Raw genomic sequence first — 115,343 nt, 5'->3', positions numbered from 1 at the left:
CCAGGTAATGGTCGATCCGATAGACCTGGGTTTCCGGAAAGTAAGCCGCCACTGCATCGTTGACCGCACGGGATGACGCCAGGTCATGGCCAATGGGTTTTTCCAGCACCACCCGGGTGTTCTCGGCCAGGCCCACCGCAGCGAGGTTGGCGCAGATGCCGCCATATACGGAAGCGGGCGTGGCGAAATAGGCGATCAGCTGGCGCCCCTTACCGACCGCTTCGGCCAGCTGCGGATACGCATCAGGCGGCAGAAACTCCATGCTCAGGTAACGCAGGCGCCCCTGAAAGCGCTGCATCACCGCTTCGTCCAGCTCGGGAGCGGGCAGGTAACGGCGCAGATGGCTATCGATGGTGCTCAGGTGCGTTGCAGGATCACCCCCCTCGCGTGCCAGGGCGAGCAGCTGGGTATCCTCGTGCAGCAGCCCGGCACGATCGAGCTGATAGAGGGCGGGGAACAGTTTGCGCAATGCCAGGTCACCGAGGGCGCCGAACAGAGCGAGGGTACAAGGCTCAACGGGAATCATCGACATGATCTTTGTTCTTCTAAAGTTGCCCTATTGATAGCGGGTAATTGGCCATTTCGCAACCATGAATGTAGTAATAAACACAACATATCCATAGAGTACGTCGGGCGAGTAGCCAGTAAGCCAGCCCCGGCTTAGGATAACCCGGCATTTCATCGAACAAGGACAACAATGGATCGCGTGCGCAACCTCCTCGAACAGATCCAGGGCCGCCTCGACAGCCTGAACAAGGCCGAACGCAAGGTCGCCGAAGTGATCCTGCTCAACCCGCAGCAGGCCACTCGCCTGAGCATCGCCGCCCTCGCCCAGGCCGCCCAGGTCAGTGAGCCGACGGTCAACCGTTTCTGCCGCTCGTTCGGCGTCAACGGCTACCCGGAACTGAAAATGCAACTGGCGCAGAGCCTGGCCAGCGGCGCAGCCTATGTAAGCCGCGCGGTGGAAGCTGACGACGGTCCCGAGGCCTATACCCGCAAGATCTTCGGCAGCGCCATCGCCTCGCTGGACAGCGCCTGCCAGAGCCTCGATCCGAACCTGATCAGTCGCGCCGTCGACCTGCTAATCCAGGCCCGGCAGATCCACTTCTTCGGCCTCGGCGCCTCGGCTCCCGTGGCCCTGGATGCGCAACACAAGTTCTTCCGCTTCAACCTCGCGGTATCCGCCCACGCGGACGTGCTGATGCAACGCATGCTCTCCTCGGTGGCGCATACGGGTGATCTGTTCGTGATCATTTCCTATACCGGCCGTACCCGCGAGCTGGTCGAGGTGGCGCGCCTGGCTCGGGAAAATGGCGCTTCGGTGCTCGGCCTGACCGCCGCCGGCTCGCCATTGGCCCAGGCGTGCAGCCTGAGCGTGCACATCCCGCTGCCCGAAGACACCGACATCTATATGCCGATGACTTCACGGATCATCCAGCTCACCGTGCTCGATGTGCTGGCAACCGGCATGACCCTGCGCCGTGGCGCGGATTTCCAGCCGCACCTGCGCAAGATCAAGGAAAGCCTCAACGCCAGCCGTTATCCGGCCAACGAAGAGCCGGGTTGAGGCCTGCCTCGACGCCGATATCGATGGTGGGTTGCGGCGCACAAAGACCGAGCCAAGGCCAACGATAACGTTCAGCGCCTCCACCCACCCTACGGGATGGGGGACCGTAGGGTGGATGGAGCGGCGCCAGAACGCTTACAATGACTCAACACGATCCCGGCACGCTGCGTAACCCACCACCGGGATCACGCAGACGCAAAGGCCTTAGCGCCCTACTTCCACCAGTACTCGACCTGCACACCGAAGTTCGAGCCGTTGCGCGCGCTACCGAAAGCGCCGGTATCGGACAGGGCCGAGCCTTCAGCCAGCAGGTTCGCCGCTTCCTGCGCGGCCTTGTTCCAGGTGGCGTAGGTGTAATACAGGCGAATTTCCGGGCGCTCGAAGAAGCCAGGGCCATTCGGCGACCAGGTTGGCGCGACGGTGAACTTGCTCAGCTTGCGGGTGCCGCCGGATGCGTCCACCTGGTCATGGCCAATTTCGCCAACCAGCTTGAACTGCTGGGTAAAGGCATAACTGGTACGCCCGCCCACCGACCACCAGTCCTGGTCGCCGCCGTCTTCACGCTTGTCCTTCTGGTACACGGCCTGCACCTGGCCACCCAGTCGCGGGGTCATCTGGAAGTCGAAAAACTCCACCACGCGCCAGCTCTTGGCGCCGCGATCCAGGGTCGGATCGCCGGTGTAGCCCAGGCCGGTGCCCGGGCCTTCGCCGTATTGCAGGGCCAGCTTGTTGTCGCCGCCCAGGCCGAGGAAGTTCTTCTGCACGTGTTGGCCGGTCACCGCCCAGCCGCTGTTCGAATCCTCAACCGACGATGGCTTGTCGATGTAGCTGACACCCACCTCGATCTCGCCGCCCGGGTTGGTCACGAAGCCGCCGACGTTGAAGTCATGGCGGTTGATGTATTCCTTCTGGTCGTAGCTGTCCTTACGCGAGAACACGTAGCTGTACTTGTAATCGCCGATCTTCATCTCGTCGATACCGAAACCGGTGGCGCTCTGGTTCCAGTAGTAGAAGTCGGAGATATGGATGTCGTTACGTTTGTAGAAGCGTCGCCCGGCCCACAGCGAACCGCCGTTGAGTGCCGGCATGTTGCTCCACTCGGCGTACATCTGGTTCATCCGTGCAGTGCCGTGGTCGCCGGTGAATTTCGGCGTGTGGCCGTACTCGTTGAACAGCTGCGCCATGCCCTCGATGCTCAGTACCGAGCCATCATCGAGGGTGAACAGATCCTGGCGCAGATCCAGCTCGGCGTAGTGCTCGCACTCGTTACCCAAGCGGTACTTGGAACGCGCACCCGGCAGCTGGAAGCATGACTGCCTGCCGTTGCCATCGGCCGTGCCGGCACCACTGCGCACGTAGCCGGAAAATTCCGTCGCCATGCCTGTAACCGGCAGTGTCAGGGAGCCCAGCGCCATGGCCAGGCCGATACCTGCTGATCGTTTCATATCCTCTCCTGCAGTTTTTTATTGTTGTTACCGCTTTTGCAATGCCGGCATCAGGACCGCGACGCCGGCTCCTTCTCAACGATTCGTTAGCGAGGTGACATTGTTTGCTTGCGCGATGCTGGCCCGCGGCCGTACACGCTCACCGCTCTTGGCATCGAACAGCAGTGCCCGCGAGGCATCGATCTGCAGCTCCAGGCGCTGGCCTACCGGCGGCGCCTGATCGGGCGCCAGGCGGCAGCACAGTTTGCTGTCATTGACGGTGACGAAAACCAGGGTGTCCGGCCCGGTGGGCTCGGTAACCTCAACCCGTGCGCTCAACGTATTGGCCTGGGCAGAGGTAGCTGCCAGTTGCACCTGCTCCGGGCGGATGCCCAGCAGCAGCTCGCGCTGTTCGGCACCCTCAGGCAATTCACCCAGCGGTAACTCGCAGCGCCCCTCGGATGACGCAAGGATGGCCCACACCTGGCCGGCCCGACGCTGCAGCTGCACCGGCACGAAGTTCATCGGCGGCGAACCGATAAAACTGGCCACAAACAGGTTGGCCGGGTCGTTATAGATCTGCTGTGGCGTGCCGAACTGCTGGATCACGCCCTCCTTCATCACTGCGACCTTGTCGCCCAGAGTCATGGCCTCGATCTGGTCGTGGGTGACGTACACCGTGGTGGTTTTCAGGCGCTGATGCATCAGCTTGATTTCGGTACGCATCTCCACGCGCAGCTTGGCATCGAGGTTGGACAGCGGCTCGTCGAACAGGTAGATCTTCGGTCGCCGCGCCAGGGCCCGGCCCATGGCCACGCGCTGCTGCTGGCCGCCGGAGAGTTGGCCGGGCTTGCGCGCCAGCAGGTGTTCGATCTGCAACAGTTTGGCGACGCGCGCCACTTCCTCGTCGATGGCCGCCGGCGACATCTTGCGCATCTTCAAACCGAAGGCGATGTTGTCGCGCACGCTCATGGTCGGGTACAGCGCGTAGGACTGGAACACCATGGCGATGTCGCGATCCTTGGGGCTCATGCCGCTGATGTCGGCGTCGTCGACGAGGATGGCGCCGTTGCTGATGTTTTCCAGCCCGGCGATGCAGTTCATCAGGGTGGATTTACCGCAGCCCGAGGGGCCGACCAGAATCAGGAATTCGCCATCGTCGATCTTCAGATCGATGCTTTTCAGCGTGTCCGTCAGGCCGCTGCCGTAGGACTTGTTGACGTTGCGCAATTCGAGCGTTGCCATTTACTTCTCCACCTCTGAAAGCAGGGCTTTCAGCCCTTAACCGCGCCGGCGGTGAGGCCGCGCAGAAAATATTTACCCGCCACGATGTACACCAGCAGGGTCGGCAGCCCGGCGATCATCGCCGCGGCCATGTCCACGTTGTATTCCTTGGCCCCGGTGCTGGTGTTCACCAGGTTGTTGAGGGCCACGGTGATCGGCTGGGCGTCGCCACTGGCGAACACCACGCCGAACAGGAAATCGTTCCAGATCTGGGTGAACTGCCAGATCAGGCAAACCATGATGATCGGCAGCGACATCGGCAACAGGATGCGCCCGAAGATGGTGAAGAACCCGGCGCCATCCAGGCGCGCCGCCTTCACCAGGGCATCCGGCACGCTGACGTAGAAGTTGCGGAAGAACAGCGTGGTAAAGGCAATGCCGTACACAACGTGCACCAGCACCAGGCCGGTGGTGGTGTTGGCCAGGCCGAACTTGCCGAGGGTGAACGAGGCCGGCAGCAGGATGGTCTGGAACGGCAGGAAGCAGCCGAACAGCAGCAATCCGAAGAACAGCTGCGAACCACGGAAGCGCCACATCGACAGCACGTAGCCGTTCAGCGCACCGATCGCCGTGGAGATCAGCACCGCCGGAATGGCCATTTTCGCCGAGTTCCAGAAGTGCCCGCCGACCACGTCCCAGGCCTTGACCCAGCCGATCAGGGTGAACACATCGGGCAGCGACAGCAGGTTGCCGGCGCGCACGTCCTCGGGGGTCTTGAAGCTGGTCAGAAGCATCACCACCAACGGCACCAGGTACAGCGCCGCGGCGAACAACAGGGTGGCATGAATCGCCAGGCGGCTTGGGCTGAAGGCTCTAGTCATGGCGCTTGCCTCGCAATTCCGAGTAGAGGTACGGCACCAGAATCGCCAGGATGGCGGCGAGCATCAGCATCGCACTGGCCGAGCCGATGCCCATCTGGCCGCGGCTGAAGGTGAAGTTGTACATGAACATCGCCGGCAGGTCGGAGGCATAGCCAGGGCCGCCGGCGGTCATCGCCGCCACCAGGTCGAAGCTCTTGATAGCGATATGGGCGAGGATCATCACCGCACTGAAGAACACCGGCCGCAGGCTCGGCAGCACGATGCGCAGGTAGATGGTCGGCAGACTGGCCCCATCCACCTGGGCGGCGCGAATGATCGACTGGTCGACGCTGCGCAGCCCGGCCAGGAACAGTGCCATGACGAAGCCCGAGGCCTGCCACACGGCGGCGATCACCAGGCAGTAGATGACCCGATCCGGGTCCACCAGCCAGTCCAGGCGAAAGCCTTCCCAGCCCCAGTCGCGCAACAGCTTGTCCAGGCCCAGGCCCGGATTGAGCAGCCATTTCCAGGCGGTACCGGTGACGATCATCGACAGCGCCATGGGGTACAGGTAGATGGTGCGGATGAAGCCCTCGCGGCGGATGCGCTGATCGAGTAGCACGGCCAGCAACACGCCAATGACCAGGCTGATGCCGATGAACATGCCACCGAACACCATCAGGTTCTTGCTGGCCACCCACCAGCGGTCGTTGTCCAGCAGGCGCATGTACTGCTGCAGGCCCACCCACTTGTAGCTGGGCATGAAGCTCGAATTGGTGAACGACAGCACCGCCGTCCACAGGATGTAGCCATAGAACCCCACCAACACCACCAGCATGGTGGGCGCCAGTACCAGCTTGGGCAGCCAGCGCTGCAGCGCATCGAAGGGTGAAGCCTTGCCGATTACCGTCGTGACACTCATCGGGCCTACCGTGTGTAGAGAAAGTCGGGACGAACTCCGCCGGCGACAGGCGCAGTGCCTGGCGCACCAACGGATGGTGAAATCAGGCGGGCCGCTGGGCAGCGGCCCGCTTCACGCTACTGCGCGGACTTGATCGCCGCGGCGATCTGCGCGCCGGCCTTGCTCGGGTCGGCGTTCTTGTCGCTCATGAAGTTGGTGACCACGTCGAAGATCGCCCCCTGCACCGCCAGGTTGGTGGCCATACTGTGGGCCATGCTCGGCTCCAGCTTGTCGGCCTTGTCGGCCTCCTTGAAGTCCTTCATGGACGCCTGGGCGCAGCTGTCGAACTTGCTCATGTCGAGGTCCGAACGCACCGGGATCGAGCCCTTGTTCTCGTTGAACACATATTGGAACTCGGGCTCCAGGGCGATACGTGCCAGCGCGTGCTGAGCAGCGATGTCGCCTTCTTTCTTCAGCCTGAACATGGCCAGCGAATCGATGTTGTAGGTGTAGCTGCCAGCGGTGCCCGGCATCGGTACGCACTGGTAGTCCTTGCCTGCCACCTTGCCGGCGGCGGTCCACTCGCTTTTCGCCCAGTCGCCCATGATCTGCATGCCGGCCTTGCCGTCGATGACCTCGGCAGTGGCCAGGTTCCAGTCACGGCCGGCGCGGTTGTCGTCCATGTAGGTGGAGAGTTTTTTCAGCGCGGTGAACACTTCGGTCATCTGCGGGCTGGTCAGGGTCGCCTCGTCGTTCTCGACGAACGCCTTGTGGTAACCCTCGGCGCCCATGATGCCGAGCACCAGGCCTTCGAACACGGTACTGTCCTGCCACGGCTGGCCGCCATGGGCCAGCGGCGTGAAGCCGGCGGCCTTGAGCTTGTCGCCGGCAGCGTACAGCTCTTTCAGGGTGGTCGGCGCCTTGTCGATGCCGGCCTTCTTGAACACCGCCGGGTTGATCCACAGCCAGTTGACGCGGTGGATGTTCACAGGCACGGCGACGTAGTGGCCGTCGTACTTCATGGTGTTGGAAACGGTTTTCGAGAGCAGGCCGTCCCAGTTGTTGGCCTTGGCCACGTCATCCAGCGGTGCGAGCAGATCCAGCGCGCCCCACTCCTGCAGGTCCGGGCCTTTGATCTGTGCAGCGCCTGGCGGGTTGCCGGAGACCACGCGGGTCTTGAGTACGGTCATGGCAGCCGAACCCGCACCACCGGCCACAGCACTGTCTTTCCAGGTGTAGCCGTCTTTTTCGACCAGCTCACGGAGAACCTTCACGGCTGCCGCTTCGCCACCGGACGTCCACCAATGCACGACTTCGACCGTACCTTTGGAGTCGGCCGCCAGTGCGGTGAGGGGAAACAGCGAGGCGAGAGAAACGGCAGTAGCGAGACGGGTGATCGCGTTCATCGAAGTACCTTTCTTGTTGTTAGCGGCAAGTCATGGTGCTTGCGTTGCAGGGAGTGTAATCAGGGTTGGCGGGCGCACAGGTAACGAAGCGATGCATAAATGTCACCGCCTCGTTACATGCGCGAAAAGGCCGTGGCCAGGCTCGGCGCCAGTGCCAGCCGGGGTAGCAGAACGGCCTGGTAGGCGTGATACAGATCGGGTTTGCCGGGCCAGATACTGGCGGCGGGCCGATTGCTCGGGTCGAGCTCGTGGTGCCAGCTGCCATGGTGCAGATCGATGAAATGCCGGCCGGTGAACTCCCAGAAGCATCGGTACCACTGCTCGTACTCGGTCTCCCCGGTGCGTCGCAACAGCGCCGCGGCGGCTGCACTGGCTTCGGCCTGCACCCAGTGCAACCGTGCGCGCACTACCGGTTGCGCCTGCCAGTCGAGGGTGTAAACCAGCCCCGGCGCGCCATCGGCATGCCAGGCATCGCGGCAGGCGCTGGCAAACAGGCCGCGAGCATCGTCGACCAGCCAGCCTGGAGCAGCGAGCCCGGCATTTTGCAGGGCTGCCTCCAGATGCAACAGCAGCCGTGCCCACTCGAAACTATGCCCTGGCGTGCTGCCGTAGGGCCGGAATGGATCGGCACGATTGTCGGCGTTGTACTCCGGCAGCGCCTGCCAATGGCGGTCGAAATGCTCGACCACTGCATGTCCGCGGGCGGCGGCATGCTGATGGATCAGCCGCTCGCCGATACGCAGCGCGCGCTGCAACCAGAGGCTGTCGCCGGTGACATCAGCCAGGGCGAGAAAGGCTTCCACGCCATGCATGTTGCTGTTGGCGCCGCGGTACGGCTCTTCCTGCGACCAATCGCGGCTGAAGCTTTCGCGCAGCGCGCCCTCTTCCTCGCTCCAGAAATGCGTTTCCAGAATCCTGATCGCCTCGGCCAGCAGTGCCTCGGCACCTGGCCTGCCGGCAGCCTGGGCGGAGCTGGCAGCCAGCGCCACGAAGGCATGCAGGTAGGCGGTCTTATCGCCGCTGCGGCTGGCATCGACGAACCAGCCACCGGCCACTTCATCGCGCAACTTGCCCTGCAAGGCGGCAATGCCGTGATCGACCAGCGCATCATAGCCGGCGATACCCTGCAGATGGGCCAGGGCGAAACAGTGGGTCATGCGGGTGGTATGGATCAGCTCGGCGATGGCATCTGCCGTCAGCTGGCCTTTTCCATCGAGGGCGGCGAAGCCATCCTCGACCCTGGAGGCCCGGGCAAACGGCAGCAGGCGCAGGCCTTCGGCGTTAAGCCAGGCCAGGTGAGCAGGCTCGACCAGCCAGCTGTCAGCGGGTAATGGGGATGTGGTCATTATTGTTATTCCATGCAAACCAGCCGGCATCCAGGGGCAATCTGCCCGGCCGGCTCGTGGGCTGTCGTTCGAGCCGAGTCTACTGGCCCAGCGAGGCGGCCCAGGTAACGAAGGCTTGCGGCTTTGTCACCAGGCGGTGACATTCAATCCGCTATCCGTGGCAGGCACAGCGTCACCCGCAGGCCACCTTCACGCAGGTTCTGCAGGGTCACCTCGCCGCCATGGCTGTGGGCAATGTTGCGCGCGATACCCAGGCCCAGGCCGTAGCCCTGCTGCTGCCCAGCCAGGCGAAAGTGCGGCTCGAATACCTGCTCGAGGCGCTGCTCGGGCACGCCAGGTCCCTCGTCGTCGACACGCAGCACGTAGGCCTCATCGTTATCGTCGACATGCAGATGGGCGCGGTGCCCGTACTTGAGCGCATTGTCGATCAGGTTACCGATGCAGCGTCGCAGCGCCAGTGGCTTGCCGAGATAAGCCGCGCGGGCCTCGCCTTGCAGGGTCACGCGGCCGTTGCCCGCCGATGCCAGGTACGGCTCGACCAGGCAATGCAACAAGTGGTTGAGGTCCACCGATTCGATGTTCTCGTGGATGTCGGTGTCCTTCACGCACTGCAGAGCACCTTTGACCAGCAACTCCAGCTCGTCGAGATCGCGGCCGAATTTGGTTTGCAGCTTCTCGTCGTCGAGAAGCTCGACGCGCAGGCGCAGCCGCGTGATTGGCGTGCGCAGGTCGTGGGAAATGGCGCTGAACAGCTGGGCGCGCTCGGTCAGGTAGCGGCTGATACGCTCGCGCATGGCGTTGAAGGCGCGCGCCACCTCGACCACTTCGCGCCCACCGCCCTCCACCACCGGCTCGATATCGGCGCCCAGCGACATATGCCGCGCAGCCCGCGCCAGGCGCTTGAGCGGCCGGCTCTGCCAACGCACCAGAATGCCGATGAACAGGAGCAGAAAACCGCTGCTGAGCAGGATGAACCACAGCTGCTGGGTCGGCAGCACCGGCTCCTCAAGGCTGGTATAGGGTTCGGGCAGCAAGGAGGCGATATACAGCCACTCGCCGGGCGCCAGCTGGATCTGGGTGACCAGCACCGGCGGATTGACCGGCTCCAGGGTCAGGGCGTAATGCGCCCAGGAGCGCGGCAGCTCATCGAGCTTCAGGCCGCCATTGAAGATACGCAGGTCGTCCGGGCTGACGAAGGTCACGGAAATATCCGCACTCTTGCCGAGGGACGCGCGCAGCACGTCGCTTACCGCCTCGGTCACCGCCAGCTTGCGCGGCGTGTCGGGCAACAGCTGCATCGACAGCGGTCGGTCGTTGAGGCTGACCACGAAACGGGTGCCGCCCATGCTGCGCAACTGGTCGAGCACCATGGGCCGGTAGGCCACCGGCAGCGAGCGGAAATAACGCACGCTGGCCGACATCGAATGGGCCAGGCTGCGCGCTGCGGTTACCAGTCCTTCAAGCTGGGTGGCGCGCAACTGCGACAGCCAGATGGCGCTGGACAGTGTCTGCGCGGCCAGCACGGCCAGCAACGTCAGCAATAACATGCGGCCCAGCAACGAGCGTGGAATCGGCACCAGCCGACGCCAGTCAGCGCGCATTGCCAGCCCGGGCGGTCACTGCGGCGGCCAGTTGGTAGCCGCTGCCACGCACGGTGCGGATCAGCCGTGGCGGCTTGCTGGTGTCACGCAAACGCTGACGCAGGCGACTCACCGCCATGTCAACGATGCGCTCCAGCGGCATCATTTCGCGCCCACGGGTGGCATTGCCGATAGTGTCGCGGTCGAGGATCTGCTGCGGGTGATCGAGAAACAGCTTGAGCAGCGCGAAGTCGGCACCCGACAGCAGCACTTCTTCACCGTCCAGGTGGAACAGCCGATGGCTGACCATGTCAAGGCGCCAGTCATCGAAGGCCAGCACCTCGGCGCCACGCTCCTGGGCGAAATTCACCCGGCGCAGCAACGCCTTGATACGCGCCAGCAGCTCGCGCGGGCTGAACGGCTTGCCAAGGTAATCGTCGGCGCCGAGCTCCAGGCCGATGACCCGGTCGGCCTCGTCGGAGCTGGCGGTGAGCATGATGATCGGCACCTGGGCGAAGCGCTGGTGCCCGCGCGTCCATCGGCACAGGCTGAAGCCGTCCTCGTCGGGCAACATCACGTCGAGAATCACCAGGTCCGCACCGCCCTCGCACAGCGCCTCGCGAAACCCGACGCCATCGGCCACGGCACGTACCTGCAGGCCGGCACGGCCGAGGTAGGTTTGCAGCAGTTCACGAATATCCTGATCGTCATCGACCAGCAAGATCGATTTTCCGGTTGGGCTCACATCGTTAATCCTTGTTGTTATTGGCGATGCTAGACACGGTTATTGGCGGGCTAGTTCCTCTGCAGATGCTGCTCCACGGCCACGCCCGCGCCGACCAGGCCGGGGTACGGTGCAGTCACCAGCCATACCGGCAGGCCGTCGAAGTAATCACTCATGCAGCCCTTGTCGCGCAGGCTACGCGAGAAGCCACTGGCCATGAAGAAGTCGGCGAAGCGCGGCACCATACCACCGGCGATATACACCCCGCCGCGCCCCCCCACCGTTAGCACGTTGTTGCCGGCGACCCGACCAAGCAAGCAGCAGAACAGCTCCAGCACGTTGACCGCCAACGGTTCCCCCTCAAGCGCCGCACGGGTGACCTGGGCCGCGCTCTGCAAAGAAGCCGGCTGGCCATCCACCGCGCAGGTGGCGCGGTACAGCGCCAGAAGCCCATTGCCACTGAGCGCACCGGCCTCGGCGCTGACGTGCCCGAGCTGGCGATGCAGCGCCTGCCAGATCAACGCCTCGCGGTTGCTGCCCACTGGCAGGTCGACGTGGCCGCCCTCACCCGGCAAGGCATGCCAGCTGCCATCGGGCAGGCTCAGCAAGGTACCGACGCCCAGACCGGTGCCGGCACCGATCACCACCGCCGGGCGCCCCGGCTGCGCCACGCCCGGGCAGACAGTGATGTATTCATCGTCCTGCAGACAGGTCATGCCCAGGGCCATGGCGGAAAAATCGTTGATCAGCAGCAGCTCGCGCACCTGCAACTCGGCACAGAAAGCCTTGCGATCGATGCGCCAGGCATTGTTGGTAAAGCGGAACGGGTCAATCTCCACCGGCCCGGCACAGGCCAGGCAGATGGTCGCTACGTCGCCGAGCGCCAAACCTTCGGCAGCCAGGTAAGCGGCGATGGCCTGCTCGACGGTGGCGTGATCGGCTGTCGCCGACACCCGGACCGACTGCAGGCCGCCATCACGCCACAGAGCAAACCGCGCATTGGTGCCACCGATGTCGCCAACCAGCGCCAGGCTCATCGCAGCGAATCCAGTTCGGCGGTAAAAGCACTGGCGCCCTCTTCCGCAGGGCTGAAGGCGGCGCGCATGAAGGCGAACAGCTCACGGCCACAACCGACGCCAGTGCCTTGCGGGCGCGGCGCGATCTCGCGGGCGTTCCAGGCGATGTCGTCGACCAGCACCTGCAAATGCCCGGTCACGCCATCGACGCGGATCAGGTCACCGTCGCGCACCCGCGCCAGCGGCCCGCCATCCCAGGCCTCGGGGCTGACGTGAATGGCCGCTGGCACCTTGCCCGACGCGCCGGACATGCGCCCATCGGTAACCAACGCCACCTTGAAGCCGCGATCCTGGAGGATGCCCAGGTACGGCGTGAGTTTGTGCAGCTCCGGCATGCCATTGGCCTTCGGCCCTTGGAAACGCACCACGGCGACGAAGTCGCGCTCCAGCTCGCCGGCCTTGAAGGCTTCGGCCAGATCGACCTGGGTTTCGAACACCCGTGCCGGCGCCTCGACCACCTGATGCTCCGGCGCTACCGCCGAAACCTTGGCCACGCCATTACCGAGATTGCCGGTCAGTACCCGCAGACCGCCTTCGGGCGAGAAGGCTTCCGGCACGCTGCGCAGGATGTTGCGATCCAGGCTCTGCTCCGGGCCCTGGCGCCAGACCAGCCGCTCGCCATCGAGGAACGGCTCCTGGGTGTAGCGCGACAGCCCGTGACCGGCGACGGTGTAGACGTCCTCGTGCAGCAGGCCAGCTTCGAGCAGCGTGCGCACCATGAACGGCACGCCACCGCAGGCATGGAAGTGGTTCACGTCGGCCTGGCCATTGGGGTAGACCTTGGCCAGCGTCGGGGTGACGGCAGACAGGTCGGCCATGTCCTGCCAGGTCAGCTGGATGCCGGCAGCCCGGGCGAAGGCCGGAATGTGCAGCGTGTGGTTGGTCGAGCCGCCGGTGGCGTTGAGGGCCACCACGGAATTGACGATGGCCTTCTCGTCGATGATCCGGCACAGCGGCGTGTATTCGCCGCCCTGACGCGTCAGGCGCACCACCTGGTGGGCCGCCTCAGCGGTCAGCGCGTCACGCAGCTGCGTGTACGGGTTGACGAAGGACGAGCCCGGCAGGTGCAGGCCCATGATTTCCATCACCACCTGATTGGTGTTGGCAGTGCCGTAAAAGGTGCAGGTGCCCGGGCTGTGGTAGGACTTCATCTCCGACTCGAGCAGCTGCTCGCGGGTCGCCTTGCCCTCGGCGTAGAGCTGGCGAACCTCGGCCTTTTCCTTGTTGGGAATGCCCGAGGGCATCGGCCCGCCCGGCACGAAGATCATCGGCAGGTGGCCGAAGCGCAGCGCGCCGATCATCAGCCCCGGCACGATCTTGTCGCAGATGCCCAGCAGCATCGCCGCATCGAACATGTTGTGCGACAGCGCCACGGCCGTGGACATGGCGATCACTTCGCGGCTGGCCAGGCTCAGTTCCATGCCCGGCTCGCCCTGGGTCACACCGTCACACATCGCCGGCACACCGCCGGCCACCTGGCCCACCGAACCGACCTGGCGCAATGCCTGCTTGATCAGTTCCGGGTAGTGTTCATAAGGCTGGTGCGCGGAAAGCATATCGTTGTAGGCGGTGACGATGCCGACGTTGGCTTCGTTCATCAGGCGCAGGCGCTGTTTGTCTTCGGCAGAACCACAACCGGCTACACCGTGGGCGAAGTTGGCACATTGCAGTGCGCCGCGGTGCGGGCCCTGGCTGTCGGCGGCGGCCATTTGCGCCAGGTAGCGCTCGCGGGTGGCGCGGCTGCGGGCGATCAGGCGGTCGGTTACCTCGAGGATGCGGGGATGCATGGTGTCGACTCCGGGCTAACAGGTAGCACTTCGAATTGTATTTTTATCAAAATATTGACAGCTAAAACGCTTGATTTCTACTTTCATGAGAATAATCTTGTTTTTAAAACAACATATAAGGATCGACGCTCATGACATTGCGAATTGCCATCAATGGTTTCGGCCGCATCGGCCGTAACGTGCTCCGGGCACTCTATACCCAGAACTACCGCGAAAAACTGCAAGTCGTCGCCATCAACGACCTGGGCGACAGCGCCATCAACGCTCATCTGCTCAAGTACGACAGCGTACACGGCATTTTCGACGCCGCCGTCGAGGTCGATGGCCAGAACCTGCTTATCAATGGTGACCGCATCGCGGTCAGCGCGATCCGTAATCCTGCCGACCTGCCGTGGAAGGACCTGGACGTCGACGTGGTGTTCGAGTGCACCGGCCTGTTCACCGAACGCGACAAGGCGGCTGCTCACCTGAGCGCTGGCGCGCGCAAGGTGATTATCTCGGCACCGGCCAAGGGTGCGGATGCGACCATCGTCTACGGCGTCAACGAAGGCAGCCTGCGCGCAGACCAGCAGATCATCTCCAACGCTTCCTGCACCACCAACTGCCTGGCGCCGGTCGCCCAGGTGCTGCAGCGCGAGCTGGGCATCGAAAGCGGGCTGATGACCACCATCCACGCCTACACCAACGACCAGAACCTCTCCGACGTCTACCACAGCGACCCCTTCCGGGCGCGCTCGGCCACCCAGTCGATGATCCCCACCAAGACCGGCGCCGCCGAAGCGGTCGGCCTGGTGCTGCCGGAGCTGGCCGGCCGGCTGACCGGCATGGCGGTGCGCGTGCCGGTGATCAACGTGTCGCTGGTCGACCTGACCATTCAGGTGCAGCGCGACACCAGCGTCGAGGAAGTCAACGCCCTGCTGAAAGCCGCTGCGGAGAAATCCCCGGTACTGGGCTACAACACGCTGCCGCTGGTGTCGTGCGACTTCAACCACAACCCGCTGTCGTCGATCTTCGACGCCAACCACACCAAGGTAAACGGTCGACTGGTGAAAGTGCTGGCCTGGTACGACAACGAATGGGGTTTCTCCAACCGCATGCTCGACACCTGCCTGGCCGCTCACGCCGCCAAATAAGCCAGCGCCAACCAGCGCAGCGATGCACCGAGTGGCATAAAGGCTCGGTAAATCGCTGCGAGCGGATTACAATTGCCGCCCGCTTTGACCCGATGCCGCGCCCAGCGCGCCAGCATCGGGGCCAGACAGCCGCTAATCGATATCCGCAAACCACTGGAAGCCGCATGGACTCTAGCCGCAACACCCTCGAACAGCAGTACACCGCCATCCTCGGCCAGCTCGGCGAAGACGTTTCCCGCGAAGGCCTGCTCGACACGCCCAAGCGCGCCGCCAAGGCCATGCAGTACCTGTGCAATGGCTACCAGAAGACCCTGGAAGAAGTCACCAACGGCGCGCTGTTTAGCTCCGACGCCAGTGAGATGGTGGTGGTCAAGGATATCGAGCTGTATTCGCTGTGCGAGCACCACCTGCTGCCCTTTATCGGCAAGGCCCATGTCGCCTACATTCCCAACGGCAAGGTGCTGGGACTGTCCAAGGTCGCGCGCATTGTCGACATGTATGCCCGCCGCCTGCAGATCCAGGAAAGCCTGAGCCGGCAGATCGCCGAAGCGGTTCAGCAGGTCACCGGTGCGCTGGGCGTGGCGGTGGTCATCGAGGCCAAGCACATGTGCATGATGATGCGCGGCGTGGAGAAGCAGAACTCCTCGATGGTCACCTCGGTGATGCTCGGTGAATTCCGCGAAAACGCCGCGACCCGCAGCGAGTTTCTGAGCCTGGTCAACGGCTGAGTCCAACAGCCCGCAGAGCCAACCTTGTGGGAGCGCGCCATGCGCGCGACTGATTCGCGGGCATGGACTGGGCGTCCCCGCCCGCTCCCACAAATATGGATCTGATCGTGGGTCACGCTTCACCGACCCACCACACAGCCAATGCCGATACCGGCGCCCTACCCTTAGCTTTTCTCCACGAACTGCAGCTCGGCCAACCGCGCATACAGCGGATTGCTGGCTACCAGTTCTGCATGTTTGCCGAGTGCCACCAACTGCCCCTGATCGAAGACCGCGATACGGTCGGCGCTCTTCACCGTGGCCAGGCGGTGGGCGATCACCAGGGTGGTACGCCCGCGCATCAGCTCGGGTAGCGCTTGCTGGATCAGGTGCTCACTCTCGGCATCCAGGGCGCTGGTGGCTTCGTCGAGCAGCAGGATCGGCGCATCCATCAGCAACGCCCTGGCAATCGCCAGACGCTGCCGCTGACCGCCTGAAAGCCCCAAACCAGCATCACCCAGATGAGTCTGGTAGCCCTGGGGCAGGCGCTCGATAAATTCGTGGGCGTGGGCTGCACGTGCCGCGGCCTCCACTTCGGCGCTGCTGGCATCCAGCCGGCCATAGCGGATGTTGTCTTCCACGCTGCCGAAGAACAGTGCCGGGTGCTGGGAGACCAGGGCAAAATTCTCGCGCAACGCGTGTGGATCGAGCTGCTCGATCGGCAGGCCGTCGATCAGGATGCGCCCCTGCAGCGGGTCATAGAAACGCAGCAGCAGGTCGAACAGCGTCGACTTGCCCGCCCCGGACGGGCCGACGATGGCCAGGGTTTCGCCAGGTACCACAGTCAGATCGATGCCCTGCAAGGCAAGGCTTTCCGGACGGGTCGGATAGGCGAAGGACAGCCCCTGCACCTCGATGCGCCCCTGCACGGGCTGCGCAGGGACCAGCGCACCGTCGAGCGGCGTATGGATCTCGTTGCGGGCGGCGAGCAATTCACTGATCCGCTCCGCAGCGCCGGCTGCGCGCTGCAGTTCGCCGATCACCTCGCTGAGGGTGCCGAACGAGGAGCCGACGATCAGGCTATAGAACACGAAGGCTGCCAGCTCGCCGCCGCTGATGCGCCCGGCGATCACGTCCATACCGCCGACCCAGAGCATCACGCCCACGGCGCCGAGCACCAGCACGATTACCACGGTGATCAGCCAGGCACGCTGGGCGACGCGCTTGCGCGCCGTGTCGAACGCCGCCTCGGCGGACAGGCCGAAACGCCGGCGATCCTCGGCCTGGTGGTTGTAGGCCTGCACCGTCTTGATCTGCCCGAGCACTTCGCTGACGTAGCTGCCGACATCGGCGATGCGATCCTGGCTCTGCCGCGACAGCTCGCGCACACGGCGGCCGAACAGCAGGATCGGCGCCACCACCAGCGGCAACGCGGCCAGCACGATGGCGCTGAGCTTGGGATTGGTGACCACCAGCAGGATCATGCCGCCAACCAGCATGATCAGGTTGCGCAGCGCCATCGACAACGACGAGCCGATCACCGACTGCAGCAGGGTGGTATCGGCAGTCAGCCGCGACTGGATCTCCGAGGCACGGTTGTGGGCGTAGAAGCCGGGGTGCAGGCCGACCAGGTGATTGAAAACCCGCTTGCGGATATCCGCCACCACCCGCTCACCAAGCCAGGACACCAGGTAGAAGCGCGTGTAGGTACCGACCGCCAGGGCCAGTACCAGCACGAAGAACAGCAGGATCGAATGGCGTAGCGCTTCCGGCGATTGCGTCGCCAGGCCCTGGTCGACCAGCAGCTTGATGCCCTGCCCCATGGACAGGGTAATGGCGGCGGTAAACATCAGCGCCAGCAACGCACCGAGCACGCGCCCGCGATAAGGGGCGATAAAGGCCCATGAAGTGCGCAAGGCTTCGCGCTGGCGAACGGATAGAAGCGATGGCATGGCGCACTCGAAGGCAGAAGGAGGAAGAACCTGTCAATCAGATGGGGGCGCCACGGCAAACATCAAGCACTGCAAAAAATCACCAGACAATAAAAGCCCCGCTGATGCGGGGCTTTCTGGAACAGCGAGCTCTCAGGATTTGTTCAGCGACTCGACACCGACTTCGTCCCACAGCTCTTCGGCCAGGTGGAAGGTGGCATTGGCAGCGGGAATACCGCAGTAGATCGCGCTCTGCATGATCAGCTCCTTGAGCTCCTCGCGGGTCACGCCGTTGTTCTTGGCGGCCTTGAGGTGCAGCCTCAATTCGCCCTCGCGGTTCATGCCGATCAGCATGGCGATGGTGATCAGGCTGCGGGTATGGCGCGGCAGGCCCGGGCGCGTCCAGATATCGCCCCAGGCATGGCGGGTGATCATCTCTTGGAATTCTTCGTTGAACGGCGTCAGTTTTTCCAGGCTGCGGTTGACATGGGTATCGCCCAGCACCGCGCGGCGCACCTGCATGCCGGCGTCGTAGCGTTGTTTTTCGTCCATCGGTGGCTCCATTTCTCTTCACGGCGTGGGCGTCCGACGACGCCCACGCACAGCTCGCTCAATTGGTTTGCAGAAAGCTCAGTACCCGCCCGGTGAACAACTCACCGGCCTGCACGTTGGACAGGTGTGCAGCGTCGAACTCGACCAGCTCGGCGCCAGCAATGCGCTCCTGCATGAAGCGGCCGTGCTCCGGCGTGGTAACTGCATCCCCCGTGCCGCAGACGATCAGCGCCGGCGCGGTGATGCTCGCGATCTGCTCACGGTAATCGGCATCGCGCACCGCCGCACAGTTGCCGGCATAGCCTTGCGGCGAGGTCTGCGCCAGCATGGTGACGATGGGGTCGACCTTCTCCGGCTGAGCCTTGGCGAACGGCGCGGTGAACCAGCGTTCGATGGAGGCATCACGCAGGTCGCGCATGGCCTTCTCGCCGCCCTTGAGCACGGTGTCGATGCGGGTGTTCCACACCTCGTCGGTGCCTATCTTGGCGGCGGTGTTGCACAGCACCAGACGATCCACGCGCGAGGCGGCATTGATCGCCAGCCACTGGCCGATCAGGCCGCCCATGGACAGGCCGCAGAAATGCGCCTTGTCGATGTTCAGCGCATCGAGCAGCGCCAGCACGTCGCGGCCGTTCTGCTCGATGCTGTAGAAGCCGGGCGTGACCAGCGACTGGCCATGACCGCGGGTGTCGTAACGCAGCACCCGGAAATGTTCGCTGAACGCCGGGATCTGCGCATCCCACATATGCAGGTTGGTGCCCAGGGAGTTGGAAAGCACCAGCACCGGTGCATCGGCCGGGCCTTCGAGCAGGTAGTTCAGGTCGCCATCGGCGAGGGATACGACAGGCATGACAATCTCCTAACGGGAAAACGATTCAGTGACTCGCTGAGCGGTGCTGAGCCACCGCACGGTCGACCCAGCGCTGCGCCTGGCCCAGGTAATGGGCGGGGTCGAGCAGACGATCCAGTTCTTCGGCAGACAGTTGCGCGGTGACCTCGGCATTGGCGCCCAGCACGTCGCGCAGATGAACGCCCTCCTGCACCGCCTGTTTGCAGCATTGCTCGACCAGATGGTGGGCGGCGTCGCGGCCAATGCGCCGCGCCAGGGCGATGCTCACCGCCTCGGCAAGCACCAGGCCGCGGGTCAATTCCAGGTTGGCGGCCATGCGTTCGGCATCCACTTCGAGGTCGGGCACCATGATCAGAGCCTGCTGCAGGGCGCCGGATACCAGGCAGCACAGCTCGGGCAGCGTCTCCCACTCGGCGTGCCACAGGCCGAGGCTGCGCTCGTGCTCCTGGGGCATGGCGGCGAACATGGTGGCGACCAGCCCGGGCGCGCGGGTGGCAGCACCGATCAGCACGGCAGCACCCACCGGGTTGCGCTTGTGCGGCATGGTCGAGGAGCCACCTTTGCCTGGCGCCGAGGGTTCGAACAGCTCGCCGGCTTCGGTTTGCATCAGCAGGCTGATGTCACGGCCCATTTTGCCCAGGCTGCCGGCAATCAAGCCGAGCAGGCTGGCGAACTCGACCAGGCGATCACGCTGGGTGTGCCAGGGTTGCTCGGGCAGTTGCAGATCCAGCTCAGCCGCCAGGGCACCCACCACCGACCAGGCCTTGTCGCCCAACGCCGCCAGGCTGCCGGAAGCGCCGCCAAACTGCAGGCACAGCAGGCGTGGTTTGATTTCGTCGAGGCGCTGGCGATGGCGGTCGATGGCACCGAGCCAGCCGGCGATCTTCATACCCAGGGTGACCGGCGTGGCGTGCTGCAGCCAGGTGCGCCCGGCCATCGGCGTAGCCGCATGGCGCTGGGCCTGCTCGGCCAGCTGCCGGCTCAAGGTTTCGAGGTCGCGCTCCAGCAGGTCGATGGCCGCGCGCAGTTGCAGCACCAGGCCGCTGTCCATGGCGTCCTGGCTGGTGGCGCCCATATGCACGTAGCGCTCGGCTTCGGCATTGCTCGCCGCGATGCGCTTGCCCAGCGCCTTGACCAATGGAATCGCCGAGTTGCCGGCGCTGCCGATGGCGATAGCCAGGGCGTCGAAGTCATAGAGTTCAGCCCGGCAGGCGGCCTCGATATCGGCCACCACCTCACGGGGAATCACCCCGGCCGCCGCTTCGGCCCGTGCCAGCGCCGCCTCGAAGTCGAGCATGCCCTGCACCCGGCCATGGTCGCTGAACACCTGGCGCATCGGCGCACCCGTGAAGTAGGCATCGAACAGCTGGCTAGCGGGCCTGGAACTCATACAGCGAACACTCCGTGGTCAATGATCGTGATGCAGGTAACTGGCCTGCCGCGGCAGGCGCAGGCTGACCAGAAAGGCCAGCACCATCATGCCTGATACGTACCAGTAGAAGGTCTGTTCCATACCGATGGATTTCAGGCCCAGGGCAACATATTCAGCCGAGCCGCCAAACAGCGCGTTGGCCACCGCATAGGCCAGGCCGACGCCGAGGGCGCGGACTTCCGGCGGAAACATCTCGGCCTTCACCAGGCCGCTGATCGAGGTGTACAGGCTGACGATGGCCAGCGCTGCGATGATCAACAGGAAGGCCATCACCGGGCTCTGCACGGTGTGCAGCAAGGCCAGGATCGGCCAGGTGCAGATAGCGCCCAGAGCGCCGAACCAGAGCATCGAGGTGCGCCGGCCGATACGGTCGGACAGCGCGCCGAACAGTGGCTGCATGATCATGAACAGGAACAGCGCACCGGTCATGATGCCGCTGGCCATCTTGGCGCTCATGCCGGCCGAGTTGACCAGGTACTTCTGCATGTAGGTGGTGAAGGTATAGAAGATCAGCGAGCCACCGGCGGTGTAGCCCAGCACGGTGAAGAACGCAGCCTTGTGGTGTTTGAACAGGTAGGCAATGCTGCCCGATTCCTTGTTGCCGATCTGATCCTGCTTGGCGGTTTCGTCCAGCGAGCGGCGCAGGTAGAACGCCACCACGGCAGCCATGGCGCCGATCACGAACGGGATACGCCAGCCCCAGGCGCGCAGTTCATCCTCGCTCAGCGTCTGCTGCAGGATCACCACGACCAGCACCGCGAGCAGTTGCCCGCCGATCAGGGTGACGTACTGGAAGGAGGCGAAGAAGCCGCGCTGGCCCTTGAGCGCCACTTCGCTCATGTAGGTGGCGGTGGTGCCGTACTCGCCGCCCACCGACAGGCCTTGGAACAGCCGCGCCAGCAACAGCAGCACGGGCGCCAGGGTGCCGATGCTGCTGTAGGTCGGCATGCAGGCGATGGCCAGCGAGCCGAGGCACATCATCAGCACCGAGATCATCATCGAGACCTTGCGGCCGTATTTGTCGGCAACCCGGCCAAACACCCAGCCACCGATCGGCCGCATCAGAAAGCCGGCAGCGAATACGCCTGCGGTATTGAGCAGCTGCACGGTCGGGTCATCGGAGGGAAAGAAAGCCGGCGCGAAGTAGATCGCGCAGAAGGCATACACGTAGAAGTCGAACCACTCGACCAGATTGCCCGAGGAGGCACCGACGATGGCGAAGATGCGCTTGCGGCGCTCTTCCGGGCTGTAGTTGGGGGCTTGGTACGCCGCGCTGGCTTCAGTACTCATCATGGATACTCACTGGTAGGAAACAGGACTGTTCCCTACTCCGACACCACCTGTAACAAAATGATTCGTCATTTCGAGTCGCTCATCCCCGCCAGGCCACGGGGTCGTGGACCGCGCCCTGGCGAGGACAAACGAAACCTCGGAAGTCGTCTTAGCAATAGAACTGGCGGCTTGGTCATGATCGTGGGAGCGGGCCATGCCCGCGAATCGGGCGCATGGCGCCCTCCCACAAAATACGCGGTCGACGTCAAACCCTATGTGGGTCGAGTGCCACAGGGTGGGTGGCGCTTTATCCGTCCACCGCAGCAATCGCAACGGTGGATGAAAAAAGCGCCATCCACCTACGAGGCGAACGACCGTTTTCACCACTTCGCAAACAGGCCCTAAACCCGCTCGATAGCCAGCGCCAGCCCCTGCCCTACACCCACGCACATGGTCGCCAAACCAAGCTTGCCGCCGGTCTTTTCCAGGTGGTGCACGGCGGTCAGTACCAGGCGGTTGCCGCTCATGCCCAGCGGATGGCCAAGGGCGATGGCGCCGCCGTTCGGGTTGACCTTGGGGCTGTCGTCCGGCAAGCCGAGGTCGCGGGTCACTGCCAGGCCCTGGGCGGCGAAGGCTTCGTTCAGCTCGATCACGTCGAACTGCTCGATGCTCAGGTTCAGGCGCGCCAGCAGCTTGCGCACCGCCGGCACCGGGCCGACGCCCATGATGCGTGGCGCCACGCCACCGCTGGCCATGCCCAGCACCTTGGCGCGGGGCTTGAGCCCATATTTCCTAACCGCTTCGGCAGAAGCCAGAATCATCGCCGAGGCACCATCGTTGAGGCCCGAGGCGTTGCCCGCGGTAACGGTCTTGTCCGGGCCGTTGACCGGCTTCAGCTTGGCCAGGCCTTCGGCAGTGGTGTCGGCGCGCGGGTGCTCATCGGTGTCGACAACCACTTCGCCCTTCCTGGTCTTGATCACCACCGGGACGATTTCTTCGGCGTAGTAACCGGCTTCCTGGGCAGCGGCAGCGCGCTGCTGGCTACGCAGGCCAAAGGCGTCCTGGTCGGCGCGGCTGACGCCATACTCCTCGGCGACGTTGTCACCGGTGACCGGCATCGGGTCGACGCCGTACTGCTCTTTCATCAACGGGTTGACGAAGCGCCAGCCCAGAGTGGTGTCTTCCAGCTTCTGGCCACGGCCAAAGGCGCTGTCGGCCTTGCCCATCACATAGGGCGCGCGGGTCATCGACTCGACGCCGGCGGCAATGGCCAACTCCATCTCGCCCGAGGTGATGGCGCGGAACGCAGCACCGACCGCTTCCATGCCCGAAGCACATAGACGATTCAGCGTCACGCCCGGCACGCTTTCCGGCAGGCCAGCCAGCAGCAGCGCCATACGGGCGACGTTGCGGTTGTCTTCGCCAGACTGGTTGGCGCAGCCCATGAATACTTCATCGACCGCCGACCAGTCGACCTGTGGGTTGCGCTCGACCAGCGCCCTGAGCGGGATCGCCGCCAGGTCGTCGGCGCGCACTGCGGAGAGCGCACCGTTGAGGCGCCCGATTGGCGTGCGCACGGCGTCGCAGATAAATACCTCGCGGCTCATTCGTCACCACCCTTCTGCCCATGGGCAGCGGCAGTACGCGCTTCCAGATCACGCAGGGCAGCCAGTTCCTCGGCTTTCGGCGCCTCGGTGGTGGTCACGTTGTCGGCGAAACGGATCTGCCAGCCGGTGTTCTCGATCACCTGCTCACGGGTCACCCCCGGGTGCAGCGAGGTAACGATGAATTCGTTGCTGCCGGCTTCCGGCTCCATGATGCACAGGTCGGTGATGATCGCCACCGGGCCTTCGCCCGGCAGGCCCAGGCGCTTGCGGTGGTCACCACCTTCGCCATGGCCGACCGAAGTGATGAACGCCAGTTTGTCGACGAAGGTGCGATGACCCTGCTTGAGGATGATCAGCACTTTCTTGGCGCTGCCGGCAATCTCCGGCGCGCCGCCAGCGCCCGGCAGGCGCACTTTCGGCGCGTGGTAATCGCCGATCACGGTGGTGTTAATGTTGCCGAACTTGTCGACCTGGGCGGCGCCGAGGAAGCCGACGTCGATGCGCCCGCCTTGCAGCCAGTAGCGGAAGATCTCGCCGGTCGGCACCACGGTGTCCGCGGTTTCAGCCAGCTCGCCATCACCGATGGACAGCGGCAGCACGCTTGGCTTGGCGCCAATCGGGCCGGATTCATAAATCAGCACCACTTCCGGCGCGTGGGTCAGGCGCGCCAGGTTGGCGGCCTTGGATGGCAGGCCGATGCCGACGAAGCACACGCTGCCATTGCCGAGGCGGCGCGCGGCGGCCACGGTCATCATTTCATTGGTATTGAAGTCGCTCATCACTTGGCCTCCCCATTCACTTTCGCCTGGTACTGCGCAAAATCCTCGGTGCCGCGGATGTATTCGTCGATCCACGCGGTGAAGGTTTCGCGGTCACGGGCAATCGGGTCCCAGGCCTGGTAGAAGCGGTTGTCGCGCTCGTAGTAACCGTGGGCATAGGACGGATGGGCGCCGCCAGGCACCACGCAGACCGCGGTCAGTGCCCAGGTTGGCAGCACGCAGGCGTTCATCGGTGCCTGCAGGTCGTCGACGATTTCCTCGACGGTGACGATGCAACGCTTGGCGGCCAGGGCGGCTTCCTTCTGCACGCCAAGGATGCCCTGGATCAGCACGTTGCCCTTGCGGTCGGCTTTCTGCGCGTGGATCACGGTGACGTCCGGGCGCACGCTGGGAATCGCCGCCAGCTTCTCGCCGGTGAACGGGCATTCGATGAACTTGATATCCGGGTTGACCTTGACCAGGTCCGAACCCTGATAGCCGCGCAGTACGGCGAACGGCAGGTTGGAGGCGCCGGAGACATAAGCGTTGGCCATGGCGGCGTGGCTGTGCTCGCTGATTTCCAGCTTGTGCGGCCAGTGCTTCTCGACGGCATCACGCAGGCGGTGCAGCGAACCGACACCGGGGTTACCGCCCCAGGAGAAGATCAGCCGCTTGGCGCAACCGGCCCCGATCAGCAGGTCGTAGACCAGATCGGGGGTCATGCGCACCAGGGTCAGATCCTTCTTGTTCTGACGGATCAGCTCATGGGACGCAGCGGTCGGAATCAGGTGGGTGAAGCCTTCGAGGGCAACGGTGTCGCCATCGTGAACGAAGCGTTCGACCGCTTCGCGCAGGGAGAGAATCTCAGCCATGGTCGTTCTCGTCTTGTTGCTCTGGATACCGTGGGCGGCGATTTGCCGTATGGTCACAAGGTACTCATCCAGTAGGCGGCTAACAATCCGATAATCGACTATCCGTTCGATAATCGAACAAGACTTATAAACCTATCACTCCCCTCGCCCAACCGGCTCAGCGGTTGCGCTTGTAGGTCTCCGACGGCAGCTCACCAAAGCACCGGCGGTAAGCTTCGGCGAAACGCCCCAGGTGCAGAAAGCCGTGGTCCAGGGCGATCTCGGTAACGCTGCGCACCTTGCAGGCGGGGTCGAGCAACTGGGCATGGATGCGTTCGAGCTTGCGCTGGCGGATGTAATCCTTGGGGCTGATGCCGGCATGGCGCTCGAACAGGGCATACAGCGACCGTTCGCTGACCCGGGCGACCGTTACCAACTGCTCGATGCCGATGTCCTGCGTCAGGTGCTGTTCGATGTAATCGACGACCTGCTCGAAGGAGCCGCCCTGGGATTGCGGCTGCACGCGCTGCACGTTGTTGCCCAGCAGGCCCAGCAGCTTGCTGGCGATGATACGCACGTAGTGCTCCTGCACCTGAGGCATGCTGGAGGCGGCTTCGGCTTCTTCACAGATCAGCATCAGCAGGTTGGAAAACCCTTCGAGCTCACCCATGTCGTGACGTGCGGCGCTGAAGCGGATACCGCTTTGCGGCAGCATCCAGCGGTTTTCCAGACAGGTGTTCTCGAACAGGCTGACCGGCAGCTTGACGATGAATTTCTCGCAATCGGCCGAATAGGTCAGATCCACCGGGTCGTCCGGGTTGATCAGCAGCAGCTCGCCCGGCACGTAAAAGTGTTCCTGGCCGCGGCACTGCGAGCGGCAATGGCCCTTGAGCAATACCTGCAGGTGGTAGATGGTTTCCAGCGCCGGCGAGGTGACGCGCACGCTGCCACCGTAGCTGATGCGGCACAGATCGAGGCTGGCGAACTTGCGGTGATTGAGGCTCGCCTCGGGAAAACCGCTGGTGGGCAGGCGAATGCAGTGAGCACCGACGTGCTGATTGACATACTCGGACACCGCGTAAGGATCGGCGCGCTCGAACACACTGCTGCGCGCGCTCAGCAAGACATTGCTCATCATCAGGCCTCGTTGTTTTTCTTATAAGGCTGAATCGCCGCTAGCCGGCAATCCGCTAATCGTCCGGCGATTCTAACCCTCCCCTGGTAACGCGATACGTCAGCGTGACAAAGGGTTACATCTCTCCCAGGCATGCGAAAAACAGGCGCTCAATGCAGGGCGCCGCGCGGCCCCTCGCCTGCGCTGAGGCAGACGAGAGGCAGCACGGCGAGCGCTACCTACAAGGCGTTGGGCTTACGCCTCCAGCGCGCGAACCCGCTCGTGGCGTTTTTGCGCCTTGGGCTCGGCAGTGGACTGCAGGGTGAAATCGAACTCGATTTCCGCGAAGCGCCCTTGCACGCCATGGGCTTTGGCGCGCTCGGCATCGTCGAAAAAGTCGATCTTGGCGATCAGCTCATCACGGGTGGCGTAGGCGAAGTCGTCGTGCAGGTACTTGTCGCCATCCAGGTTGATCTGGGTAGTCAGATGGCGATGACCCGGTGCCGATATGAAGAAGTGCACGTGGGCCGGACGCTGACCATGGCGGCCGAGCTGATCGAGCAGTTGCTGGGTCGGGCCATCCGGCGGGCAACCGTAGCCAGACGGTACGATGCTGCGGAAGCGATAACGGCCTTCGGCGTCGGTCTCGATGCGGCGGCGCAGGTTGAATTCCGATTGCGCTGGGTCGAAGTACGAGTAGGTACCCCCGGTGTTGGCGTGCCATACGTCGACGATAGCGCCAGCCAGCGGCTTGCCATCGGTGTCGAACACCCGCCCCTGCATGAACAGCGGCGTGCCTGCGTCATTGCCGTCGTCCAGGCGCGCTTCGCCCTTGCTCAGCGGCGCGCCAGCCACGTACAGCGGGCCTTCGATGGTGCGCGGGGTGCCGCCGGTGCGGCCGGCCTCTTCGTCTTCGGCGTCCATCAGCATGTCGAGGTAGTGCTCGATACCCAGGCCGGCGACGACCAGACCCGCCTCCTGGCGAGCGCCCAGTTCGTTGAGGTAGTTCACCGCCTTCCAGAACTCTTCCGGGGTGATCTGCAGGTCTTCGATGATCTTCGCCGTGTCGTTGAGCACACGGTGGATCACCGTTTTCATCCGGGCATTACCGCCGTCATTGGTGAAGCCGGCGGCGTCTTCGAAGAACTTCTGCACTTCGACGGTCTGGGCGATACGTACGGTCATGGCTTGTTTCCTCATCTTGTTGTTGTCTGGATCGGATCAGGCGAGCAAATGGCGCCGATCAGCGTTCGTCATCGTGGATCGAGGACGGGTGGCGACACAGCGCCATGACCTCGATGTCCATGTACGGATACAGCGGCAATTGCATCAGCGTGTCATGCAAAGCCTGGGCATCGGCCACATCGAAAATGCTGACATTGGCGTAAAGCCCGGCGATGCGCCAGAGGTGACGCCAGGTGCCTTCGCGCTGCAGGCGCTGGGCCAGTTCCTTCTCGTCAGCCTTGAGGCGCGCGGCCTGCTCGGCGGGCATGTCGGTCGGCAGTGTTACGGTCATGCGTACGTGAAACAGCATGGCTAGCTCCTTTGGAATTCAGGTTCAGCGGCGGCAGAAACGCTGCAGGCGCTCTTCGTCGAGCTCCACGCCAAGGCCCGGCGTGGTCGGAATCTTCAGTTCGAAATCGCGATACACCGGCACGTTGACCAGGATGTCCTCGGTCAGCAGCAGCGGGCCGAACAGCTCGGTGTGCCATTCCAGCTTGCTCAGGGTGGCGAAGGCATGGGCCGACGCCAGGGTGCCGACGCTGCCTTCGAGCATGGTGCCGCCGTACAGGGCGATGCCTGCCGCTTCGGCGATGTAAGCGCTGCGCAGCACGGCGCGTGGGCCGCCATTCTTGGCGATCTTCAGGGCGAATACCGGTGCGGCGCCGCCACGGGCCAGGTTGAAGCTGTCTTCCACGCTCTCGATGGCTTCATCGGCCATGATCGGCGCCGGGCTGCGGGCGCTGACGCGGGCCTGGGCCTGTACGTCCTGACGGGGAATCGGTTGCTCGATCAGGTCGACGCCGGCATCACCGAGCGCCTGGCAGGCGCGAATGGCCACTGCCTCGCTCCACGCCTGGTTGACGTCGACCCGCACGCTGGCACGCTCGCCCAATGCGCGCTTGATCGCCGCCACGTGGGCGATATCCAGCGCGGCATCGCGGCTGCCGATCTTCAGCTTGAAAATCCGGTGGCGACGCAGGTCGAGCATGCGCTCGGCTTCGTCGATGTCCTTGCTGGTATCGCCGCTGGCCAGCGTCCAGGCCACTTCCAGGCCGTCACGTACACGGCCACCGAGCAGCTCGGCGACCGGCAGGCCAAGGCGTTTGCCCTGGGCGTCGAGCAGCGCGGTTTCCACGGCCGAGCGGGCAAAGGTGTTGGCGCGCACGCTGCGGTCGATACGCAGCATGGCGGCGTTGATGTTGCCGGCCGGCTGTCCGACCAACAGCGGTGCGAAGTAGGTATCGATATTGGTCTTGATGCTTTCCGGGCTTTCCCCGGCATAGGCCAGGCCACCGATGGTGGTGGCTTCACCGACGCCCTCGATACCGTCGCTGCAGCGCAACCGCAGGATCACCAGGGTCTGGTGCTGCATGGTGTGCATGGCCAGCTTGTGCGGGCGAATGGTCGGCAGGTCGACGATCAGGGTCTCGAGGCTTTCGATCAGCGGGAGGCTCATGGGCGGTGATCCGTGTGCAAGGGGCAACGGGCAGGCGCCAGAGAAACGACGCCCCGGGGCGCCTCGTTCACGAAGCCGGCCGGCAGCAGAGGAGCAGAAGAACAAAGGATGCGAGTGAGCACGAGCATATCCTTCAGGTTTTATTTTTGTCTGGGCACAGATTGACCTCAGCAAATCAGGCAGTCCAATATTGAATCGGTCTGGTTTCATACCCTGGAGGTATCATGGAGCTGCGCCATTTGCGTTACTTTCGCGTGCTCGCGGAAACCCTCAATTTCACCCGCGCAGCCGAACGCCTGCATATCGCCCAGCCGCCGCTGAGCCGGCAGATCCAGCAACTGGAAGACGAGTTGGGGGTGGCCTTGATCGAGCGCGGCCGGCCGCTGCGCCTGACCGAGGCCGGGCGGTTCTTCTATGAACATTCCGTCCAATTGCTCGAGCAGTTGGGCCGTGTCAGCGACGACACCCGGCGCATCGCCGAAGGGCAGCGACGCTGGTTCGGTATCGGCTTCGCACCCTCGACCCTGTATGGCGCGCTACCCGAGCTGATCCGCCAGCTGCGCGCCGAGGCTGCCATCGAACTGGGCTTGTCCGAGCTGACCACCCTGCCCCAGGTCGAAGCGCTCAAACGCGGCCGTATCGATATCGGCTTCGGCCGCATCCATATCGAAGACCCGGCCATCGTCCAGGAAGTGATCCGCCAGGATCCGCTGGTCGCCGCCCTGCCCGCCGGCCACCGCCTGCTGGCCGCTCCGGCTTCGCTGGAGGAACTGGCTCGCGAGCCGTTCGTGCTCTACCCGGCGTCACCGCGGCCCAGCTACGCCGACCATGTACTGGCCCTGTTCGCCCGCAACGACCTTAAGATTCGCGTGGCGCAGATGACCAACGAACTGCAGACCGCCATCGGCCTGGTTGCCGCCGGCATCGGCATTAGCCTGGTGCCGGCCTCCGTGCAGCGCCTGCACCGCGACGATATCGGCTATACGCCGCTGCTCGACGCCAGCGCCACGTCACCCATCGTGATCAGCTACCGCAAGGACGATGATTCGCCACTGCTCAAGCGCTGCCTGAAGCTGGTGAAGAATCTGGACCTCGAGTGATCACCCTATTGAGTCGCGGTGACGAACCTCCAAGGCGTAATGGTGGATGATGCTCTTTTCATCCACCATTACGCCTGCAGTGCGGTGGACGGTTGAAGCGTCGTCCACACTACGACTGAGTCAGGCCCGTAGGATGGGTGGAACCCATCAATAATTGCTACGGCGCAAGCATTAGCTATCGCCGATCAGCAAGATAAGCCACGGCCATCCACGATCCCTGTGGGAGCGCGCCATGCGCGCGAAAAATCGCGGGCGTGGACTGGGCGTCCCCGCCCCACACCCACAGGAGGACTCCAAGACGGCGGATTACGCAATCAACACGAGCCCCTAAAGGACTACCGCCAGCGCCTCACAGCAACGTCCAGGTGTAAGAAAGGATCAGCCGGTTCTCGTCGATATCGCTGCGGTAGTTTGAACGCGCCTCGACGTTACGCACGCGCACGCCCAGTCCCTTGAGCGCCCCGCTCTGCACTACATAGCCGATATCCAGGTCGCGCTCGCGATCCTTGCCTTCGAAGCCGCGCCCGGTGTCAACGTTGTTGCCGCGGATGTAGCGCACCGTGGTGGTCAGGCCAGGCACGCCGAGGGCGGCGAAGTCGTAGTCGTAACGCGCCTGCCAGGAGCGCTCGTCGGTGTAGGCGAACTCATAGGTCGGCACCTCGTTGCCCAGCGGCGTGACGTTGGCGAATACCCGCGGGAACGGGTTGTCGCCGAACATCGCCTGGTAGCCGACATAGAAGGTATGACCGCCGTGCTTGGCCGAAATCAGCGAGTAAAAGGCCTGGTTATCGATAGTGCCGAGCAGCTTGTCGCCATCTTCCTGGCTGTCGAAGTAGCCGAGGTTGGCGCCCAGGGTCCAGGCGCCCATTGGCTGGCTGTGCTTGAGACCGACGAAACGCTGGTTGTAGATGTCCTCGAGCTGCGCGTACCACAGGCTGGCGGTGGTGCGCTTATCGTTGAAGGCGTAGTCGGCGCCCAGGTAGTTGAACGCGTCGCTGCTGACCTGGCGCTGTGGGACATGGCCGAGCATGGCCTGCAGCTTGTCGTCGCCGGCCTCGTTGCGCAGGCTGGTGGAGCGCAGGTGGCCACCCTGCAGAGTCAGGCCGTCGATCTCCCGGGACACCAGCGAGGCGCCCTGGTAGCTCGGTGGCAGCAGGCGGATATCACTGAAGGTCAGCACCGGCAGGTTGGGCTGCAGCTCACCGACGCGCAGTTCGGTCTGCGAATAGCGAGCCTTCAGCGCCACACCGAGACGGCTGTATTCGTCGGCGGCCTCGCCGTTGTCGTGCACCGGCAGCAGCCCGGTGTTGACCCGGTCGCGGCTGCTGTCGAGCTTGATGCCGAGCAGTCCCTGGGCATCCAGACCGAAGCCGACCACGCCAGGCGTGTAGCCGGACTTGAAGTCGAGGATGAAACCCTGGGCCCATTCCTCGGCCTTGAACTGCCGGTTGGCGCCGACGATGTCGGAGAAATCCCGGCTGAAGTAGTAGTTGCGCGCCTGCAGGGTCGCGCTGGCCCCCTCGACGAAGCCTTCGTTGGCGGCCTGCACGGCAGCCGGCAAGCTCAGCACGCTCAGGGAAAATACGCACAAGGTAGTCTGATGCTTACTCATGATTGCTCTGCTCTTGTTGTTATTGCATGGGTACAGCGGCGCCCCACGCCAGACAGCGCGGAGAGCCGGATCAGGAAAATCGGGGTTCAGCGGGTCGCTTGGTCGGGCCGGGAGCGCACGGCCTGCGCGGCGCCGGGCGCGGTTTTATGGATCAGCAGCCAATGGGCGAACAGGCCGAAAATCAGCCCCCAGAACGCCGCCGACAGACCGAGAAAGGACATGCCCGACGCAGTAACCAGAAAGGCCACCAGCGCGACTTCACGCTCTTGCGGCACGGCCATGGCGCCGGCCAGGGAAGCTGCTATCGCCCCGAACAGTGCAAGCCCTGCGAGTGCCGCCACCAATGCCTGGGGGAAGGCAGTGAACAGGCTGACCAGGGTTGCCCCGAACAGGCCGAACAGCAGGTAGAAAACGCCGCCGGCCACCCCGGCTACATAGCGCCGCTCGGGGCGCTCATGGGCCTCACGGCCGGTACAGATCGCCGCGGTAATCGCCCCCAGCGCCAGGCCATGGCAGGCAAAGGGCGCCAGCAGCAAGCTGCCCAGGCCACAGCCCGCCAACAACGGCCGTGCCGGCACCTGGCCGTAACCGCTGCTGCGCAGCACGGCCATGCCCGGTATGAATTGCCCGGTCAGCGCCACCACGGCCAGCGGCACGCCGATATTGAGTATCGCCATCGGCGAAAACTGCGGGGTGATCCACACCGGTGTGGCCAGGCCGATCACCCAGGCATCGGCGCTCAGCTCGCCACGGCCGATCACCAGACCGACGCCGACCAGCAACACCGCCGGCACCGCATAGCGCGGCGACAGGCGCTTGCACACCAGATAGGTCACGAACATCGCCAGCACCAGCAGCGGCTGCTCCTGCAGCGAGGTGAACAGCGCGCTGCCAAAGCTGAACAGAATGCCCGCCAGCATCGCCGAGCACACCGACAGCGGCAGCCGGGCGGCCAGTTTGTCGAAGGCACCACTCAGGCCTACCAACAGCACGATCAGGTTGGCGATCAGGTAGGCGCCCACCGCCTCGCCGACGCTCACGTGCGGCAACAGGCTGACCAGCAGCGCCGAGCCCGGCGCCGACCAGGCGATCACCACTGGCGCTCGGTAGCGCAAGCTGAGCACGATGCCCAGCACGCCACTGCCGATGCTGATCGCCCAGATCCACGACGACAGCACCTCGGCCGGCAAACCCGCCGTGCGCGCCGCCTGGAAGATGATCACCAGCGGCCCGGCATAGGAAATCACCGTGGCGATAAAGCCGGCGACGAGCGCCGACAGCGACATGTCCTTGAACAGCGTCATTGTTTCGCTCCGTCAAGCGGGCGGCCGCAGCCGCTCCCAGTTCACCGATGAGGTGAACGGAGATGGATCAGGGTACGGATGGAGGTGGCGATCAGGCTTTGCTGGGTTGCAGGCTGACTCTTTCGGAGCGGGCGCTGTTCAGCGCGAACACCAGCATGGCCAGGGCCGCTATGGCGCCAGGGATGGCGAAGGCCATGAAGTTGAGTTGCAGCGGCAACTCGATGCCCATCAGCGCACCACCGAGCAGCGGGCCGACGATGGCGCCGTTGCGGCCAATACCCGAGGCCCAGCCAAGGCCGGTGGAGCGGATCGACAGGCCGTAGAGCTGGGCGGTGCCGGCGTACAGCAGGATCTGCGTGCCGATGGTGGTCGCCCCGGCGATGAAGATCAGCAGGTAGAGCATCAGCGTCGGGCTCTTGAAGCCGAGCAGGCTGATCGACACGGCAGCGGCGATGAAGAAGCCGACCTTGACCTTGGTCAGGTTGAAACGGTCGCCCAGCCAGCCGCCGAGAATTGCTCCAGCCATGCCGCCGAAGTTCAGGGCCAACAGGAACGACAGGCTCGACCCCAGGCTGTAACCGGCGTTGGCCATCAGTTTCGGCAACCAGGAGCTCAGCGCGTAGACCATCAGCAGGCAGCAGAAGAACGCCACCCAAATCGACAGGGTGCGCACCGCCAGGCCATTGCGAAACAACTCCAGCACCGATACGCCACCGCCCTTGCGCTCATTGATGGTCAGTTGCACATCGGCGCCCAGCGTCTGGGCGGGGTCGAGGCGATTGAGCAAGGCGCGGGCCTTGTCATGCTCGCCCCGGCGCACCAGAAAGCCAATCGATTCGGGCAGGTAGTAGAGAATCACCGGCAACAGCAGCAGTGGCAGCGCGGCGGCGAAGAACATCGACTCCCAGCCGAAACGCGGCAGCATGAAGATCCCCACGCCAGCCGAGAGCATGCCGCCGAGCGAATAGCCACTGAACATCACCGCCACCAGAGTGCTGCGTATTTTCTTCGGCGCGTATTCGTTCATCAGCGCCACCGCGTTGGGCATCAGGCCGCCGCAGCCAAGACCGGCGATAAAGCGACAGATACCGAACTCGGTCGGGTTACTGGCAAAGCCATTGACGATGGTCGCCACGCTGAACAGCGCAAAGCAGATCGCGATGCCCTTCTTGCGGCCGATCTTGTCGGCCAGGCTGCCGAACAACAGCGCGCCGAACATCATGCCGAACAGCGCGTAGCTGCCCAGAGCGCCGGCCTGCAGAGGCGTGAGCCCCCACTCCTTCATGATCACCGGCAGCACTACGCCATAGATGAACAGGTCGTAGCCATCGAATATCAGCAGCAAGGCGCACAGGCACATCACCAGCCAGTGGAAGGAATTGAAGCGTGCATTGTCGATTACGTCGTTGACGTCGAGGTTACGCATGGCATGGGTCTCTTATTGTTGTTGTGAAGCCGTGGCCGGCGTTGCCGCCCTGTTGGACTCGTGTGAAGCCGTCAGCCGAGATCACCACCGCCGACCGGCAGGGTCACGCCAGTGATGTAGGAGGCCTCGTCGGAGGCCAGAAACAGGATGGCGCCGACCTGCTCGTCGAGCGTGCCGTAGCGCTTCATCAGGCTGCTGTCGAGGGTCTGATCGACGATCTGCTGATACCAGCCCTTTTCCTGTTCGCTCTGTTCGGCGGCATTGCGCGGGATGCGCCGTGGCGGCGCCTCGGTGCCCCCCGGTGCGGTGGCGTTGACGCGAATACCCCGCTGCGCGTTCTCGAACGCCAGGCAGGCGGTCAGCGCGTTGACGCCCCCCTTGGCCGCGCCATAAGGCACGCGATTGAGGCTGCGGGTGGCAATGGACGACACGTTGACGATGGCCCCTGCCCCCTGCTCCAGCATCACCGGCAAGGCGGCATGGCAGCACCACAAGGTCGGGAACAGCGAGCGGCGCACCTCGGCTTCGATTTCCTCTTCGCGGTAATGCTCGAACGGCTTCGCCCAGATGGTGCCGCCGACGTTGTTGATCAGAATGTCCAGGCGGCCAAAACGCTCGACGGCCTGCTTGACCACCTGCTGGCAGTCGCCGTAGCGCTCCAGGTCAGCGGTCAGGGTTAGCAGCTCGGCGCCCTGCCCCAACTCGTCCCGCAGTTCGTGAACCAGTTCGGCCCGGTCCACCGCCACGACGCGTGCGCCTTCTGCAGCCAGGCGCTCGACGACCCGCCGACCGATGCCCTGCGCTGCGCCGGTAACCAGCGCCACCTTGCTGTCGAATCGCTTGTGCATGGTGCTCTCCTCAGGCCGTCAGGGCTTGCCGATCGGTGCTGACCACCAGGGTCGGGGTGAACTTCTCGTAATGGAAACTGGCTGGCGTGACGCCCTGCTCGCTGAAGTGGGCGCGCACGGCATCGACCATCGGCGGCGGCCCGCACAGGTAAACGTCGACCTCGCCGTCGTTGAGCATCGCTGCGCTCATATGCTGAGTGACGTAGCCCTTGCGGGGATGCCCGGACTGCGGCTCGGCCACGCAGGTGATCAACGCCAGGGTCGGCAAGCGCTCGGCCAGGGCCTGCAAGCGCTCGACCAGCACCAAATCGAGATCCCGGGTGACCCCGTAGATCAGGCTGATCGGCTGCTCGCAGCCGCGCTCGGCCAGCACTTCGAGCATCGACAGAAAAGGCGCCAGGCCGGTGCCGCCCGCCAGCAACAGCAACGGGCGGCGCAATTCGCGCAGGTAGAAGGTGCCCAATGGCCCGGTGAACTGCAGGCGCTCACCCGGCTGCGCCTGATCCAGGTAGGCGCTCATCAGCCCACCTGGCACACGCTTGATCAGAAAGCTGAAGCGCGACTCGCCCGGCTTGCTGCTGAACGAGTAAGCGCGAGTCTGGCCGGCGCCCGGCACGCCGATGTTCACGTACTGCCCCGGCAGAAAGCTCGGCGCCGTTGCGCCGCTGGCAATATCGAAGACCACCTCCAGGGCCGCATCGGCGTGCGCGGTGATCGACACCAGCTCGCCTTCGAAGCTGCCCGTGCCGGTCTTGCACGCGGTGGACGGCACAGGGACGGCGACCACGCAGTCCGAGGCCGGCACCATCTGGCAGGTCAGCACCAGGCCCTGGGCGGCTTCGTCTTCGCTGAGAGCGTCCTCGATGTAGTCCTCGCCCTGGTCGTACTCGCCGTCTTCGCAGCGGCACTTGCAGGTGCCGCATACGCCGTCGGAGCAGTCCATGGGCAGGTTGATGCGGTTGCGATAGGCCGCATCCAGTATCTTTTCATTGGCCTTGCAGTCGATGAAGCGGGTGACCCCGTCTTCGAAATTCAGGGCGATGGTGTACGTCATGGCAATACCTCGGCGCTGCCAGCGGGCACAGAAGCTAGGCGGCAGCGCATCGACTCAGATGTGATAGATGTCGAGAACCTGGTGCACGTAATCGTTCTTGAGCACCACCTTTTTGCGGGTGATCAACGGCTGATCGCCACGCATGTCCAGGTGGTAGAACGAGGTGCCGAAATAGACATCGGTGCTCTTGTAGCGATGGCTCAGGGTCTGCCAGTTGAAGCGCACCTGAACCTCGTCGCTACTCTCCTCGAGCACCTCCAGGTTGGCGATGAAGTGCGCGGTACGCGGCTCCGGCGTACTGGCACTGGAGCGCTCGGTCTTGATGCGAAACACCCGGTCCTCCAACCCTTCACGGTTGGGGTAATAGATCAGCGAGATCTCCCGCTGCGGGTCTTCGGTCAGCCCGTCGTTATCGTCCCAGGCCGGCATCCAGAACACCGCTTTGCTCGAATAGCATTCCAGCCATTCATCCCACTGACGGTCGTCGAGCAGGCGCGCTTCGCGGTGGATGAAATCGAGGATCAGCTGGCGATTGGCGCTCATGCTACGTCCTCCGCGTCGCTGGCGATCAGGTTGGCGCGCTCGCTGTCGATGGCCTTCTGCATGGCTTGCGCCCAGTAGGCGTGCTGGCGCACGAACAGCCCTTCATCCTCGGACTTCACGCCACTGAGCAGCGGCTGCATGCCCATGGCCTTGGCGTTGTCATCGGCGCCTTCGATCCAGTGACTGGCACCACGGCTGAGGTCGTTCCACTGCGCAGCCTGGCCGGCGTAACCGGTCTGACAGGCACGAAACTCTTCCAGATCGTCGGGTGTGCCCATGCCGGTGACGTTGAAGAAATCTTCGTACTGGCGGATACGCAGCGCGCGGGCCTGGTCGCTCTCGCCCTTCGGCGCGAAGCAGTAGATGGTCACTTCGGTCTTGTCGACGGCGATGGGCCGCACCACGCGAATCTGCGTGGAGAACTGGTCCATCAGATACACGTTGGGGTACAGGCACAGGTTGCGGGTCTGGCCGACGATGATGTCGGCGCGGGTATCGCCGAACTTGGCAGCCAGCGCGTCACGGTGCTCGAACACCGGGCGCACGTCCGGGTTGATCAGCCGCGTCCACAACAGGATGTGGCCATACTCGTAGGCATAGAAACCGCCGACGCTCTTCGACCAGCCGTTGGCATCCACGGTACGCGTGCCTTCGGCTTCGTAGTTGCGGCGCTGCATGGTTGCCGAGTAGTTCCAGTGCACCGAGCTGACGTGGTAGCCATCGGCGCCATTCTCGATCTGCAGCTTCCAGTTGCCGTCATAGAAGTACGAGGAGTTGCCGCGCAGCACTTCGATGCCTTGCGGCGCCTGATCGACGATCTGGTCGATGATCACCCGGGTTTCGCCCAGGTAGTCTTCCAGCGCCGGCACGGCCTCGCTGAGGCTGCCGAACAGGAAGCCGCGGTAACTCTGGAAGCGCGCCAGATGCGTGAGGTCATGGGAGCCTTCGCAGTCGAAGCTCTGCGGGTAGCCACCGGTCTTGGCATCTTTGACCTTGAGCAGTTTGCCGGCATTGCTGAAGGTCCAGCCGTGGAATGGGCAGGTGAACGAGCCCTTGTTACCCTGCTTGCGTCGGCACAGCACGGCACCACGGTGGGCACAGGCGTTGATCAGGCCATGTAGCTCGCCCGTCTTGTCGCGGGTGATGACCACGGGCTGACGGCCGATATGGGTGGTGAAGTAATCGTTGATCTCGGGAATCTGGCTCTCGTGGGCGAGGTAAACCCAGCCGCTTTCGAAGATGTGCTTCATCTCCAGTTCGAACAGGTCGGGGTCGGTGAAAACATCGCGTCGGCAACGGAAAATCCCCTTGGCAGGATCCTCCTGGACGGATTCGGCAAGCTGCCGGGCAAGGCGGTCGAATGTGCCGGTCATGGGTCGTACCCTCCGTTGTTCTTGTATCAGGCAGAGCCAGATTAAGAGCGGGTACGAGGTGGCAATAGCCGTTTACTGCAGATCGCTATCCAGATCCTGCAGAGGCCGGTTTGCGGGGTGCTCCAGAGCCGAAGAGGCTTTTTCTACGGGCATGAAAAAGGGCGACCGAAGTCGCCCTTTCTGTGGATTAACCGAACTTAGTTCTGGTTTTCCATCTGTGCACGAATCAGATCACCAATGGTGGTCGGACCAGTGCTTTCAGCAGCTTCTGGCTTGTTGCGCAGGCTCTGAATGGCTTCTTTCTCTTCTTCAACGTCTTTGGACTTGATCGACAAGCTGATTACACGGCTCTTACGATCGACGCTGATGATCTTGGCTTCAACTTCTTCGCCTTCTTTCAGAACGTTGCGCGCGTCTTCAACGCGGTCACGGCTGATTTCGGAGGCTTTCAGCGTCGCTTCGATGCCTTCGGCCAGGGTGACGATAGCGCCCTTGGCGTCGACTTCTTTCACGATACCGCGAATGATGGTGCCTTTGTCGTTGACAGCAACGTAGTCGGAGAACGGATCTTCTTCCAGTTGCTTGATGCCCAGGGAGATACGCTCGCGCTCTGGGTCAACCGACAGGATGACGGTTTCCAGCTCGTCGCCCTTCTTGAAGCGACGTACGGCTTCTTCGCCGACTTCGTTCCAGGAGATGTCGGACAGGTGAACCAGGCCGTCGATGCCGCCGTCCAGACCAATGAAGATACCGAAATCGGTGATCGACTTGATGGTGCCGGAGATCTTGTCACCCTTGTTGAACTGACCGGAGAAGTCTTCCCATGGGTTGGTTTTGCACTGCTTGATACCCAGGGAAATACGACGACGCTCTTCGTCGATGTCCAGAACCATGACTTCCACTTCGTCGCCAACCTGAACGACTTTCGACGGGTGGATGTTCTTGTTGGTCCAGTCCATTTCGGAAACGTGTACCAGGCCTTCCACGCCTTCTTCCAGCTCTGCGAAGCAGCCGTAGTCGGTCAGGTTGGTCACGCGCGCCATGACGCGGGTGCTTTCCGGGTAACGAGCTTTGATAGCAACCCATGGGTCTTCGCCCAGTTGCTTCAGGCCCAGGGAAACACGGTTACGCTCGCGATCGTACTTCAGAACCTTGACGTCGATCTCGTCGCCAACGTTGACGATCTCGGACGGGTGCTTGATACGCTTCCAGGCCATGTCGGTGATGTGCAGCAGGCCGTCGACGCCACCCAGATCCACGAATGCGCCGTAGTCGGTGAGGTTCTTGACGATACCTTTGACCTGTTGGCCTTCCTGCAGCGATTCCAGCAGCGCTTCGCGCTCGGCACTGTTTTCGGCTTCCAGGACGCTACGACGGGAAACGACAACGTTGTTGCGTTTCTGGTCAAGCTTGATGACCTTGAATTCCAGCTCTTTGCCTTCCAGGTGCGTGGTGTCGCGCACTGGACGAACATCAACCAGAGAACCTGGCAGGAACGCACGGATGCCGTTAACGTCGACAGTGAAGCCGCCTTTAACCTTACCGTTGATAACGCCCTTGACCACTTCCTCAGCGGCGAAAGCTGCTTCCAGAACGATCCAGCACTCGGCGCGCTTGGCTTTTTCGCGGGACAGCTTGGTTTCACCGAAGCCGTCTTCGACCGCGTCCAGCGCTACGTGTACTTCGTCACCGACCTTGATGGTCAGCTCGCCTTGTTCGTTGAAGAACTGCTCCAGAGGGATAACGCCCTCGGACTTCAGGCCAGCGTGAACGGTAACCCAGTCGCCGTCGATGTCTACCACGATGCCAGTGATGATGGCACCCGGTTGCATATCGAGGGTCTTTAGGCTTTCTTCAAAAAGTTCTGCAAAGCTTTCGCTCATGTTGATTCCTGTAGGGTCGGGCGGGGATTCGCCCTGCTCCGCATTCCAGACAATGCGGGTTTATTCATATAAAAAGAGGCCTACGGGACTGGGACTGGTATCCCCGTATGCCTCCCTTGCGAGCCGAAACTGGCTCTTTTCAACCGGCGAGGTCGCGATTGGCGACTTCGCTCAGGATTCTTTCAAGCACCTGCTCGATGGACAACTGGGTGGAATCCAGCTGAATTGCGTCGGCTGCCGGCTTGAGCGGAGCCACCGCACGCTGGGTATCACGCTCATCGCGCGCCCGAATCTCATCGAGAAGACTCGCGAGATTAACATCATCGCCCTTCGCCTTCAACTGCAGGTAACGTCGACTGGCACGCTCCTCGGCGCTGGCGGTCAGGAAAACCTTCAGCGGCGCGTCCGCGAAAACCACCGTGCCCATATCGCGGCCGTCGGCGATAAGCCCGGGCGCTTCACGAAAGGCCCGCTGGCGCTGCAACAACGCGTCACGTACCGCGGGCAGTGCGGCAACCTGGGATGCGCCGGCACCGACGGTCTCGTTGCGAATGGCATCAGTCACTTCTTCGCCTTCGAGAATGATGCGCTGTGGCTTGCCATCGGCGGCGGCGAGGAACTGCACGTCCAGATGAGCGGCCAGCAGCTTGAGCGAAGCTTCGTTGCTCAGGTCGACGCCGTGGTTGCGTGCACAGAACGCCAGCAGGCGATACAGCGCACCGGAATCCAGCAGATTCCAGCCAAGCTGTTTGGCCAGCAGACCGGCAACCGTGCCCTTGCCCGAGCCGCTCGGCCCGTCGATGGTGATGACCGGCGCGTTGAGGCTCATTGCTGACCCTCCACGGCCACACGCATGCCAACCTGCTCGGCCAGAGCGAGGAAGTTGGGGAACGAGGTGGCGACGTTGGCAGCATCGTGGATACGGATCGGCGCAGTGGCACGCAACGAGGCAACGCTGAAGGCCATGGCGATACGGTGATCGCCGTGGCTGTGCACTTCACCGCCGCCGATGGTCTGGCCACCGTCGATGATGATGCCATCTTCGGTCGGCTCGACCTTGACGCCCAGGCTGGTCAGGCCGTCGGCCATCACCTGGATACGGTCGGACTCCTTCACCCGCAGTTCTTCGGCGCCACGCAAAACGGTGCGGCCTTCGGCGCAGACCGCCGCGATGAACAGCACCGGGAACTCGTCGATGGCCAGCGGCACCAGTGCTTCGGGAATCTCGATGCCCTTGAGCTTGGCACCGCGCACACGCAGGTCAGCCACCGGCTCGCCACCGACTTCACGCTGGTTCTCCAGGGTGATGTCGCCGCCCATCAGGCGCAAAATCTCGATCACGCCGACACGCGTCGGGTTGATACCGACGTGCTCGAGCAGCAGGTCAGAACCTTCTGCGATGGAAGCGGCCACCAGGAAGAAAGCTGCCGAGGAAATGTCCGCCGGCACTTCGATGCGGGTGGCAGTCAGCTTGCCGCCAGCTTGCAGGGAAGCCACCGGGCCTTTGGACTCCACGGCGTAGCCGAAACCGCGCAGCATGCGCTCGGTATGGTCGCGGGTCGGCGCCGGCTCGGTGACGGTGGTCACGCCTTCGGCATACAGGCCGGCGAGCAGCAGGCAGGACTTAACCTGGGCGCTGGCCATCGGCAGCGTGTAGGTCAGCGCCTTGAGTTTCTGGCCACCGCGAATGGTCAGCGGCGGACGGCCGTCCGGGCCGGTCTCGACCACCGCGCCCATTTCACGCAGCGGATTGGCCACGCGATTCATCGGGCGCTTGGACAGCGACGCATCGCCGGTCATGGTCACGTCGAACGGCTGGCCAGCCAGCAGGCCGGCGAGCAGGCGCATAGAGGTGCCGGAGTTGCCTACGTAGATCGGACCGGGCGGCGCTTTCAGGCCATGCAGGCCGACGCCATGAACGGTCACGCGGCCATGGTGCGGCCCTTCGATGACCACGCCCATGTCGCGGAACGCCTGCAGGGTCGCCAGGGCATCTTCGCCTTCGAGGAAGCCTTCGACCTCGGTTGTGCCTTCGGCCAGCGAGCCGAGCATGATCGAGCGGTGGGAGATGGACTTGTCACCCGGAACGCGGATACGCCCACGGACATTGCCACCAGGATTAGCCAGAAAAACCAGATCGTTCGAGTGCATAGCGTCCACATAGGCCCGGCGGGCCAGTATTTTGCTGAAATGTTCGCGGGCCACGCGGGCGCGCGTGAATACGCCCAGCAGGTGATGCCCGTCCCCTGCGTCCACCGCGTCGCGCAAGGCGTCGAGGTCATCGCGAAATACATCCAAGGTGCGCAGCACCGCCTCGCGGTTGGCGAGAAAGATGTCGTGCCACATGACCGGGTCGCTGCCGGCGATTCTCGTGAAATCGCGGAAGCCGCCGGCGGCGTAGCGGAAGATTTCCAGGTTTTCGTTGCGCTTGGCCAGCGAGTCGACCAGGCCGAAGGCCAGCAGGTGCGGCAGATGGCTGGTGGCGGCGAGTACCTGATCGTGGTGCTCGACCTGCATATGCTCGACGTCCGCACCCAGCTCGCGCCACAGCTGATCTACGCGCTGCAGCGCCCGTGCATCGGTCTGCGGCAGCGGCGTGAGGATCACCTTATGGCGCTTGAACAGCTCGCCATTGGCCGCCTCCACCCCGCTCTGCTCGGAGCCGGCAATCGGGTGGCCCGGCACGAAGCGCGCTGGCAGGCCACCGAACACCGCGTCGGCAGCACGCACCACATTGCCTTTGGCGCTGCCAGCATCGGTGAGGATGGCGTCGCCCAGATCCAGCTTGGCCAATTCGCCGAGTACGCGCTCCATCGCCAGGATAGGGACGGCCAGCATGATCACATCGGCGCCCTGACAGGCGGCTGCCAATGCCTCTTCGCAGCGGTCGACGACACCGAGCTCGACGGCCAGGCGGCGCGCCTGCGCGTCCAGGTCGACGCCCACGACTTCACGACACACGCCGCGGGCACGCAGGCCTTTGGCGAAGGAGCCACCGATCAGCCCAAGGCCAACGACGACCAGGCGCTCGACCAGCGGCTTCGCTGCAGTGCGTTCAGTCACGCGTTCAGCACCTTGCGCAGCGCTTCCAGGAAGCGCGCGTTCTCGGCCGGTAAACCAATGGAAACACGCAGGTGATTGGGCATGCCGTAGCCAGCCACCGGGCGCACGATCACGCCTTCACGCAACAACCCCTGGTTGATCGCCGCGGTATCGCGGCCAAAGTCGATGGCCAGGAAGTTGGCCTTGGACGGAATCCAGCCCAGGCCCAGCTCGCGGCAACCCTCTTGCAGTTGCAGCATGCCGGCAGTGTTGATTTCACGGCTGCGCGCCAGGTACTCGGCATCGTCGAACGCGGCGCAGGCGGCGGCCAGGGCGAAGCTGTTGACGTTGAACGGCTGGCGAACGCGGTTCAGCACGTCGGCCACGTCCGGCCGGCTCAAGCCGTAACCGACACGCAGCGAAGCCAGGCCATAGGCCTTGGAGAAGGTGCGCGAGACCAACAAATTGGCGTGGTCGGCGAGGTAGTCGATGCCGTTTGGCAGCTCGTCGCCGTCGGCGTATTCGATATAGGCCTCGTCCAGCACCACCAGCACCTTTTCCGGCACGGCAGCGAGGAACTCGCGCAGCGCCTGCTTGCTGAACCAGGTGCCGGTGGGGTTGTTGGGGTTGGCGATAAATACCACGCGGGTGTTGGCATCAATGGCCGCCAGCATGGCCGGCAGGTCGTGACCGAAATTCACCGCCGGAACGACCTTGGCCTGGGCACCAACCGCCTGGGTGGCAATCGGGTAAACCGCGAACGCGTGCTCGCTGAACACCGCATTCAGGCCGGGCGCCAGGTAGGCACGGGCGACCAACTCGAGAATGTCGTTGGAGCCATTGCCCAGGGTCACCTGGGCGGTGCTCACGCCGCAGCGCTCGGCCAGCAGGGTCTTGAGGCTGAAGCCGTTGCCGTCCGGGTAGCGGGTCAGCTCATCGAGTTCGGCGCGAATCGCCGCCAGCGCCTTGGGGCTGGGGCCGAGCGGGTTTTCGTTGCTGGCCAGCTTGACGATGCTCGCCGGGTCCATGTTCAGCTCACGGGCCAACTCATCGACCGGCTTGCCGGGCACGTAGGGGGACAGTTTCTGTACGCCTGGCTGGGCCAGGGCAATGAAATCACAACTCATATACAGGCCTCAGGCCGCAGGTCTCGGGTGACGAGCACAAGCCTGATTTTGCCTGTCGCCCGCCACCCGCGGCCTGGAGCCGCAGTTAAAGTACTGCCTTGGGATAGGAACCCAGCACCTTGAGTGCCACGGCTTCCCCATTGATTTTTTCCAGTACGTCCTTGATCAGCGGATCGCGGTGGTGACCGACGAAGTCGATGAAGAAGGCGTAGGTCCACTTGCCGCTACGCGACGGGCGGGTTTCGATGCGCGTCAGGTCGATGCCGTTCTGATGGAACGGCACCAGCAGCTCGTGCAATGCACCGGGCTTGTTGCGCATCGACACGATCACCGAGGTCTTGTCATCGCCGGTGGGTGGCACTTCCTGGTTACCGATGATCAGAAAGCGCGTGGAGTTATCCGGACGATCTTCGATCTTTTCGGCCAGGCGGGTCAGGTCGTACAGATTGGCCGCCATGTCGCCGGCAATCGCCGCCGAATTCCACTCGCTTTTCACCCGGCGAGCGGCATCGGCGTTGCTGGAAACAGCCACGCGCTCGACGTTCGGGTAATGAGCATCCAGCCACTTGCGGCACTGGGCCAGGGACTGGGCATGGGAATAGATGCGGGTGATGCGGTCGGTCTTGGTGGCATCACCGACCAGCAGGTGATGGTGGATGCGCAGCTCCACCTCACCGCAGATCACCAGATCGTGCTCGAGGAAGCTATCCAGGGTGTGGTTGACCGCACCTTCGGTGGAATTTTCCACCGGCACCACACCGAAGTTGACGGCGCCAGCCACCACCTCGCGGAACACTTCGTCGATCGCCGCCATCGGCTGGCTGATCACCGCGTGACCGAAATGCTTCATCGCCGCCGCCTGGGAGAAGGTGCCTTCCGGGCCGAGGTAAGCGACCTTGAGGGGGTTCTCTAGGGCCAGACAGGACGACATGATCTCGCGAAACAGCCGCGCCATGTCCTCGTTGCCCAAAGGCCCACGGTTGCGCTCCATCACCCGTTTGAGCACCTGCGCCTCACGTTCGGGGCGGTAGAACACCGGCACCTCGCCCTCGGCCAGGGTCGCCATTTTCACCCGCGCCACTTCCTCAGCGCAGCGCGCACGGTCACTGATCAGCTCGAGGATCTTCTCGTCCAGGCTGTCGATGCGCAGGCGCAGGGCCTGCAGGGCCTGGTCAGTATTGGCGTCGTTGCTCATCAGCCGTGCTCCTTCTCGAACTCCGCCATATAGGCGACCAGCGCCTCGACTGCATCCAGGCCAACGGCGTTATAGATGGAGGCACGCATGCCGCCGACCGAGCGATGGCCCTTGAGATTGAGCAGGCCACGCGCGTCGGCACCGGCCAGGAATGGCTTGTCGAGGCGCTCATCCGCCAGGCGGAACGGCACGTTCATCCACGAGCGGGCATTCTTGGCGATCGGATTGCTATAGAACTCGCTGGCGTCGATGACCTTGTACAGCAGGTCCTTCTTGGCCTTGTTGAGTTTCTCCATGGCAGCAACGCCGCCCTGCTCTTTCAGCCACTCGAAGACCAGGCCGGACAGGTACCAGGAGAAGGTCGCCGGGGTGTTGTACATCGAACCGTTATCGGCAGCGATCTTGTAATTGAGCATGGTCGGGCAGGCGCTGCGCGCACGACCGAGCAGGTCTTCACGGATGATCGCCACCACCAGGCCGCTGGGGCCGATGTTCTTCTGGGCGCCGGCGTAAATCAGGCCGAACTTGGAGATATCAACTTCACGCGACAGTATGTCCGAGGACATGTCGACCACCAGCGGTACGTCGCCCACCTCGGGAATCCAATCGAACTGCAGGCCGCCAATGGTTTCGTTGCTGGCGTAGTGCAGGTAGGCGGCGTCTTTGGACAGCTGCCACTCGTTCTGGCCAGGAATGGCGAAGTAATCGTAGGCCTTGGCACAGGCCGCTACGTTGATGTTGCCGTAGCGACGTGCCTCGTCGATGCTCTTCTTCGACCAGATACCGGTATCGATGTAATCGGCGGTGCCGTCTTCAGGCAGCAGATTGAGCGGGATTTCCGCGAACTGCTGGCTAGCCCCGCCTTGCAGGAACAGCACTTTGTAGTCGGAGGGAATGCTCAGCAGATCGCGCAGGTCCTGCTCGGCCTTTTCGGCGATGGCCACGTAATCGTCGCTGCGGTGGCTCATTTCCATGACGGAAAGACCCTTGCCCTGCCAGTCGAGAAGCTCGGCCTGGGCGCGCTGCAGAACGGCTTCGGGAAGCGCGGCCGGGCCGGCGCAGAAGTTAAAGGCTCGCTTGCTCACAATTCACTCTCGCTTGACTGTCTGGTTACAGCGCTACTTCATATCTGGCGAAATGCTGCCTGCAGCGCTGTAACACTGCAGGCAGAGCGGCGCGCTTAGGCGTCGCGATCTTCTGCTGCTGGCTCGTCGCCTTCTGCCGCCGGCTCTTCGCCCGCTACAGTTTCATCAGCTTCGGCTTCGGCGACGACGATCGGGTTGCCCTCTTCATCCAGCTCCACTTCGATGTCTTCCTCGGAAGGCTCCTGCACGCGCTCCAGGCCGACCAGTTTCTCGTCCTTGGCCAGTTTGATCAGGGTCACACCCTGAGTGTTACGGCCGGAACTTGAGACTTCGTCGACGCGGGTGCGTACCAGGGTGCCCTGGTCGGAAATCAGCATGATTTCCTCGCCGTCCTGCACCTGGATGGCGCCGATCAGCGGGCCGTTACGCTCTTTGGTGATCATGCCGATCACGCCCTGGCCGCCACGACCGCGACGCGGGAACTTGGAGAGCGCCGTGCGCTTGCCAAAACCACGCTCGGAGGCGGTGAGGATCTGTGCACCGGATTCCGGGATCAGCATGGAGATCAGGCGCTGGTCCTTGCCGATACGCATGCCGCGGATACCACGGGCACCACGACCCATGACCCGCACCACGCTCTCGGCGAAACGAATCACCTTGCCAGCGCTGGAGAACAGCATGACTTCCTTGGCGCCGTCGGTGATGGCAGCGGCGATCAGGGTGTCGCCTTCCTTCAGTTTCAGGGCGATCAGGCCGTTGGAACGCGGACGGCTGAACTGCACCAGCGGGGTCTTCTTCACGGTACCGAAGGCGGTGGCCATGAAGATGTAGGCGCCAGTCGGCTCGGCCACCAGCTCGGCGGTCTCGCCTTCGACTTCTTCGATCTCGGCGACTTCGGCCACTTCTTCGGCTTCGACGATCTCGCCTTCGAGCACGGCGTCATCGCTGTCGTCAACGTCGTCAGCGCCGGCTTGCTGCTGCAGGGCTTCGAGGTCTATCTGCAGCATGGTGGTGATGTACTCACCTTCTTCCAGCGGCAGCAGGTTGACCAGCGGACGGCCGCGAGCGGCACGGGACGCTTCGGGAATTTCGTAGGTCTTGAGCCAGTACACCTTGCCCTTGCTGGAGAACAGCAGCAGCGTGGCGTGGCTGTTAGCGACCAGCAGGTGAGCGATGTAGTCCTCGTCCTTGATGCCGGTGGCCGACTTGCCTTTACCGCCGCGGCGCTGAGCCTGGTAGGCGGTCAACGGCTGGGTCTTGGCATAGCCACCATGGGAAATGGTCACTACGCGCTCTTCTTCCGGGATCATGTCACCCAGGGTCAGGTCCAGACGCGAATCGAGAATCTCGGTGCGGCGCTTGTCGCCGAACTCGGCCTTGACGGCTTCCAGCTCCTCGCGAATCACTTCCATCAGGCGCACGGCGCTGGTCAGGATGCGGATCAGCTCACCGATCTGGTTGAGGATTTCCTGGTACTCGGCCAGCAGCTTCTCGTGCTCCAGACCGGTCAGACGGTGCAGACGCAGGTCGAGGATCGCTTGAGCCTGCTCAGGCGACAGATAGTACTTGCCATCACGCAGACCGAACTGCGGATCGAGACCTTCCGGGCGGCACGAGTCAGCGCCTGCGCGCTCGACCATGGCTTCCACGGCAGACGATTCCCAAGCGGTGGAAATCAGCGCTTCCTTGGCTTCGGACGGCGTCGGCGAGGCTTTGATCAGGGCGATGACCGGGTCGATGTTGGACAGCGCGACCGCCTGACCTTCGAGGATGTGACCACGCTCACGGGCCTTGCGCAGTTCGAACACGGTACGCCGGGTAACCACCTCACGACGGTGCAGGACGAACGCGTCGAGCATGTCCTTGAGGTTGAGGATCTTCGGCTGGCCGTCGATCAGCGCCACCACGTTGATGCCGAACACGCTCTGCATCTGGGTCTGGGCGTACAGGTTGTTGAGGATCACCTCGGGCACTTCGCCGCGGCGCAGCTCGATGACCACGCGCATACCGTCCTTATCGGACTCGTCGCGCAGCTCGGTGATGCCTTCGAGCTTCTTCTCTTTTACCAGCTCGGCGATCTTCTCGATCAGACGCGCCTTGTTCAGCTGATACGGCAGCTCGGTGATGACGATCTGCTGGCGACCGCCAACCTTGTCGATATCTTCGACTTCGGCGCGGGCACGGATGTAAATGCGCCCACGGCCGGTGCGGTACGCTTCGACGATACCGGCGCGGCCGTTGATGATGCCCGCGGTGGGGAAGTCCGGGCCCGGGATGTATTGCATCAGGTCATCGACCGTCAGCTCCGGGTTATCGATCAGCGCCAGGCAACCGTCGATGACTTCGCTAAGGTTGTGCGGCGGAATGTTGGTCGCCATGCCCACGGCGATACCACTGGACCCGTTGACCAGCAGGTTGGGGATCTTGGTCGGCATGACCGCCGGGATCTGCTCAGTGCCGTCATAGTTGGGCACCCAGTCGACGGTCTCCTTGTGCAGGTCAGCCAGCAGTTCGTGAGCCAGCTTGGTCATGCGCACTTCGGTGTATCGCATGGCGGCAGCGTTGTCGCCGTCCACCGAACCGAAGTTGCCCTGGCCGTCGACCAGCAGATAGCGCAGCGAGAACGGCTGGGCCATACGCACGATGGTGTCGTAAACGGCGGTATCACCATGCGGGTGATACTTACCGATTACGTCACCGACCACACGGGCGGATTTCTTGTAAGGCTTGTTCCAGTCGTTGCCCAGCTCGCTCATGGCAAACAGCACCCGGCGATGCACGGGCTTCAGGCCATCGCGCGCATCCGGCAAGGCACGCCCGACGATCACGCTCATCGCGTAGTCGAGGTACGACTGTTTCAGTTCATCTTCGATGTTGACCGGGAGGATTTCTTTGGCCAGTTCGCCCATGAGTAGCCTGATTCCTTTTTTCTGATGAAGCCCCATCCTGCTCATCTGGAGCCGGATGAAGCGCGTCGCGATGGCATCAGGCCAGCGACGACTCACGACAAATCAATACGTTATGTCATGCATTCGAGCAGTGACGGCAACCGCAGGCGGTGCCCCTGAAAACTGCCGGAGCTTACCACAAAGCATGCCTTGCACCTATCCCCAGGGCGGGCTCTCAATGAAGCCGCTCTCGTGACATCAACTGAGCGAGCTTGGCTGCATCGGGGCGCTCGATGACGCCTTTCTCGGTGACCAGAAAGTCCACCAGATCGGCGGGCGTTACATCGAATTGCGGCTCAACACGCCCTACGCCCGCCACTCGCTCGCTATCGGGATAGGCAAGCGGCGCATGGCCGAGGTCATGAAAACACTCTTCACCGTTTTCAGCCTGCAGGTCGATAACCGAACTTGGCGCCACCACCATCAGCCTAACGCCGTGATGCATGGCGGCCACCGCCAGTTGATAAGTGCCGATGACGCCAAACACGTCGCCATTGGCGGCAATCTGCTCGGCACCCACGATGGCCCAGGTGGTGCCGCGGGTTTTCATCACATGGGCCAAGGCGCAATCGGCACTCAGCGCCACAGCGATGCCCTCTTCACTCAACTCCCAGGCAGCCAACCGCGCGCCCTGCAACAGCGGCCGACCTTCACCGAGGTAACAACGCTCGAGCAGCCCCTCAAGCTGAGCGCCACGAATCACCGCCAAAGCCGTGCCGAAGCCGCCACTGGCCATCGCCCCCGCGCAACCGATGCTGAGCAGATTCTGCAGATTGCCCTGAAAGCTGCGGATTAGCTCCACGCCGAATTGCGCCATGGCCAGGTTGGCTTCGCGATCACGCTGGTGGATGCCGCGGGCCTCGTCCTCCAGCACAGCCAGTGGTTGAGCGCCTGGCCGCGCGCGCGCCAGCCGCCGGTGCATGTGCTGCTGCACCCGCTCGATGCCCACGACTGAAACACCAGCATCGGTGAGCACCTGGGCGTCGATGTCGAGCCCGGCATCCCAGTCGCCGCCCTCATCCATACGCTGCCGAGCGCCGAGCACCAGCGCGTAAGCGCCGCAGATGAGGCTAGCGGAGGCGCCGACTACCGCACCATCAGCCAGCAGCGTGGCCACGGCAACGACGCTATGGCAGGCATGCCAGACTTGCTCAGCCGGCAAATGGCGCTGATCGAGCACATGCAGCGCACCATCGCGCCACACAAAACCCACAACCTGCTCGGCAGCCAGCAAACGCTCGCGCATCACCTACTCCATCCTAGAAAGCCGGCCAGTATACGCCCGACAAGCAGTGGGCCGCACGCCGCGCACCTTCAAGACCGAGGCATTCCTCTATAGACTCGGCGTTTTCGCTAACGGAATCCTGCCATGGCCGATGCCCCGCTCGACCTCTTGCTGCTGCCCACCTGGCTGGTGCCGATCGAGCCTGCAGGCGTGGTGCTGCATGATCATGGCCTGGGCATCCGCGATGGCAAGATCGCGCTGATCGCGCCACGCGCACAAGCCTTGCGGCGCGGCGCCACGGAGGTCCGCGAGTTACCCGGGCGCTTGCTGACCCCAGGGCTGGTAAACGCCCACGGCCACGCTGCCATGACCCTGTTCCGCGGCCTGGCCGATGACCTGCCGCTGATGACCTGGCTGGAAAAGCACATTTGGCCGGCGGAAGCCAAATGGGTCGATGAACAGTTCGTGCAGGACGGCACCGAGCTGGCCATCGCCGAGCAGATAAAGAGTGGCATCAGTTGCTTCGCCGACATGTACTTCTTCCCCGAGATGGCCTGCGAACGCGTGCACACAAGTGGCATGCGCGCGCAAATCAGCATTCCCGTACTGGATTTCGCCATCCCCGGCGCACGCGATGCCGACGAAGCGCTGCGCAAGGGCCTGGCGCTGTTCGACGAAATGAAGCACCACTCGCGCCTGAGCGTCGCTTTCGGCCCTCACGCGCCTTACACCGTCAGCGATGCGAACTTGGAAAAGCTGCGCGTCCTCGCCGAAGAAGTGGATGCCGGCATTCATATGCACGTGCACGAAACCGCCTTCGAGGTGCAACAGAGCCTGGAACACTATGGCGAGCGCCCGTTGGCACGCCTCAATCGCCTCGGCCTGCTCGGCCCGCGCTTCCAGGCCGTGCACATGACGCAGATCGATGACGACGATATCGCCCTGCTGGTGGCCACCAACAGCAGCGTGATCCACTGCCCAGAATCCAACCTCAAGCTGGCCAGCGGTTTCTGCCCGGTCGAGAAGCTCTGGCAGGCCGGCGTCAACGTGGCCATCGGCACCGACGGCGCAGCCAGCAACAACGATCTCGACTTGCTTGGCGAAACCCGCACGGCCGCCCTGCTGGCCAAGGCTGTCGCAGGCTCGGCCAGCGCCCTGGATGCACACCGCGCCCTGCGCATGGCAACCCTCAACGGCGCCCGCGCCTTGGGCCTGGATAGCGAAATCGGCTCACTGGAGCTCGGCAAGGCCGCCGATATCGTCGCCTTCGACCTGCGCGGCCTGGCCCAGCAGCCGGTGTACGATCCCGTTTCGCAGCTGATCTACGCCACCTCGCGGCACTGCGTCGAGCACCTCTGGGTCGCCGGCAAAGCGCTGCTCGAAGAGGGCCGCCTGACGCGCCTGGATGAGGAACGCATCATTGCCACCACGCAGCAGTGGGGCAAGAAAATAGCCGGGCGTCAGGCGCATTGATCACAAGACCCGGCAAATTGTCACACTGCAATGGCCAGTAAGCCGCCCCAACGGCCGCGCAAAACTGGCAACATAGGCGCCCTGCGCGTCCTGTCATACGCATTCGCTTTATTCAGGGAAAACCATGAGCAACGTCGACCAAGCTGAAATCGCCAAATTCGAAGCCCTCGCCCATCGCTGGTGGGACAAGGAAAGCGAGTTCAAGCCTTTGCACGAGATCAACCCGTTGCGGGTCAACTGGATCGACGAGCGCGCCGGCCTGGCTGGCAAGAGGGTGCTCGACGTCGGCTGTGGCGGCGGCATTCTCAGCGAAGCCATGGCGCAACGTGGCGCCACGGTGACCGGCATCGACATGGGCGAAGCACCGCTGGCCGTGGCCCGCCTGCACCAACTGGAATCGGGCGTGGAAGTCGATTACCGGCAGATCACCGCTGAAGCCATGGCCGAAGAGATGCCCGGCCAGTTCGACGTGGTCACCTGCCTGGAAATGCTTGAGCACGTGCCCGACCCGTCCTCGGTGATTCGCGCCTGCCACAAGCTGGTCAAGCCCGGCGGCCAGGTGTTCTTCTCCACCATCAACCGCAACCCCAAGGCTTATCTGTTCGCAGTGATCGGCGCCGAATACATCCTGCGCCTGCTGCCGCGCGGCACCCATGACTTCAAGAAATTCATACGCCCCTCGGAACTGGGCGCCTGGAGCCGCGACGCAGGCCTGCAGATCAAGGACATCATCGGCCTGACCTACAACCCGCTGACCAAGCATTACAAGCTGGCGAACGATGTAGACGTCAACTACATGGTGCATACCAGCAAAGCCGAATGACCCCCGCGAGGCGGGCGCACCTTCATGCGCTCGCCACTTACCCCGCTGGCCTGGCCAGCGGCGGCTGCTCCGCCAACGCCTGAACCCAGCCCACACAAGCCTCAATCGCCAACGCCACATCGCCCACTTCGACGGCCTCGGCCGGGTGATGGCTGACCCCTCCCACACAACGTACGAACAGCATGCCGACCGGCCAGTGTTCGGCCATGGCGATCGCATCATGGCCTGCACCACTGGGCAGCGACAAGCTGCGGCCTTGCACCTGGGTCAGCACCTGCGCCAGAGAAGCTTGCATGGCCTCGTCGCAGCGGGTCGCCGGAATGCCGTAGTACTGGCTGGCATGGAATTGCAGCCCGCGCTGCCGGGCGATCGCTTCACCCTGACTGAGCAGATCTTCCAGCAGATTGGCCAGCGGCTGATCCTCAGGGCCACGTACATCCAGGGTCAGGGCGACCTCACCGGGAATCACGTTGACCGCGCTCGGCTGGCACTGCAGGGTGCCCACCGTGGCCACCAATTGCGGATCGCGTTGTGCGGTTTGCGCTTCGATATAAACCATCCACTGCGCCGCTGCGGCCAGGGCGTCCTTGCGATGGCTCATCGGCACGGTGCCAGCATGCCCGGCCATGCCGACGAAGCGGCAATTCAGGCGGCGCGCACCATTGATGGCCGTCACCACGCCTAACGCCAGCTCCTCACGCTCCAGGCACGGACCCTGCTCGATATGCAGCTCCAGATAGGCCGCGAAGTAATCCGCTTTCCGCGCTGCGCTGGGGATATCCGCCGCGTCCAGGCCAAGCGCAGCCATCGCCTGGGACACGCTGACGCCATTGGTATCGGTCTGGTCGACCCAGCCTTGCGGCCAGCTACCGGTCAGTCCGCGACTACCCAGCAAAGTGATACCGAAGCGCGTGCCCTCCTCATCGGCGAAACCAACGATCTCGATGGCCAGCGGCAGACGTATGCCGTGGTCATGAAAGTGCTGCACGGTCTCGATGGCAGCGACCACCCCAAGCATGCCGTCATAGCGGCCGGCATTGCGCACGGTATCCAGATGCGAGCCAAGCAGCAGCGCCTGGGCGCCAGCACTCTGCCCTTCGTAACGACCACAGATGTTGCCGACAGCGTCCTGCCAGGTGCGCATGCCGGCCGCTTGCATCCACTCGCCTACCAGCGCATTGGCGCGCTGGTGCTCGGGCGACAGGTACACCCGGGTCAGACCTTCACTGGACTCGCTGATCGCCGCCAATTCGTCGCAACGGGCCATGACCCGCGCCGCTGCCTGCTGATTGTCCAGAGCGACCATCAGCAGCGCTCGCCGTAGTGATCCCAGGCCGCCTGCATGGCAGCGCCCTGAGTGGTGCGCAGGCCAAGACGGTTGAGTACCGCCTCCAGGGCGCTGAGGGTCTGCATCACGCAGTCCTTGCGGGCGTTGTAACCCATAGTACCGATGCGCCAGACCTTGCCGGCCAGCGGCCCGAACGACGTTCCGATCTCGATACCGAAATCCTCGAGCATCAGCTTGCGCACTTGGTCGCCATTGACTGTATCGGGAATCAGCACTCCGAGGACGTTGTTCATCTTGTATTCGAGGTTGCCGAAGGTCTCCAGGCCCATACCCTGGATGCCCTTGAGCAGGGCATCGCCATGCAGTTTGTGGCGGGCGATCCCCACTTCCAAACCCTCATCGCAGATCACCCGTGCGCACTCGCGGGCACCGAACAGCGCCGAGGTGGCTTCGGTGTGATGGTTGAGGCGCTCGGGGCCCCAGTAATCGAGGATCATGCCGAGGTCGAAATAGTTGGAGTAGATCATTTCGTCGTCGCCGTCCTGATGGGCAGCGGTACGGATGCCGGCCTCCACGCAGGCGCGGCGTCGGATCACCTCCACCATGCGCTCACTGAGGGTGATCGGCGCGGTGCCGGACGGCCCACCCAGGCACTTCTGCAAACCGGCGGACACTGCATCCAGGCCCCAGGCATCGGTTTCCAGCAGATTGCCACCCAGCGACGCGGTGGCGTCGGTATAAAACAGCACGCCGTGGCGCCGGCAGATGTCGCCCAGCTCGGCCAGTGGCTGCAGCATGGTGGTCGAGGTATCGCCCTGCACGGTCAGCAGCAGGCGCGGCTTCACGCGCTTGATCGCATCCTCGATCTGCTGCGGGGTGAACACTTCACCCCAGGGTACTTCGATGGTGTGAACATCGGCACGGCAGCGCCGGGCGATTTCACAGAGCAGATGACCGAAGCGGCCGAACACCGGCACCAGCACCTTGTCGCCAGGGCGAATCGCCGAGACCAGAATGGCCTCGATGCCAGCCCGCGAGGTGCCGTCGATGACCAGAGTTGCAGTGTTGGTGGTACGAAAGACGCCGCGGTACAGCGCCATCACCTCGTTCATATAGTGGGTCATGGCCGGGTCGTATTGGCCGATCAGCTGGCTAGACATGGCGCGCAGCACGCGAGGGTCGGCATTGATCGGGCCTGGCCCCATTAGCAGGCGTTGGGGCGGATTCACTGGCAGAAAAGTTGTATTCATCGGTATTTCTCGTTCTTGGAGACGCTCAGTTCAGTCCGCGTACGGACGAGATGAATTGCTTGAGTTCGGCGCTCTGCGGGTTGGCGAACAGCTCGCGGCTGGGGCCTTGCTCCCACACGCGCCCCTGGTGCATGAACACCACACGGTCGCCAACTTCCTGAGCAAAGTTCATTTCATGGGTCACCAGAATAAGCGTCATGCCCTCCTTCGCCAGTTGCTCCAGCACCTTGAGCACTTCGCCGACCAGCTCGGGGTCCAGCGCCGAGGTGATCTCGTCACATAGCAGCACCTTGGGCGACATGGCCAACGCACGGGCGATGGCGACCCGTTGTTGCTGGCCACCAGAAAGATTGGCCGGGTAATAGTCCATACGATCACCAAGGCCGACCTTTTCCAGCATCTGCGCGGCCAGCGCACTGCACTCGGCGGCGCTTTTTTTCAGCACCCGACGTGGCGCCAGCATGACGTTCTCGCGGGCGGTCATGTGCGGGAACAGGTTGAAGTTCTGGAACACCATGCCGACCGAGCGGCTGATTTCCCGTGCCTGGGAATCGCGGTCGGTGACCGTCATGCCGGCGAGCTTGATGCTGCCGTCCTGATAGCCTTCGAGGCCGTTGATGCAACGCAGCAAGGTACTCTTCCCGGAGCCGCTGCGGCCAATGATCGACACCACCTCACCCACCTCGATATCGAGATCGACTCCCTTGAGCACGTGGTTGTCGCCGTAATACTTCTGTACCTGATCAATGGTGATGAGCGGCATTGAACTTCTTCTCCAGATACTGGCTGTAACGCGATAGCGGATAACACATAAGGAAGTAGCCCAGCGCTACCAGACCGAACACCTTGAAAGGCTCGTAGGTGACGTTGTTGAGAATGGTGCCGGCCTTGGTCAACTCGACGAACCCGATGATCGACGCCAGCGCCGTGCCCTTCACGACCTGCACGGCAAAGCCCACGGTCGGCGCGATACCGATACGCAGCGCCTGGGGCAGGATGACGCGAAACAGGGTCTGCCCGAAATCCAGCCCCAGGCAGCGACAAGCCTCCCACTGGCCCTTGGGTAGCGCGCGGATGCTGCCGTGCCAAATGTCGACCAGAAATGCACTGGTATAGAACGTCAGCGCTAGCGAGGCAGCCGTCCAGGGCGATACGTCGATGCCTAGCAGCGCCACACCGAAGAACGCCAGGAACAGCTGCATCAGCAGCGGCGTACCCTGGAACAGCTCGGTGTAGCCGCGAATCAGCCAGTGCGGCCAAACGCGCTTGGACAGCCGCGCCATGACCAGCGGAATGGCCACCAGCGTGCCGCCGATGAATGCGGTGAGCGACAGCAGAACGGTCCAGCGCGCGGCCAGCAGCAGATTGCGCAGGATGTCCCAGTCGGTGAAGGTGGTCATCATGGCTGATCTCCAAACCATTTGCGGCCGGCAGCCAGCAACAGTTGACGCATGGCGATGGACAACGCCAGGTACATCAGCGTGGTCACCAGATAGACCTCGAAGCTCAGGAAGGTACGTGACTGGATCAGGTTGGCAGCGAAGGTCAGCTCCTCATGGGACACCTGAGAAACCACTGACGAGCCAAGCATGACAATGATGCACTGGCTGACCAGCGCCGGATAAATGCGCTTGAGCGACGGCGGCAAGACCACCTGAATGAAGGTCTGCGTGCGGCTCAGGCCCAGCACACGTCCCGCCTCCCACTGCCCACGCGGCGTGACCTGGATGCCAGCGCGGATGATCTCGGTGCTGTACGCGCCAAGGTTGATCAACATGGCCAGTAGTGCAGCCTCGCCTGCCGTCAGCTTCAACCCCAAGGCCGGCAAGCCGAATACGATGAAGAACAGCTGCACCACGAACGGCGTGTTGCGGATCAGCTCGACATAGACACCCCACACGCGACTGAAAATGCTCGGACGGCCGCTGCGCAACGCAGCGCCCAAGATGCCCAGGGCAACTCCGCCCACGGTTGCCAGCACCGTAAGCTGGATCGTCACCCACAGGCCGGAAAGTAGCTCCGGCCAGTAGGGCCACAGGGCGGAAAAATTCAGCTGCGCCATCATCGCAAAATCCTTATGCGCCCAGGTTCGCCGGCAGCGGCGCCTTCAGCCACTCTTCGGACAGACCGTTGAGCGTGCCATCGGCTTTGGCCTGCTCGATCAGTGCGTCGACCTTGGCCTTCAGCGCAGCTTCGCCTTTACGCAGCCCGATGTAGCATGGCGAATCCTTGAGCATGAATTTGGCGACAGGTGCCCGATCAGCGTTCTGCCGCTCGATGGCAGCTACAACCAGGTTGCCGGTGGCAACGAACTCGACCTGCCCGGACAGATACGCGGACAACGTGGTGTTGTTATCTTCGTAGCGCTTGACCTCGGCCCCCTTCGGCGCCACCTCGGTAAGCACCATGTCCTCGACGGCGCCACGGGTAACGCCAATCGACTTACCAACCAGCCCTTCTGCGTTCTGCAACGCGGCGTCTTTGCCACCGAACACACCAAGGAAGAACGGCGCGTAAGCCGCGCTGAAATCGATCACTTGCTCGCGCTCGGCATTCTTGCCAAGGCTGGAGATAACCAGATCGACCTTGTCGGTCTGCAGATACGGAACACGGTTGGCACTGGTGACGGGAACCAGTTGCAACTTAAGTTTCATTTCTTTGGCCAGGTACTTGGCCATGTCGATGTCGTAGCCCTGAGGCTGCAGATCAGTACCCACGGAACCGAAAGGCGGGAAATCCTGCGGTACGGCAATGCGGATTACACCGCGCTTCTCGATATCCTGCAGTTGGTCTGCCAGCGCGGCACCAGCCTGAGTCAGCAACAAGCCAGCGGCCAGTAATGCGATCAATCCTTTTTTCATTTTCGTCACCCCGTTAACGTCAGCCATGAAACGAAAGATTCGTTATTCATGATTTTGCAACAGACGTGCCATGGCATTTCATGCCACCGTTTTTTTCGGGATTCACTCTTATGGCTGAGCTGAAACGACCGGATAGCAAGCGCTGCGAGCGGATTTAGCGCCCACGAGGCGCACTGAAAACGAATGACCTGATGCCTTTCGAGAGCTTTTTACGCCACAAAAAAGGGCGCCAGATGGCGCCCCAATCAAACAATCGCACCACTTAAGGGCGCTAACGCTGCTCCAACTCGTCGAGTTCTCCATAAAGGGTCGCGATCTGATGAATTCGCTGCCGCCCTTCGCTCAGTTGCTCGTGCAGCAAGGCATTGGCCAGCAGGTTTATCAAGCTGTTAGCGCCCGCGTAGCTGTCGAAAGCCGACACGCTGTCCAGCGGCGTGCACAGCTGCCACCTGCCCAGTTCGATGATCGCCTGAGCCTGCGGCTCACAGATGACCAGCGTCGGCACCTGTTGCGCCTGCAAGGCCTGCAGCAGCGGACGAATGATCCGCGGCCGGCGCCGAAAGGCCAGCACCACCACCATGTCCTCAACCGTGAGGTCTACCAGCTCCTCCGACAGCGTCTGCCCAGGCTGGGGTAGCACTTGAACGCCGCTACGAACCTGCAACAGTTGCTGGCGCAGGTGCAGCGCGGCGGGAAAGGCGTTGCGCATGCCAACAACGAATACGCGCTTGCTGTTACCCAGCGCCTGCACCACTTCGCTGAACTGCCCGGCATCAATACTGTTCACCCACTGAGTGAGATTGGCCATCTCCTGCTTGTAGTGCCGCGCCAGCAACGTGTTGCCCTGCACCACATCACGGCTGTCAGCAACCGGCATGCCGCTCTGGCGCAGGGTGCGCTGTTCTTCGCGCATGTCTTTGTACTTTTCATAGCCCAGGCGCTTGAACAAGCGACTCACCGTGGCCTTGGAAACCCCCGCCAAGCGAGCCAGTTCAGCACTGTTGTAACTGACCAGGTCATCGTAATGATCGAGTACGAAGTCAGCGATGCGCTGCTCCTGTGGCGCGAGCTGTGCATAGTGGCTGCGCAGACGTTCATCGAGTTGAGTCATTGAAGGTGCCTTGTAACTTTCGTTTCATTCGATTGATGATATAGGAAGTCGCACGCCTGCTTGTAGCTGTATCGCAAAGACTCCTCAGCCCGTACTCAAGGCCTTGTTGCCGCCTTCTGGAGAAGATCACTATGACCACCAATACGCCCGACTGGGCAGCATATGTCGCGCAGATGGAACAGGTTCTGGCCCTGGAGCTCGACGATGCGCGGCGCCAGGAACTGCTTATCCAGTTCAGCCGCATCGCGGCGATGGCACAACCACTGATGGCCTTCGCGCTCGATGATCGACTGGAAGTCGCGGGGGTTTACAAGGCATGAACCCAGCCCTGCTCTCCATCAGCGAACTCCGAACGACCCTGGCCTGCGGCGACCTCAGCGCCCGGGAAATCGCCGAATACAGCCTGGCGGCGATCGAGCGACATGATCCAGCGATCAATGCCTGGACGCAGATCACCCACCAACGCATGAAGACCGAGGCGGATAACCTTGATCGCCTACGTCGCCAGGGCTCGCCTCTTCCCGCTCTGGCGGCCGTGCCTTATGCCGTAAAGAACCTGTTCGATGTATCCGGCTTCCCGACGCTGGCCGGGGCGCAACTATTCGAGAATCGCCCAGCAGCAGGTGCTGACGCCTGGGCGGTGCGCCAGTTGACAGCGGGCGGCGCCCTGCTCTCAGGCATGCTCAACATGGACGCCTACGCCTACGGCTTCACCACCGAAAACACCCATTTTGGCGCGACCCGTAACCCACACGACCTATCGCGAATTGCTGGTGGGTCTTCCGGCGGGTCGGCGGCCGCTGTTGCCGCCGGGCTGGTGAATTTCTCGCTGGGCAGCGACACCAATGGCTCTATCCGCGTACCGGCTTCGCTGTGCGGCATATTCGGCCTAAAACCTACGTTCGGCCGTTTGTCGCGTAGCGGCTCGCACCCGTTCGTGGGCAGTCTTGACCACATCGGCCCGCTGGCACGCCGCACTCGCGATCTCGCCGAGGTCTACGACGCGCTGCAGGGGCATGATCCGCAAGACGGCTTTCAAGCCACGCAGCAGGCGCAACCCGTAACGGCACTGCTGGAACGCGACTTGAACGGTCTGCGCGTTGGCGTGCTCGGTGGTTACTTCCAGCAATGGTGCGACGACAGCGCTCGCGCTGCCGTGGCACAGGTGGCCAAGGCCTTGAGCGCCAGCGAGGAAATCCCCCTGGCAGAAGCCGAGCTGGCGCGGACAGCGGCATTCATCATCAGCGCCTCTGAAGGCGGCAACAGTTATCTGCCAGCGCTGCGCAGCACCCCGCAATCCTTCGAGCCACTGTCGCGTGAACGCCTCTTGGCCGGCGCGATGATTCCGGCAACCTGGTATGTGCAGGCACAACGGTTTCGTCGTCACTTCCAAAAGCAGGTGCTACCGCTATTCGCGGGAGTCGATGTATTGATCGCGCCCGCGACACCGACCAGCGCCACGCTTATCGGCCAGGAAACCATGCGCATCAACGGCGTTGATCTACCAACCCGCGCCAGCATGGGCATGCTCGCTCAGCCGATTTCCTTCCTTGGCCTGCCGGTGGTCAGCGTGCCACTGCGTACAGCCAGCGGCTTGCCGATCGGCGTACAACTTATCGCCGCACCGTTCAGGGAAGACGCTTGCCTGCGCGCCGCCAGCGCCCTCGAGCGTATGGGCATCACCCAAGCTGCGCCCGCCAACCTGGAGTAAACCGATGAGCCCCGAACAGATAGACCTGCCAAGCGTACTCGCCGACGTGACCGCCGCGTTTCAGCGCTATGAAAAAGCGCTGATCAGCAATGATATCGAGGTGCTGGACGAGCTGTTCTGGCACGACGAACGTACGGTACGTCTGGGCGCCGGCGAGAACCTCTACGGCATCAGCGAAATCCGCAAGTTTCGCGCCGCACGACCAGCCGCGGGCCTATACCGCGAGTTACGCAACACGGTAATCACCACCTACGGCGACGACTTCGCCGTCTGCAGCACCGAGTTCACCCGCGAAGGCAGCGAGCGCATCGGCCGTCAGCAACAGAGCTGGGTGAAGCTGGATGGCGGGTGGCGCATCGTCGCCGCCCAAGTGAGCCTGATGAGCTGAGCGGCTGCACGCTGCGACAAAGTGACATACAGTGGGAGAACCTGTACCGCCCAATCAGGCGGCGGAAACTGGCAACATACGTTTTAGCCTGTTGTTCCGCGCTTGCCAGGCAATATTCCAACGCTAGATTCGAATCCCCAAGGAGGCCTGATGCGCTTGCGCGCGGTTCTTTTCGACATGGATGGCACGCTGCTCGACAGCGCGCCGGACTTCATCGCCATCTGCCAGACCATGCGCGCCGAGCGCGGGCTGCCGCCGGTGGAAGAAAAGCTGATTCGCGATCACGTCTCCGGCGGCGCCCGGGCGATGATTCTCAATGCCTTCGATATCGACCCGATGAGCCCGGGCTTCGAAGCCTTGCGCCTGGAGTTCCTGGAGCGTTACCAGGACCACTGCGCGGTGCTGACCCGCCCCTATGAGGGCATCGAGCCGCTGCTCGAGGATATCGAACGGGCCAAGCTGATCTGGGGCGTGGTGACCAACAAGCCACTGCGCTTCGCCGAGCCGATCATGCAGCGTTTGGGCCTGGCCGAGCGCTCCTCGATCCTCATCTGCCCCGATCACGTGACCCGCAGCAAGCCCGATCCCGAGCCGATGCTTCTCGCCTGCTCGACCCTCAAGCTGGACCCCGCCAGCGTGCTGTTCGTCGGCGACGACCTGCGCGATATCGAGTCTGGCCGCGACGCCGGCACCAAGACGGCGGCAGTAACCTACGGCTACATCCACCCTGACGACAACCCACGCCACTGGGGCGCGGATGTGGTGGTCGATCATCCGCTAGAACTGCGCAAGGTGCTCGATCAGGCGCTTTGCAGTTGCTGAGGACGACCGATGTTCAGCTACATCAGCCTGGGCTGCAGCGATCTGCAGCGCGCTACCACTTTTTATGATGCAACGCTGGCTCCGTTGGGGCTGCAACGCTGCATCGTCGGTGGCGATGGCTGGGATGAATGGGTCGGCTGGGGTACTTACCTTAATGATGGCCGCGAAGAGCTCGCGCTCTGGCTCTGCAAACCCTTCAATGGTGAGCCGCCAAGTGCAGGCAACGGCAGCATGATTGCACTGAAAGCACCGAACTGGCAGGCGGTACGCGACTTTTACCGTGCAGCCCTTTCCCACGGAGGCAGTTGTGAAGGTCTGCCCGGCTTGCGTCTGCATTATGGTCCCGACTTTTTCTGCGCCTATGTTCGCGATCCGGACGGGCACAAATTGGCTGCGGTCTGCCGAGGTTTTTCCGTCGACCCCGCCCTTTACTCTTAATCAGCTCAAAGAGAGATTCTCATGTTCGACTACAGCGCCCGCCCTGACCTGCTCAAGGATCGTGTGATCCTGGTTACCGGCGCCGGGCGTGGCATTGGCTCAGCAGCGGCGCGTACCTACGCGGCCCATGGCGCGACCGTGCTGCTGCTCGGCAAGAGCGAAGACAATCTGGCACGCACCTATGACGCCATCGAGGGAGCCGGCCACCCGCAGCCAGTGGTGATTCCGTTCGATCTGGAAAGCGCGCCACCGCACCAGTACAACGAACTGGCGGCAATGATAGAAAAGGAATTCGGCAAGCTCGATGGCCTACTGCACAACGCCTCGATCATTGGCCCGCGCACGCCGCTGGAGCAGCTATCTGGCGAAAACTTCATGCGTGTCATGCAGGTAAACGTCAACGCGATGTTCATGCTGACCAGCACCCTGCTGCCGCTGCTCAAGCTATCCGCCGATGCCTCGGTGGTGTTCACTTCCAGCAGCGTTGGCCGCAAAGGTCGGGCTTACTGGGGCGCTTATGCGGTATCGAAGTTCGCGACCGAAGGGCTGATGCAGGTAATGGCCGATGAAATCGATGGCATCACCGCCATCCGCGCCAACAGTGTCAATCCGGGCGGTACGCGTACTGATATGCGCGCTCAGGCTTATCCCGGCGAAGACCCGCAGACCCGGCCGACACCAGAGGCGATCATGCCGGTCTATCTATACCTGATGGGCCCGGACAGCCAAGGCATAAATGGTCAGGCATTCGACGCTCAGTAATCCTCGCGTCAGATTTCCCGCGCTCTAAGCGACAATTCGGATCCTACCGCCAAGGCAGCGACATTAAATTGTCGCTGCGTCTTGCCCACCGGCAATAGCTTGCCGCCATTTTGGCGGCTGATTGCCATCAATGGCCCTCTGCCTTCATCCATAAGCGGCAACCTATTGAACGCCAAGGCTTTTATCAGCCTTGAAAAGACTGGCACGAAATTAGCTCTGTAGCTCACAAGCTGCAACGAAGCGCCAGAGGTTCATAAAAATGGTTCCACCTAGCCAGAAAAATACGATCGATTTCGACGCTGCCAAGCTGCAGCGCCTCGGTACTCCGATTCGCAAGGAGCAGACCCGCCCGGTCAGCCTTGCTCAACTGCGTCAGCGCCTGGGCTTGCAATTGCAGACCAGCCTGGATGCAGAGCGCATTCTCGGTACCTTCTTCCGCGAGTTGCAGCATCTGGTGCCCGTGGACTCCCTGAGTTACCAGCACTCAAGCAGCGACCTGCGCCTGGATATCGGCCAACAGGCCAATCACTCGGCCACGTACCGCCTCAGTCACGAAAGCGAGTATCTGGGCGAGCTGACCTTCCGCCGCCGTCAGCGCTTCTCCGATCAGGAGCTGGCGCAGTTGGAATCGCTACTGGCCAGCCTCATGTATCCGCTGCGCAACGCACTGCTCTACCGCGTCGCGATTCAGAGCGCACTACGTGACCCGCTGACCAACACCGGCAACCGTATCGCCATGGACCAGGTGCTGGGCCGCGAGATCGAGCTCGCGCGCCGTAATGGCCAGCCGTTGTCGCTGCTGATGCTGGATATCGACCACTTCAAGGGCATCAACGACGAGCACGGCCACAGCGCCGGTGACGAAGTGCTGAAAGCCGTTGCTACCACCATCAAGGATCAGCTGCGCAACATCGACATGGTGTTCCGCTATGGTGGTGAGGAGTTTCTGGTGGTGCTTTCTGGCACACCGCGCGAAGGAGCAGCTCTGGTTGGTGAGCGGCTGCGCTCGGCGGTGCTGGAACTGCAGTGTGTGGCGCAAGGCAAGCCGGTGAAGATGTCCATCAGCCTGGGCTGCTCGACTCTTGAGCCTGCTGAACAGGCAGACAGCCTCCTCAACCGCGCCGACAAGGCGCTTTACAGCGCCAAACGCAGCGGCCGTAACTGCCTCGCCATGGCTGGCTGACACCGCCGCCCCGCTGAAGCTTCACTTCTGGCGAGCATGAAAAAGGGCCCTATCCGCGAGGATCAGGGCCCTTTTTTAGCAGTGACTTACGACCGGAGTCGATCCATCACTGCGGCTTGCGGCTACCGCGACCAAAACCTGGGCGCTGACCTTCGCCTGCCGGGCGGCTACGGCCCTTGTCGGCGCCAGCGCCAGCCGGCTTGCGCGGTGCGCGCTCGCCAGACTCAGGACGCTCACCACGGGGCTTGGCTGGTTTCTTGCCGACATCACGCGGGCGCTCGGCCACCGGCGTGCCACGCGGTGCTTCGCTACGACCTTCACCGCGCGGTGCACGAGGTGCACGCACTGGGCGCTCGCTCGACTCATCACGCGAGCTTCGACCACGGCCACTGCTGGCGCCTGGTGCGGTGCTACCGGCAGCCGGGCGTACGGCGCGGCCTGGACGCTCACCACGGCTGATCGGTTTGGCGGCTTTACGCTGCAGACGATCGAGCTTGTCGCGCGTCTTTTCCTTCATTTCCGGCAGGGCGACCGGCTTGAGGCCAACCTCTTCGCTGAGAATGTCGACTTCACGCTGGCCCATTTCGCGCCAGCGGCCCATCGGCAGATCGGAAGTCATGAATACCGGGCCGAAACGCACGCGCTTCAGGCGGCTGACCACCAGTCCCTGGGATTCCCACAGACGGCGTACCTCGCGGTTACGACCTTCCATAACCACGCAGTGGTACCAGTGGTTGAAACCTTCACCGCCGGGTGCTTCCTTGATGTCGGTGAACTTGGCTGGGCCGTCTTCAAGCATCACGCCCGCCTTGAGGCGCTCAATCATCTCTTCGTCGACTTCGCCACGTACGCGCACGGCATACTCGCGGTCCATCTGGTAGGACGGGTGCATCAGGCGGTTGGCCAGCTCACCGTCGGTGGTGAACATCAATAGGCCGGTGGTGTTGATATCCAGGCGGCCGATGTTGATCCAGCGGCCCTCTTTCGGGCGCGGCAGACGGTCAAACACGGTAGGACGACCTTCCGGGTCGTCACGGGTGCAGATCTCGCCATCGGGCTTGTTGTAGATCAGTACGCGACGCACGGTCTCGGCGGCTTCTTCACGGCGCAGCAAGCGGCCGTCAATGGCGATGGCGTCATGCAGGTCGACGCGCTGGCCGAGCGATGCATCCTTGCCGTTGACCTTGACGCGGCCGGCAGTGATCCAGGCTTCGATTTCGCGGCGTGAGGCGAGGCCCATGCGAGCCAGGACTTTCTGCAGCTTTTCGCCAGCGGGGCTGTATTCTTCGGTTTCACTCATCTGGGCACCTCCCGGTGTTCTCTGGTGATGGGACGATCAAGTCGTCGAAGGGGCGCGAATCATACGCGTATGAGCGGCGCAACGCACCTGGCGCACAAGCTTAGCCGCACAAATGGATTTAGCGTGCGACCGGCGGTCGGGCTCAGCGTTTGCGGCGGGCTTTCGAACCGAGCGAGATCAGGCGCATATCAGCTTCGGCCATGACCATGCGCTGCTCGGCGTTATCGAGTTTCTTCCAGGCCTTTATCTCGGCCTTGCTACGGCCACAGCCCAGGCAAATGCTGTCGCTGAACTTGCAAACGCTGATGCAGGGATCTTTCATGGGTTCTCTTCGCGGCTGCCATCCTCAGCTGTAGAGACATCGCCCTGCTCTTCGCGGTTCGGCTCTTCGTCGCCGCGGGCCAGGTCATCGAAATCAATTTTCAGGCCCTGCTCCATGGCGTCCAGCTCGGCGAGCAGCGAGCCAAAACTGGTTTCGCTAGCCGCCTGCGGCGCGGTTTCAAGTTCGGAGTCATCGCCCATGGCGAGGTCCGCACGTGCCTGCAGGCTCTGCGGAACGGCTGGGTCATCATCGTCCTGGGCCAGGATCGGCTCGGGCTCCAGCTCGCGCAGTGCAGCCAGGGGTGGCAACTCGTCGAGGTTCTTCAGGTTGAAATGATCGAGAAAGCCCTTGGTAGTGGCGAACATGGCCGGCCGGCCGGGCACGTCACGGTAGCCGACCACGCGAATCCACTCACGCTCCTGCAGGGTCTTGACGATCTGGCTGTTCACCGCCACGCCGCGGATCTCCTCGATCTCGCCACGGGTGATCGGCTGCCGGTAGGCGATCAGTGCCAAAGTTTCGAGCATGGCCCGCGAATAACGCTGCGGGCGCTCCTCCCACAGGCGGCCGACCCAGGGCGAAAAGGTATCGCGAATCTGCAGGCGGTAACCGGAAGCCACTTCCTTGAGTTCGAACGCCCGCCCCTTGCAACTGCCGCCGAGAATTGCCAACGCCTTGCGAAACACATCGGCCTCGGGCCGCTCGGCCTCCTCGAACAACTCCATGATTCGCTCGAACGACAGCGGCTTACCCGAGGCCAGCAGCAGGCCTTCGAGCAAGGTGGACAGTTGTTTGGGATCGGACAGATTCATCGTCAGGGCATACCGCGTGAAGGCGCAAAAGTCGCGAGTCTAGCAGTTCATTCGAACTCGCTCTCGACCTCTTCAACCCCAGCGACACGCAGACGCACGTGGACGGCGGCAAAGGCTTCGTTCTGCACCAGCTCGACCAGCGACTCCTTGACCAGCTCGAGGATCGCCATGAAGGTCACCACTACGCCAAGTCGGCCTTCCTCGGCCGTGAACAGCTCGACGAAGGGCACAAATGCGCCGCCCTGCAGCCGCTCGAGCACTTCGCTCATGCGCTCGCGGGTGGATAACGCCTCGCGGCTGACCTGATGGCTTTCGAACATGTCGGCGCGGCGCAGCACCTCGGCCATGGACACCAGCAGCTCCTGCAGCTCGACGGTCGGCAGCAGCTTGCGCGCCCGCGCCTCGGGCGCCTCGACGCGCGGCACGATAAGATCGCGCCCCACCCGCGGCAGACCGTCGATGCCTTCGGCGGCAGCCTTGAAACGCTCGTATTCGAGCAGCCGGCGGATCAGCTCGGCGCGCGGGTCGTCTTCCTCTTCTTCGGCAATTGCTGAGCGCGGCAACAGCATGCGCGACTTGATCTCGGCAAGCATGGCGGCCATCACCAGGTACTCGGCGGCCAGTTCCAGGCGCACGCTGTGCATCAACTCGACGTAACCCATGTACTGGCGGGTGATTTCCGCCACGGGAATGTCCAGCACGTCGATGTTCTGTTTACGAATCAGATAGAGCAGCAGATCGAGCGGGCCCTCGAAGGCTTCGAGAAACACCTCCAGGGCGTCCGGCGGGATGTACAGGTCAACGGGCAGTTCGGTGAGCGCCTCGCCATACACCATGGCGAACGGCAGCTCCTGCTGGGCACCGGCCTGGCTGTCGAGGGTTTCGGCTGCGCTCGACATTTATATCAGCGCCGATCAGCGAACGGTGAAGGGTCACCACAGCCAACGCGGATCACTTCCGGCTCGTCGTCCACCAGGCTGATCACGGTCGAGGCTTCCAGGCCGCCGAAACCGCCATCGATGATCAAATCCACTTGGTGCTCAAGCATCTGGCGCATCTCGTAGGGGTCGCTCATCGGCAGATCTTCGCCGGGCAGAATCAGGCTGACGCTCATCATCGTCTCACCCAGCTCTTCCAGTAGCGCCGAGGCGATCGGGTGATTGGGCACACGCAAACCGATGGTGCGGCGCTTGGGGTGCAGCAGCATGCGCGGCACTTCTCGGGTGGCATTGAGAATGAAGGTGTAAGGCCCGGGAGTGTGGTTCTTCAGCAGGCGGAAGGCGGCGGTGTCTACCTTGGCGAAGGTGCTGAGCTGCGACAGGTCGCGACACACCAGGGTGAAGTTATGTTTGTCATCGAGCTGCCGGAGACGACGGATGCGCTCCATGGCGCTCTTGGCGCCCATTTGGCAGCCCACGGCATAGGAGGAGTCGGTCGGGTAGACCACCACACCGCCATTGCGGATGATATCGGCCGCCTGTTTGATCAGACGGGCCTGGGGATTGTCCGGGTGTATCTGAAAAAACTGGCTCATGGCTAGGAACTCTCAAACGGCGTTGTAAGAGGGCGCGCAGCCGAAGCGCGTCCATAACGGGGAAAGATCATCGGGCAGCGGCCGGTACAAACCCAGTTCCGACCAGTCGCCTGGGGCGTGGAAGTCGCTGCCGACGCTGGCCAGCAGGCCGAACTCACGCGCCAGGATCGCCAACCCGCCGACCTGCTCGGCCGGCTGCATGCCATTGACCACTTCTAGGGCATGGCCACCCGCTGCAGCGAATGCGGTCACCAGCTTACGGCGCTTGCTGCGCGTGAAGTCGTACTGCCACGGGTGGGCCAGGCTGATCCATGCGTTGGACTGGCGCAGCGTCTCGAGCGTTTCATCTAACGTCGGCCAGTGCTGCTTGACGTCGCCGAGCTTGCCGGAGCCGAGCCATTTGCGAAAGGCGTCGGCGCGATCCTTGACGAACCCCGCGCGCACCAGAAACTCCGCAAAGTGCGGGCGCGCCGGCGCGTTGTCGCTTTCACCCTGGGCCAGCTGTATCGCCCGCGCGCCGTCCAGTGCCCCCTCCATGCCCTTGAGCGCCAGGCGCCGGGAAATCTCCTCGGCGCGCAGCCAACGGCCCTGGTGCAGGTGGGCGATGGCCTGGCGCAAGGCAGGCGCTTCACTGTCGAAGGCGTAGCCCAGCACGTGGATGGTCGCGCCACCCCAGGTACAGGACAGCTCGATGCCATTGATCAGTTGTATGCCCAGTTCGCTGGCAACTCCACGGGCCTCGTCGAGCCCTTCGAGAGTGTCGTGGTCGGTCAGCGCCAGCGTCGTGATGCCACGCCCATGGGCCCGCGCGACCACCTCGGCTGGCGGCAGGGCGCCATCCGAAGCGGTGCTGTGGCAATGAAGATCAACCTGCATAAGGGGCGCTTTCCCGACGATTCATGTTTGTTATTATGCCGCGGCTGGCAGATTCTTGCTGGCCATCCCGCTGCCTGCCCCGCCCTTTCTCTCGCGGCTCACCGCCTGGCCCATAAGGATCGACATGCTTTACGCCATCATCGCTACCGACGTGGAAAACTCCTTGGAGCTTCGCCTCTCCGTTCGCCCGGCGCACCTGGCGCGCCTGGAGCAGCTGAAAACCGAAGGTCGCCTGATACTCGCTGGCCCCAACCCGGCCATCGACAGCAACGATCCGGGCCCGGCTGGCTTCAGCGGCAGCCTGATCGTTGCCGAGTTCGAGTCGCTGGAAGCCGCCAAGAGCTGGGCCAACGCTGACCCGTTTCGCACCGCCGGCGTATATGCCGAAGTGGTGGTGAAGCCTTTCAAACACGTACTGCCGTGACCTGATCGGACCCCGCCGCCGCCATGAGCAATCTGCTGCTGATCGACGATGACGTCGAACTCTGTGACCTATTGGCCAGCTGGTTGACCCAGGAAGGCTTTCAGATCACTGCCTGCCACGATGGCCAAAGCGCACGCCTGGCACTCACCGGGAGCGCCCCGGATGCCGTGGTGCTCGACGTGATGCTGCCCGATGGCAGCGGCCTGGAGCTGCTCAAGCAACTGCGCAGCGAGCACCCGGATCTGCCGGTGCTGATGCTCTCGGCGCGCGGCGAGCCGCTGGACCGGATTCTCGGCCTGGAGCTGGGCGCCGACGATTACCTGGCCAAGCCATGCGACCCCCGCGAACTGACTGCCCGCTTGCGCGCCGTGCTGCGCCGCAGCCTGCCACCGGCAGCTACCAGTCAATTGGAGCTGGGCGACCTGCGCTTCAGCCCGGCACGTGGCGTGGCGGCGCTGGGCGCAGAGGGCCAGGAGATAGTCCTGACGCTCTCTGAAAGCCGGGTGCTCGAGGCGCTGCTCAAGCAGCCCGGCGAGCCGGTGGACAAACAAGCCCTCGCGCAACTGGCTCTGGGCCGCAAACTGACGCTCTATGATCGCAGCTTGGATATGCACGTCAGCAACCTGCGCAAGAAGATCGGTCCGCACCCGGACGGGCGCCAACGCATCATCGCCCTGCGCGGGCGCGGCTACTATTACGCACCTTGATAGGCGCGTCGTGCGGTTTACACAGCAGCGCTTGTCTTTACCCTGCCTTTACCTCCGCTGACTGCGCCTTACCTTGGAAGCCCTAATCTGGGCACATCCGGCAACTGGCCGGTTTCGAGACAAGGAGATACACCATGCGCAAGACCATGACCGCCCTGCTCCTCGCTATGACCCTGCCGACCCTGGCCATGGCTGCTCCCGGTGGCGATCACCGCCCAGGCGCTGGCCCACGCATGTTCCATGAGTTGGATCTGAGCAAAGAACAGCAACGCCAGGTGCACCAGCTGATGGGCGAGCAGAGAAAAAACGACCGCGAGCTAACCCAGCGCTACCTGGACAAACTGCCTGAAGCCGACAAGAAGGCTCTGGAGAACGAGCGCAAGGCCTCACGCGACAAGCAGCAAAGCGCTATTCGCGCGGTGCTGACACCAGAGCAACAAAAGACCTTCGATGAGCAGGTCGCCAAGATGAAAGAACGTAAAGCCGACCGCGAAGAGTTCGAAGCCTGGAAGGCCGAACACAAGAAAGCCGGCTGACCCACCGCTGGCCGTGATTACGGCCAGCCTGTTACCCGCCTGCGCCATTCACATGGCGCAGGCTTTTGCCGTTTGAGGAGCCTTCTGTGCGTTCATTGTTCTGGCGAATTTTCGGCAGCTTCTGGCTGGCGATTGCCCTGGTCGCGGGCCTGTCCATGCTGCTCGGACGCGCCCTGAATCAGGACGCCTGGATTCTCAACCAGCATCCGGGCCTGGAAGACCTGCCCGAGCAGTGGGTTCAAGCCTATGAACACGATGGCGCACGCGCCGCTCAGGATGTGCTGGAGCAACGCAAGCGGCGCTTTCGCATCGACACCCAGGTATTGACGGACGCCGGCCAACCCGCGGTTCGCGGCACGTTCCCACCGCGTGCGGCAGCCTTCGAGGAGCGCAACGAGGGCGAAAAACGCCTGCCCTGGCGGCGTCTGACCACCGACTACACCAGCCCGACGACTGGCGAAACCTACCTGTTCGTGTACCGCATTCCCCATCCTGAACTGGATGCCTGGCACCGTGGCAGCCTGCTATGGCCGCTCAGCGCGCTGGGTATCGCCCTGGTGGTACTGACCGGGTTCAGTCTGCTACTCACCCTCTCGATCACCCGCCCGCTGGATCGCCTGCGCGGCGCCGTGCACGACCTCGGCCAGACCGCCTACCAACAGAACAGCTTGGCGCGCCTGGCCAGCCGGCGTGATGAGTTGGGCGTGCTGGCCAACGACTTCAACCGCATGGGCGCACGCCTGCAGGACCTGATCGGCAGCCAGCGCCAGTTGCTGCGCGACGTCTCCCACGAGCTGCGCTCGCCGCTCGCCCGTCTGCGCATCGCCCTGGCCCTGGCCGAGCGCGCCGAGCCGGCAGAACGCGAGAAGCTCTGGCCAAGGCTGACCCGTGAGTGCGATCGCTTGGAAGACCTGATCAGCGAAATCCTCGCCCTCGCCCGCCTGGACGCCGAGCCAGGCTCGGCGCAGCCCATCGACCTGACGCAACTGACCGGCAAGCTACGTGAGGATGTGAAGCTCAGCCACCCCGAACAGCTGCTGAACATCCACCTGCAACCGGGCATCCAATTGCACGGCTGGCCGGGCATGCTCGAACGGGCGCTGGACAACCTGCTGCGTAACGCCCTGCGCTTCACGCCCGAAGGGCAGCCTATCGAGTTGAATATCGTCGGGTGTGCTGGAGAGATTGCCCTGGAAGTTCGCGACCATGGCCCCGGCGTGGCAGTCGAACATCTGGCTCAGCTGGGCGAGCCGTTTTTCCGTGCGCCGGGCCAGAGCGCAGCCGGTCATGGCCTGGGCCTGGCCATCGCCCGCCGCGCAGCCGAACGCCATGGGGGGCGGCTGGAGCTGGAGAACCATCCAGACGGTGGTTTCAGTGCCAGGCTGGTATTGCCGCTGGAAACGGCGGTTTAACGCCTGCCTAACGGTGAACATCCTGCGGGAGCCGGCTACACCCGCAAATTCGCTGGCATGGCGCGTTCCCACAAAAAAGCAGCCTTATTGCATGCTTCTGCTTTTCAGCGAAACGCCTGGCAATGCGAGCCGTTCGAGCGCTAAAACGCTCAGCCCTGAGCCTTGCCTACCCAGCCGCTGACGTACTCATCGACATTCACTGGCGGCGAGACACGCAGATCTCGCTGCGGCGTGCCCAGATACAGATAGCCAATCACCTGCTCGTTGTCTGCCAGGCCAAGGCCGCTATTTACCACCTGATCGTACGAAAGCTCGCCAGTGCGCCACACCGCGCCAATGCCTTGGGCATAGGCAGCGAGCAGAATGCCGTGCGCGGCACAGCCAGCGGCCAGCACCTGCTCCTGAGCCGGCACCTTGGGGTGCTCCTGGATGCGGGCGATCACGAGAATCAGCAACGGCGCGCGCAGCGGCATGTTGCGCGCCTTGGTCAGCGTCTCTTCGTCAGCATCGGGATATTTGCTCGCTATCGCCTCGGCGAACAGTTCACCCAGTGCGTGCCGAGCATCACCTTCAACGGTCAGGAACCGCCACGGCCGCAACTGGCCGTGGTCCGGCGCACGCAATGCAGCCTTGAACAAGTGCTCGCGCTGTTCGGCAGTCGGCGCAGGCTCGATCAAACGTGGGGCGGAAACACGGTTGATCAGCGCATCGAGGGCATCCATTGGCTCACCTCCAGAGAAAAGAACCGGGATTCTACCAGCGATGCCAGCCTCGCTCACCACAGCTCGCCCGTAGCCTGGCGTCGAGCGAAGCGATACCCAGGACGATTTCACGGGTGTCGCCGCGCTCGACCCGGGCGACGAGTAACACCGATCACAAGGCAAGTGAAGCACGCTTACTAGGCCACCCGATCCGGCGAGAGCTCCGGCTGCAACGGCGGCGTCAGCGGTGGCAGGCCATAGGCTTTGCGAGCATCGTCGCAGCGCGGGTTGTGCTCGCCGTTGGCCCACGACGCCTCGAACTCGCGACAGGTGCTGGAGCGCTGTTCGTATTGCGTACAGCGCGTGCCCTGGCCAACATCGCCGAGCAGCGCGTTACAGCGCGATGGCTTGGTTTCGGTACCGCGCATGGCAACCAGGTGCGGCGAGATCTGAATGACCTGCTCATCCGGTACGGTTCCACCGGCTGACTGGCACTCGCCCCAGAAGAAGGACACACGAAAAAACGCGCAGCAGGCGCCGCACGCTAGGCAAGGATTGGTTTCGGACATGATGAGGGCTCAGAAACCGGCAAGGGCCGGCACCTGGCGGCGTATTTTATGCACTGCCAGCCACTTGTAAAGAGGCCTGAAAGCGCCTGATAACGGGCACCAAGCCAGGTTTACAGCGGTGGTGGCACAGGTAGAATGGCGCCACTTTTTCGCGGACAACACCGATGGCCTGGCCAACCCTACGACTCATCGCGTTCATCAACGGCATTTTCCTGCTCACCGTGGCCGTTGGCATGGTCGGCCCGATGTTCACCCTGTTTGTTTTCGACCGCGCCGCAGAGGTGAGCCCCTTCGTCTGGTCGAGCCTGATCACCTTTATCGCCGGCCTGTCGATGATCGCCCGTGGCCGCCCCAAGGACGTACACCTGCGCCCCCGCGACATGTACCTGCTGACGGTGTCGAGCTGGTTGATGGTGTGCATCTTCGCCGCCCTGCCGTTCATGTTCACCCAGCACATGAGCTACACCGACGCCTTCTTCGAGAGCATGTCGGGCATCACCGCCACCGGCGCTACGGTGCTGATCGGCCTCGACACCATGTCACCCGGCATTCTGATCTGGCGCTCGATGCTGCACTGGCTCGGCGGTATCGGCTTTATCGCCATGGCCGTGGCGATTCTGCCGATGCTGCGCATCGGTGGCATGCGCCTGTTCCAGACCGAATCCTCGGACCGCTCCGACAAGGTCATGCCGCGCTCGCACATGGTCGCCAAATACATGGTGGTGGCTTATCTGGGCATCAGCCTGCTCGGCTGCCTGGGCCTATGGCTGGCCGGCATGAGCTTTTTCGACGCGATCAACCACAGCATGTCGGCGATCTCTACCGGCGGCTTTTCCACCTCCGATCTGTCCCTGGCGAAATGGACGCAGCCGGCCGTGCATTGGGTCGCGGTGGTGCTGATGATTCTTGGCAGCCTGCCCTTCGTACTCTACGTGTCGACCCTGCGCGGCAATTTCGGCGCGGTCCTTGCCGATCAGCAGGTACGCGGTTTTCTCGCCATCCTGTTCGGCACCTGGCTGATTCTCGGTACGTGGTATTACCTGACCACCGACCTGCACTGGCTCGATGCACTGCGCCATGTCGCGGTGAACAGCACCTCGATCATGACCACCACCGGCTTCGCCCTAGGCGACTATTCCTTATGGGGCGGCTTTGCCGGCATGCTGTTCTTCTATCTGGGCTTTATCGGCGGCTGCTCTGGCTCCACCGCTGGCGGCCTGAAGATCTTCCGTTTCCAGGTCGCCTACATTTTGCTCAAGGCCAACCTGATGCAACTGGTGCACCCACGCGCGGTGATCAAGCAGCAGTACAACCGTCACCGCCTGGACGAAGACATTGTCCGCTCGATTCTGACCTTCTCGTTCTTCTTCACCATCACCATCGCTCTGCTGGCCCTGGCGCTGACCCTCTGCGGCCTGGACTGGATCACCGCGCTGAGCGGCGCCGCCAGCACGGTCGCTGGCGTCGGCCCGGGCATGGGCCCGATCATCGGCCCGGCCGGCACCTACGCCAGCCTGCCGGACATGGCCAAATGGCTACTGACTCTGGGCATGCTGCTGGGCCGTCTGGAAATCCTCACCGTACTGGTGCTGCTGATGCCCGCCTTCTGGCGGCATTGATCGGCCGCCGCGGGCCTCTGGTTAATCGGCGCCACTTGCGCCCGTAATCGGCCTAGACTCTGGTAACAGAACAATAGGCCTGACATAACAAGAGGAAGCCACCGATGAGCAGCCAGCCCGATAAGCGTTTCAGCTCCTTCTCCGAGTTCTACCCCTACTACCTGCAAGAGCATGCCAACCCGACCTGCCGACGCCTGCATTACGTGGGCAGCCTGCTGGTACTGACAGTACTCGGCTATGTGCTGATCAGCGGGCAATGGCTGTGGCTGCTGGCCTTGCCGGTCATTGGCTATGGCGTCGCCTGGCTGGGACACTTCATCTTCGAACGCAATCGCCCGGCGACTTTTCAGTACCCGCTGTACTCGTTGATGGGCGACTGGGTGATGCTCAAAGACGCGCTTACTGGACGCATTCGCTTTTAGAGAAAGTGCCCAGGCTAGAGCCTTCACTGACTCGCCTGCCACTATATTGCTGCGCTGCAGCATTGCGCCTTTGCCGGGGTGGTGTGCAGCGTATATGATCGCCATTTTCCGCTGGCCCCGTCCGCACGCCGTTTGCAGCCTGGCGCTCGGTAATGCAGTCGGACTTTCAGCAGGGCTCGCCGTCAGCACATGAATACCACTCTTCCAATCGTACCCAACGGCTTGCCGTCACTGCTCACCCGCGAGTATTACTCGCGGGTGCTGGCCTACCTTGCCGTGGCGGCAAGCGTCGCTGCTGGCACCTATGAGCAGGTGTTCAGCCACGGCCTGCTGTGGATCGTGCCCTATGCGCTGCTCTACCCGCACCTTGCGCATTGGCTGAGCAAGCGCTTTCGCGACGAGCACAAGCACCGCACGCTGCTGACGCTGTTGTTCGTCGATGCCCTGCATTGCGGCGCGGCGGCGGCATTGCTGAGCTTCTCGGTGGTACCCAGCCTGATGTGCCTGCTGATCCTCAGTTTCAGCACATTGATCGTCGGCGGTCTGCGCGACATGGGCCTGGCGCTGCTGGTCGCGTTCAGCGGCACGCTGCTGACCGCCTCGCTCACCGAACTGCATGTGGCGCCCGAAACACCGGCGCTGGTGGCGCTAGTGAGCATCGGTTTCACCATCATGTACATCTGCATCACCGCCTACTTCGTGCACCAACAGGGCATTCGCCTCGCCCAGGTACGCCATCAGATCAAGGGCGAACAGGAAAAGGCCGCGCGCCTGGCCCGCAACCTGGCCAAGTACCTGTCGCCCCAGGTGTGGGAGTCGATCTTCAGCGGCAAAAAGCACGTGCGCCTGGAAACCCAGCGCAAGAAACTTACCGTGTTCTTCTCCGATATCCGCGGCTTCACCGAGCTGTCCGAAGAGCTCGAAGCGGAGGCGCTGACTGACCTGCTCAATACCTATCTCAACGAGATGTCGAAGATCTGCATGAAGTTCGGCGGCACCATCGATAAGTTCATCGGCGACAGCGTGATGGTGTTCTTCGGCGATCCGAGCAGCCAGGGCGCCAAGAAGGACGCCATGGCCGCGGTGTCGATGGCCATCGCCATGCGCAAGCACATGAAGGTGCTGCGTCAGCACTGGCGCGCCCAGGGCATCACCAAGCCGCTGGAGATCCGCATGGGCCTCAATACCGGCTACTGCACTGTGGGCAACTTCGGCGCCGATACGCGCATGGACTACACCATCATCGGTCGCGACGTGAACCTGGCGAGCCGCCTGGAAAGCGCCGCCGAAGCGGGCGAGATTCTGATCTCCCACGAGACCTACTCGCTGATCAAGGACGTGATCATGTGCCGCGACAAGGGCCAGATCAACGTCAAGGGTTTCACCCGCCCGGTGCAGATCTATCAGGTGGTGGATTTCCGCCGCGACCTGGGGGCCACTTCAAGTTATATGGAGCATGAGCTGCCCGGCTTCTCCATGTACCTGGACACCAACGGCATCCAGAACTTCGACAAGGATCGAGTCATCGAGGCACTGGAGCAAGCTGCCGAGAAGCTGCGCGACAAGATCATCATGTGACTCCTGCCGCTCACTCAGCAGCTGCGTACGACGGCTAAGTTGCCGTTCAGCGGCGCACCACTGAGCAGTGGCTGACTGGTCAGAAACTCGACAGCCGACGCCCGCCACGACTGTCTTCCAGCCTCTTGCGCGCACTGCTCACGATCCAGTTCCAGCGCCGCCAGACAGGCCTGGCGCAGATCGTTGCCGAGCACACCCGTGACGCCTGGCACCACCACATCCAATGGCCCTGGTACGGCGAAAGCCGCCACTGGCGTGCCGCAGGCCTGAGCCTCGAGCATCACCAGGCCGTAGGTATCGGTAAGTGAAGGAAACACCAGCACGCTGGCGCGCCGGTAGAAATCGGCAAGCGCCTCGCCATGCTGGTAACCAAAGAACTTCACCTGCGGATAAACCTGCTCGAGCAACTGCCGATGCGGGCCGTCGCCGACCACCCATTTCTCACCCGGCAGTTGCAAATCGAGAAACGCTTGCAGGTTCTTCTCCGGCGCAAGGCGCCCGACGTAGAGAAACACCGCACTCACCGGCACGGGAACGGTTTGTTCTGGCCTAAACAGCCTCGTATCTACCCCTTTGCGCCAAAGTGTCAGGCGCTGCAAACCACACTCCGCCAGCCCATTGCGCAAGCGCTCAGTGCTAACCAAAACGGCCTGGCTGGGGCGATGAAACAGTCGCAGGCAGGTATAGCCCACACCGAGCCCGAGCCAGGGATAGCGTGCCCTCAGGTACTCAGGAAAGCGCGTATGCACCGCACTTGAAAATGCCAAGCCGCGACGCAGCAGCCAGCGTCTGGCGGCCCAGCCCAACGGCCCTTCAGTCGCCAAGTGCACGCAGTCGGGCGCAAAGGCCTCGATGGCCGGGCCGACGCGCCAGAGATTCCACGCCAGGGGAATTTCCGGGTAGCTCGGGCACGGGATGCAGCGAAAGGATTGTGGCGAAAGCACCTCGACCTGATGGCCCATGTCACGCAGCTCGCCGACCAGCGCCAGCAGGCTGGTAACCACACCATTGACCTGCGGCGCCCAGGCATCGCTGACGATCAGCAGCCTCATGCCGCCGGCTCGATGACCGCAATCTTGTCGGCTTGCAGCTGCGCGAGCCGTTGCTGCTCCTCGGCCAGACGGTAGAGCTCGATACGACCATCCGGGTGCTCGATCAGCGCGGTGCAGGACTCGACCCAATCGCCGCAGTTGAGGTACTCGACCTCGCCCAGCTTGCGGATTTCGGCATGGTGAATGTGTCCGCACACCACGCCATTGAAGCCGCGGCGCGCACACTCGTGAGTGATAGCTTCCTCGAAGTCGCTGATGAAGTTCACCGCACTCTTGACCTTGTGCTTGAGGTAGGCGGACAGCGACCAGTAACCATAACCGTAGCGACGCCGCCAGTGGTTGAGCCAGCGATTGAGCACCAGCGTGACGGTGTAGGCCGAGTCGCCGAGAAAGGCCAGCCAGCGGTGATAGCGAGTAATCACATCGAACTGATCACCATGGATAACTAGTAGCCGTCGACCATCGGCAGTCACATGCTCGGCCTCGTCGACCAATTGGATATTGCCGAGCAGCAGCTTCGAATAGCGGCGCAGAAATTCGTCGTGGTTACCGGTGACGTAGATCACCTCGGTACCGCGCTTGCTCATGGTCAGCAAGCGGCGGATAACGTTGGTGTGCGCTTGCGGCCAGTAGATACCGCTGCGCAGTTTCCAGCCATCGATGATGTCGCCCACCAGGTAGATGCGTTCGGCCTGGTAGTGCTTGAGAAACGCCGCCAGATGCTCGGCCTGGCTGTCGCGCGTGCCCAGGTGCACATCAGAAATCCATAACGTGCGCACATGTTTCTTGCGGCTCGGCCTTTCCAGGGGTTCGATGCTCATCGGGCAGTCTCCGGCAGATTTTCGCCGAGCTTGCGCGAGCGCAATGAAATCAATGTGACCGCGGCGTGGCAATTCGATGACTACGGCACTGCCATACCACGCTGAACTCAGTGCTTTCGCCGATTCCCACTCGCCAACGCAGCCAGAAAACCGTTTCACGGAGTAGACTGGCGCGACCGGTCGGGGATTCTAGCCATGCCAACGCTCTTGTCAGTACGCCACTACCATCAGGACATCGTCTGCCACGAGCACGATCACGCCCAGCTGGTTTTCGGCCTGAGCGGCCATTTGCAGTTCGAGGTCGATGGCTTCGGCAGCCGAATCAGCCGGCAGACCCTGGCGGTGGTGCCCGCTGGCTCGCGGCATGCCTGCGACAGCCGCAACGGCAGCGAATGCCTGGTGTTCGACGTCCCGGCAGGTGACTGGCTGGAGCGCCACCTGGGCAATCATGCCGATGCCAGTCGGCGTCTGCTGGAGGCGCCGCAGAAAGTCGAGCTGTCGGTAACCCAGAGCGGTCTGGTCAACTGGCTTGCCGCCAGCCCGATCAACGATCCGCTGGTCGCTCGTCAGGGCTCTATCCTGCTGCTGGCCAGCCTCAGTGCGGAAACCGATGCGCGCCCTACTCTGGGCCTGCCGTTAGGCGCGCTGAATGCCTATATCGAAAGACACGCCGCCCACCCGATTCAGGTGGCCGACCTGGCCAGCTTTGCCGGGCTTTCCGTCGCGCGCTTTCACAATCGCTTTCTCGACGAGACGGGACTGACGCCCATGGCCTACGTGCGTGACAAACGCCTGCGCCTAGGCCGCCAATTGCTGCACAACAGCCGCCTAAGCGTCGGCGACATTGCCGCGCGCGTCGGCTACACCTCGCAGAGCGCGTTTACCGCTGCCCTCTCCCGCCACTTCGGCGAAACACCCAAAGCGCTGCGTGAGCGCCAGCCTTGCGATAAATAACGCCAGTCACGCGACAGCCCTGCCTGCTCGGCGCCGCTAAAGTGCGGCCAAAACAGGAGGCGTTTCATGCAGATCATCGAGTGGCAAGACTTCGAGCGCGTCGAACTACGCGTCGGCACCCTTATCAGCGCGGCGCCTAACGAGAAGGCCCTTAAACCGGCCTATGTGCTGCAAGTGGATCTCGGCGAGCTAGGGATCCGCACGTCGAGCGCTCAGCTCACGGCCCACTACAGCGCTGAAGAACTGATCGGGCGCCAGGTGTTGTGCGTGTGCAATTTCGCGCCCAAACGTATCGCGGGTGTGCGCTCCGAAGTGCTGGTCACGGGGGTCTACGACAACGATGGCAGGGTCGTGATTGCCGGCTTCGACAAACCCTTGCCCAATGGCGCGCGCCTGGCTTGAGCGGCAACACCAAACCGTCCGAATTCAGCGTTCCGCTGGGTGATCGTTGTGGCCCAGGTCGCGAGCTGGATCGATCTGATCGCGGACGCGCTGCTTGAGCTCCTTGGCTTCAGGGAAGCCGCCATCGGCCTTGCGCTCCCATATCTGCACGCCATTGCACTCGATACGGAACGTGCCGCCGCTGGCGGGCTCCAGGCTGACCCTGGCCAAGTCATCGGCGAACGTGGAAAGCAGCTCCTGAGCCAGCCAGGCGGCGCGCAGCAGCCACTGACATTGAGTGCAATAGGTGATGGTCACTTCAGCTTTGCTGGGACTCATGAAAAGACTCCGCTGACAAATCGGCCCACGGCCCTATTTAAGACCAACCATGAAAAAGCGCGGCCGGGCCGCGCTTGGTGTCTTGCCGGAAGAATCAGGCGATACGCGCAAGCAGCTCGCGAGCCTCCTGTTTTTCTTCCTCGTCGCCTTCATTGATCACCTCGTTGAGGATGTCACACGCGGCTTCAAGATCGTCCTGCTCGATATAGGCCATCGCCAAGTTGAGCTTGGTCAGGTTCTCGTGATTGGTGACGAAGCGGTCGCCATCATCGGCCAGGTCCGCTGGCAGATCGTCCAGCTCCAGCCACTCTTCCTGCGGCCCCTCTTCCTCGACCAGCATGGTGCCGGCGAATGGGCTGTTGACGTCGTGGCCGAAAATGTCGGTCGACGGTTCATCTGCGGCCACTGGTGCACCGGCATCAGCGCCAGCGCGCTTCTTGCGTGACGAATTTTCAAAGGGGTTGACCAGATCCCAGTCGGCATCGAGCGACAGGTCATCGAGGTTGAGCTGGAAGTCGTCATCCTGAGACTTGTGCTGAGATGCGGGCACAGGCGCTGCCGCCGGCATCTCATCCAGATCGAGAGTCAAGTCTTCCAGTGGACCGAGCGACTCAAACTCATCAACAGGCTGGGCGAACAACGCCGGGTAACTCGCCTTGAGGGCATCAAGACGAGCACCATCAAAACCAGCTTGACGCAACCGTACTTCTTCTTCGGCGAAGGCAACGTTATTGCCTTGCTGCGCCAGCACTTCAAGCAGGCGGAAACCGATATCCAGCCGCTGTGGGTTGGCCTGCGACGCCTGGCGCAGAACCGATACGGCCTCGCCCAGGCGGCCATAGGCCAAGTAAATATTGGCGGCGTCCAATGGATCCGTGGAGCTGGTATCGGCACGTGCCGCCACCGGGGCTCGCACCGGCGGTGCCACAGGTACCTCGACGGCGCGCGGCTCAACGATAGTCTCCAAGGCCTCCGAGACGGGTGCCTGAACCACCGGAGGTACTACGACCACAGGCTCGCCAATGGTCTCTGAGTCCGGTTTACGCTTGCGTTTGAACACCACTAACAGCAACGCCAACAAGCCCAGCAGGGCTGCCAGCAGCATATTCCACAGGTTCCAGAAACCGTCAGGCGCTGCCGGCTGGGCCGCAGCTGCTGCAGGTGCCGGAGCAGCTTGCGGGGCGGCACTCGGCGCGCTGACTTGCGGTGCAGCCTCGGCCGGCGCAGCGGCTGCGGGTCGCTGGGCGAGTTGTTCGAGCAACTGGGCGATCTGCTGATCGCGCACTTCCATGCGCGTCATCATGTCTTTCAGCTGGTTCTGTACCACCAACAGATCCTGCTGCAGTTGCAGGTTTTCGGCAGTGCGGTTGGCGACTTCTTCCTCGACCCGACGAATCTGCGCGAGCACTTCCACCTGGGGCTCTGCAGGCTGCTGGGGCGCGGTATCGGGGATGATTTCTGCCGGTGCCGCAGGGCGCTCAGGCGCGGCGGAGTCGGCAGGTTTAGCCGGCGCAGTCTCGGCAATCCGGGCATGGTCTGGTAGCAACAGCGAAGCACCAGCGCGCAGGCGATGGATGTCGCCGTTGCTGAACGCCTCGGGGTTGAGCGCATGAATATCGAGCATCAGATCCTGCAGCGACGCCTTATCGCCATCGACACGCAGTTTGGAAGCAATCGTCCACAGGCTCTCACCGCTGGCGACTTGGTAACGCTCGCCACGACTGGCAATCGGCGTGCGGCGCGGCGGAGCGTAGGACGTGAACTGCTGATCGCCCACCGATGCTGCCTGGCTGCTGTAAGCAGACGATGAAGACGGCGGATCGAGCAACACCGTGTACTCGCGCAGCAGCTGGCCGCCCGGACGTTTCAGCTCGACGATGAAATTCAGATAGGGTTCGCGTACCGGCTGGTTGGACACCACCCGCACCACGCTCTTGCCGCCACGCAGCATCGGACTGAAACGCAGGTCATTGAGGAAGTAGACACGATCGACACCAGCGCGGTTGAACGCATCAGCCGGTGCCAGCGCAACCTTGATATCGGAGGCGCTCATGTCGTCCCCTACCGCCAGCAACGCGATTTCGGCGTTCAGCGGCTGGTTGAGTGCCGAATGCAGGGTGATTTCACCCAGCCCCAGCGCTGGCGCCAGCCCAGAATAAAACGCCGACCCAGATGCGAGGCCGATTAGTAAGTGACGAACATGAGTCATAAAAGCTCCCGATAACTCCGCTCGAAAACAATTGCAGCGGCTCGAACCGGGCCGGGTGTTCTGCAAAGTGCGGCGTTGCACAGCGCTGCCTCGGCAAACGCTCCTTGTTTCACCGAATAGTGAGTATGGCTAAAATTCAACGACTTGCGAGTTTCTAATGCACCCATTTCGGCGCGGGTTCAGCATTTGGCCATCATACGCAAAAAGCCAGAAATACGGCTAGTAATGTGAACAACGTCAACGTTGTGACGGCCGTAGATTCCAAGCTGCCAATATCGTCAACGCGAACACTGCGCCCATGAGCCAAAAGCTCTGCTGAAAGGCCACCACCTCGGCAGCAAAATCACCGCCTTCCTGACGATGACGCCACTCCAGAAAAAAGGTCAGCACGTTCACCCCAAACGCCCCGCCGAGCTGACGTACAAAGGTGATTGCGCCCGCGCCATGGGCAATCTGCTCACGATTCAGGGCATCTAGTGCGCCAGTGGTGAGCGCCGGCAATAGCACGCCCAAGCCGATGCGCCCGATGCATGCCCAGAAGCACAACACCAGAAAAGAGGCGCCCGGTTGCAGCCAACCGAGGCCGAAAGCTGACACTGCAAGTGCCAGCAAGCCGCCGACTAGCAGGACAGAAGTCGACAGACGGTCACTCAGACGCCCGCCCATAAACGATGCGACACCCATCACGATGCCGGTAGGCAACAGCAGCAGCCCCGCCCAGCCCGCGCTATAGCCTTCAATGGCCTGCACGTGCAACGGAATGATGTAGGTCGTGCCGTACAGCCCCATACCCAGGGTGAGCGCCACCCAACTGGCCTTGCGAAACCCTGCATGCCGCCACAGCGCCAATGGCAGCAGAGGCTGAGCGCTATAACGGCTGCGCCAGGCAAAACCCAATATGGCCAGAGTGCCGAGCAAACCCGTTACCCATACACGCGGCTGCCCCCAAGGAAAGCGCTGCGCCTCGGCAAGAGCGCCCAGTGCAGCGAACAGGCCGATATTCAGTAGCGTAAACGCCCATAAATCGAGAAACGGTGTACTACGTTCGCGCGCGCTGGGCATCAGAAACAGCCCCGCCAGCATGGCCGCCAGGCACATGGGTAACGGCAGCCAGAACACTGCGTACCAACCGAACACGTCGACCAGATAACCACCGATGGTTGGCCCGAGCGTCGGCGCGATCATCACCCCGAGCCCGTAGGCGCCTAGCGCAGCGCCGCGACCACCACCGGCAAACACCTGAAAGATCAGCACCATGGCCAGCGGCTGGACGATACCGGCACACAGGCCCTGGATAACTCTCAAGGTAATCAGCTGCCAAGCGGCGGTGGCGGTCAGGGCAAGCAATGAGGTGACGATAAATATCGCCAAGCCGGTCTGCGCCGTGGCCCTGGCGCCGAAGCGTGCCTGCGCCCAGGCCGACAGCAGCAGCCCTGAGGTCATGGCGGCGAGAAATCCGGTGGACAGCCACTGCGCAAGCGGCCGGCCGATGCCGAAGTCCGCCATGATCGCCGGCAGCGCGACGTTAACGCTGGTCGAGGCCAGAATCATTGCCATGCTGCCGAGCATCAGCACGACTAGCAGATATTGCGGATAGCGCGGCCCGTAACGTCTCTGCAGCAGAGACAGGTCCTGCATCAACGCCGCTCCAGATTGCCCAGAATGCGTGCGTGAACCTGCTGACAAATGCGCAACTCTTCCTGGTCGATACCAGCGAACAGCTCCTCTCGCAGCTGCGTCGAAATGGCCTCGATCTTCTCGATCAGCGGCTTGGCAGGCGGGCACAGGGCGATCTTCTTGGCACGGCGATCTTCCGGCACCGCATGACGCACGACCAGGCCTTGCGCTTCGAGGCTGTCGAGCAAGCGAGCCAGAGTCGGCCCTTCTACCCCGACGCTCTGCGCCAGCTCACGTTGGGTGGGCAGCTCCGCGAAGCGACCGATATGCAACAGCACCAGCCAGCGCGCCTGGGAAAGCCCCAGGCCGGCGAGGCGTCGATCCAGTTCTGCGCGCCAGGCGCGAGACAATTGCGCCACTTGCATGGCGAAACGATGAGGTTCGGATGGGGACATTGAGGTCACTCTTGGAATTATCAAAAACTAATAATTAGCGAGCTAACCATAGCTTTTAACGGAGAGCAAGATTCCAGTCGCAACAAGATAATCTTGCGTCGCGCGCCTGATCAGGCCTCGAATTCCGCCTGCAGGGCAGCGCGCACGCAATGCAGCACGCCTTCTTCCAGGCGACCGGCGAACAGCGGAGCGATCTCCGCCACCGATGGCAACTCACCTTCACCATCAAGAAAAGTGTCTTGGATTTCGCCCAGCAGATCCTCTGGCAGATCGAGCGCCTGCTGCAGCGAAATCTGCTGTTCGGCGATCGCCTCGGCCAGCAGGCTGTAAGCGCTCTTCTGGCTACAGCCCAGTTGGCTGGCGATCTGCGCCGGCGTCATGCCGGCGCGCGCCAGGCTGACCAACTCGTGGCGTAGATCGACCACCGGCGGCGGTGTCTCATTGCCGGCCAGTACTTCCAAGAAAGCCTCGCCGTAGCGCTCCAGCTTGCGCGCGCCAACGCCACTGACCTTGGCCATTTCCGCCAGCGTGGTTGGCTTGCTGCGCAGCATTTCCAACAGCGTGGCGTCGGGAAAGATTACGTACGGCGGCACGGCATGCTCTTCGGCCAGGCGTTTGCGCAGGGCGCGTAGCGCTTCCCATTGCTCGCGCTCATCGCCGCGCACCAGCTGCCGCGCGGCGCTGCCTGAGGCCTTGGCGCTCTGTTGCGGCTTGAGGTCGCGACGCAGTTGCAAAGTCACCTCACCGCGCAGCAGTGGCCGGCAGGTATCCGACAGCCGCAAGCCGCCATAGCCCTCAAGATCTACATCCGCGAGGCCACGTGCAACCAACTGACGAAACAGCGAACGCCATTCGCCTTCGCTGAAAGCGCCACCAACCCCGAATACCGACAGATGCTGATGACCAAGGCTGCGCATCTTCTCGTTATCGCGGCCCAACAGAATATCCACCAGATGGCCAACGCCGTAACGCTGACCGCTGCGGTAGATAGCTGACAGCGCCTGGCGGGCCGGCTCGGTGGCGTCCCAGGTCTGCACGCCGTCGGTGCAGTTGTCGCAATGCCCGCACGGCTGCGGCAGCTCTTCGTCGAAATAGGCCAGCAGCACCTGACGGCGGCAGCGGGTTTCTTCGCAAAGCGCCAGCATCGCATCGAGCTTGTGCTGCTCGACCCGCTTGTGGCGCTCGTCGCCTTCAGAGTTGGCGAGCATCTGTTTGAGGAAAATCATGTCCTGCAGGCCGTAGGCCATCCAGGCATCAGCTGGCAGGCCATCGCGCCCTGCCCGACCGGTTTCCTGGTAATAGGCTTCCAGCGACTTCGGCAGGTCCAGGTGGGCGACGAAACGCACGTTGGGTTTGTCGATACCCATGCCAAACGCGATGGTGGCCACCATGATCAAGCCTTCCTCATTGAGGAAACGCTTCTGGTTATAGGCGCGCAGCTCGGAGGGCAGGCCGGCGTGGTAAGGCAGCGCCGGGAAACCCTGCTCGCTTAGAAAGCCTGCGACCTCCTCGACCTTCTTGCGCGACAGGCAATAAACGATGCCGGCATCGCCCTTGCGTGCAGCCAGAAACGCCAGCAACTGCTTGCGCGGCTGCTCCTTGGGCACGATGCGGTAGAAGATATTGGGCCGATCGAAGCTGGAGAGAAAACGCTCGGCATCCTGCAAATGCAGGCGATTGACGATTTCCTCGCGGGTGCGCATATCAGCGGTCGCGGTCAGAGCAATGCGCGGCACGTCAGGGAAGAGTTCGGCGAGCTGCCCAAGCTGCAGGTATTCCGGGCGGAAATCATGTCCCCACTGCGATACGCAGTGCGCCTCATCGATGGCGAACAAGGCGATCTGCAACTGCTGCAGGAACGCCAGCATGCGCGGCTGCACCAGGCGCTCTGGCGCCAGATAGAGCATCTTGATCTCACCGCGGCGAATACGCTCGGCGATGTCACGCTGCTGGTCGGCTTCCAGCGTGGAATTGAGTGCCACCGCCGCCACGCCGAGCTCTTCCAGGGTTGCCACCTGGTCATCCATCAGCGCGATCAGCGGGGAAACCACCACAGCCAGGCCATCGCGCAGCAAGGCCGGCACCTGGAAGCACAGCGACTTGCCGCCGCCAGTGGGCATCAGCACCAGCGCATCGCCGCCGCTGGCCACGCGCTCGATGATCGCGCCCTGGCGACCCCGGAAGCTGTCATAGCCGAATACGTCTTTGAGGATGCGTTGCGCCTGCTCGAGCATGTAGGGTCTCCGAATCAAGCGGCGCATTATACGCACCTGCGCCGCCAGATGCGGCTTTGGCGCCGTCTCTATTAGCTGCAACTCTGGCTGGATGAGCCGGTCTGCACTTGCAGACTATTGGAAAACGCAATCGTGGCCCGGCGATAACAGGTAAGAACGCGCATGTGTAAGTTGCACATGATCATTCTTTACCTACGTTCAACGGAGCAACGGCAACGCAGATAGTTTTCGAACAGCCTGCTAGAATCCAGCCTCGTTTACTTCACCAAGGTAGCCACTGATGTCCTTCGCCGAGCAACTGTCCCGCCTGCAAGCCTTCCTCGATGCCGATGATCTGCACGAAGAGGCTCTGGACTATGTCGCCGCCCATGGCTATCTGACGGCCCTGTCCATTTGTCCGGAAAAAGTCGAGCCACGCGAGTGGATCGACGCCCTGTTCTCCGAGCCGCCGCACTACCGCAGCGACGAGGAGCGCGACGATATCGAAGCCACGCTGATCCAGTTGCAGGCGCACATCGCTCGCCAGCTGGCTAGTGACGATGAGCCGGAAGTGCCGTGCGACCTGGACCTGGGCGAAGTACCAGATGATTCCGATCTGCGCGGCTGGTGCATCGGCTTCATGGAAGGCGTGTTCCTGCGCGAAAGCGTGTGGTTCGACGATGCCGAAGACGAAGTCAGCGAGCTGCTGCTGCCGATCATGGTCGGCTCCGGCTTGTTCGACGAGCAGCCAGAGTTCGCCGAAATCGCTCGCGACCGCGACTTGGTCGATAGCATGGTCGATCAGATCCCGGAACTGCTGACCGCGCTGTTCCTGCTGTGCAACGCGCCTGACGAAAAGCCGGCGCTGCTCAAACCTCGCCCTCATTGATGGCGACGCCATCGACATGGCGCGCGAACCCTTCGAAACGCGCAACCCGGTGTTGCGCTACAGCCTGCTGGCAATCGGCTGGCTGAGCGTCGCGCTGGGTGTGATCGGTATTTTCCTGCCCGTACTGCCCACCACACCATTCTTACTGCTGGCCGCTGCCTGCTTCATGCGTAGTTCGCGGCGCTTTTATCTGTGGCTGGTCGAGCACCCCCGGCTCGGCCCGTGGATTCGCGATTACCTCAACGGCGAAGGCATACCGCGCAAGGCCAAGGTCTACGCCATAGGCCTGATGTGGCTGAGCATCGGTATCTCCTGCGCGCTGGTGCCGCTGATCTGGGCACGCCTGTTCATGCTCACCAGCGCCGTGCTGGTCAGCCTGTACATTCTCAAACAGAAGACGCTGCCGGATCGCCGCTGAAAGCTACCTGTGCAGTTATGCCTGCGAATTCGCAACGCAAAGCTACACTTCACGGAGCTTGGCCTACCCGAGGCACTCTCCATGGCAACCACCCAGCGCGCACAAGACACCAGCCGGACCACCTACTACCGCAGTGAGCGGGTCAGCACCATCAACGGTCGGTTCTTCTTCAGTACCCGTGAGGGAACCCTGGAAGGCCCCTACTTCTCCCGCGACGAAGCCGAGCGCAATATTCCGCGCTATATCGATCGCATGCTGCAGTCCCAGGCAATTCTGGACAGCCGCAATCGCGAGAACGACCCGGGCGGGTAAGCGCTGCGGCTGCGAACATCGCCTCTAGAGATCAATGCCTGGCCTTTTCGAACGCTGCCTCCAGACGTAGGGTGGATGACGCTTTTTTCATCCACCATTGCGATTGTAAAGCGGTGGACGGATGAAGCGTCGTCCACCCTACGCCTGCTAAAGATCAATGCCTGGCCCTCTCGAACGCCGCTTCCAGCGCGTCATTGATGGTGCGCAGCACCTTGACCCGGGCGAACTGCTTGTCATTGGCCTCGACCAGCGTCCACGGCGCAAGGCGGGTACTGGTGCGGTCGACCATGTCGCCAACCGCCTCACGATACAGCGACCATTTCTCTCGGTTGCGCCAGTCTTCCTCGGTAATCTTGAAGCGCTTGACCGGGTTGCTCTCCCGCTCGCGAAAACGCTGCAGCTGGGTGTCTTCGTCGATAGCCAGCCAGAATTTCACCAGCACCACGCCGGCATTGCTCAGCTGTTCCTCGAAGTCATTGATCTCGCCGTAAGCACGCAGCCAATCTTCGGGCGCACAAAAGCCCTCGACTCGTTCGACCAGCACCCGGCCGTACCAGGAGCGGTCGAACACGGTGAACTTGCCGCGCGCCGGAACGTGTCGCCAGAAACGCCAGAGGTACGGCTGAGCGCGCTCCTCTTCGGTCGGCGCCGCGACCGGCACGATGCGGTACTGGCGCGGATCCAGCGCTGCAGCGACGCGGCGAATCGCACCACCCTTGCCCGCCGCATCATTGCCCTCGAATACCGCTACCAAAGCGTGGCGACGCATGCGCTTATCACGCATCAGCTGCGCCAGACGTGCCTGCTCGCGCGCCAGCTGTTCACGGTAGTCGGCCTTGGCGAGGTTCAGACTCATATCCAGGCTATCGAGCAGGCTGCGTTGGTCGGTGCGCGTCATCAGCGGCGTGGCATGTGGTAATGGCGCCCGCTCTGCGCTGCTGCGCAAGGCGGCCTGCAAGCCTTCGAGCAGAATGCGCCCGACCGTCAGGCTGCGGTAATTAGCGTCGGCGCCGGCGACGATATACCAGGGCGAATAATCACGGCTGGTACGCCGCAGCACGTCTTCGCCAGCGCGCACGAACTTGTCGTAGGTCTTCGATTGCTGCCAGTCCAGCGGGCTCAGGCGCCAGCTGTGCATGGGGTCGTCCTGTAGGGTCTTGAGCCGTGTGAGCATCTGTTTTTTAGAGAGATGAAACCAGAACTTGAAGATCAGCGTGCCTTCGTTGCAAAGCATCTGCTCGAGACCCAGCGCGCCTTCGATGGCGCTGTTGAGTTGATCCTTTTTCAGGTCACCGTGCACCCGGCCTTGCAGCATCTGGCTGTACCAATTACCGAAGAAGATGCCGATGCGCCCCTTGGGTGGCAACTGCCGCCAGTAACGCCAAGCGGCCGGTCGGGCCAGTTCCTCGTCGGTCTGTTGGTCGAAGGTGCTGACCTGAATAAGACGCGGGTCCATCCACTCGTTGAGCAGTTTCACCGTCTCGCCCTTGCCTGCGCCCTCAATGCCGTTGATGAGGATGATCACCGCATGGCGACCCTGCTCGCGCAGCGCGTACTGCACGTCGAGCAGTGCCTCGCGCAGTACCTGCTCCTCGGCATCGAAGGTGGCCTTGTCAATGACGTGGTCGATCTCGGCGGACTCGAACATATGCACCTCTCCCTGAACGGTTTGCGAAGACTGCGGCCGTTGGCTGTTCTGCGCAAGCCACCCGAAAGAACACGTAGGTGATGCTGCGTGCCACAGGGCGATCATCGCCCTGCTAGAATCGCCGCCCTGTCTGCTCCGGAACCGCGCGATGGCCGATCAACATGCCCAACTCGACTGGAATGACCAGGGCCACCCCCTGTCACGCCAGTATGACGATGTCTATTTCTCCCGGGAAAACGGCCTGGACGAAACGCGCTACGTGTTCCTGAACAACAACGATCTGCCACAGCGTTTCACCGCACTGCAAAGCGGCGAGCAGATGGTCATCGGCGAAACCGGGTTCGGCACCGGTATGAACTTCTTGTGCGCCTGGGAGCTTTTCGAACAGCTGGCGCCAGCTGGGGCACGACTGCATTTCGTCAGCGCGGAAAAGCATCCGCTCACCCAGACGGACCTGCGGCGCGCGCTTGCTCTGTGGCCTTCGCTGCAGCGCTACAGCGATCAACTGCTTGCTGCCTACCGCGCTATCAACCCAGGTTTTCAGCGGCTGGTCTTTGAAGACGGCCGCGTGGTGCTGACGCTGCTGATCGGCGATGCGCTGACCATGCTGCCGCAGCTCGATGCGCGTATCGACGCCTGGTTTCTCGATGGATTCGCGCCTTCGAAAAATCCCGAAATGTGGGCTCCGGAGCTGTTCGCGCAACTGGCGCGACTGAGCGCTCCGGGCACCACGCTTGGCACCTTTACCTCTACCGGCTATGTACGGCGCGCCCTTATCGAAGCCGGCTTCACGATGAAACGCGTGCCGGGGCTCGGCAAAAAATGGGAAGTCATGCGCGGAGCCTTCACCGGAACCGCAACGCAGCAGACCAAGCCCTGGTTCGCTCGGCCGAGCGCACGCCACTCGCAGCGAAATGCCCTGGTAATCGGTGCCGGGCTCGCCGGTTGCGCCACTGCCGCCAGCCTGGCCAAAAGGGGCTGGCAGGTCACGGTGCTGGAGCGCCATGGCGCAGCCGCCCAGGAAGCCTCAGGCAACCCTCAGGGCGTTCTCTACCTCAAGCTTTCTGCCCACGGTACGGCACTGTCGCGGCTGATCGTCGATGGCTTTGGCTACACCCGCCGACTACTCGAGCGCTTGCATAAAGGCCAGGACTGGGATGATTGCGGCGTGCTGCAGCTGGCATTCGACGAGCGCGAAGCCGAGCGCCAGGCCAAGCTTGCCGCCGCCTTCGCACCGCAATTGCTGACCAGCCTGGATCGCCAACAGGCCGAGCAACGTGCAGGCATCGCCCTGGCAAGCGGCGGCTTGTTTTACCCCGATGCCGGCTGGGTACATCCACCTGCCCTCTGCACGCACCTGCTCGAGCACCCCAATATCCGCTTGCAGTGCCATGGCGAGGCCTTGCTACTAAGACGTGTCGATCACAGATGGCAGGCGCTGAATGGCGATCAAGTTCTGGCCGACGCCGAGGTGGTAGTGCTGTGTGGCGCCGCGGATATAGTGCGCTTCGAGCAAAGCGCACAGCTGTCACTCAAACGCATCCGCGGGCAGATCAGCCGCTTGCCCGCCTCGCCATCAAGCGCTGAACTGAGCACCGTGGTCTGCGCTGAAGGCTATGTGGCGCCGGTGCGCCAGGGCGAACATACCCTGGGCGCCAGTTTCAATTTCGATAGCGCCGATCTCACGCCCAGCAGCGCTGAACATGCCAGCAATCTGGATTTGCTCAGAGAGATATCCGGCGATCTGGCCGAGCGCCTACAGGCAGACACGCTGGATCCAGCAACATTGCAAGGCCGTGCTGCCTTTCGTTGCACCAGCCCGGACTATCTACCCATCATCGGGCCGCTGGCAGACGCCGGCGAGTTCGCCCAGGCCTACGCCGTTCTGGCTCGCGATGCACGCCAAGTGCCGCAGACACCCTGCTCGTGGCAGGAAGGCCTGTACATCAACAGCGGGCATGGCTCGCGTGGGTTGATCACCGCACCGCTGTCAGGCGAGCTGATCGCCGCGTGGCTGGAAGGCGAGCCGCTGCCCGTCCCTAAAGATGTCGCCGAAGGCTGCCACCCCAATCGCTTCATGCTGCGCCAGCTGATCCGCAAAGGCTGAATAGATAGCGCGCTGGTGGCAGACGGCGCCCCCTCAGCAAGGAGCAGCCTGCCAAATCGCGGGCATGGCCCGTTCCTACAACCGGTAGCGAGCGACCATTCCTCTGGGTTGCAGTCACTCTACTGTGGGAGCGCGCCATGCGCGCGAAGCGATAGTGGACCTTGCAAAGCCAGACTGGATGGGTGAACCCATCATGGCTTATGACCTTTCCCCCAAATAGCTGTCAGGCGGAACCTTCCCTAGGCTGCCAGCGTTCCCCGTGTGGGAGCGGGCCATGCCCGCGAAGCGATTGCAGCCTTTCCACAAAGCCAGAACCATGCAGCCCAAAGGCCACCCTCAGGCCATTTTATTGAACGTTCACGCCGCCTAGGGACTCGAAAAAACTCGAGCGTGCTGCGCCGCCAGTTGCGCGCAGCATCTTTGTAATTGCTCGATCGACTCCGGTGCGCCCTGGAGCGCACTGGAACTCAGAACCGGAACACACTGGTACGGACTGACGTTAAGGAGGAACAGAGCCCAGGAAATACGCGGGCTTTATAAACTATGTGCGGAATAGCAGGCGAACTTCGATTCGATAAAAAACCAGCCGACCTGGCTGCCGTTGAACGCATCACTCATCACCTCGCCCCTCGCGGCCCGGATGCTCATGGCTTCCACAGCCGCGGCCCTGTCGCCTTTGGCCACCGCCGGCTGAAGATCATGGATCTCGCCGAGGCCTCGGGCCAACCGATGATCGATAACGATCTCGGCCTGTCGATGGTTTTTAACGGCGCCATCTACAACTACCCCGAACTGCGCGGCGAACTTGAACAACTCGGTTACCGCTTTTTCTCGGGTGGTGACACCGAAGTGCTGCTCAAGGGCTATCACGCCTGGGGCGCCGACCTGCTGCCGAAGCTCAACGGCATGTTCGCCTTCGCGATCTGGGAGCGTGACAGCGAGCAACTGTTTATCGCTCGCGACCGCCTCGGCGTGAAACCGCTATATCTGTCCAAGACCAAGGATCGCCTGCGTTTCGCCTCCAGCCTGCCGGCTCTGCTGCAAGGCGGCGATATCAGCAAGACGCTCGACCCCATCGCGCTGAACCACTACCTGAACTTCCATGCCGTCGTCCCGGCACCACGCACCATTCTGGCCGGTGTGGAAAAGCTGCCGCCTGCCACCTGGATGCGTATCGACACCAATGGCAAAGTCGAGCAGAAGCTCTGGTGGACCCTCAACTTCGGCCCGAATGCCGATGAAGCCAACTTCACCTTCGAAGACTGGCGCGATGCCACCCTCGACGGCATGCGTGAAGCCGTGTCGATTCGCCAGCGTGCCGCCGTGGATGTCGGTGTGCTGCTTTCCGGTGGTGTGGACTCCAGCATGTTGGTCGGCCTGCTACGTGAAGCCGGTGTCGAAAACCTGCTGACCTTCTCTATCGGCTTCCAGGATGCCGGCGGCGAGCGCGGCGACGAATTCCAATACTCGGATCTGATCGCGGAGCGCTTCGGCACTCAGCATCACCAACTGCGCATCGGCGAGAACGAGATTCTCGACCAGCTGCCAGCTGCCTTCCGCGCCATGAGCGAGCCGATGGTCAGCCACGACTGCATCGCCTTCTACCTGCTTTCGCGCGAAGTGGCCAAGCACTGCAAAGTGGTGCAGAGCGGCCAGGGCGCCGATGAGCTGTTCGCCGGTTACCACTGGTACCCGCTGGTCGACGGCGCAGACGATGCATTCGCGGCCTATCGCAAAGCTTTCTTCGACCGTGAGCACGATGAATATGCCGCGTGCGTGCAGCCTGCCTGGCTGACCGGCGACGTGTCCGGCGAGTTCGTGCGTCAACATTTCGCCCAACCGGGTGCCACCGCCGCGGTAGACAAAGCGCTGCGTCTGGACAGTACGGTGATGCTGGTCGATGACCCGGTCAAACGGGTCGACAACATGACCATGGCCTGGGGCCTGGAAGCACGTACGCCATTCCTGGATTACCGCCTGGCCGAATTGTCGGCGCGTATCCCTGGCCAGTACAAACTGCCAGAGGGCGGCAAGTACGTGCTCAAGGAAGCAGCTCGCAAGGTTATCCCTTCCGAAGTGATCGATCGCAAAAAGGGTTACTTCCCGGTGCCGGGCCTCAAGCATCTGGAAGGTGCGACCTTGGGTTGGGTGCGCGATCTGCTGGTCGACCCGGCTCATGATCGCGGCATCTTCAACCCGCAGATGCTTGACCGCCTGCTTACCGATCCGCAAGGCCAGCTGACCCCGCTGCGCGGCTCCAAGCTTTGGCAGATGGCCGCGTTGAATCTGTGGTTGAGCGAACAGGGCCTGTAACGATGAATCGAGGGAGCTTTGGCTCCCTCGCTCCCAACTGGAATGGCCGCATCCGCCTCGCCGCGGATAACAGACAGGTCAACCGATAGCCGACTAAAACCGGCCATGCGAAAGCAAAGGAACATTCTTCAATGCGAGCCACTGCCCACAACCAACGTCTACTGCGGGGCCAGTCCCCCTCCTACGAGCGCCTGCAGGCGCGGTTTGCCGAGGAGCACGGCGACGGTATCAGCCAACCGCAAATCGTCCACTGCGGCTGGGGCCGGCTGCTGATCGGTCACACGTTCCCGGATGCCGCCTTGCTGGCTGAAGAACTGCTCAGCGAGCAGCCCGGCGAACGTGATATCGCCCTTTATGTCGCCGCACCGCACCAAGTACTGTCCTACGCGCCCCAGCAACTGTTTCTCGATCCATCGGACACCCTGCGCCTGTGGTTCAGCGACTATCGCCAGGCACGCCGAGGCTTTCGTGGCTTCCGCGTTCGCCGGGCGCAGACCGACACCGACTGGCAGGCCATTAATTGCCTGTATCAGAGCCGCGGCATGCTGCCGCTGGATCCTCAAAAGCTAACGCCTCGCCATCAGGGCGGTCCCGTCTACTGGCTAGCAGAAGACGAAGACAGCGGCGCGGTGATCGGCAGCGTGATGGGCCTCAATCACCAGAAGGCCTACAAAGATCCGGAACTCGGTAGCAGCCTCTGGTGCTTAGCTGTAGACCCGGCTTGCAGCCGCCCCGGCGTGGGCGAAGTGCTGGTGCGCCACCTGATTGAACACTTCATGAGCCGCGGCCTGAGCCACCTCGACCTGTCAGTGCTGCACGACAACGATCAGGCCAAGAAGCTGTATTCGAAGCTGGGTTTCCGTGAGCTGCAAACCTTCAGCGTCAAGCGCAAGAACGGTATCAATCAGACCCTATTTCTCGGCCCTGGGCCGGACGACGAGCTTAATCCATACGCACGCATTATCGTCGACGAAGCCCGTCGTCGCGGCATCGACGCGCAGATCGACGACGCCGAAGCCGGCCTGTTTACGCTCAGCCAGGGCGGCCGCCGCATCCGCTGCCGCGAATCACTCACTGACCTGACCAGCGCCGTTACCATGACTCTGTGTCAGGACAAGCGCCTGACCCATCGCACCCTGAGCCGCGCTGGCTTGAGCCTGCCGGCACAACGGCTGGCAGGCAGCGCTGAGGAGAATGCGGCGTTTCTTGCTGAGCACGGTAGCCTGGTGGTCAAACCCGTGGATGGCGAGCAAGGCCAAGGCGTCGCCGTCGACCTGCGTACGCCTGCCGACGTCCAGGCGGCTATCGAGCGCGCTCGCCCATTCGACGAGCGCGTATTACTGGAGAGCTACCACGAAGGCTTTGATCTGCGCATCGTGGTGATCGGCTTCGAAGTAGTCGCCGCTGCGATTCGCCGTCCTGCCGAAGTCCTCGGCGATGGCCGCCACACCATTGGCGAGCTGATCGACGCACAAAGCCGCCGCCGCCAGGCAGCAACTGGCGGCGAAAGCCGCATCCCCAAGGATGCCGAAACCCTGCGCACCTTGCACGCGGCTGGTTTCGATTACGACAGCGTGCTGCCCCAGGGCAAACGCATGGCCGTGCGCAAGACCGCGAATCTGCACACTGGCGGTATTCTGGAAGACGTAACCGGCATTCTGCATCCAGTCCTGGCAGAAGCCGCGGTAAAGGCCGCACGCGCGCTGGACATTCCGGTAGTCGGTCTCGACCTACTGGTCCCCGCCGCGGATCAACCCGAACACGTGTTCATCGAAGCCAACGAACGCGCGGGCCTGGCCAACCACGAACCGCAGCCGACCGCCGAACGCTTCATCGATCTGCTGTTCCCGCTTAGCCACGGCGTCGGCGATTGATCGCAACACAGGCAGCGCTTGCCCCGCATTGCGGGGCTTTGGCGCCATCGAGATATCTCATACCTGCGTAGGAGCGTCGCCCTGACGCGCTCATGCGCAGGTATGAACAGCTGATCACTCCCGCGAAACCAGTCAAATGCTGCCCAGCAGCCCGAATACGGGCATACCCTGAAACCCTCGCAGCAAATACAGGTCAGGATGTAACACAGCGCAACTTTTCCGTCCGTCGACAAGCGTCAACGCATTCACCAGAGACTGACGCATCTCGGCGGCCCGCCCCGTCCTAGATGGAGAGCCCATGTCGCAAATTCCAGAACCCGATCTCGAGTACATGCAAAAGGTCCTGCTGGAGATGCTCGCCATTCCCAGCCCTACCGGTTTCACAGACACCATCGTGCGCTACGTCGCCGAACGGCTCACTGAAATCGGCATTCCCTTCGAAATGACCCGCCGCGGCACCATTCGCGGCACCCTCAAAGGTCGGCGCGAGAGCCCGGATCGAGCGGTTTCGGTGCATCTCGACACCATCGGCGCAATGGTGCGCGAAATCAAAGACAATGGCCGCCTGTGCCTCACCGCCATCGGCTGCTGGTCCAGCCGCTTCGCCGAGGGCAGCCGGGTCAGCGTATTCAGTGATAACGGTGTATTTCGCGGCAGCGTACTGCCGCTGCTAGCCTCTGGACACGCCTTCAACACCGAAGTCGACCAGATGCCAATCTCCTGGGATCACGTCGAACTGCGCCTAGATGCCCTAGTAGCGAGCCGCGCCGACTGCGAGAGCCTGGGCGTATCAGTTGGCGACTTCGTGGCCTTCGACCCGCTGCCGGAGTTCACCGAAAGCGGCCATATCAGTGCCCGCCACCTTGACGACAAAGCCGGTGTCGCAGCCCTGCTCGCTGCGCTCAAGGCTGTAGTGGAAAGTGGCCAGGAGCCGCCCATCGACTGCCATCCGCTATTCACTATTACCGAGGAAGTTGGCTCCGGCGCGGCCGCGGCGTTGCCATGGGACGTCAGCGAATTCGTCGGTATCGACATCGCACCGGTCGCCAACGGCCAGCGCTCCACCGAGCACACCGTTAGCGTGGCCATGCACGACTCGGGCGGCCCATACGACTATCACCTGTCCCGCCAGTTACTGCGTCTGTCCAGCGAAAACGAAATCCCGGTACGCCGCGACCTGTTCCGCTACTACCACAGCGACGCCCAATCGGCCGTCACCGCTGGCCACGACATCCGCACCGCACTGATCGCCTTCGGCTGCGACGCCACCCACGGCTACGAACGCACCCATATCGACAGCCTGGCCGCCCTCTCCCGCCTGCTCGGCGCCTACCTGCTCAGCCCGCCAGTATTCGCCAGCGATGCGCAGCCGGAAAACGGCTCGCTGGAGCGTTTCAGCCATCAGCTGGAACATGATGCGCAAATGGAGCCGGAGACGCGGGTACCGACGGTGGATAGCTTGGTGGGAAATAGAGAAAAAGAAGATAAATAAGAGAGGCATAAGGCGCCTACAAAATACTTTGTGGGCGCCTTATTATTTTTAAATTTCATTTAACCAAGTCCTACTAGCGGTAAATCTTTGCAATACCGATAGATAAGAGCGGCTAACTTATTCCGAAGGTTTTCGAATCGAACGGCGCAAATGCATCCAGTCAACGATTTCGCCCTCTGGCGCATAGCCTGAAACTGTTTCACGCAGCAACTGACGCACCCGATCATAATCGTCCTGCTCCACGGCGTTCAGCAGCTGAGATACAACGCCCTTGAACGTCTCCCAAGGTAGATGCTCTTCATTGGCGCGCATGATCATTGGATGCTCGGTCGGGATTACGTTCTCTCCGATGAGTAATTCCTCATAGAGCTTTTCGCCTGGGCGAAGTCCCGTGTATTCGATGCAGATGTCCCCCTTGGGATTGTCATCGGAGCAGACACTCAAGCCTGTGAGGTTGATCATCCTCTCGGCCAGTTCAGCAATCTTGACCGGCTGCCCCATATCCAGCACGAACACATCACCGCCCTGCCCCATCGAGCCCGCCTGAATCACCAGTTGTGCAGCCTCGGGAATGGTCATGAAGTAACGCGTGATATTCGGATGGGTAACCGTCACAGGCCCACCCTTGCGAATTTGCTCATAAAAGCGCGGAATCACCGAACCTGAAGAACCCAAAACATTGCCAAAGCGAACCATGGTGAAGCGAGTCTTGTTGACCTGATGCACGCCTTCCTTGTCACCGAACAGTATGGGAGCGGTTTCCCGACTTAACGCCTGCAGCACCATCTCGGCCAGGCGCTTGGTACTGCCCATTACATTGGTAGGCCGCACCGCCTTGTCGGTGGAGATCAGTACGAAGTTCTCGACACCAGCTTTCAACGCGGCCTGCGCTGTATACAGCGACCCCAACACGTTATTCAGCACGCCCTCGGCAATGTTGTGCTCAACCATGGGCACGTGCTTGTAGGCGGCGGCGTGGTAAATGGTATTCACATCCCAAACACGCAACAGTTCGACCTGTCGTTGCTGGTTACGCACCGAGCCAAGGATAGGAACCAGTCGCACAGCCAGCGACTCACGGCGAATTCGCTGCTCCAGTTCACTGTGAATGGCATATAGATTGAATTCACTGTGCTCAAACAGCAGCAACGTCTTGGGACCCGAGCCGAGAATCTGCCGACACAGCTCGGACCCAATAGAGCCGCCAGCCCCCGTGACCATAACGACCTGACCGCGAATGCAGCGCTCGAACAACTCACGCTGAGGCGGTACCGCATCACGCCCGAGCAAGTCGGCGATGTCCACCTCCTGAACATCTTCCACCTTGACACGGCCACTGGCCAAATCCATGAATCCGGGAACAGTGCGCACGTGCAGCGGATACTGCTCCAGCGCTTCGAGGATTTCACGACGACGCACCCGTGATGCCGACGGAAGCGCCATCAGGATCTCCGCAGCCCCCGTGTCATCGATCATCTGCTGAATGTGCCGTGGCGAATACACGCGCAACCCGGCAATAATCCGATTGGCGATATTCGCGTCGTCATCGATAAACGCAACCGGGCGCATCATGCGGCCCATGCGCAAGGCAGCCGCCAACTGGTTACCTGCAGAACCGGCTCCGTAAATAGCCACGGCGGGCAAGCCAGCCTCACGATTGTTGAGCTTGTAAGGCTGTTCGGCAGAGAACCAGTCACCCATGAAGTATTGACGCATCACTAAGCGCAAGCCGCCGATCAACATGATGCTCAGCCACCAATAATTGAGCACCATTGAACGTGGAATCAGTGCAGGAGCGTCGCGATATAGATATACGGCAAGTGCCAGAATCAAGGCCGAGAGCGTAACCGCTTTGGCGATAGCAATAAGCGCATCATTGCCGAGATAGCGCATCACTGCTCGATACAAGCCAAATCGTATGAATAACGGAATCGAAATCAGTGGAGCCAATAGGAACAACCATAGATGCCCATCAAAGGGTGAGACCCTGTCCACATCCCCTAAGCGCACCAAGAATGCCAGCCAAAGCGATACCCAGACGAGTACCACATCCATGGCCACCTGTACCAACCGTTTCTGGCGGCGGGGCAAACAGACCAACTGCGCTCGCAGTTGATCAGCAAACTTCAGCACAACAACACCTCATATCCCTAAAAAAGCGATATCCAAGTAAGCCGGACAGTACAAGTAATTCCAATATCGTCCTGATTGTTTACATCTGCAGTACGGTTCAACTTTTCAAAACTGTTCCGGGCGAAAGCAGCGCTCCGTCCTCGATTACAACATGATAACCGGCGCTACAACCAGCCTGCAGCCAGGCCCTGCGCCCCACTTTTACTCCTCCGGCCAGCTGCACGCCAACCCCCAGATGAGCAAATGCGCCCAATATCGCATCATGGTCAACGGTTGCATTGGCGTTCACGATAGCGCCACGTCCAATAATGGCACCTACTCCCACCATTGCCATGGCCATTACAGCGACGCCACGGCCGACTTCGGCGTCAGCGCTGACGAAAGCCCGCGGGTGAACAACCGTCGCAAGCGGTACATCGGCCGCCTCAATCATCTGACTCCATTTTTCGCGCAGTGTATTATTGCCCACAGCGGCAATCGCTGCCCGACCGATGCCGGCGTTAGCCGCAAGATCGTCGGGTTTACCAACTACAGCTATCCCGCAAAGCTCGCTCAACTCAGGCCATCGGTCATCCAGAAAGCGAACTGATTGCCACTGGCCAGAAAGCAGGGCTGCCTCGGCAACGGCCCGCCCATGCCCGCCCGCGCCAAGTATCAACAATATGCTCTCGCTCATTTAAGCTCCAAAGCTCCAGCGTTGAACTTCGCGGCCAGCCACACCAGTGGAAGGTAAGCCACCAGTAATCCGATGGTACCGTCCAGAATACCGAAACCGACTACAAGGGCAATTGGCAGCAGCCAGAACAGATTGATCGCGCCCACCACCAAGGTGACAGGCAGATGACGACCATAATGGCGTGAAGCGAACTGGTAGGCGTGGCTTCTATGCGCCTCGTAAACGCGGTCGCCGCGCAGTAGTCGCCGAAACAATGTGAAAGTCGCGTCGACAACGAATACTCCGAGCAATATCAACCACGCCCACAACAGCTGCGGCGAAGCCCAGGCCGCTTGCAAGGAAAGCACGCCGAGCGTAATCCCTAGAAAGCCGCTACCGGCATCGCCCATAAAAATACGAGCTGGTGGAAAGTTCCAGATCAGGAAACCAAGTACCGCAGCAGCCAGGGACAACACGATCATCAATGAGCCATGAGCATCCCCGAGCCAAACATAAAGCAGTGCGCCCCCTATACAGATGCAGATAGCCTCAACACTGGCGATACCGTCGATACCGTCCATGAAGTTGTAAAGGTTGAGCACCCAGACAAGATATATAGCCGCCAACAGATGGCCGAACCAACCAAGATCTACCAGAGTGCCGAATAGACTGACTGCCGGCAGCCCTCCCAGCCAAAACAGCGCCCAGCCAGCGGCCGAGAAATGCCCAAGCAATCGCCAGCGTGCGGCGATGTGCCCATGGTCGTCAAGAAAGCCGATCACGGCCACCAGTCCACCGGCACCACCCAAGACGAACACAACAACACTGTCGACCTTGCCAAGCAGGGCCAAACCAAGCACTGCCAGAACGAAGCACACCACAATCGCCACACCACCACCGCGCGGGGTCGGTATCGAGTGAGAACTACGTGCGTTGGGAATATCCATAAGGCTGCTAGCTAACGCATAACGCCTCAACAACCAGGTCAGCAAACACGACAGACTGGCAATGACCAGCAAAACAGTGATCAACAAGTAACTTCTCCTAACCCCGACCGATCACGGTAGGTATTGCTGGTCAGCCAGCATCGAAAGCCCGGGCAGTTTTGCGCAATGCCTCATCGACGCTAACAGGCGGCGCCCACGCCAATAGCTCACGCGTTTTACCAATATCTACCTGCAGGGAGCCGCAGAGCCGTTGTGCAATGGCACGCTTGCCAAGCATTGCCGCGCAGGCTTGCAGCAGGCTCGCAGGAACGGGCAACAACCTTGCTGGCCGGCCCAGCGCCGTGCCCATGCGTTGCAGCAGTTGCGTCGTGGATAAATCATCACCGTCGCTAACCAGAAATGTCTGGTTGGCCGCAGCGGGGTGATCGATGCAAGTGGCAATCAGGTCCACCAGGTTGTCCACGGCCACCAGGCTGCGCTTGTTTCCCGTGGCGCCCAGCGGCAGCGGAATACCTTTGCGCAACCAACTCATCATGCTGCGAAAATTGGCCTTCACACCGGGGCCGTAAACGAGCACAGGCCTGATGATCACCACTTCCATACCGGCCTCGCCCGCCAGCGCCCGCAAGCCTTGCTCGGCCTCCATCTTGGAAACCCCGTAAGGATCCTGGGGGGCCGGCGTATCGTCTGCACGATAAGGATGGCCGGGCTCGGTGCCCTCGCCATTGACCTTGATCGAGCTGATGAAGATGAAACGCTGCACGCCTGCAGTGGCAGCCTGTCTGGCAAGGTTCAGGGTGCCTGCAACGTTGGTATTTCGAAACTCGACGAGTGGGTCTGACGCCGTGTCGTTCATCACATGGACCCTGGCAGCCAAATGAACAACGACTGACACATCACTTAGAGCTGCATGCCAGTCAGCATTGGAACCTAATGACGGAGCAAGACAGTTTTCTATCTTCGGAGAAAAGGCAGAAACGTTGCGCGAAGCAGCACGCGGCTGATAACGAGGATCGTTAGTCAAGCGTCCAACAAGCGCCTGCCCGACAAACCCACCGGCCCCAGTGACCAAGATACGCATATCAGTCTTTTCGCCATACAGTACGATTGATGTAATCCGTATAACTCAAGACAACCCGTACCACTTGCAAAGAAACGGGCCCGCCATCGTAATCAGGAACCTGCGGGATAGTTCTGATGCCGGAAACATGCTGGCTAGTGACCACACGAACAGCAGAGAGGACGGACGAGGCTTTCAGACCACTCATGACTAGCGTGCCTTCATCCATACCCTCGGGACGCTCATGGGCATTGCGCAGAGTGACCGCCGGCAAATTGAGTAATGAGGCTTCCTCGGTGATTGTGCCGCTGTCGGATAGCACACAGAAAGCCGACATCTGCAGCTTTATGTAATCGAGTAGACCGAATGGTTTGACGAAGCGGATCAGAGGATGGTCAAGTGACTCGCCTAAGGCCTCAAGGCGTTTGCGCGTACGGGGGTGAGTGGAAACGATAACCGGATAGCCGTAATGATCCGCTAACGCGCGCAACGTAGCTAGCAAATCACGCAAGTTTTCGGGGGTGTCGACGTTCTCTTCCCTGTGCGCACTGACAATGAAAAACTTGCCTGCAGTTAGGTTTTCACGAGCCAGCACATCGGAAAGCTCGATCTTCGGCATGTAGTAATCAAGCACTTCCTGCATGTGCGAACCGGTCTTGATGATTGTCTCAGGGCGTATGCCCTCAGCGATCAGGTAACGGCGGGCGTGCTCGGTCAGCACCATATTAATGTCAGACAGGTGATCGAGAACCTTCCGATTGAGTTCCTCCGGTACACGCTGGTCAAAGCAGCGATTGCCTGCTTCCATATGGAATACCGGAATCTTGCGGCGCTTCGCGGCGATCACTGCCAGACAGGTATTGGTATCGCCATAGAGCAGCAACGCATCGGGCTGCTCCAACGCAAATACCTCGTCAGCCTTAGCAATGACTTCGGCGATAGTCTGAGCGGCGGTTTCACCAGCAGCGCCGAGAAAATGATCCGGCTTGCGAATTTCCAGATCGTCGAAGAAGACCTGATTGAGCTCATAGTCGTAATTTTGCCCGGAATGAACCAATACATGATTAACCTGACGGTCCATCTCGGCAATGACACGGCTCATCTTGATAAGCTCTGGGCGCGTGCCGACCAGTGTCATGACCTTAAGCATCGAGCTGCTCCTTGATGTAATCGAGTTTGAGCAGCAACTGCTGGATGCCTTCGATATCCAGGCGCTCGGTGTTATGCGAGGTGTAATCGTCAAACTCGGCGATCTTCTCCTCGCCCTCAACGAAATACTTTTTATAGTTAAGGTCGCGGTTGTCTGCAGGTATGCGGTAGTAGCGGCCCATATCCTCAGCCTTGGCCATTTCTTCCCGGGAGACCAAAGACTCGTAGAGTTTTTCACCGTGGCGAGTGCCAATCACACGGACGGTATTATCGCGTCCAAACAGCTCTTTAAGAGCTTGCGCCAACTCTCCGACAGTAGAAGCCGGAGCTTTCTGCACAAACAGGTCACCCTGCTGTCCGTGCTCAAACGCATGCAGAACCAAGTCAACGGAATCATCTAGCGACATCAAGAACCGTGTCATCTGAGGGTCAGTGACGGTCAGGGTCTCACCACGGCGCAATTGCTCTATGAACAACGGGATTACCGAACCGCGCGAAGCCATTACATTCCCATAGCGAGTAGCGCAGACAACAGTGCCGCCCTCTGGAATCATCCGCGACTTGGCAATCATCAGTTTCTCCGCCATGGCCTTGGAAATACCCATGGCATTGATCGGATAGACAGCCTTGTCGGTCGACAGCACCACGACACGTTTCACACCGCTAGCGATAGCGGCGTTGAGCACGTTCTCGGTTCCGTTGACGTTGGTTCGCACGGCCTCCATCGGGTAGAACTCGCAGGAGGGCACCTGCTTGAGTGCCGCTGCGTGAAAGATGTAATGAACACCGACCATGGCCTGCTTCAGGCTGTCGTAGTCGCGAACATCACCGATGTAGAACTTGACCTTGTCATTGGCCAGGGCAATGCGCATGTCCTCCTGCTTCTTCTCGTCGCGGGAGAAGATGCGGATCTCGCGCACATTGGTATCGAGGAAACGCCGCAACACCGTATGGCCAAAGGAACCGGTGCCACCGGTGATCATCAATACCTTGTCATCAAACATAAAACTTTCCAGGCCACGGGCGCAGGCTTATGCATGCGCGACTATTTATAGTGTAGTAAGGCCACACCCTACGGGAGCGGGGCTGACGCAAGGGAGACAATCGTAGTCCAACGCCCTTGTTACCGTTGCTCGTGCATCCGACGAATCAGCTCGGGCCAGGCCGGCGCTACATAGCCCGTGGCGTCTCGAAACCGGGCACCATCGAGCGAGCGGTCGATCACCAACGCATAATCTGGACGAATCTCGATCGTCTTGCCGTACTGCGCGGCCACCAAGCTGAGCAAACGGAACTTGTCGATCGGCTCCGCGGCGATATGATACAGACCATTGAGCTGCGGGTGCGCAATCACGAAATCCTTCATCACCCGCGCCAGCTCCACCGTTGGCAGGCCAGAAAAGACTGCCTTGGTAAAGCCCCTGACGCTGCTCTGCTGCGAAAGAAACCAGTCCACCAACGCATGTTTCGAGCCCAGCTCATGGCCGATGATCGATGTGCGCAAGGTGATCGCATGCGCCTGCTCGTGTAGCTCGCCAATGTACTTGGACTTGCCGTAGAGGTCCTCCGCATCCGACAGGTCACTCTCTCGGCACAACCCCTTGCGCCCGGAGAATACGCAGTCGGTGCTGACATGGATCAGCCTCGCCCCACTCAGCTCGCACAGCCGCGCGAGGCGGTGCGGTAGCATGGCGTTGATCGGCAATGCATTGAGAGGGTCATTGGCATCGGCCAACTGCTTGATCAGCCCGACGCAGTTGATTACCACGTCCGGCTTCACCCGAGACATTACGGAGGTCAACGCATCTTGGTCCAGCACATCAACGCCACAGAGCAAACGCGCATGGCTGTTCTGCGGAAAGTGACGCAGGGCCGCAGCACTACGCAGCGTGCCCCAGGCCTGGTAAGCCGCATCGGCAGAAAAAACGCGAAAAACGGCATTGCCGAGCATACCGGTGACGCCTAGCACGAGAACCTTCATATCATTCACAACCTTTGCTGGAGGGCGTTCCCGCCAAATACTTGACCAAGATTTCGACCTGCCGCTCCATCTCAAAATTGGCATCAAAATAAGCCTTGCCGGACCAGCCCATGGCAATACGCTCTGCGTCCCCCATTTCTTTGATACGCTGAATGTTAGCCACCAGCGGCAACACCTGTTCGGCCGGCGAGGCGAGGCCTGCACGCGCCTCGCAAACCACTCGAGCCCCCTCGCCATTCATGCAAGCGATGATTGGTCGACCAGCGGCCAGGTAAGCCTGAATCTTACTAGGGATGGTCTGTGCGAAGGCCGGTTCGTTATTCAGCGATACCAGCAGGGCCGAAGCACGCTCAAAGATCTGTGGCATCGCCTCCATGGGGAAACGCCCCGGCAGTACAAGATTATCCAGACCATGCGCCTGCTGCTGAGCCTTGAGCCAGGCCAAGCGGCTACCGCTACCCACCAGAACCAGACGGATATGCGGATCATCTCGCAGATGAACCGCCGCCTGCACGATGGTTTCCAGCGCCTGCGCCGTCCCCAGGTTACCGGCGAAAACAACGCAGAAATATTTCTCTAGCAACTCAAGCAACTCGCTCGGTACCGGCACCACAGTCTTTGAACTGCTTATATCCATGGAGTTGGGATAGTACTGAATCTTCGCGCGGTCAGCGTAGTGCGCCACCGGCTCGACGAAGGCTAGTGACTGTACGAGTAGCGTATCGCACTGATGGTAGATGCCGCGCACCATCCAGCCCACCGCACGCAGCAGGTAGGGTTTACGCACAAAGCCTGTGGCTGAAAGGCTCTCCGGCCAGAGGTCCTGCACCCATAGAGCCAATTTCGCCCTCTTCAACCACTTGAGCAGGATCGCTGGGATCGCCTGAGTGATCGGTGACGGGGCGAATACCAGAATGGCATCGAACTCACGCCCGCGCAGCATCCAAGGCAGATACAGCAGACCGCTGAATACAAAGGACAGGTAATTGAGGATCAGATTCTTCGCACCACCCTGCCCACGCGGCCACAGCGGCACCCGCAGCACCTCGATACGCCCCAAATAAAGTTCGCGCTGGGTACCCGCAGCGTGGTAGCCATCGAAAACCTTACCGTCGGGGTAATTGGGCTTGCCAGTAGCGACTACAACCTCGTGGCCCTGCTCGTCGAGCATGCGCACGATGTCATTTATGATAAAGCACTCCGGACTGAAGTATTGAGAAACAATAAGAAGCTTCACTTCTGCCTCCTATCAATCCATTCCGGCTTTCGTAGCTCTCCATTAATAAGCCAACGATAAGCCAGAAGATATTTCTCAACAATATTAGGCCAGTCGAAGTTCTTTTGTGCGTACGCAGAGGCCCGCTGCCCTATAATATTTAGCTCTTCGTCTCCAAGTTGCATAGCAGACCAAAGCGCATCACAAAGTTGCTGAGCATTATTATCAACTTGCCAACCAAGGCCTTCACGCTCAAGACACTCCCACGGGGTTGCCTTGGTTGTAATAACTGGAAGGCCTGCCCACAAAGCTTCAGCTATTACAATTCCAAAATTCTCACTATAAGAAGGCAGTATAAAAAATGATGCACCCTGATAAGCCTTCCACTTGTCCACACCGAATACCGGGCCAAGCAGTGTGACGCTGTCCTCGACATTGAATTTATGGATCAAGCGCATTAGCTCAGCTTCGTAACCAGGATCCGCATGACCGTAGAGCCTCAGCTTATAGCCGTGCTCTGCAGGCAGTAGAGACCATGCATTGATTAAGTCAGGCAAACCCTTTACAGGAGACAATCTAGATAGAAAAAGTGCAACCTTATTAGAAAGCACAGAGGGGGTTGATATAAAAAAATCCGCTTTATCAACTCCATTTTCGATTACCGCCACAGGCGGCTTCACACCCATCGCCCTAACGGTTAGCAACTCTTTCTCCGAATTGACCACCAACATATCCGCACTATTTAATATATGCTTTTGATACACCAACCAAGCTAATCTCTTCTTCCACGGCTTATGATTCATAGCCCAAGGTTCAAGCATGCCATGCGGACTAACAACAAAGGTTAAACCATTTTTTTTCGCAAACCTGTAAGCTCGCCAAGTAAAAGGAGTCCACAATCCGTGGACATGTAGCACTCCTTTCTTTTCCTTGTCCAGAGGAAATCTCTCAACACCAGAGCCAGTTGTTTTTACATCAAACTGCGAAGGCAAAAGTACGGCAGAATTAATACCGCTAAGCAAGTATGCATCACAGCCTTCCCGAATAAGGCCCTGATGAATTTGCAATGAAACACCAGCCACCCCACCGCCGGTCGGAGAAGAGTCATGCACACAAGTCAAAATCTGAATATTATTTTTCACCTACTCGCCTACTAACACAGACCAAATACAAATCATATGCAAATCACAAACCAAGAGAATCTACTGTAGAACTTATCTCCTCACGCAGACACCTAGCATCGCAAGACAGATATTCAGCTGCAAATATCTCAATTTTCTTTGAAACAATCCATGGGAGCGCCTTACATCCACAAATTTCGGCCAAGATTAGCGCATGCATTCTGCCAGCAATAACTATATCTGCCTTAGATAACTCATCCATAACATTACTCAGAGTCAACTCCCTATCGAAAAATGAAAATTCAACGCCAAGTGACATAAACTCTAAAAACGCAATAGTTTCATGTCTATCAGACTCCGTTGTCCATGCGAACCGTATTGCATACCCCTGAGAAGCATAGCCCTTTAAACTCTGCGCCCATTTTTCCCAATACTGCTCACGGCTTAGAATAGGCAAATCCAACTCTGGAGCATATCTTACGTGAACATCGTAACTCGTAACACATACAGTACACACCTTGAACTCGCTGATAGACCGAACAGGAGCAAAAAGAGCATAAGCCATATCCGGGCAAAACCGGGCATCAACATTAAACTCCTTTTTTAGACGAGCCAAACCCACTCTTTCACGAATAAAAATATCGTCCGCCATAGCAAAAGAAATTTTGTATAGGCATCGCTCATAATAGCCAAACCTCTCTCCCACGCCTACAGAAAGCAAAATAACTCTTTTACCGAAAAATTTTAAGGCCAAAATCCAGGTAAGCATTGCGATAGCGAATGAGGAGCCGGCTAATATTAACTGGCCACCACCTATAACCGCCGCCCCCTTGGTTTTATAGGATGCATAAAAAACTCTAAGGAAATTTTTTAAAAACCAATATATAGATTTCAACACAACGCTAGATGAAAAAATCCCTGTTAAAAATCCTTGTTGACGCTCCAAGTCAGCAGAAGATACACGCGCCCGAGAACGAGAAAAACCCTCATTACTAACCAAGTATCCTTTCGATGAAAATACGTCAGATAGCCCTCTTGCAATAGCTTGATCACCGACATTGTCAGAGAAATACTCGTTAATCAAAAGAACGTGTTTCATTCGCCAAACCATCCCACCATTCGCCTTACAGAAATTATAAGCTTCAACCCCTCAAAAGCTAAGCAGGTTAAAAACGAAACATACAAAACTACTAACGACCAATTAAAGACCTAATACCACCCTTTAACTTTAACAACCTCCGTTTTCCTTTACGCAAAATAAAAATCCATTGTGGAAAGAAGCGAACAACCCACCAAAACAACACTTGCCAATTGGTTAATTCAGATCTATGCCTAGAAAAATAATCTTTTTTATACTGTTTCGAAATGCCCTCATGCTTCAATATGGAAAAATGTTTATTAGAAATAGCTCTCTCAAAGGCTGACTTTTGCCTGTAACCAGTCAGCGCATTATACAACCTAACAGCACATAAATACTTATCGCTCCAATACATATATATATTAGGATTATTAACAACCGACTCAGTCCAGGAACCCAAGGCCATGGAGCGGTATACCGACATTGGCCGATCAATATACAGAGCGCCATTTTCGAAAGAAAAAATCAATTGCGTAAAAAAAGCAGTTGTATAACTCTCATACAAAGCCCTGATACTAGGCGACAAATTTCTATAAGCATCGCCTCGAATCAACATTGAGGCCGTCGGCATAAAACTTCCAGCAGAATCGATAATATCCTCAATTCCAAATACACAATCCCCATGCGCCCTTTTACAGAATAGCGAATCGACTTTATCACCAAACTCGTACTTAATGTATGATGAATGGAAAGACAAATCCACACTAGAAAGCGCATCCATCTTATTCACCTGAACTGAAAGTTTTTCTGGATCCACCCAATAATCATCACCCTCGCAGATCGCTATATACTTACCGCTAGCCATATCCAAAGCATTTATTAAATTTTTCATAAAGCCTAGATTTGACTCATTTCTAACAACTTTCAACCTACCATTAAACTTATCCCGATACTCATTAATAACATCCATTGTCCCATCAGAACTACAATCATCCGCAACAATAAACTCAACCGCAAAAGATGTATCCTGCCTCAAGAAACCATCTAAGGCATCCCTTATATATTTTTCGTGGTTATATACTATACAAACCACAGACACAATCACTCCTGACAAGACTTCAGCACTCATCATCACCTACTCACACCAAGACAGCGGCACACGCCAGTTAAACACTACCCGAGCTTTTATAATTAGCAACATCACTAAAAGCACGCCCAATACTCATTATACAAAACTACCAAAGAAAGACTCATAATTGCCAAATTCTCCAATAGACGCTGAATCCCTCTCAACAGTCGCCTGCAAGCATATTAAACCTTACAAAATATTCATAAAACATAAAACATAAAACCAATCGAACCACCTAACAAAGAGCCAAAATAAGAACTCACCACCATAAGCAGAAACCTTTCAAACACCCTTACACTTCCAAGCTCTAAACCCCAAAAAACCTCACACTAATAATTATCTCGTAGATTGCAACAGGTGCGTATATAGCCGTAGTCACCGTACAGACCTCCTCCGATAAAAGTAGCTTACCAGCCACCCCCGCGCGACATCAGATAAAAATAATGCCCCACCAACAAGAATCACACCAACAGCTACGACATAAATGAAATTTTCTAACCTAGTTGTTAGCTCAAGGTTTGGCATTTTCAGAAAACCCGCAAAAATCATTGTAGGTAGGATTATCAATAAAACATCTTTACTTAGCCACTTAACATGCAATCCAGGCTCAAGCTTATAATGCACATATGCAACCCACACCAGTAAGAATAAGCCATTCGATACCAACCATACATAACCGGCACCAGCACCACCAAAATATATTGCAGCAAGAACCATGCAGGGAACTAAGACAACTACCATACCTAAGTTACCAATAAGGTGGTAACGCAAATCGCCTTTGGCATATTGCAGATAATAAGGAAAAGCAGCTATTGCAAGGAATCCATTGCCAACGGCATATAGACGCAGAATAGGCGCCACCTTTGCAGCCAATTGCAGATCGCCAGTCCAAGCGAAAAGCAATTGCTCGGCACAGCATGCCAACGTAATCGCAGCGGAACCAGCTATGATGCTGACTAGCTGAGTTGAGCCACGGTATACACGGGTCAACTCATCATATTTGCCTTCGGCATGCAACCTAGCCATTCGCGGCATGATGGCGCTGCTAACGGGGCCGCTGATGACCATAATTCCGCTAGCGACTAGAACCGCCAGGGAAAAGTAACCGTACTCATCTAGTCGCAGGATGCCGGAGAGCACCAATTTATCGGCTTGAGTGACCATTACCCACACAGATGAAGTGAAAGCTATGGTCAATGCAAATTTCAACACGAGCCTTATTGGTTTGAATGACCAACCAATAGCTCCACTAAGATATCTGTCGGCGGGCAGCAACTGGCAACTTTTTGAGGCAAGCCCAATAATTTCAACCAATGCAACTAAGAATTGGTACACAAAAAAAACGAAAGGAGTGCAACCGAAATACCACATCACAGGCAAGACTAAAATGAAACGCAATGTTGCTACCAAAACACTGAAACTGCTCAGCCAGATCAACCTTTCTGAACCCGTTATAACGCCGCGATATAGACCACACATCCACCTCATGGCCACACTGGCCGACATGATTTCTACGGCAAGCCTCACCTCATCGATTTGCAGAGCTTCTACATTAAGCCAGTTACTAGCTATAAACTCAGAGAGCAGGAACAGCCCCCCACCACCAACTACAGCTATAGCGAAAAAAATCGAACTAAGCGCGCGATAAAGTTGACGATACTCAAGGGCAGGCATCGCACCTCCTCGGAAACGCGCAGTCTCGCGTCCGATAGTAGGCGTCAACCCCATGTCTAACAGGACAAAGCACGCCTGCAACATTGTGAAGAAGCCAATTAAACCATATGCCTCCACCCCCATATACTTAATATACAAGGGCAGCATAACAATGCCGACCATGGTTACATAAATTTGGCCAACATAGTTCGCGACTATATTTTTCTCTAAAGACAATGAAGATTACTCGGACTACAGCATTAATTATGAGGAGTGCTTCTCTGCAATAAACATCGCTCCGCTTCCAACAAGTCTCTCTTTCTCTCCTTGATTCTCTTTGCAGGCACGCCAGCATATATCCCAAAGGCCTTACAACCTTTTGACACCAAGCTCAATGCACCTATCGCAACACCCTCCTCAAGAGTAACTCCAGGAAGAATAACGCTTCCCGAACCAACGATCACATGTCGACCTATAACTACATCAGCATGCTCAACCCTAGTGAACTCTTCAGGCACCATAGGATTAGTCAAACTCTGTCCACTATAATCGTCATTACTGCTGTAAATCGCAACTCTTGATGAGATATTACTAAAATCAGAAAGTTTGATTTTCCCTGCACCGATTAACGAACTATAAACAGCAATATGGATGTAATTTCCAATTTCGATACCACTGCTACCTGCCGAAAGCACACAGAAGTCATCGACACGCACATTATTGCCAATAATAATCTTTTCACAATTATAGTAGGAGGCCTTATCAGAAAGCTTTGGATTTTCCCCAACACATGCAAAACCCATGCTTACGATTTGTTCACGAGTGAGCAGCCCCATTTACTCTACCTTCAGAGCATCAATAATTCGATCAAGCTCGTCCTTACTAAGATCCGGATAGATAGGGAGACATAGCACTTTCTTAGCCACTTCATTGGCCACGGGCAAGTTGTTACACTGCGCTGACTGCATCCCCCGATACATGGGAAATTCACTGATAAGAGGATAGAAGTAACGACGCGCATAGATATCTTTTTTCTTGAGTTGCAGGTAGAGCTCATCGCGGCTTATTGGATAATCCGCCTCAACTAAAATAGGAAAGTAGGAGTAATTTGCGGTTGCCTGTCCAACCCCCTCGACCAAGCTAATACCTTTCATACCCCTGATCCCCTCACGATAGACCCTATCGATCTCACGGCGCCGAGCTAAGGCTAAGTCTATATGCTTGAGCTGTAACAGACCGAAAGCAGCATTAACCTCGCTCATCTTACCGTTGATACCGGGAGCAACAACAGTGACCTCATCAACAAAGCCGAAGTTCTTCAAGTGGTTGATACGTTGTTTGGTTTTAGCATCGGGACAAATTATTGCGCCGCCCTCAAAGGTATTAAATACTTTAGTTGCATGAAAACTCAGGACACTAAGGTCGCCGTGGCGCAAGATGCTTCCACCTACATCCTCAACACCAAAAGCATGGGCAGCATCGTAGATCACCCGAAGGTTGTAGTTATCGGCAATCTTTTGGATAGATTCGACAGCGCAGGGATTACCATAACAGTGGACCGGCATAATAGCAGTGGTCTGCGGGGTTATCGCAGCCTCAATCTTAATTGGATCGAGGTTAAGCGTGTAAGGATCTATATCGACGAATACCGGCTTGATCCCGTTCCACAGCAAGGAATGGGAGGTAGCGACAAAGGAGTAGGGAGTGGTAATGACCTCGCCTGCCACGCGCAGCGCCTGGAGCGCAGTTAGTAACGCAATGGTTCCATTGTTGAACAAGGCAATATGTTCCACACCAAGGTATGCACACAGCTCCTTTTCAAGCTGCTGATGCATCACTCCACCATTGGTTAAAATCTTATTGGCCCAAATTTGTTCTAGATAAGGAAGGAACTCTTCCAGTGGAGGCAGGTAGGGCTGGGTAACAAAAACTGGCTTGTCGCTCATACGAGTTTCTGCCTCCGCGTGTTACGAACAATCTGACGGACAACCGCCAATACTATAAAACCTGCGCCACTGGTGCCGACAATCTTCATTCTACTTAACCAAATCAAACATGGATTTCCGAGCGACTTTCGCACTCACGCATAGAAAATATAAAAATACTAAACCTAGTATTGCAATCGCATCTCCACTGACAAGCTGGAAATATTGTACATATTAGATTGATAGCCGCAAAAAGAAATACACATATTCATTATACTGGCACTCATGTTGTGCGACCACTCATCTATATAGAAATCATCAGCCCTCAAAATAGACAAGTCTAGGATGACTCTTTTTTTGTTGCTCCTAGGGGGGGGCGCCTGTTTCATGCCCGGCATCACCCACATCTTGACTTTACGTTTCGGCATTGATCAATATCTTACCTGCAAAGGCAATCTTTTTACTCACAGTACCTTTAAAGCGCTTAGCCAGCATACTTTTATCACACAGCTAGCCATACTCAATTGGCCCGCTCTGGCCCGTATGAGCCGAATAGCCGCCCATGCCTATAGTATGAATTTGAGCTCGAATGTCATAGCGTTGCCGTCCAGATTTACACGGCTGTCATGCGGGCCTCAGGCTAGGCGGCCGGTGGGGAGGACTACGCCTAGTGTAGTGGTCTACTGATCCCGGACACCCATTTAGGGCGAGAATACTCGCCATAGAGAGGTGT

The 115,343-nt window shown here is 61.0% G+C and carries 104 protein-coding genes (1 of these 104 running past the window's edge); 29 read left to right on the top strand and 75 right to left on the bottom strand.

Annotated elements, in window-relative coordinates; all coding sequences use genetic code 11:
• On the bottom strand, positions 1–532 hold the beginning of the coding sequence (gene zwf, locus BUC40_RS18885; protein WP_073267738.1) for a glucose-6-phosphate dehydrogenase. It extends 938 nt beyond the left edge of the window; 532 of the gene's 1,470 nt are visible here — the first part of the coding sequence; the start codon lies at positions 530–532; its stop codon lies off the left edge, out of view.
• Positions 533–697: 165 nt separating this feature from the next.
• On the opposite strand from zwf, the gene BUC40_RS18880 reads away from it, so the two are divergent.
• On the top strand, positions 698–1,567 hold the full coding sequence (locus BUC40_RS18880) for a MurR/RpiR family transcriptional regulator (RefSeq protein ID WP_073267736.1): 870 nt from the start codon (positions 698–700) through the stop codon (positions 1,565–1,567).
• Between the two features lie 212 nt (positions 1,568–1,779).
• On the opposite strand, the gene BUC40_RS18875 is transcribed toward BUC40_RS18880, so the two are convergent.
• The 10 genes from BUC40_RS18875 to edd all read right to left on the bottom strand — a co-directional run bounded on the left by BUC40_RS18875 (position 1,780) and on the right by edd (position 13,895).
• Positions 1,780–3,012 (bottom strand): maltoporin, encoded by a 1,233-nt coding sequence (locus tag BUC40_RS18875; RefSeq protein ID WP_073267734.1) that lies wholly within the window; start codon positions 3,010–3,012, stop codon positions 1,780–1,782.
• 75 nt (positions 3,013–3,087) lie between these two features.
• The gene (locus BUC40_RS18870) at positions 3,088–4,236 is read right to left on the bottom strand and encodes an ABC transporter ATP-binding protein (protein ID WP_073267732.1); all 1,149 of its coding nucleotides are present in this window, start codon (positions 4,234–4,236) and stop codon (positions 3,088–3,090) included.
• 29 nt (positions 4,237–4,265) lie between these two features.
• Complete coding sequence (locus tag BUC40_RS18865) at positions 4,266–5,096, bottom strand: carbohydrate ABC transporter permease (protein ID WP_073267730.1); 831 nt, start codon at positions 5,094–5,096, stop codon at positions 4,266–4,268.
• Positions 5,089–5,997, bottom strand: coding sequence for a carbohydrate ABC transporter permease (locus tag BUC40_RS18860; RefSeq protein ID WP_073267728.1), 909 nt, complete (start codon positions 5,995–5,997; stop codon positions 5,089–5,091). The genes BUC40_RS18865 and BUC40_RS18860 overlap by 8 nt, the downstream gene beginning before the upstream one ends.
• A gap of 116 nt (positions 5,998–6,113) precedes the next feature.
• Entirely contained in the window at positions 6,114–7,382 is a 1,269-nt protein-coding gene (locus BUC40_RS18855) for an ABC transporter substrate-binding protein (RefSeq protein ID WP_073267726.1), read from the bottom strand.
• 113 nt (positions 7,383–7,495) lie between these two features.
• Positions 7,496–8,728, bottom strand: a complete 1,233-nt coding sequence (locus tag BUC40_RS18850) for a D-mannose isomerase (protein WP_073267724.1) — start codon at positions 8,726–8,728, stop codon at positions 7,496–7,498.
• A gap of 143 nt (positions 8,729–8,871) precedes the next feature.
• Complete coding sequence (locus BUC40_RS18845) at positions 8,872–10,329, bottom strand: ATP-binding protein (protein ID WP_073267722.1); 1,458 nt, start codon at positions 10,327–10,329, stop codon at positions 8,872–8,874.
• Positions 10,319–11,053, bottom strand: a complete 735-nt coding sequence (locus BUC40_RS18840) for a response regulator (protein ID WP_073267720.1) — start codon at positions 11,051–11,053, stop codon at positions 10,319–10,321. The genes BUC40_RS18845 and BUC40_RS18840 overlap by 11 nt, the downstream gene beginning before the upstream one ends.
• Before the next feature lie 50 nt (positions 11,054–11,103).
• Positions 11,104–12,069 (bottom strand): glucokinase, encoded by a 966-nt coding sequence (locus BUC40_RS18835; RefSeq protein ID WP_073267719.1) that lies wholly within the window; start codon positions 12,067–12,069, stop codon positions 11,104–11,106.
• Positions 12,066–13,895 (bottom strand): phosphogluconate dehydratase, encoded by a 1,830-nt coding sequence (gene edd, locus BUC40_RS18830; RefSeq protein ID WP_073267718.1) that lies wholly within the window; start codon positions 13,893–13,895, stop codon positions 12,066–12,068. Before edd ends, BUC40_RS18835 begins: the two co-directional genes overlap by 4 nt.
• Positions 13,896–14,026: 131 nt before the next feature.
• On the opposite strand from edd, the gene gap reads away from it, so the two are divergent.
• Both gap and folE read left to right on the top strand, forming a co-directional pair.
• Positions 14,027–15,028, top strand: a complete 1,002-nt coding sequence (gene gap, locus BUC40_RS18825; protein WP_073267717.1) for a type I glyceraldehyde-3-phosphate dehydrogenase — start codon at positions 14,027–14,029, stop codon at positions 15,026–15,028.
• Between the two features lie 164 nt (positions 15,029–15,192).
• On the top strand, positions 15,193–15,756 hold the full coding sequence (gene folE / locus BUC40_RS18820; RefSeq protein ID WP_073267716.1) for a GTP cyclohydrolase I FolE: 564 nt from the start codon (positions 15,193–15,195) through the stop codon (positions 15,754–15,756).
• Between the two features lie 164 nt (positions 15,757–15,920).
• On the opposite strand, the gene BUC40_RS18815 is transcribed toward folE, so the two are convergent.
• From BUC40_RS18815 to BUC40_RS18760, 12 genes are all read right to left on the bottom strand, one after another.
• Complete coding sequence (locus BUC40_RS18815; RefSeq protein WP_073267715.1) at positions 15,921–17,687, bottom strand: ABC transporter transmembrane domain-containing protein; 1,767 nt, start codon at positions 17,685–17,687, stop codon at positions 15,921–15,923.
• A 132-nt stretch (positions 17,688–17,819) separates the two neighbouring features.
• Positions 17,820–18,218 (bottom strand): 4-carboxymuconolactone decarboxylase, encoded by a 399-nt coding sequence (gene pcaC, locus BUC40_RS18810; RefSeq protein ID WP_073267714.1) that lies wholly within the window; start codon positions 18,216–18,218, stop codon positions 17,820–17,822.
• 58 nt (positions 18,219–18,276) lie between these two features.
• Positions 18,277–19,068: a 3-oxoadipate enol-lactonase gene (pcaD, locus tag BUC40_RS18805; RefSeq protein WP_073267713.1), complete on the bottom strand. Its 792-nt coding sequence runs from the start codon at positions 19,066–19,068 to the stop codon at positions 18,277–18,279.
• A gap of 25 nt (positions 19,069–19,093) precedes the next feature.
• Positions 19,094–20,458, bottom strand: coding sequence for a 3-carboxy-cis,cis-muconate cycloisomerase (locus BUC40_RS18800; RefSeq protein WP_073267712.1), 1,365 nt, complete (start codon positions 20,456–20,458; stop codon positions 19,094–19,096).
• An 18-nt stretch (positions 20,459–20,476) separates the two neighbouring features.
• Entirely contained in the window at positions 20,477–21,790 is a 1,314-nt protein-coding gene (locus BUC40_RS18795) for an MFS family transporter (protein ID WP_073267826.1), read from the bottom strand.
• Positions 21,791–22,173: 383 nt separating this feature from the next.
• The gene (gene pcaF, locus BUC40_RS18790) at positions 22,174–23,379 is read right to left on the bottom strand and encodes a 3-oxoadipyl-CoA thiolase (protein WP_073267711.1); all 1,206 of its coding nucleotides are present in this window, start codon (positions 23,377–23,379) and stop codon (positions 22,174–22,176) included.
• A complete protein-coding gene (locus tag BUC40_RS18785) occupies positions 23,376–24,158 on the bottom strand; it encodes a CoA-transferase subunit beta (protein WP_073267710.1) in 783 nt (260 codons plus the stop codon). The genes pcaF and BUC40_RS18785 overlap by 4 nt, the downstream gene beginning before the upstream one ends.
• A complete protein-coding gene (locus BUC40_RS18780) occupies positions 24,158–25,009 on the bottom strand; it encodes a CoA transferase subunit A (RefSeq protein ID WP_073267709.1) in 852 nt (283 codons plus the stop codon). The genes BUC40_RS18785 and BUC40_RS18780 overlap by 1 nt, the downstream gene beginning before the upstream one ends.
• Positions 25,010–25,166: 157 nt before the next feature.
• Positions 25,167–26,123 carry an AraC family transcriptional regulator gene (locus tag BUC40_RS18775; protein WP_083593634.1) on the bottom strand — a complete coding sequence of 319 codons (957 nt, stop codon included), beginning with the start codon at positions 26,121–26,123 and terminating at the stop codon, positions 25,167–25,169.
• A 234-nt stretch (positions 26,124–26,357) separates the two neighbouring features.
• The gene (catA, locus tag BUC40_RS18770) at positions 26,358–27,287 is read right to left on the bottom strand and encodes a catechol 1,2-dioxygenase (RefSeq protein WP_073267707.1); all 930 of its coding nucleotides are present in this window, start codon (positions 27,285–27,287) and stop codon (positions 26,358–26,360) included.
• A 58-nt stretch (positions 27,288–27,345) separates the two neighbouring features.
• Positions 27,346–27,636 carry a muconolactone Delta-isomerase gene (catC, locus tag BUC40_RS18765; RefSeq protein WP_073267706.1) on the bottom strand — a complete coding sequence of 97 codons (291 nt, stop codon included), beginning with the start codon at positions 27,634–27,636 and terminating at the stop codon, positions 27,346–27,348.
• 24 nt (positions 27,637–27,660) lie between these two features.
• Positions 27,661–28,782, bottom strand: coding sequence for a muconate cycloisomerase family protein (locus BUC40_RS18760; protein WP_073267705.1), 1,122 nt, complete (start codon positions 28,780–28,782; stop codon positions 27,661–27,663).
• Between the two features lie 224 nt (positions 28,783–29,006).
• Here BUC40_RS18760 and BUC40_RS18755 point away from each other — a divergent pair, with 224 nt between their 5' ends.
• Complete coding sequence (locus BUC40_RS18755) at positions 29,007–29,882, top strand: LysR family transcriptional regulator (RefSeq protein ID WP_073267704.1); 876 nt, start codon at positions 29,007–29,009, stop codon at positions 29,880–29,882.
• Between the two features lie 349 nt (positions 29,883–30,231).
• Here the strand turns inward: BUC40_RS18755 and BUC40_RS18750 are convergent, their stop codons facing one another.
• The 15 genes from BUC40_RS18750 to BUC40_RS18680 form a co-directional block, all read right to left on the bottom strand.
• Entirely contained in the window at positions 30,232–31,494 is a 1,263-nt protein-coding gene (locus BUC40_RS18750) for an OprD family porin (RefSeq protein WP_073267703.1), read from the bottom strand.
• Between the two features lie 86 nt (positions 31,495–31,580).
• Positions 31,581–32,798, bottom strand: a complete 1,218-nt coding sequence (locus BUC40_RS18745; protein WP_073267702.1) for a benzoate/H(+) symporter BenE family transporter — start codon at positions 32,796–32,798, stop codon at positions 31,581–31,583.
• A gap of 91 nt (positions 32,799–32,889) precedes the next feature.
• Entirely contained in the window at positions 32,890–34,224 is a 1,335-nt protein-coding gene (locus tag BUC40_RS18740) for an MFS transporter (protein WP_073267701.1), read from the bottom strand.
• 71 nt (positions 34,225–34,295) lie between these two features.
• The gene (locus tag BUC40_RS18735) at positions 34,296–35,072 is read right to left on the bottom strand and encodes a 1,6-dihydroxycyclohexa-2,4-diene-1-carboxylate dehydrogenase (RefSeq protein ID WP_073267700.1); all 777 of its coding nucleotides are present in this window, start codon (positions 35,070–35,072) and stop codon (positions 34,296–34,298) included.
• 10 nt (positions 35,073–35,082) lie between these two features.
• Positions 35,083–36,126, bottom strand: coding sequence for a benzoate 1,2-dioxygenase electron transfer component BenC (gene benC, locus BUC40_RS18730; RefSeq protein WP_073267699.1), 1,044 nt, complete (start codon positions 36,124–36,126; stop codon positions 35,083–35,085).
• 54 nt (positions 36,127–36,180) lie between these two features.
• Entirely contained in the window at positions 36,181–36,669 is a 489-nt protein-coding gene (benB, locus tag BUC40_RS18725) for a benzoate 1,2-dioxygenase small subunit (RefSeq protein WP_073267698.1), read from the bottom strand.
• Positions 36,666–38,042 carry a Rieske 2Fe-2S domain-containing protein gene (locus BUC40_RS18720; protein ID WP_073267697.1) on the bottom strand — a complete coding sequence of 459 codons (1,377 nt, stop codon included), beginning with the start codon at positions 38,040–38,042 and terminating at the stop codon, positions 36,666–36,668. Before BUC40_RS18720 ends, benB begins: the two co-directional genes overlap by 4 nt.
• A 197-nt stretch (positions 38,043–38,239) precedes the next feature.
• Entirely contained in the window at positions 38,240–39,925 is a 1,686-nt protein-coding gene (rpsA, locus tag BUC40_RS18715; RefSeq protein WP_073267696.1) for a 30S ribosomal protein S1, read from the bottom strand.
• A 139-nt stretch (positions 39,926–40,064) separates the two neighbouring features.
• The gene (gene cmk / locus BUC40_RS18710; RefSeq protein WP_073267695.1) at positions 40,065–40,754 is read right to left on the bottom strand and encodes a (d)CMP kinase; all 690 of its coding nucleotides are present in this window, start codon (positions 40,752–40,754) and stop codon (positions 40,065–40,067) included.
• Positions 40,751–42,988: a bifunctional prephenate dehydrogenase/3-phosphoshikimate 1-carboxyvinyltransferase gene (locus tag BUC40_RS18705; RefSeq protein ID WP_073267694.1), complete on the bottom strand. Its 2,238-nt coding sequence runs from the start codon at positions 42,986–42,988 to the stop codon at positions 40,751–40,753. Before BUC40_RS18705 ends, cmk begins: the two co-directional genes overlap by 4 nt.
• Positions 42,985–44,094 (bottom strand): histidinol-phosphate transaminase, encoded by a 1,110-nt coding sequence (hisC, locus tag BUC40_RS18700; protein WP_073267693.1) that lies wholly within the window; start codon positions 44,092–44,094, stop codon positions 42,985–42,987. The genes BUC40_RS18705 and hisC overlap by 4 nt, the downstream gene beginning before the upstream one ends.
• Before the next feature lie 85 nt (positions 44,095–44,179).
• Positions 44,180–45,289 carry a prephenate dehydratase gene (gene pheA / locus BUC40_RS18695; RefSeq protein ID WP_070886259.1) on the bottom strand — a complete coding sequence of 370 codons (1,110 nt, stop codon included), beginning with the start codon at positions 45,287–45,289 and terminating at the stop codon, positions 44,180–44,182.
• Positions 45,289–46,374, bottom strand: a complete 1,086-nt coding sequence (serC, locus tag BUC40_RS18690; protein ID WP_073267692.1) for a 3-phosphoserine/phosphohydroxythreonine transaminase — start codon at positions 46,372–46,374, stop codon at positions 45,289–45,291. Before serC ends, pheA begins: the two co-directional genes overlap by 1 nt.
• A 95-nt stretch (positions 46,375–46,469) precedes the next feature.
• On the bottom strand, positions 46,470–49,283 hold the full coding sequence (gyrA, locus tag BUC40_RS18685) for a DNA gyrase subunit A (protein WP_073267691.1): 2,814 nt from the start codon (positions 49,281–49,283) through the stop codon (positions 46,470–46,472).
• A 214-nt stretch (positions 49,284–49,497) separates the two neighbouring features.
• Entirely contained in the window at positions 49,498–50,568 is a 1,071-nt protein-coding gene (locus BUC40_RS18680; protein ID WP_073267690.1) for a s-methyl-5-thioribose-1-phosphate isomerase, read from the bottom strand.
• A 123-nt stretch (positions 50,569–50,691) separates the two neighbouring features.
• Here BUC40_RS18680 and BUC40_RS18675 point away from each other — a divergent pair, with 123 nt between their 5' ends.
• Both BUC40_RS18675 and ubiG read left to right on the top strand, forming a co-directional pair.
• Positions 50,692–52,020, top strand: a complete 1,329-nt coding sequence (locus BUC40_RS18675; RefSeq protein ID WP_073267689.1) for a TRZ/ATZ family hydrolase — start codon at positions 50,692–50,694, stop codon at positions 52,018–52,020.
• Positions 52,021–52,144: 124 nt separating this feature from the next.
• Positions 52,145–52,843 (top strand): bifunctional 2-polyprenyl-6-hydroxyphenol methylase/3-demethylubiquinol 3-O-methyltransferase UbiG, encoded by a 699-nt coding sequence (gene ubiG / locus BUC40_RS18670; protein ID WP_073267688.1) that lies wholly within the window; start codon positions 52,145–52,147, stop codon positions 52,841–52,843.
• 37 nt (positions 52,844–52,880) lie between these two features.
• On the opposite strand, the gene hpxK is transcribed toward ubiG, so the two are convergent.
• The 7 genes from hpxK to BUC40_RS18635 form a co-directional block, all read right to left on the bottom strand.
• Complete coding sequence (gene hpxK, locus BUC40_RS18665; RefSeq protein ID WP_073267687.1) at positions 52,881–54,149, bottom strand: allantoate amidohydrolase; 1,269 nt, start codon at positions 54,147–54,149, stop codon at positions 52,881–52,883.
• Positions 54,149–55,381 (bottom strand): pyridoxal-phosphate-dependent aminotransferase family protein, encoded by a 1,233-nt coding sequence (locus BUC40_RS18660; protein ID WP_073267686.1) that lies wholly within the window; start codon positions 55,379–55,381, stop codon positions 54,149–54,151. The genes hpxK and BUC40_RS18660 overlap by 1 nt, the downstream gene beginning before the upstream one ends.
• Before the next feature lie 25 nt (positions 55,382–55,406).
• Positions 55,407–56,144: an amino acid ABC transporter ATP-binding protein gene (locus BUC40_RS18655; protein WP_073267685.1), complete on the bottom strand. Its 738-nt coding sequence runs from the start codon at positions 56,142–56,144 to the stop codon at positions 55,407–55,409.
• A complete protein-coding gene (locus BUC40_RS18650) occupies positions 56,125–56,781 on the bottom strand; it encodes an amino acid ABC transporter permease (RefSeq protein WP_042554191.1) in 657 nt (218 codons plus the stop codon). The genes BUC40_RS18655 and BUC40_RS18650 overlap by 20 nt, the downstream gene beginning before the upstream one ends.
• The gene (locus BUC40_RS18645; protein WP_073267684.1) at positions 56,781–57,446 is read right to left on the bottom strand and encodes an amino acid ABC transporter permease; all 666 of its coding nucleotides are present in this window, start codon (positions 57,444–57,446) and stop codon (positions 56,781–56,783) included. Before BUC40_RS18645 ends, BUC40_RS18650 begins: the two co-directional genes overlap by 1 nt.
• A 10-nt stretch (positions 57,447–57,456) precedes the next feature.
• Entirely contained in the window at positions 57,457–58,251 is a 795-nt protein-coding gene (locus tag BUC40_RS18640) for a transporter substrate-binding domain-containing protein (protein WP_425272944.1), read from the bottom strand.
• A 262-nt stretch (positions 58,252–58,513) separates the two neighbouring features.
• Positions 58,514–59,353, bottom strand: a complete 840-nt coding sequence (locus BUC40_RS18635) for a MurR/RpiR family transcriptional regulator (protein WP_073267683.1) — start codon at positions 59,351–59,353, stop codon at positions 58,514–58,516.
• A 131-nt stretch (positions 59,354–59,484) separates the two neighbouring features.
• Here BUC40_RS18635 and hpxX point away from each other — a divergent pair, with 131 nt between their 5' ends.
• The 7 genes from hpxX (at position 59,485) to BUC40_RS18600 (ending at position 64,657) form a co-directional block, all read left to right on the top strand.
• Complete coding sequence (gene hpxX / locus BUC40_RS18630) at positions 59,485–59,673, top strand: oxalurate catabolism protein HpxX (protein ID WP_073267682.1); 189 nt, start codon at positions 59,485–59,487, stop codon at positions 59,671–59,673.
• Positions 59,670–61,064, top strand: coding sequence for an AtzE family amidohydrolase (locus tag BUC40_RS18625; protein ID WP_073267681.1), 1,395 nt, complete (start codon positions 59,670–59,672; stop codon positions 61,062–61,064). Before hpxX ends, BUC40_RS18625 begins: the two co-directional genes overlap by 4 nt.
• A 4-nt stretch (positions 61,065–61,068) precedes the next feature.
• A complete protein-coding gene (gene hpxZ, locus BUC40_RS18620) occupies positions 61,069–61,452 on the top strand; it encodes an oxalurate catabolism protein HpxZ (RefSeq protein WP_073267680.1) in 384 nt (127 codons plus the stop codon).
• Positions 61,453–61,602: 150 nt separating this feature from the next.
• Entirely contained in the window at positions 61,603–62,274 is a 672-nt protein-coding gene (gene mupP, locus BUC40_RS18615; protein ID WP_073267679.1) for an N-acetylmuramic acid 6-phosphate phosphatase MupP, read from the top strand.
• A gap of 9 nt (positions 62,275–62,283) precedes the next feature.
• A complete protein-coding gene (locus BUC40_RS18610) occupies positions 62,284–62,712 on the top strand; it encodes a VOC family protein (protein WP_073267678.1) in 429 nt (142 codons plus the stop codon).
• Positions 62,713–62,733: 21 nt separating this feature from the next.
• Positions 62,734–63,474: a YciK family oxidoreductase gene (locus tag BUC40_RS18605; RefSeq protein WP_073267677.1), complete on the top strand. Its 741-nt coding sequence runs from the start codon at positions 62,734–62,736 to the stop codon at positions 63,472–63,474.
• 259 nt (positions 63,475–63,733) lie between these two features.
• Positions 63,734–64,657, top strand: coding sequence for a GGDEF domain-containing protein (locus BUC40_RS18600; RefSeq protein ID WP_073267676.1), 924 nt, complete (start codon positions 63,734–63,736; stop codon positions 64,655–64,657).
• Between the two features lie 106 nt (positions 64,658–64,763).
• On the opposite strand, the gene rluB is transcribed toward BUC40_RS18600, so the two are convergent.
• The 6 genes from rluB to BUC40_RS18570 all read right to left on the bottom strand — a co-directional run bounded on the left by rluB (position 64,764) and on the right by BUC40_RS18570 (position 69,501).
• On the bottom strand, positions 64,764–65,957 hold the full coding sequence (gene rluB / locus BUC40_RS18595) for a 23S rRNA pseudouridine(2605) synthase RluB (RefSeq protein ID WP_073267675.1): 1,194 nt from the start codon (positions 65,955–65,957) through the stop codon (positions 64,764–64,766).
• A 142-nt stretch (positions 65,958–66,099) separates the two neighbouring features.
• Positions 66,100–66,279 (bottom strand): DUF1289 domain-containing protein, encoded by a 180-nt coding sequence (locus BUC40_RS18590; protein WP_073267674.1) that lies wholly within the window; start codon positions 66,277–66,279, stop codon positions 66,100–66,102.
• The gene (scpB, locus tag BUC40_RS18585) at positions 66,276–67,091 is read right to left on the bottom strand and encodes an SMC-Scp complex subunit ScpB (RefSeq protein ID WP_073267673.1); all 816 of its coding nucleotides are present in this window, start codon (positions 67,089–67,091) and stop codon (positions 66,276–66,278) included. The genes BUC40_RS18590 and scpB overlap by 4 nt, the downstream gene beginning before the upstream one ends.
• 47 nt (positions 67,092–67,138) lie before the next feature.
• On the bottom strand, positions 67,139–67,990 hold the full coding sequence (locus BUC40_RS18580; RefSeq protein WP_073267672.1) for a segregation and condensation protein A: 852 nt from the start codon (positions 67,988–67,990) through the stop codon (positions 67,139–67,141).
• A gap of 5 nt (positions 67,991–67,995) precedes the next feature.
• Positions 67,996–68,625 (bottom strand): L-threonylcarbamoyladenylate synthase, encoded by a 630-nt coding sequence (locus BUC40_RS18575; RefSeq protein ID WP_073267671.1) that lies wholly within the window; start codon positions 68,623–68,625, stop codon positions 67,996–67,998.
• 12 nt (positions 68,626–68,637) lie between these two features.
• Entirely contained in the window at positions 68,638–69,501 is an 864-nt protein-coding gene (locus BUC40_RS18570) for a PHP domain-containing protein (protein ID WP_073267670.1), read from the bottom strand.
• A 124-nt stretch (positions 69,502–69,625) separates the two neighbouring features.
• Here BUC40_RS18570 and BUC40_RS18565 point away from each other — a divergent pair, with 124 nt between their 5' ends.
• The 4 genes from BUC40_RS18565 to BUC40_RS18550 all read left to right on the top strand — a co-directional run bounded on the left by BUC40_RS18565 (position 69,626) and on the right by BUC40_RS18550 (position 72,580).
• A complete protein-coding gene (locus BUC40_RS18565) occupies positions 69,626–69,925 on the top strand; it encodes a YciI family protein (RefSeq protein ID WP_073267669.1) in 300 nt (99 codons plus the stop codon).
• Between the two features lie 23 nt (positions 69,926–69,948).
• Entirely contained in the window at positions 69,949–70,632 is a 684-nt protein-coding gene (locus tag BUC40_RS18560; protein WP_073267668.1) for a response regulator transcription factor, read from the top strand.
• 134 nt (positions 70,633–70,766) lie between these two features.
• Positions 70,767–71,168, top strand: a complete 402-nt coding sequence (locus BUC40_RS18555) for a Spy/CpxP family protein refolding chaperone (RefSeq protein ID WP_073267667.1) — start codon at positions 70,767–70,769, stop codon at positions 71,166–71,168.
• 86 nt (positions 71,169–71,254) lie between these two features.
• The gene (locus BUC40_RS18550; RefSeq protein ID WP_073267666.1) at positions 71,255–72,580 is read left to right on the top strand and encodes a sensor histidine kinase; all 1,326 of its coding nucleotides are present in this window, start codon (positions 71,255–71,257) and stop codon (positions 72,578–72,580) included.
• 149 nt (positions 72,581–72,729) lie between these two features.
• Here BUC40_RS18550 and BUC40_RS18545 read toward each other — a convergent pair whose 3' ends face one another.
• The gene (locus BUC40_RS18545) at positions 72,730–73,302 is read right to left on the bottom strand and encodes an NAD(P)H nitroreductase (protein WP_073267665.1); all 573 of its coding nucleotides are present in this window, start codon (positions 73,300–73,302) and stop codon (positions 72,730–72,732) included.
• A 176-nt stretch (positions 73,303–73,478) separates the two neighbouring features.
• Positions 73,479–73,850: a YkgJ family cysteine cluster protein gene (locus tag BUC40_RS18540; protein WP_073267664.1), complete on the bottom strand. Its 372-nt coding sequence runs from the start codon at positions 73,848–73,850 to the stop codon at positions 73,479–73,481.
• A gap of 164 nt (positions 73,851–74,014) precedes the next feature.
• On the opposite strand from BUC40_RS18540, the gene BUC40_RS18535 reads away from it, so the two are divergent.
• From BUC40_RS18535 to BUC40_RS18525, 3 genes are all read left to right on the top strand, one after another.
• The gene (locus BUC40_RS18535) at positions 74,015–75,469 is read left to right on the top strand and encodes a TrkH family potassium uptake protein (RefSeq protein ID WP_073267663.1); all 1,455 of its coding nucleotides are present in this window, start codon (positions 74,015–74,017) and stop codon (positions 75,467–75,469) included.
• Positions 75,470–75,573: 104 nt separating this feature from the next.
• Complete coding sequence (locus BUC40_RS18530; RefSeq protein WP_073267662.1) at positions 75,574–75,891, top strand: Mpo1-like protein; 318 nt, start codon at positions 75,574–75,576, stop codon at positions 75,889–75,891.
• 189 nt (positions 75,892–76,080) lie between these two features.
• On the top strand, positions 76,081–77,469 hold the full coding sequence (locus tag BUC40_RS18525; protein WP_073267661.1) for an adenylate/guanylate cyclase domain-containing protein: 1,389 nt from the start codon (positions 76,081–76,083) through the stop codon (positions 77,467–77,469).
• 14 nt (positions 77,470–77,483) lie between these two features.
• Here the strand turns inward: BUC40_RS18525 and BUC40_RS18520 are convergent, their stop codons facing one another.
• A complete protein-coding gene (locus tag BUC40_RS18520; protein WP_073267660.1) occupies positions 77,484–78,521 on the bottom strand; it encodes a glycosyltransferase family 4 protein in 1,038 nt (345 codons plus the stop codon).
• Positions 78,518–79,342, bottom strand: a complete 825-nt coding sequence (locus BUC40_RS18515; RefSeq protein ID WP_073267659.1) for a UDP-2,3-diacylglucosamine diphosphatase — start codon at positions 79,340–79,342, stop codon at positions 78,518–78,520. Before BUC40_RS18515 ends, BUC40_RS18520 begins: the two co-directional genes overlap by 4 nt.
• A 195-nt stretch (positions 79,343–79,537) precedes the next feature.
• On the opposite strand from BUC40_RS18515, the gene BUC40_RS18510 reads away from it, so the two are divergent.
• Positions 79,538–80,296 carry an AraC family transcriptional regulator gene (locus tag BUC40_RS18510; RefSeq protein WP_073267658.1) on the top strand — a complete coding sequence of 253 codons (759 nt, stop codon included), beginning with the start codon at positions 79,538–79,540 and terminating at the stop codon, positions 80,294–80,296.
• A gap of 66 nt (positions 80,297–80,362) precedes the next feature.
• A complete protein-coding gene (locus BUC40_RS18505) occupies positions 80,363–80,698 on the top strand; it encodes a tRNA-binding protein (RefSeq protein ID WP_073267657.1) in 336 nt (111 codons plus the stop codon).
• 24 nt (positions 80,699–80,722) lie between these two features.
• On the opposite strand, the gene BUC40_RS18500 is transcribed toward BUC40_RS18505, so the two are convergent.
• The 5 genes from BUC40_RS18500 to recQ form a co-directional block, all read right to left on the bottom strand.
• Complete coding sequence (locus tag BUC40_RS18500) at positions 80,723–81,016, bottom strand: Rdx family protein (protein ID WP_073267656.1); 294 nt, start codon at positions 81,014–81,016, stop codon at positions 80,723–80,725.
• Between the two features lie 94 nt (positions 81,017–81,110).
• The gene (locus BUC40_RS18495) at positions 81,111–83,225 is read right to left on the bottom strand and encodes a motility hub landmark protein FimV (RefSeq protein ID WP_244160669.1); all 2,115 of its coding nucleotides are present in this window, start codon (positions 83,223–83,225) and stop codon (positions 81,111–81,113) included.
• 237 nt (positions 83,226–83,462) lie between these two features.
• Positions 83,463–84,863 carry a DHA2 family efflux MFS transporter permease subunit gene (locus tag BUC40_RS18490; protein ID WP_073267655.1) on the bottom strand — a complete coding sequence of 467 codons (1,401 nt, stop codon included), beginning with the start codon at positions 84,861–84,863 and terminating at the stop codon, positions 83,463–83,465.
• Entirely contained in the window at positions 84,863–85,297 is a 435-nt protein-coding gene (locus BUC40_RS18485; RefSeq protein ID WP_073267654.1) for a MarR family transcriptional regulator, read from the bottom strand. The genes BUC40_RS18490 and BUC40_RS18485 overlap by 1 nt, the downstream gene beginning before the upstream one ends.
• 110 nt (positions 85,298–85,407) lie before the next feature.
• Positions 85,408–87,531 carry a DNA helicase RecQ gene (gene recQ, locus BUC40_RS18480; protein WP_073267653.1) on the bottom strand — a complete coding sequence of 708 codons (2,124 nt, stop codon included), beginning with the start codon at positions 87,529–87,531 and terminating at the stop codon, positions 85,408–85,410.
• Positions 87,532–87,811: 280 nt separating this feature from the next.
• On the opposite strand from recQ, the gene BUC40_RS18475 reads away from it, so the two are divergent.
• The 3 genes from BUC40_RS18475 to BUC40_RS18465 all read left to right on the top strand — a co-directional run bounded on the left by BUC40_RS18475 (position 87,812) and on the right by BUC40_RS18465 (position 89,129).
• Positions 87,812–88,399 (top strand): UPF0149 family protein, encoded by a 588-nt coding sequence (locus BUC40_RS18475; RefSeq protein ID WP_073267652.1) that lies wholly within the window; start codon positions 87,812–87,814, stop codon positions 88,397–88,399.
• Between the two features lie 16 nt (positions 88,400–88,415).
• Positions 88,416–88,817, top strand: a complete 402-nt coding sequence (locus BUC40_RS18470) for a YbaN family protein (protein ID WP_073267651.1) — start codon at positions 88,416–88,418, stop codon at positions 88,815–88,817.
• Between the two features lie 81 nt (positions 88,818–88,898).
• Positions 88,899–89,129: a DUF6316 family protein gene (locus BUC40_RS18465; RefSeq protein WP_073267650.1), complete on the top strand. Its 231-nt coding sequence runs from the start codon at positions 88,899–88,901 to the stop codon at positions 89,127–89,129.
• 154 nt (positions 89,130–89,283) lie between these two features.
• On the opposite strand, the gene pap is transcribed toward BUC40_RS18465, so the two are convergent.
• Positions 89,284–90,777, bottom strand: coding sequence for a polyphosphate:AMP phosphotransferase (gene pap / locus BUC40_RS18460; RefSeq protein ID WP_073267649.1), 1,494 nt, complete (start codon positions 90,775–90,777; stop codon positions 89,284–89,286).
• Between the two features lie 148 nt (positions 90,778–90,925).
• On the opposite strand from pap, the gene mnmC reads away from it, so the two are divergent.
• The 4 genes from mnmC to BUC40_RS18440 all read left to right on the top strand — a co-directional run bounded on the left by mnmC (position 90,926) and on the right by BUC40_RS18440 (position 98,563).
• Positions 90,926–92,884, top strand: coding sequence for a bifunctional tRNA (5-methylaminomethyl-2-thiouridine)(34)-methyltransferase MnmC2/FAD-dependent 5-carboxymethylaminomethyl-2-thiouridine(34) oxidoreductase MnmC1 (mnmC, locus tag BUC40_RS18455; RefSeq protein WP_073267648.1), 1,959 nt, complete (start codon positions 90,926–90,928; stop codon positions 92,882–92,884).
• 543 nt (positions 92,885–93,427) lie between these two features.
• Positions 93,428–95,197: an N-acetylglutaminylglutamine amidotransferase gene (locus BUC40_RS18450; protein WP_073267647.1), complete on the top strand. Its 1,770-nt coding sequence runs from the start codon at positions 93,428–93,430 to the stop codon at positions 95,195–95,197.
• Between the two features lie 131 nt (positions 95,198–95,328).
• Positions 95,329–97,071, top strand: coding sequence for an N-acetylglutaminylglutamine synthetase (gene ngg, locus BUC40_RS18445; protein ID WP_073267646.1), 1,743 nt, complete (start codon positions 95,329–95,331; stop codon positions 97,069–97,071).
• 298 nt (positions 97,072–97,369) lie between these two features.
• On the top strand, positions 97,370–98,563 hold the full coding sequence (locus BUC40_RS18440; RefSeq protein WP_073267645.1) for an osmoprotectant NAGGN system M42 family peptidase: 1,194 nt from the start codon (positions 97,370–97,372) through the stop codon (positions 98,561–98,563).
• Between the two features lie 117 nt (positions 98,564–98,680).
• Here the strand turns inward: BUC40_RS18440 and BUC40_RS18435 are convergent, their stop codons facing one another.
• From BUC40_RS18435 to BUC40_RS18370, 14 genes are all read right to left on the bottom strand, one after another.
• Complete coding sequence (locus BUC40_RS18435) at positions 98,681–100,618, bottom strand: polysaccharide biosynthesis protein (RefSeq protein WP_083593632.1); 1,938 nt, start codon at positions 100,616–100,618, stop codon at positions 98,681–98,683.
• Between the two features lie 175 nt (positions 100,619–100,793).
• Positions 100,794–101,372, bottom strand: coding sequence for an acetyltransferase (locus tag BUC40_RS18430; RefSeq protein WP_073267643.1), 579 nt, complete (start codon positions 101,370–101,372; stop codon positions 100,794–100,796).
• Positions 101,369–102,379 (bottom strand): MraY family glycosyltransferase, encoded by a 1,011-nt coding sequence (locus tag BUC40_RS18425; protein ID WP_073267822.1) that lies wholly within the window; start codon positions 102,377–102,379, stop codon positions 101,369–101,371. Before BUC40_RS18425 ends, BUC40_RS18430 begins: the two co-directional genes overlap by 4 nt.
• Positions 102,380–102,428: 49 nt before the next feature.
• On the bottom strand, positions 102,429–103,379 hold the full coding sequence (locus tag BUC40_RS18420) for a UDP-glucose 4-epimerase family protein (RefSeq protein WP_073267642.1): 951 nt from the start codon (positions 103,377–103,379) through the stop codon (positions 102,429–102,431).
• A gap of 1 nt (position 103,380) precedes the next feature.
• Entirely contained in the window at positions 103,381–104,508 is a 1,128-nt protein-coding gene (wecB, locus tag BUC40_RS18415; protein WP_073267641.1) for a non-hydrolyzing UDP-N-acetylglucosamine 2-epimerase, read from the bottom strand.
• On the bottom strand, positions 104,501–105,511 hold the full coding sequence (locus tag BUC40_RS18410) for a polysaccharide biosynthesis protein (RefSeq protein ID WP_073267640.1): 1,011 nt from the start codon (positions 105,509–105,511) through the stop codon (positions 104,501–104,503). Before BUC40_RS18410 ends, wecB begins: the two co-directional genes overlap by 8 nt.
• Before the next feature lie 119 nt (positions 105,512–105,630).
• Complete coding sequence (locus BUC40_RS18405; protein WP_073267639.1) at positions 105,631–106,488, bottom strand: dTDP-4-dehydrorhamnose reductase family protein; 858 nt, start codon at positions 106,486–106,488, stop codon at positions 105,631–105,633.
• A gap of 1 nt (position 106,489) precedes the next feature.
• Positions 106,490–107,725: a glycosyltransferase family 4 protein gene (locus tag BUC40_RS18400; protein ID WP_073267638.1), complete on the bottom strand. Its 1,236-nt coding sequence runs from the start codon at positions 107,723–107,725 to the stop codon at positions 106,490–106,492.
• Positions 107,722–108,846 carry a glycosyltransferase gene (locus BUC40_RS18395; RefSeq protein ID WP_073267637.1) on the bottom strand — a complete coding sequence of 375 codons (1,125 nt, stop codon included), beginning with the start codon at positions 108,844–108,846 and terminating at the stop codon, positions 107,722–107,724. The genes BUC40_RS18400 and BUC40_RS18395 overlap by 4 nt, the downstream gene beginning before the upstream one ends.
• Before the next feature lie 43 nt (positions 108,847–108,889).
• Positions 108,890–109,924: a polysaccharide pyruvyl transferase family protein gene (locus BUC40_RS18390; protein ID WP_167369180.1), complete on the bottom strand. Its 1,035-nt coding sequence runs from the start codon at positions 109,922–109,924 to the stop codon at positions 108,890–108,892.
• A 91-nt stretch (positions 109,925–110,015) separates the two neighbouring features.
• Positions 110,016–111,032, bottom strand: a complete 1,017-nt coding sequence (locus tag BUC40_RS18385; RefSeq protein WP_167369179.1) for a glycosyltransferase family 2 protein — start codon at positions 111,030–111,032, stop codon at positions 110,016–110,018.
• Between the two features lie 375 nt (positions 111,033–111,407).
• Positions 111,408–112,922, bottom strand: a complete 1,515-nt coding sequence (locus BUC40_RS18380) for a lipopolysaccharide biosynthesis protein (RefSeq protein WP_073267634.1) — start codon at positions 112,920–112,922, stop codon at positions 111,408–111,410.
• A 23-nt stretch (positions 112,923–112,945) separates the two neighbouring features.
• Positions 112,946–113,521, bottom strand: coding sequence for an acyltransferase (locus BUC40_RS18375; protein WP_073267633.1), 576 nt, complete (start codon positions 113,519–113,521; stop codon positions 112,946–112,948).
• A complete protein-coding gene (locus BUC40_RS18370; RefSeq protein WP_073267632.1) occupies positions 113,522–114,631 on the bottom strand; it encodes a DegT/DnrJ/EryC1/StrS family aminotransferase in 1,110 nt (369 codons plus the stop codon). It lies immediately after the preceding gene.
• Positions 114,632–115,343: the final 712 nt, after the last annotated feature.

It is taken from the genome of Phytopseudomonas punonensis (genome assembly GCF_900142655.1).
GTDB lineage: Bacteria > Pseudomonadota > Gammaproteobacteria > Pseudomonadales > Pseudomonadaceae > Aquipseudomonas > Aquipseudomonas punonensis.
The sequence above is the reverse complement of the archived record's forward strand: the minus strand, read 5'-3'. Positions and strand labels throughout refer to the sequence as shown.

What these genes read in the sequence shown, in the direction of transcription:
- BUC40_RS18880 (WP_073267736.1), top strand. Translation starts at nt 698, where the DNA reads ATGGATCGCGTGCGCAACCTCCTCGAACAGATCCAGGGCCGCCTCGAC.
- BUC40_RS18875 (WP_073267734.1), bottom strand. Translation starts at nt 3,012, where the DNA reads ATGAAACGATCAGCAGGTATCGGCCTGGCCATGGCGCTGGGCTCCCTG.
- BUC40_RS18870 (WP_073267732.1), bottom strand. Translation starts at nt 4,236, where the DNA reads ATGGCAACGCTCGAATTGCGCAACGTCAACAAGTCCTACGGCAGCGGC.
- BUC40_RS18865 (WP_073267730.1), bottom strand. Translation starts at nt 5,096, where the DNA reads ATGACTAGAGCCTTCAGCCCAAGCCGCCTGGCGATTCATGCCACCCTG.
- BUC40_RS18860 (WP_073267728.1), bottom strand. Translation starts at nt 5,997, where the DNA reads ATGAGTGTCACGACGGTAATCGGCAAGGCTTCACCCTTCGATGCGCTG.
- BUC40_RS18855 (WP_073267726.1), bottom strand. Translation starts at nt 7,382, where the DNA reads ATGAACGCGATCACCCGTCTCGCTACTGCCGTTTCTCTCGCCTCGCTG.
- BUC40_RS18850 (WP_073267724.1), bottom strand. Translation starts at nt 8,728, where the DNA reads ATGACCACATCCCCATTACCCGCTGACAGCTGGCTGGTCGAGCCTGCT.
- BUC40_RS18845 (WP_073267722.1), bottom strand. Translation starts at nt 10,329, where the DNA reads ATGCGCGCTGACTGGCGTCGGCTGGTGCCGATTCCACGCTCGTTGCTG.
- BUC40_RS18835 (WP_073267719.1), bottom strand. Translation starts at nt 12,069, where the DNA reads ATGAGCCTGGCGCTGGTTGGCGACATCGGTGGCACCAATGCGCGGTTT.
- edd (WP_073267718.1), bottom strand. Translation starts at nt 13,895, where the DNA reads ATGCATCCCCGCATCCTCGAGGTAACCGACCGCCTGATCGCCCGCAGC.
- gap (WP_073267717.1), top strand. Translation starts at nt 14,027, where the DNA reads ATGACATTGCGAATTGCCATCAATGGTTTCGGCCGCATCGGCCGTAAC.
- folE (WP_073267716.1), top strand. Translation starts at nt 15,193, where the DNA reads ATGGACTCTAGCCGCAACACCCTCGAACAGCAGTACACCGCCATCCTC.
- BUC40_RS18815 (WP_073267715.1), bottom strand. Translation starts at nt 17,687, where the DNA reads ATGCCATCGCTTCTATCCGTTCGCCAGCGCGAAGCCTTGCGCACTTCA.
- pcaC (WP_073267714.1), bottom strand. Translation starts at nt 18,218, where the DNA reads ATGGACGAAAAACAACGCTACGACGCCGGCATGCAGGTGCGCCGCGCG.
- pcaD (WP_073267713.1), bottom strand. Translation starts at nt 19,068, where the DNA reads ATGCCTGTCGTATCCCTCGCCGATGGCGACCTGAACTACCTGCTCGAA.
- BUC40_RS18800 (WP_073267712.1), bottom strand. Translation starts at nt 20,458, where the DNA reads ATGAGTTCCAGGCCCGCTAGCCAGCTGTTCGATGCCTACTTCACGGGT.
- BUC40_RS18795 (WP_073267826.1), bottom strand. Translation starts at nt 21,790, where the DNA reads ATGAGTACTGAAGCCAGCGCGGCGTACCAAGCCCCCAACTACAGCCCG.
- pcaF (WP_073267711.1), bottom strand. Translation starts at nt 23,379, where the DNA reads ATGAGCCGCGAGGTATTTATCTGCGACGCCGTGCGCACGCCAATCGGG.
- BUC40_RS18785 (WP_073267710.1), bottom strand. Translation starts at nt 24,158, where the DNA reads ATGAGCGACTTCAATACCAATGAAATGATGACCGTGGCCGCCGCGCGC.
- BUC40_RS18780 (WP_073267709.1), bottom strand. Translation starts at nt 25,009, where the DNA reads ATGGCTGAGATTCTCTCCCTGCGCGAAGCGGTCGAACGCTTCGTTCAC.
- BUC40_RS18775 (WP_083593634.1), bottom strand. Translation starts at nt 26,123, where the DNA reads ATGAGCAATGTCTTGCTGAGCGCGCGCAGCAGTGTGTTCGAGCGCGCC.
- catA (WP_073267707.1), bottom strand. Translation starts at nt 27,287, where the DNA reads ATGACCGTACGTATCGCCCAGACCGTCGAAGTGCAGAAGTTCTTCGAA.
- catC (WP_073267706.1), bottom strand. Translation starts at nt 27,636, where the DNA reads ATGCTGTTTCACGTACGCATGACCGTAACACTGCCGACCGACATGCCC.
- BUC40_RS18760 (WP_073267705.1), bottom strand. Translation starts at nt 28,782, where the DNA reads ATGAGCCTCCCGCTGATCGAAAGCCTCGAGACCCTGATCGTCGACCTG.
- BUC40_RS18755 (WP_073267704.1), top strand. Translation starts at nt 29,007, where the DNA reads ATGGAGCTGCGCCATTTGCGTTACTTTCGCGTGCTCGCGGAAACCCTC.
- BUC40_RS18750 (WP_073267703.1), bottom strand. Translation starts at nt 31,494, where the DNA reads ATGAGTAAGCATCAGACTACCTTGTGCGTATTTTCCCTGAGCGTGCTG.
- BUC40_RS18745 (WP_073267702.1), bottom strand. Translation starts at nt 32,798, where the DNA reads ATGACGCTGTTCAAGGACATGTCGCTGTCGGCGCTCGTCGCCGGCTTT.
- BUC40_RS18740 (WP_073267701.1), bottom strand. Translation starts at nt 34,224, where the DNA reads ATGCGTAACCTCGACGTCAACGACGTAATCGACAATGCACGCTTCAAT.
- BUC40_RS18735 (WP_073267700.1), bottom strand. Translation starts at nt 35,072, where the DNA reads ATGCACAAGCGATTCGACAGCAAGGTGGCGCTGGTTACCGGCGCAGCG.
- benC (WP_073267699.1), bottom strand. Translation starts at nt 36,126, where the DNA reads ATGACGTACACCATCGCCCTGAATTTCGAAGACGGGGTCACCCGCTTC.
- benB (WP_073267698.1), bottom strand. Translation starts at nt 36,669, where the DNA reads ATGAGCGCCAATCGCCAGCTGATCCTCGATTTCATCCACCGCGAAGCG.
- BUC40_RS18720 (WP_073267697.1), bottom strand. Translation starts at nt 38,042, where the DNA reads ATGACCGGCACATTCGACCGCCTTGCCCGGCAGCTTGCCGAATCCGTC.
- rpsA (WP_073267696.1), bottom strand. Translation starts at nt 39,925, where the DNA reads ATGAGCGAAAGCTTTGCAGAACTTTTTGAAGAAAGCCTAAAGACCCTC.
- cmk (WP_073267695.1), bottom strand. Translation starts at nt 40,754, where the DNA reads ATGAGCCTCAACGCGCCGGTCATCACCATCGACGGGCCGAGCGGCTCG.
- hisC (WP_073267693.1), bottom strand. Translation starts at nt 44,094, where the DNA reads ATGAGTTGTGATTTCATTGCCCTGGCCCAGCCAGGCGTACAGAAACTG.
- pheA (WP_070886259.1), bottom strand. Translation starts at nt 45,289, where the DNA reads ATGAGCAACGACGCCAATACTGACCAGGCCCTGCAGGCCCTGCGCCTG.
- gyrA (WP_073267691.1), bottom strand. Translation starts at nt 49,283, where the DNA reads ATGGGCGAACTGGCCAAAGAAATCCTCCCGGTCAACATCGAAGATGAA.
- BUC40_RS18680 (WP_073267690.1), bottom strand. Translation starts at nt 50,568, where the DNA reads ATGCGCGAGCGTTTGCTGGCTGCCGAGCAGGTTGTGGGTTTTGTGTGG.
- BUC40_RS18675 (WP_073267689.1), top strand. Translation starts at nt 50,692, where the DNA reads ATGGCCGATGCCCCGCTCGACCTCTTGCTGCTGCCCACCTGGCTGGTG.
- ubiG (WP_073267688.1), top strand. Translation starts at nt 52,145, where the DNA reads ATGAGCAACGTCGACCAAGCTGAAATCGCCAAATTCGAAGCCCTCGCC.
- hpxK (WP_073267687.1), bottom strand. Translation starts at nt 54,149, where the DNA reads ATGGTCGCTCTGGACAATCAGCAGGCAGCGGCGCGGGTCATGGCCCGT.
- BUC40_RS18660 (WP_073267686.1), bottom strand. Translation starts at nt 55,381, where the DNA reads ATGAATACAACTTTTCTGCCAGTGAATCCGCCCCAACGCCTGCTAATG.
- BUC40_RS18655 (WP_073267685.1), bottom strand. Translation starts at nt 56,144, where the DNA reads ATGCCGCTCATCACCATTGATCAGGTACAGAAGTATTACGGCGACAAC.
- BUC40_RS18650 (WP_042554191.1), bottom strand. Translation starts at nt 56,781, where the DNA reads ATGACCACCTTCACCGACTGGGACATCCTGCGCAATCTGCTGCTGGCC.
- BUC40_RS18645 (WP_073267684.1), bottom strand. Translation starts at nt 57,446, where the DNA reads ATGATGGCGCAGCTGAATTTTTCCGCCCTGTGGCCCTACTGGCCGGAG.
- BUC40_RS18635 (WP_073267683.1), bottom strand. Translation starts at nt 59,353, where the DNA reads ATGACTCAACTCGATGAACGTCTGCGCAGCCACTATGCACAGCTCGCG.
- hpxX (WP_073267682.1), top strand. Translation starts at nt 59,485, where the DNA reads ATGACCACCAATACGCCCGACTGGGCAGCATATGTCGCGCAGATGGAA.
- BUC40_RS18625 (WP_073267681.1), top strand. Translation starts at nt 59,670, where the DNA reads ATGAACCCAGCCCTGCTCTCCATCAGCGAACTCCGAACGACCCTGGCC.
- hpxZ (WP_073267680.1), top strand. Translation starts at nt 61,069, where the DNA reads ATGAGCCCCGAACAGATAGACCTGCCAAGCGTACTCGCCGACGTGACC.
- mupP (WP_073267679.1), top strand. Translation starts at nt 61,603, where the DNA reads ATGCGCTTGCGCGCGGTTCTTTTCGACATGGATGGCACGCTGCTCGAC.
- BUC40_RS18610 (WP_073267678.1), top strand. Translation starts at nt 62,284, where the DNA reads ATGTTCAGCTACATCAGCCTGGGCTGCAGCGATCTGCAGCGCGCTACC.
- BUC40_RS18605 (WP_073267677.1), top strand. Translation starts at nt 62,734, where the DNA reads ATGTTCGACTACAGCGCCCGCCCTGACCTGCTCAAGGATCGTGTGATC.
- BUC40_RS18600 (WP_073267676.1), top strand. Translation starts at nt 63,734, where the DNA reads ATGGTTCCACCTAGCCAGAAAAATACGATCGATTTCGACGCTGCCAAG.
- rluB (WP_073267675.1), bottom strand. Translation starts at nt 65,957, where the DNA reads ATGAGTGAAACCGAAGAATACAGCCCCGCTGGCGAAAAGCTGCAGAAA.
- BUC40_RS18590 (WP_073267674.1), bottom strand. Translation starts at nt 66,279, where the DNA reads ATGAAAGATCCCTGCATCAGCGTTTGCAAGTTCAGCGACAGCATTTGC.
- scpB (WP_073267673.1), bottom strand. Translation starts at nt 67,091, where the DNA reads ATGAATCTGTCCGATCCCAAACAACTGTCCACCTTGCTCGAAGGCCTG.
- BUC40_RS18580 (WP_073267672.1), bottom strand. Translation starts at nt 67,990, where the DNA reads ATGTCGAGCGCAGCCGAAACCCTCGACAGCCAGGCCGGTGCCCAGCAG.
- BUC40_RS18575 (WP_073267671.1), bottom strand. Translation starts at nt 68,625, where the DNA reads ATGAGCCAGTTTTTTCAGATACACCCGGACAATCCCCAGGCCCGTCTG.
- BUC40_RS18570 (WP_073267670.1), bottom strand. Translation starts at nt 69,501, where the DNA reads ATGCAGGTTGATCTTCATTGCCACAGCACCGCTTCGGATGGCGCCCTG.
- BUC40_RS18565 (WP_073267669.1), top strand. Translation starts at nt 69,626, where the DNA reads ATGCTTTACGCCATCATCGCTACCGACGTGGAAAACTCCTTGGAGCTT.
- BUC40_RS18560 (WP_073267668.1), top strand. Translation starts at nt 69,949, where the DNA reads ATGAGCAATCTGCTGCTGATCGACGATGACGTCGAACTCTGTGACCTA.
- BUC40_RS18555 (WP_073267667.1), top strand. Translation starts at nt 70,767, where the DNA reads ATGCGCAAGACCATGACCGCCCTGCTCCTCGCTATGACCCTGCCGACC.
- BUC40_RS18545 (WP_073267665.1), bottom strand. Translation starts at nt 73,302, where the DNA reads ATGGATGCCCTCGATGCGCTGATCAACCGTGTTTCCGCCCCACGTTTG.
- BUC40_RS18540 (WP_073267664.1), bottom strand. Translation starts at nt 73,850, where the DNA reads ATGTCCGAAACCAATCCTTGCCTAGCGTGCGGCGCCTGCTGCGCGTTT.
- BUC40_RS18535 (WP_073267663.1), top strand. Translation starts at nt 74,015, where the DNA reads ATGGCCTGGCCAACCCTACGACTCATCGCGTTCATCAACGGCATTTTC.
- BUC40_RS18530 (WP_073267662.1), top strand. Translation starts at nt 75,574, where the DNA reads ATGAGCAGCCAGCCCGATAAGCGTTTCAGCTCCTTCTCCGAGTTCTAC.
- BUC40_RS18525 (WP_073267661.1), top strand. Translation starts at nt 76,081, where the DNA reads ATGAATACCACTCTTCCAATCGTACCCAACGGCTTGCCGTCACTGCTC.
- BUC40_RS18520 (WP_073267660.1), bottom strand. Translation starts at nt 78,521, where the DNA reads ATGAGGCTGCTGATCGTCAGCGATGCCTGGGCGCCGCAGGTCAATGGT.
- BUC40_RS18515 (WP_073267659.1), bottom strand. Translation starts at nt 79,342, where the DNA reads ATGAGCATCGAACCCCTGGAAAGGCCGAGCCGCAAGAAACATGTGCGC.
- BUC40_RS18510 (WP_073267658.1), top strand. Translation starts at nt 79,538, where the DNA reads ATGCCAACGCTCTTGTCAGTACGCCACTACCATCAGGACATCGTCTGC.
- BUC40_RS18505 (WP_073267657.1), top strand. Translation starts at nt 80,363, where the DNA reads ATGCAGATCATCGAGTGGCAAGACTTCGAGCGCGTCGAACTACGCGTC.
- BUC40_RS18500 (WP_073267656.1), bottom strand. Translation starts at nt 81,016, where the DNA reads ATGAGTCCCAGCAAAGCTGAAGTGACCATCACCTATTGCACTCAATGT.
- BUC40_RS18495 (WP_244160669.1), bottom strand. Translation starts at nt 83,225, where the DNA reads ATGACTCATGTTCGTCACTTACTAATCGGCCTCGCATCTGGGTCGGCG.
- BUC40_RS18490 (WP_073267655.1), bottom strand. Translation starts at nt 84,863, where the DNA reads ATGCAGGACCTGTCTCTGCTGCAGAGACGTTACGGGCCGCGCTATCCG.
- BUC40_RS18485 (WP_073267654.1), bottom strand. Translation starts at nt 85,297, where the DNA reads ATGTCCCCATCCGAACCTCATCGTTTCGCCATGCAAGTGGCGCAATTG.
- recQ (WP_073267653.1), bottom strand. Translation starts at nt 87,531, where the DNA reads ATGCTCGAGCAGGCGCAACGCATCCTCAAAGACGTATTCGGCTATGAC.
- BUC40_RS18475 (WP_073267652.1), top strand. Translation starts at nt 87,812, where the DNA reads ATGTCCTTCGCCGAGCAACTGTCCCGCCTGCAAGCCTTCCTCGATGCC.
- BUC40_RS18470 (WP_073267651.1), top strand. Translation starts at nt 88,416, where the DNA reads ATGGCGCGCGAACCCTTCGAAACGCGCAACCCGGTGTTGCGCTACAGC.
- BUC40_RS18465 (WP_073267650.1), top strand. Translation starts at nt 88,899, where the DNA reads ATGGCAACCACCCAGCGCGCACAAGACACCAGCCGGACCACCTACTAC.
- pap (WP_073267649.1), bottom strand. Translation starts at nt 90,777, where the DNA reads ATGTTCGAGTCCGCCGAGATCGACCACGTCATTGACAAGGCCACCTTC.
- mnmC (WP_073267648.1), top strand. Translation starts at nt 90,926, where the DNA reads ATGGCCGATCAACATGCCCAACTCGACTGGAATGACCAGGGCCACCCC.
- BUC40_RS18450 (WP_073267647.1), top strand. Translation starts at nt 93,428, where the DNA reads ATGTGCGGAATAGCAGGCGAACTTCGATTCGATAAAAAACCAGCCGAC.
- ngg (WP_073267646.1), top strand. Translation starts at nt 95,329, where the DNA reads ATGCGAGCCACTGCCCACAACCAACGTCTACTGCGGGGCCAGTCCCCC.
- BUC40_RS18440 (WP_073267645.1), top strand. Translation starts at nt 97,370, where the DNA reads ATGTCGCAAATTCCAGAACCCGATCTCGAGTACATGCAAAAGGTCCTG.
- BUC40_RS18435 (WP_083593632.1), bottom strand. Translation starts at nt 100,618, where the DNA reads ATGGATGTGGTACTCGTCTGGGTATCGCTTTGGCTGGCATTCTTGGTG.
- BUC40_RS18430 (WP_073267643.1), bottom strand. Translation starts at nt 101,372, where the DNA reads ATGAGCGAGAGCATATTGTTGATACTTGGCGCGGGCGGGCATGGGCGG.
- BUC40_RS18420 (WP_073267642.1), bottom strand. Translation starts at nt 103,379, where the DNA reads ATGCGTATCTTGGTCACTGGGGCCGGTGGGTTTGTCGGGCAGGCGCTT.
- wecB (WP_073267641.1), bottom strand. Translation starts at nt 104,508, where the DNA reads ATGCTTAAGGTCATGACACTGGTCGGCACGCGCCCAGAGCTTATCAAG.
- BUC40_RS18410 (WP_073267640.1), bottom strand. Translation starts at nt 105,511, where the DNA reads ATGTTTGATGACAAGGTATTGATGATCACCGGTGGCACCGGTTCCTTT.
- BUC40_RS18405 (WP_073267639.1), bottom strand. Translation starts at nt 106,488, where the DNA reads ATGAAGGTTCTCGTGCTAGGCGTCACCGGTATGCTCGGCAATGCCGTT.
- BUC40_RS18390 (WP_167369180.1), bottom strand. Translation starts at nt 109,924, where the DNA reads ATGAAACACGTTCTTTTGATTAACGAGTATTTCTCTGACAATGTCGGT.
- BUC40_RS18385 (WP_167369179.1), bottom strand. Translation starts at nt 111,032, where the DNA reads ATGAGTGCTGAAGTCTTGTCAGGAGTGATTGTGTCTGTGGTTTGTATA.
- BUC40_RS18375 (WP_073267633.1), bottom strand. Translation starts at nt 113,521, where the DNA reads ATGGGGCTGCTCACTCGTGAACAAATCGTAAGCATGGGTTTTGCATGT.
- BUC40_RS18370 (WP_073267632.1), bottom strand. Translation starts at nt 114,631, where the DNA reads ATGAGCGACAAGCCAGTTTTTGTTACCCAGCCCTACCTGCCTCCACTG.